The sequence below is a fragment of the Nocardiopsis sp. CNZ308 genome, from assembly GCF_004217075.1.
In genome coordinates, this window is sequence record NZ_SHKJ01000001.1 from 3,563,506 (window position 1) to 3,678,106 (window position 114,601).

At 72.8% G+C, this 114,601-nt stretch carries 101 protein-coding genes and 1 tRNA gene (1 of these 102 cut by a window edge); 63 read left to right on the plus strand and 39 right to left on the minus strand.

Going from position 1 to position 114,601, the window contains the following annotated elements:
- On the minus strand, positions 1-592 hold the beginning of the coding sequence (locus tag EV372_RS15545) for an acyltransferase family protein (RefSeq protein ID WP_130396558.1). It extends 728 nt beyond the left edge of the window; only the first 592 of its 1,320 coding nucleotides appear in the window; its start codon is at positions 590-592; its stop codon lies beyond the left edge, outside the window.
- Positions 593-764: 172 nt separating this feature from the next.
- On the opposite strand from EV372_RS15545, the gene pgfA reads away from it, so the two are divergent.
- The 4 genes from pgfA (at position 765) to dprE2 (ending at position 4,933) form a co-directional block, all read left to right on the plus strand.
- Complete coding sequence (gene pgfA / locus EV372_RS15550; protein WP_130396559.1) at positions 765-1,688, plus strand: cell envelope lipid trafficking protein PgfA; 924 nt, start codon at positions 765-767, stop codon at positions 1,686-1,688.
- Between the two features lie 72 nt (positions 1,689-1,760).
- Positions 1,761-2,738, plus strand: a complete 978-nt coding sequence (locus EV372_RS15555) for a decaprenyl-phosphate phosphoribosyltransferase (RefSeq protein ID WP_130396560.1) — start codon at positions 1,761-1,763, stop codon at positions 2,736-2,738.
- Entirely contained in the window at positions 2,735-4,102 is a 1,368-nt protein-coding gene (gene dprE1 / locus EV372_RS15560; RefSeq protein ID WP_130396561.1) for an FAD-binding oxidoreductase, read from the plus strand. Before EV372_RS15555 ends, dprE1 begins: the two co-directional genes overlap by 4 nt.
- 78 nt (positions 4,103-4,180) lie before the next feature.
- Positions 4,181-4,933 (plus strand): decaprenylphospho-beta-D-erythro-pentofuranosid-2-ulose 2-reductase, encoded by a 753-nt coding sequence (gene dprE2, locus EV372_RS15565; protein ID WP_130396562.1) that lies wholly within the window; start codon positions 4,181-4,183, stop codon positions 4,931-4,933.
- Positions 4,934-4,971: 38 nt separating this feature from the next.
- On the opposite strand, the gene EV372_RS15570 is transcribed toward dprE2, so the two are convergent.
- From EV372_RS15570 to EV372_RS15600, 7 genes are all read right to left on the minus strand, one after another.
- A complete protein-coding gene (locus EV372_RS15570) occupies positions 4,972-6,411 on the minus strand; it encodes an MFS transporter (protein WP_197044262.1) in 1,440 nt (479 codons plus the stop codon).
- Positions 6,408-7,448, minus strand: coding sequence for an oxygenase MpaB family protein (locus EV372_RS15575; protein WP_130396563.1), 1,041 nt, complete (start codon positions 7,446-7,448; stop codon positions 6,408-6,410). Before EV372_RS15575 ends, EV372_RS15570 begins: the two co-directional genes overlap by 4 nt.
- Positions 7,449-7,511: 63 nt before the next feature.
- Positions 7,512-8,498 carry an oxygenase MpaB family protein gene (locus tag EV372_RS15580; RefSeq protein WP_130396564.1) on the minus strand — a complete coding sequence of 329 codons (987 nt, stop codon included), beginning with the start codon at positions 8,496-8,498 and terminating at the stop codon, positions 7,512-7,514.
- A gap of 236 nt (positions 8,499-8,734) precedes the next feature.
- Entirely contained in the window at positions 8,735-9,316 is a 582-nt protein-coding gene (locus EV372_RS15585) for a GTP-binding protein (protein ID WP_094801039.1), read from the minus strand.
- Positions 9,297-9,740, minus strand: coding sequence for a DUF742 domain-containing protein (locus tag EV372_RS15590; protein WP_130396565.1), 444 nt, complete (start codon positions 9,738-9,740; stop codon positions 9,297-9,299). The genes EV372_RS15585 and EV372_RS15590 overlap by 20 nt, the downstream gene beginning before the upstream one ends.
- Positions 9,741-9,748: 8 nt before the next feature.
- The gene (locus EV372_RS15595; protein ID WP_130396566.1) at positions 9,749-10,204 is read right to left on the minus strand and encodes a roadblock/LC7 domain-containing protein; all 456 of its coding nucleotides are present in this window, start codon (positions 10,202-10,204) and stop codon (positions 9,749-9,751) included.
- Between the two features lie 2 nt (positions 10,205-10,206).
- Positions 10,207-12,771, minus strand: coding sequence for a sensor histidine kinase (locus EV372_RS15600; RefSeq protein WP_130396567.1), 2,565 nt, complete (start codon positions 12,769-12,771; stop codon positions 10,207-10,209).
- A gap of 475 nt (positions 12,772-13,246) precedes the next feature.
- On the opposite strand from EV372_RS15600, the gene EV372_RS15605 reads away from it, so the two are divergent.
- Complete coding sequence (locus EV372_RS15605) at positions 13,247-14,347, plus strand: antibiotic resistance protein VanZ (protein ID WP_130396568.1); 1,101 nt, start codon at positions 13,247-13,249, stop codon at positions 14,345-14,347.
- On the opposite strand, the gene EV372_RS15610 is transcribed toward EV372_RS15605, so the two are convergent.
- From EV372_RS15610 to EV372_RS15625, 4 genes are read right to left on the minus strand one after another with little or no spacing between them, the layout of a single operon-like run.
- Positions 14,310-14,705: a DUF3592 domain-containing protein gene (locus EV372_RS15610; protein ID WP_013151336.1), complete on the minus strand. Its 396-nt coding sequence runs from the start codon at positions 14,703-14,705 to the stop codon at positions 14,310-14,312. The two genes, EV372_RS15605 and EV372_RS15610, sit on opposite strands and share 38 nt — an antisense overlap.
- A gap of 16 nt (positions 14,706-14,721) precedes the next feature.
- A complete protein-coding gene (locus EV372_RS15615) occupies positions 14,722-15,387 on the minus strand; it encodes a TetR/AcrR family transcriptional regulator (protein WP_130396569.1) in 666 nt (221 codons plus the stop codon).
- A gap of 50 nt (positions 15,388-15,437) precedes the next feature.
- On the minus strand, positions 15,438-17,546 hold the full coding sequence (locus tag EV372_RS15620; protein WP_165435993.1) for a YhgE/Pip domain-containing protein: 2,109 nt from the start codon (positions 17,544-17,546) through the stop codon (positions 15,438-15,440).
- Positions 17,533-18,363 (minus strand): ATP-binding cassette domain-containing protein, encoded by an 831-nt coding sequence (locus tag EV372_RS15625; RefSeq protein ID WP_130396570.1) that lies wholly within the window; start codon positions 18,361-18,363, stop codon positions 17,533-17,535. Before EV372_RS15625 ends, EV372_RS15620 begins: the two co-directional genes overlap by 14 nt.
- A 201-nt stretch (positions 18,364-18,564) precedes the next feature.
- On the opposite strand from EV372_RS15625, the gene EV372_RS15630 reads away from it, so the two are divergent.
- A complete protein-coding gene (locus EV372_RS15630) occupies positions 18,565-19,341 on the plus strand; it encodes an endonuclease V (protein WP_130396571.1) in 777 nt (258 codons plus the stop codon).
- Between the two features lie 194 nt (positions 19,342-19,535).
- On the opposite strand, the gene EV372_RS15635 is transcribed toward EV372_RS15630, so the two are convergent.
- Positions 19,536-20,975, minus strand: coding sequence for a GuaB1 family IMP dehydrogenase-related protein (locus tag EV372_RS15635; protein ID WP_071621321.1), 1,440 nt, complete (start codon positions 20,973-20,975; stop codon positions 19,536-19,538).
- Between the two features lie 225 nt (positions 20,976-21,200).
- Here EV372_RS15635 and EV372_RS15640 point away from each other — a divergent pair, with 225 nt between their 5' ends.
- On the plus strand, positions 21,201-22,157 hold the full coding sequence (locus tag EV372_RS15640) for a CDP-alcohol phosphatidyltransferase family protein (protein ID WP_130396572.1): 957 nt from the start codon (positions 21,201-21,203) through the stop codon (positions 22,155-22,157).
- 104 nt (positions 22,158-22,261) lie between these two features.
- On the opposite strand, the gene EV372_RS15645 is transcribed toward EV372_RS15640, so the two are convergent.
- Positions 22,262-23,425: an acyltransferase family protein gene (locus EV372_RS15645; protein WP_130396573.1), complete on the minus strand. Its 1,164-nt coding sequence runs from the start codon at positions 23,423-23,425 to the stop codon at positions 22,262-22,264.
- 490 nt (positions 23,426-23,915) lie between these two features.
- Between EV372_RS15645 and EV372_RS15650 the strand changes: the two genes are divergently transcribed.
- Together EV372_RS15650 and EV372_RS15655 are read left to right on the plus strand one after the other, a co-directional pair.
- On the plus strand, positions 23,916-25,652 hold the full coding sequence (locus EV372_RS15650) for an amidohydrolase (RefSeq protein ID WP_130396574.1): 1,737 nt from the start codon (positions 23,916-23,918) through the stop codon (positions 25,650-25,652).
- A gap of 6 nt (positions 25,653-25,658) precedes the next feature.
- Positions 25,659-26,429 carry a M48 family metallopeptidase gene (locus tag EV372_RS15655; RefSeq protein ID WP_130396575.1) on the plus strand — a complete coding sequence of 257 codons (771 nt, stop codon included), beginning with the start codon at positions 25,659-25,661 and terminating at the stop codon, positions 26,427-26,429.
- Between the two features lie 48 nt (positions 26,430-26,477).
- Here EV372_RS15655 and EV372_RS15660 read toward each other — a convergent pair whose 3' ends face one another.
- Positions 26,478-28,781, minus strand: a complete 2,304-nt coding sequence (locus tag EV372_RS15660; RefSeq protein WP_130396576.1) for an elongation factor G-like protein EF-G2 — start codon at positions 28,779-28,781, stop codon at positions 26,478-26,480.
- A 193-nt stretch (positions 28,782-28,974) separates the two neighbouring features.
- On the opposite strand from EV372_RS15660, the gene EV372_RS15665 reads away from it, so the two are divergent.
- The 3 genes from EV372_RS15665 to EV372_RS15675 are packed head-to-tail and all read left to right on the plus strand — an operon-like array spanning position 28,975 to position 32,920.
- Positions 28,975-30,645, plus strand: coding sequence for a CPBP family intramembrane glutamic endopeptidase (locus EV372_RS15665; protein ID WP_130396577.1), 1,671 nt, complete (start codon positions 28,975-28,977; stop codon positions 30,643-30,645).
- 17 nt (positions 30,646-30,662) lie between these two features.
- Positions 30,663-31,466 (plus strand): alpha/beta hydrolase, encoded by an 804-nt coding sequence (locus EV372_RS15670; protein ID WP_130396578.1) that lies wholly within the window; start codon positions 30,663-30,665, stop codon positions 31,464-31,466.
- Between the two features lie 56 nt (positions 31,467-31,522).
- On the plus strand, positions 31,523-32,920 hold the full coding sequence (locus tag EV372_RS15675; RefSeq protein ID WP_130396579.1) for an MFS transporter: 1,398 nt from the start codon (positions 31,523-31,525) through the stop codon (positions 32,918-32,920).
- Positions 32,921-33,116: 196 nt separating this feature from the next.
- Here EV372_RS15675 and EV372_RS15680 read toward each other — a convergent pair whose 3' ends face one another.
- From EV372_RS15680 to EV372_RS15690, 3 genes are all read right to left on the minus strand, one after another.
- Positions 33,117-34,085 (minus strand): coiled-coil domain-containing protein, encoded by a 969-nt coding sequence (locus EV372_RS15680; protein WP_130396580.1) that lies wholly within the window; start codon positions 34,083-34,085, stop codon positions 33,117-33,119.
- Positions 34,086-34,325: 240 nt separating this feature from the next.
- The gene (gene def / locus EV372_RS15685; protein WP_130396581.1) at positions 34,326-34,880 is read right to left on the minus strand and encodes a peptide deformylase; all 555 of its coding nucleotides are present in this window, start codon (positions 34,878-34,880) and stop codon (positions 34,326-34,328) included.
- 85 nt (positions 34,881-34,965) lie between these two features.
- Complete coding sequence (locus EV372_RS15690) at positions 34,966-35,781, minus strand: nucleotidyltransferase domain-containing protein (RefSeq protein ID WP_130396582.1); 816 nt, start codon at positions 35,779-35,781, stop codon at positions 34,966-34,968.
- An 888-nt stretch (positions 35,782-36,669) separates the two neighbouring features.
- Between EV372_RS15690 and EV372_RS15695 the strand changes: the two genes are divergently transcribed.
- Positions 36,670-37,347, plus strand: coding sequence for a sirohydrochlorin chelatase (locus EV372_RS15695; RefSeq protein WP_013151353.1), 678 nt, complete (start codon positions 36,670-36,672; stop codon positions 37,345-37,347).
- A gap of 367 nt (positions 37,348-37,714) precedes the next feature.
- Positions 37,715-38,644, plus strand: a complete 930-nt coding sequence (locus tag EV372_RS15700) for an aminoglycoside phosphotransferase family protein (protein WP_130396583.1) — start codon at positions 37,715-37,717, stop codon at positions 38,642-38,644.
- A gap of 51 nt (positions 38,645-38,695) precedes the next feature.
- On the opposite strand, the gene EV372_RS15705 is transcribed toward EV372_RS15700, so the two are convergent.
- Both EV372_RS15705 and EV372_RS15710 read right to left on the minus strand, forming a co-directional pair.
- The gene (locus EV372_RS15705; protein WP_130396584.1) at positions 38,696-39,391 is read right to left on the minus strand and encodes a response regulator transcription factor; all 696 of its coding nucleotides are present in this window, start codon (positions 39,389-39,391) and stop codon (positions 38,696-38,698) included.
- Positions 39,372-41,924, minus strand: coding sequence for an ATP-binding protein (locus tag EV372_RS15710; protein ID WP_130396585.1), 2,553 nt, complete (start codon positions 41,922-41,924; stop codon positions 39,372-39,374). Before EV372_RS15710 ends, EV372_RS15705 begins: the two co-directional genes overlap by 20 nt.
- A gap of 230 nt (positions 41,925-42,154) precedes the next feature.
- On the opposite strand from EV372_RS15710, the gene EV372_RS15715 reads away from it, so the two are divergent.
- Positions 42,155-43,027 (plus strand): hypothetical protein, encoded by an 873-nt coding sequence (locus tag EV372_RS15715; protein ID WP_130396586.1) that lies wholly within the window; start codon positions 42,155-42,157, stop codon positions 43,025-43,027.
- A 50-nt stretch (positions 43,028-43,077) separates the two neighbouring features.
- Here EV372_RS15715 and EV372_RS15720 read toward each other — a convergent pair whose 3' ends face one another.
- Entirely contained in the window at positions 43,078-44,688 is a 1,611-nt protein-coding gene (locus tag EV372_RS15720) for an FAD-binding oxidoreductase (protein WP_197044264.1), read from the minus strand.
- 17 nt (positions 44,689-44,705) lie between these two features.
- Here EV372_RS15720 and EV372_RS15725 point away from each other — a divergent pair, with 17 nt between their 5' ends.
- The 4 genes from EV372_RS15725 to EV372_RS15740 all read left to right on the plus strand — a co-directional run bounded on the left by EV372_RS15725 (position 44,706) and on the right by EV372_RS15740 (position 48,866).
- Positions 44,706-45,308: a TetR/AcrR family transcriptional regulator gene (locus tag EV372_RS15725; RefSeq protein WP_130396587.1), complete on the plus strand. Its 603-nt coding sequence runs from the start codon at positions 44,706-44,708 to the stop codon at positions 45,306-45,308.
- Complete coding sequence (locus tag EV372_RS15730; RefSeq protein WP_130396588.1) at positions 45,305-46,840, plus strand: glycerol-3-phosphate dehydrogenase/oxidase; 1,536 nt, start codon at positions 45,305-45,307, stop codon at positions 46,838-46,840. Before EV372_RS15725 ends, EV372_RS15730 begins: the two co-directional genes overlap by 4 nt.
- A 215-nt stretch (positions 46,841-47,055) precedes the next feature.
- Entirely contained in the window at positions 47,056-47,610 is a 555-nt protein-coding gene (locus EV372_RS15735; RefSeq protein WP_013151361.1) for an ATP-binding protein, read from the plus strand.
- Positions 47,611-47,978: 368 nt separating this feature from the next.
- Positions 47,979-48,866 (plus strand): bile acid:sodium symporter family protein, encoded by an 888-nt coding sequence (locus tag EV372_RS15740; RefSeq protein ID WP_130396589.1) that lies wholly within the window; start codon positions 47,979-47,981, stop codon positions 48,864-48,866.
- Between the two features lie 46 nt (positions 48,867-48,912).
- Here the strand turns inward: EV372_RS15740 and EV372_RS15745 are convergent, their stop codons facing one another.
- Together EV372_RS15745 and EV372_RS15750 are read right to left on the minus strand one after the other, a co-directional pair.
- Positions 48,913-49,557 (minus strand): LuxR C-terminal-related transcriptional regulator, encoded by a 645-nt coding sequence (locus EV372_RS15745; protein WP_013151363.1) that lies wholly within the window; start codon positions 49,555-49,557, stop codon positions 48,913-48,915.
- Complete coding sequence (locus EV372_RS15750; protein WP_130396590.1) at positions 49,545-50,762, minus strand: sensor histidine kinase; 1,218 nt, start codon at positions 50,760-50,762, stop codon at positions 49,545-49,547. Before EV372_RS15750 ends, EV372_RS15745 begins: the two co-directional genes overlap by 13 nt.
- 147 nt (positions 50,763-50,909) lie before the next feature.
- Here EV372_RS15750 and EV372_RS15755 point away from each other — a divergent pair, with 147 nt between their 5' ends.
- Complete coding sequence (locus tag EV372_RS15755; RefSeq protein WP_130396591.1) at positions 50,910-51,449, plus strand: DinB family protein; 540 nt, start codon at positions 50,910-50,912, stop codon at positions 51,447-51,449.
- 210 nt (positions 51,450-51,659) lie between these two features.
- Here the strand turns inward: EV372_RS15755 and EV372_RS15765 are convergent, their stop codons facing one another.
- Entirely contained in the window at positions 51,660-52,178 is a 519-nt protein-coding gene (locus tag EV372_RS15765) for an LURP-one-related/scramblase family protein (protein WP_130396592.1), read from the minus strand.
- A gap of 229 nt (positions 52,179-52,407) precedes the next feature.
- Between EV372_RS15765 and EV372_RS15770 the strand changes: the two genes are divergently transcribed.
- Positions 52,408-53,109 carry an exonuclease domain-containing protein gene (locus EV372_RS15770; protein WP_130396593.1) on the plus strand — a complete coding sequence of 234 codons (702 nt, stop codon included), beginning with the start codon at positions 52,408-52,410 and terminating at the stop codon, positions 53,107-53,109.
- A 257-nt stretch (positions 53,110-53,366) separates the two neighbouring features.
- Here EV372_RS15770 and EV372_RS15775 read toward each other — a convergent pair.
- Positions 53,367-53,438 (minus strand) — tRNA-Arg (locus tag EV372_RS15775).
- 130 nt (positions 53,439-53,568) lie between these two features.
- Between EV372_RS15775 and EV372_RS15780 the strand changes: the two genes are divergently transcribed.
- The 27 genes from EV372_RS15780 (at position 53,569) to EV372_RS15910 (ending at position 80,647) form a co-directional block, all read left to right on the plus strand.
- Positions 53,569-53,955: a response regulator gene (locus EV372_RS15780; RefSeq protein ID WP_130396594.1), complete on the plus strand. Its 387-nt coding sequence runs from the start codon at positions 53,569-53,571 to the stop codon at positions 53,953-53,955.
- A complete protein-coding gene (locus EV372_RS15785; protein ID WP_130396595.1) occupies positions 53,952-55,037 on the plus strand; it encodes a DALR anticodon-binding domain-containing protein in 1,086 nt (361 codons plus the stop codon). The genes EV372_RS15780 and EV372_RS15785 overlap by 4 nt, the downstream gene beginning before the upstream one ends.
- 114 nt (positions 55,038-55,151) lie before the next feature.
- Positions 55,152-56,537, plus strand: a complete 1,386-nt coding sequence (gene lysA, locus EV372_RS15790; RefSeq protein WP_130396596.1) for a diaminopimelate decarboxylase — start codon at positions 55,152-55,154, stop codon at positions 56,535-56,537.
- A 68-nt stretch (positions 56,538-56,605) separates the two neighbouring features.
- Entirely contained in the window at positions 56,606-57,892 is a 1,287-nt protein-coding gene (locus tag EV372_RS15795) for a homoserine dehydrogenase (protein ID WP_130396597.1), read from the plus strand.
- A 243-nt stretch (positions 57,893-58,135) separates the two neighbouring features.
- Positions 58,136-59,194, plus strand: a complete 1,059-nt coding sequence (gene thrC / locus EV372_RS15800; protein WP_197044428.1) for a threonine synthase — start codon at positions 58,136-58,138, stop codon at positions 59,192-59,194.
- A 240-nt stretch (positions 59,195-59,434) separates the two neighbouring features.
- Complete coding sequence (gene thrB / locus EV372_RS15805) at positions 59,435-60,373, plus strand: homoserine kinase (protein WP_130398948.1); 939 nt, start codon at positions 59,435-59,437, stop codon at positions 60,371-60,373.
- A 440-nt stretch (positions 60,374-60,813) separates the two neighbouring features.
- Complete coding sequence (gene rho, locus EV372_RS15810; RefSeq protein ID WP_130396599.1) at positions 60,814-62,805, plus strand: transcription termination factor Rho; 1,992 nt, start codon at positions 60,814-60,816, stop codon at positions 62,803-62,805.
- Positions 62,806-63,095: 290 nt separating this feature from the next.
- Positions 63,096-64,928, plus strand: coding sequence for an L-lactate permease (locus EV372_RS15815; RefSeq protein ID WP_130396600.1), 1,833 nt, complete (start codon positions 63,096-63,098; stop codon positions 64,926-64,928).
- 196 nt (positions 64,929-65,124) lie between these two features.
- Positions 65,125-65,334, plus strand: coding sequence for a 50S ribosomal protein L31 (gene rpmE, locus EV372_RS15820; protein ID WP_061078094.1), 210 nt, complete (start codon positions 65,125-65,127; stop codon positions 65,332-65,334).
- Positions 65,335-65,445: 111 nt separating this feature from the next.
- Positions 65,446-66,516, plus strand: a complete 1,071-nt coding sequence (prfA, locus tag EV372_RS15825) for a peptide chain release factor 1 (RefSeq protein ID WP_013151379.1) — start codon at positions 65,446-65,448, stop codon at positions 66,514-66,516.
- Complete coding sequence (prmC, locus tag EV372_RS15830) at positions 66,513-67,376, plus strand: peptide chain release factor N(5)-glutamine methyltransferase (RefSeq protein ID WP_013151380.1); 864 nt, start codon at positions 66,513-66,515, stop codon at positions 67,374-67,376. The genes prfA and prmC overlap by 4 nt, the downstream gene beginning before the upstream one ends.
- 220 nt (positions 67,377-67,596) lie before the next feature.
- Positions 67,597-68,382, plus strand: a complete 786-nt coding sequence (locus EV372_RS15835) for an L-threonylcarbamoyladenylate synthase (RefSeq protein WP_130396601.1) — start codon at positions 67,597-67,599, stop codon at positions 68,380-68,382.
- Positions 68,383-68,394: 12 nt separating this feature from the next.
- The gene (locus EV372_RS15840) at positions 68,395-69,558 is read left to right on the plus strand and encodes an MraY family glycosyltransferase (RefSeq protein WP_013151382.1); all 1,164 of its coding nucleotides are present in this window, start codon (positions 68,395-68,397) and stop codon (positions 69,556-69,558) included.
- 224 nt (positions 69,559-69,782) lie between these two features.
- Positions 69,783-70,208 carry a Cg1360 family ATP-synthase-associated protein gene (locus EV372_RS15845; protein WP_130396602.1) on the plus strand — a complete coding sequence of 142 codons (426 nt, stop codon included), beginning with the start codon at positions 69,783-69,785 and terminating at the stop codon, positions 70,206-70,208.
- 105 nt (positions 70,209-70,313) lie between these two features.
- Positions 70,314-70,544, plus strand: a complete 231-nt coding sequence (locus tag EV372_RS15850) for an AtpZ/AtpI family protein (protein WP_013151384.1) — start codon at positions 70,314-70,316, stop codon at positions 70,542-70,544.
- Positions 70,545-70,649: 105 nt separating this feature from the next.
- On the plus strand, positions 70,650-71,480 hold the full coding sequence (gene atpB, locus EV372_RS15855) for a F0F1 ATP synthase subunit A (protein WP_026338246.1): 831 nt from the start codon (positions 70,650-70,652) through the stop codon (positions 71,478-71,480).
- 124 nt (positions 71,481-71,604) lie between these two features.
- Complete coding sequence (gene atpE / locus EV372_RS15860) at positions 71,605-71,835, plus strand: ATP synthase F0 subunit C (protein ID WP_013151386.1); 231 nt, start codon at positions 71,605-71,607, stop codon at positions 71,833-71,835.
- A 55-nt stretch (positions 71,836-71,890) separates the two neighbouring features.
- Complete coding sequence (atpF, locus tag EV372_RS15865; protein WP_197044430.1) at positions 71,891-72,433, plus strand: F0F1 ATP synthase subunit B; 543 nt, start codon at positions 71,891-71,893, stop codon at positions 72,431-72,433.
- Complete coding sequence (locus EV372_RS15870; protein WP_130396604.1) at positions 72,433-73,257, plus strand: F0F1 ATP synthase subunit delta; 825 nt, start codon at positions 72,433-72,435, stop codon at positions 73,255-73,257. Before atpF ends, EV372_RS15870 begins: the two co-directional genes overlap by 1 nt.
- A gap of 65 nt (positions 73,258-73,322) precedes the next feature.
- Positions 73,323-74,963, plus strand: coding sequence for a F0F1 ATP synthase subunit alpha (atpA, locus tag EV372_RS15875; protein ID WP_130396605.1), 1,641 nt, complete (start codon positions 73,323-73,325; stop codon positions 74,961-74,963).
- 3 nt (positions 74,964-74,966) lie between these two features.
- Positions 74,967-75,887, plus strand: a complete 921-nt coding sequence (locus EV372_RS15880; RefSeq protein ID WP_013151390.1) for a F0F1 ATP synthase subunit gamma — start codon at positions 74,967-74,969, stop codon at positions 75,885-75,887.
- 5 nt (positions 75,888-75,892) lie between these two features.
- Positions 75,893-77,335: a F0F1 ATP synthase subunit beta gene (atpD, locus tag EV372_RS15885; protein WP_130396606.1), complete on the plus strand. Its 1,443-nt coding sequence runs from the start codon at positions 75,893-75,895 to the stop codon at positions 77,333-77,335.
- 79 nt (positions 77,336-77,414) lie between these two features.
- Positions 77,415-77,804: a F0F1 ATP synthase subunit epsilon gene (locus EV372_RS15890; RefSeq protein WP_013151392.1), complete on the plus strand. Its 390-nt coding sequence runs from the start codon at positions 77,415-77,417 to the stop codon at positions 77,802-77,804.
- A 27-nt stretch (positions 77,805-77,831) separates the two neighbouring features.
- Positions 77,832-78,314, plus strand: a complete 483-nt coding sequence (locus EV372_RS15895) for a DUF2550 domain-containing protein (RefSeq protein ID WP_197044265.1) — start codon at positions 77,832-77,834, stop codon at positions 78,312-78,314.
- Between the two features lie 44 nt (positions 78,315-78,358).
- Positions 78,359-78,670: an MTH1187 family thiamine-binding protein gene (locus EV372_RS15900; RefSeq protein WP_013151394.1), complete on the plus strand. Its 312-nt coding sequence runs from the start codon at positions 78,359-78,361 to the stop codon at positions 78,668-78,670.
- Positions 78,671-78,753: 83 nt separating this feature from the next.
- Positions 78,754-79,269 (plus strand): hypothetical protein, encoded by a 516-nt coding sequence (locus tag EV372_RS15905; protein WP_130396608.1) that lies wholly within the window; start codon positions 78,754-78,756, stop codon positions 79,267-79,269.
- Between the two features lie 172 nt (positions 79,270-79,441).
- Positions 79,442-80,647, plus strand: a complete 1,206-nt coding sequence (locus tag EV372_RS15910; RefSeq protein ID WP_130396609.1) for a cation:proton antiporter — start codon at positions 79,442-79,444, stop codon at positions 80,645-80,647.
- 87 nt (positions 80,648-80,734) lie between these two features.
- Here EV372_RS15910 and EV372_RS15915 read toward each other — a convergent pair whose 3' ends face one another.
- The 9 genes from EV372_RS15915 to nucS all read right to left on the minus strand — a co-directional run bounded on the left by EV372_RS15915 (position 80,735) and on the right by nucS (position 89,477).
- On the minus strand, positions 80,735-81,184 hold the full coding sequence (locus EV372_RS15915) for a hypothetical protein (RefSeq protein ID WP_130396610.1): 450 nt from the start codon (positions 81,182-81,184) through the stop codon (positions 80,735-80,737).
- 230 nt (positions 81,185-81,414) lie between these two features.
- Positions 81,415-82,011, minus strand: a complete 597-nt coding sequence (locus EV372_RS15920; RefSeq protein WP_130396611.1) for a cob(I)yrinic acid a,c-diamide adenosyltransferase — start codon at positions 82,009-82,011, stop codon at positions 81,415-81,417.
- A gap of 307 nt (positions 82,012-82,318) precedes the next feature.
- Positions 82,319-83,914, minus strand: coding sequence for a M20/M25/M40 family metallo-hydrolase (locus EV372_RS15925; protein ID WP_130396612.1), 1,596 nt, complete (start codon positions 83,912-83,914; stop codon positions 82,319-82,321).
- Positions 83,915-84,154: 240 nt separating this feature from the next.
- Positions 84,155-84,814, minus strand: a complete 660-nt coding sequence (locus EV372_RS15930) for a DUF1707 SHOCT-like domain-containing protein (RefSeq protein WP_130396613.1) — start codon at positions 84,812-84,814, stop codon at positions 84,155-84,157.
- Positions 84,815-84,899: 85 nt separating this feature from the next.
- A complete protein-coding gene (locus tag EV372_RS15935; protein ID WP_130396614.1) occupies positions 84,900-85,532 on the minus strand; it encodes a response regulator in 633 nt (210 codons plus the stop codon).
- Positions 85,529-86,878, minus strand: coding sequence for a sensor histidine kinase (locus tag EV372_RS15940; RefSeq protein ID WP_130396615.1), 1,350 nt, complete (start codon positions 86,876-86,878; stop codon positions 85,529-85,531). The genes EV372_RS15935 and EV372_RS15940 overlap by 4 nt, the downstream gene beginning before the upstream one ends.
- Complete coding sequence (locus EV372_RS15945; protein ID WP_130396616.1) at positions 86,854-87,708, minus strand: ABC transporter permease; 855 nt, start codon at positions 87,706-87,708, stop codon at positions 86,854-86,856. The genes EV372_RS15940 and EV372_RS15945 overlap by 25 nt, the downstream gene beginning before the upstream one ends.
- Positions 87,705-88,610, minus strand: a complete 906-nt coding sequence (locus EV372_RS15950) for an ABC transporter ATP-binding protein (protein WP_130396617.1) — start codon at positions 88,608-88,610, stop codon at positions 87,705-87,707. Before EV372_RS15950 ends, EV372_RS15945 begins: the two co-directional genes overlap by 4 nt.
- Positions 88,611-88,799: 189 nt before the next feature.
- Positions 88,800-89,477, minus strand: coding sequence for an endonuclease NucS (gene nucS / locus EV372_RS15955; RefSeq protein ID WP_013151405.1), 678 nt, complete (start codon positions 89,475-89,477; stop codon positions 88,800-88,802).
- 209 nt (positions 89,478-89,686) lie between these two features.
- On the opposite strand from nucS, the gene EV372_RS15960 reads away from it, so the two are divergent.
- From EV372_RS15960 to EV372_RS15975, 4 genes are all read left to right on the plus strand, one after another.
- Positions 89,687-90,073, plus strand: coding sequence for an SCO5389 family protein (locus EV372_RS15960; RefSeq protein ID WP_019608779.1), 387 nt, complete (start codon positions 89,687-89,689; stop codon positions 90,071-90,073).
- A gap of 162 nt (positions 90,074-90,235) precedes the next feature.
- Entirely contained in the window at positions 90,236-91,447 is a 1,212-nt protein-coding gene (locus EV372_RS15965) for a 3-hydroxybutyryl-CoA dehydrogenase (protein ID WP_130396618.1), read from the plus strand.
- 209 nt (positions 91,448-91,656) lie between these two features.
- On the plus strand, positions 91,657-91,989 hold the full coding sequence (locus EV372_RS15970; protein WP_013151408.1) for a hypothetical protein: 333 nt from the start codon (positions 91,657-91,659) through the stop codon (positions 91,987-91,989).
- A gap of 32 nt (positions 91,990-92,021) precedes the next feature.
- Complete coding sequence (locus EV372_RS15975) at positions 92,022-92,762, plus strand: alpha/beta hydrolase (protein ID WP_130396619.1); 741 nt, start codon at positions 92,022-92,024, stop codon at positions 92,760-92,762.
- Positions 92,763-92,944: 182 nt separating this feature from the next.
- Here the strand turns inward: EV372_RS15975 and EV372_RS15980 are convergent, their stop codons facing one another.
- Positions 92,945-94,240 carry a DivIVA domain-containing protein gene (locus tag EV372_RS15980; RefSeq protein WP_013151410.1) on the minus strand — a complete coding sequence of 432 codons (1,296 nt, stop codon included), beginning with the start codon at positions 94,238-94,240 and terminating at the stop codon, positions 92,945-92,947.
- A gap of 380 nt (positions 94,241-94,620) precedes the next feature.
- On the minus strand, positions 94,621-95,199 hold the full coding sequence (gene mce, locus EV372_RS15985; RefSeq protein ID WP_232532453.1) for a methylmalonyl-CoA epimerase: 579 nt from the start codon (positions 95,197-95,199) through the stop codon (positions 94,621-94,623).
- Between the two features lie 87 nt (positions 95,200-95,286).
- Between mce and EV372_RS15990 the strand changes: the two genes are divergently transcribed.
- From EV372_RS15990 to EV372_RS16005, 4 genes are all read left to right on the plus strand, one after another.
- Complete coding sequence (locus EV372_RS15990; RefSeq protein ID WP_019608783.1) at positions 95,287-96,474, plus strand: acetyl-CoA C-acetyltransferase; 1,188 nt, start codon at positions 95,287-95,289, stop codon at positions 96,472-96,474.
- A gap of 255 nt (positions 96,475-96,729) precedes the next feature.
- Positions 96,730-97,686: a methylmalonyl Co-A mutase-associated GTPase MeaB gene (gene meaB, locus EV372_RS15995; RefSeq protein WP_130396620.1), complete on the plus strand. Its 957-nt coding sequence runs from the start codon at positions 96,730-96,732 to the stop codon at positions 97,684-97,686.
- 5 nt (positions 97,687-97,691) lie between these two features.
- Positions 97,692-97,814, plus strand: coding sequence for a hypothetical protein (locus EV372_RS29450; protein WP_486483984.1), 123 nt, complete (start codon positions 97,692-97,694; stop codon positions 97,812-97,814).
- 635 nt (positions 97,815-98,449) lie between these two features.
- A complete protein-coding gene (locus EV372_RS16005) occupies positions 98,450-99,754 on the plus strand; it encodes an HNH endonuclease signature motif containing protein (protein ID WP_197044434.1) in 1,305 nt (434 codons plus the stop codon).
- Positions 99,755-100,450: 696 nt separating this feature from the next.
- On the opposite strand, the gene EV372_RS16010 is transcribed toward EV372_RS16005, so the two are convergent.
- Both EV372_RS16010 and EV372_RS16015 read right to left on the minus strand, forming a co-directional pair.
- Positions 100,451-102,409 carry a glycosyl hydrolase family 18 protein gene (locus tag EV372_RS16010; protein ID WP_130396623.1) on the minus strand — a complete coding sequence of 653 codons (1,959 nt, stop codon included), beginning with the start codon at positions 102,407-102,409 and terminating at the stop codon, positions 100,451-100,453.
- A gap of 423 nt (positions 102,410-102,832) precedes the next feature.
- On the minus strand, positions 102,833-104,512 hold the full coding sequence (locus EV372_RS16015) for a glycosyl hydrolase family 18 protein (RefSeq protein ID WP_130396624.1): 1,680 nt from the start codon (positions 104,510-104,512) through the stop codon (positions 102,833-102,835).
- Between the two features lie 686 nt (positions 104,513-105,198).
- Between EV372_RS16015 and EV372_RS16020 the strand changes: the two genes are divergently transcribed.
- The 7 genes from EV372_RS16020 to EV372_RS16050 all read left to right on the plus strand — a co-directional run bounded on the left by EV372_RS16020 (position 105,199) and on the right by EV372_RS16050 (position 112,186).
- Complete coding sequence (locus EV372_RS16020) at positions 105,199-105,720, plus strand: MarR family winged helix-turn-helix transcriptional regulator (protein ID WP_041552213.1); 522 nt, start codon at positions 105,199-105,201, stop codon at positions 105,718-105,720.
- A gap of 71 nt (positions 105,721-105,791) precedes the next feature.
- Positions 105,792-107,519, plus strand: coding sequence for a coenzyme B12-dependent isobutyryl-CoA mutase large subunit (gene icmA / locus EV372_RS16025; RefSeq protein ID WP_130396625.1), 1,728 nt, complete (start codon positions 105,792-105,794; stop codon positions 107,517-107,519).
- Between the two features lie 178 nt (positions 107,520-107,697).
- Positions 107,698-108,660 (plus strand): tetratricopeptide repeat protein, encoded by a 963-nt coding sequence (locus tag EV372_RS16030; protein WP_130396626.1) that lies wholly within the window; start codon positions 107,698-107,700, stop codon positions 108,658-108,660.
- 151 nt (positions 108,661-108,811) lie between these two features.
- Positions 108,812-109,540, plus strand: a complete 729-nt coding sequence (locus tag EV372_RS16035) for a cytidylate kinase-like family protein (protein ID WP_130396627.1) — start codon at positions 108,812-108,814, stop codon at positions 109,538-109,540.
- A 302-nt stretch (positions 109,541-109,842) separates the two neighbouring features.
- Positions 109,843-111,249, plus strand: coding sequence for an NAD-dependent malic enzyme (locus tag EV372_RS16040; RefSeq protein ID WP_130396628.1), 1,407 nt, complete (start codon positions 109,843-109,845; stop codon positions 111,247-111,249).
- A gap of 52 nt (positions 111,250-111,301) precedes the next feature.
- Positions 111,302-111,880 (plus strand): YqgE/AlgH family protein, encoded by a 579-nt coding sequence (locus EV372_RS16045; protein ID WP_130396629.1) that lies wholly within the window; start codon positions 111,302-111,304, stop codon positions 111,878-111,880.
- A 63-nt stretch (positions 111,881-111,943) separates the two neighbouring features.
- Complete coding sequence (locus EV372_RS16050) at positions 111,944-112,186, plus strand: DUF3039 domain-containing protein (protein WP_019611444.1); 243 nt, start codon at positions 111,944-111,946, stop codon at positions 112,184-112,186.
- A 214-nt stretch (positions 112,187-112,400) separates the two neighbouring features.
- Here EV372_RS16050 and EV372_RS16055 read toward each other — a convergent pair whose 3' ends face one another.
- Positions 112,401-114,299, minus strand: a complete 1,899-nt coding sequence (locus EV372_RS16055) for an HtaA domain-containing protein (RefSeq protein WP_130396630.1) — start codon at positions 114,297-114,299, stop codon at positions 112,401-112,403.
- Between the last annotated feature and the right edge of the window lie 302 nt (positions 114,300-114,601).

Genomic DNA, 114,601 nt, shown 5'->3' on the forward strand with positions numbered 1-114,601 from the left:
CGCGCGCCCACAGGGCCAGGCCCAGCCCGAACAGCGGGAGCAGCAGGTAGAAGCTGACCTCCACCGACAGGCTCCACATCTGGCCGAGGCCGTAGGGGCCGGTGCCCACCCACGGCGGATCGGTGTTGAAGGGGAAGGTGAGGGTCAGGACCTCCCACCAGTACCGGAGCGAGCCGAGTTCGTCGCGGGAGTAGACGAGCAGCGCCGTCACGGCCACCAGCCAGTAGGCGGGCAGGACGCGCACGGCGCGGCGCCACAGGTAGGGGCGGGCGCGCGGCCCGCGCACCCCGTCCAGGGCCGCGCGGGCCCAGGGCCGGTACAGCAGCACGCCCGAGAGCGCGAAGAACAGCGGCACGGCCACGTCGAAGGCGGACAGCAGACCGCCCAGCACCCCCGGCGCCAGGGAGTCGCCGGTCTCGGTGGCCACGTGGAAGACCAGGACCATCAGGGCGGCCACGGCGCGGACGCCGTCGAGGGACTCGTGGCGGCCGTCGACCTGCGGCAGCACCGACGAGGGGTCGGGGGTGCGCGCGCTGGCGAAGTGGACACCGGCGGCGGGGTCCCCGGGCGCGGAGGAGGAGGTGGGCGCCATGGGCCTTCCCGGACTGGGTGGAGGGAGGAACGAGTAGCACTAGAACGCGTTATAAAAATTTCGACACGCCCTGGTGACGTCGTTCGCTACTGGGCAGTACTCTACCCGGAACTGAACCTAGTTCCACTAGACCCAGTTCCAGATCTGGACTCTCATACGCCCAGGAGGGCACATGCGCCGTACTGTTGCGGTCGTTCTCGTCGCGTTTGGGGTCTTCTTCCTCGCCTTTGCCCCCATGATGCGCACGTGGCTGTCGAGCTCCCTGATGAAGACCCCTCTGGACTACTACAGCGAAACGGTCCTCGAGGCCGACGGGGCCACCTACTTCAACATCGAGGACGTCGAGCTCGTCGAGGACGCCACCCTGGAGGCGCGTTCGACCATCCGGGCCGACGTGGCGTCCAGCACCGACGAGACGGTGGTGTGGGACCAGTTCACCTGGGTCAGGGACGCCGAGACCGACTTCGGCATCACCTCCAGCAGCCGCCGCGCCGGGCACGACCGCGTCACCGGGGAGGTGGTCGACTGCTGCGACTCCATGGTCAACGACGACTCCGTCGCCCAGAGCGGCCAGGCCTGGAAGTTCCCCTTCTTCACCGAGCAGCGCGACTACGACTTCTACGAGACCACCGCGCGGGAGGTCGTCCCCATGGAGTTCCAGGGGATCGAGGAGGTCGGGGGCGTCGAGGCCTACAGGTTCGTCCAGGAGGTCGAGGACGAGGTCATCGGCGAGCGCACCCTGCCCCGCTCGGTGGCCGGGATGGAGGGCGAGGGCGACGTCACCGGCGACGAGGTCTTCTCCATCACCCGCACCTACTGGATCGAGCCCGTCACCGGCTCCCCCCTCAAGATCAGCGAGGACCAGAACCGCGTCGTCGTCGTGGACGGCGAGGAGGTCCTGACGCTGTTCGACGCCGCACTCGTCTCCAACGACGAGTCCGTCCAGAACGCGGTCGCCAAATCCGAGCAGGGACGCACCGTGCTGCCCCTCCTCCAGACCACCCTGCCCGTCGTCTGCCTCGTCGCCGGTGTCGGATTCATCGGCGTCGCGGTCGTCCTGTTCGTCACGGGCCGCCGTCGTGACCACCACAACTGACCCCCGCACCCGCCCCTCGCCGACGCGCCCGGACGGGCGCGTCGGCGTGCGTCACCGCGCCCCCCGGCCCCGGTGACGGAGAGGACGCGGGCCACGGGGCCCGCGGCGGCCGGGGCTCCGCGCGGCGACGGGGGGACGGTCGGCGCGCTCGTCCGCGCGTGCCGCCCCCGGCAGTGGCTCAAGAACCTCCTCGTCCTGGCCGCGCCCGCCGCGGCCGGAGCCCTGACGCAGACCGGCGCGCTGCTGACCAGCGCGGCGGTGTTCGCCCTGTTCTGCGCGGCCGCCAGCGGCACCTACCTGCTCAACGACGTCCACGACGCCCGACGCGACCGCGCGCACCCGCGCAAGCGCCACCGCCCGGTGGCCTCCGGCGCGCTCCCCGTCCCCGTGGCCGTCGCGGTCGGGACCGCGCTCAGCGCGGCCGCGCCGCTGGCCTCCCTGGCGCTGGGCGACCCCGTGCTGTCCGCGCTGGTCGCCGGGTACGTGCTGCTCACGCTCGTCTACACCCGCTACCTGCGGGACCTGGTGGTGTGCGACCTGGTCGCGGTCGCCGCCTGCCACGTGCTGCGCGCGGTGGCGGGCGGGGTGGCCGTCGGCGTGCCGCTGACCTCGTGGTTCGTGATCGTGGTGTCGCTGGCCGCGCTCCTGGTGGTGGTCGGCAAGCGCGAGGCCGAACTGCGCGCGTCCGGTGCCGCGTCCGCCGCGACCGTCGGGAACGGCGACGCCCCCGGGGGAGCGGCCGCCGCGGCGGCCGCGGTCCGGCCCGCCCTGCGCGGCTACAGCACCGCCTACCTCTCCCAGACCCGCACCATGGCCTCGGGCGCCATGATCGTCACCTACTGCCTGTGGGCGCTGGAACCGGGCGACGGGCCCAGGACGCTCTTCCACGCGCTGAGCATCGTGCCGTTCATCATGTTCGTCCTGCGCTACAACCTGCTCGTGGACCGGGGAGTGGGGGAGGAGCCCGAGGAGATCGCCCTGCGCGACCGGCCCCTCCAGCTCATCCTCTGCGGACTCGCGGTCCTGGTCGGAACGGGGATCCACCTGTGAACCCGCCGCCGGACCGGCCGGTCCTCCTGCGCGGGTGGGGACGCACCGCGCCCACGGCCGCCCGCGTCGTGCGCCCCCGCACGCCCGCCCAGGTCGCCGAGGCGCTCGCCCGGGCGGGGGAGCGCGGGGCGCTGCCGCGCGGGCTCGGGCGCTCCTACGGCGACGCCGCCCAGGACGCCGGGGGCCTGGTGCTGGACTGCACCGGGCTCACCGGCCCCGTACGCGTGGACGCCGGACGCGGCGAGGTCACCGCCCCCGCGGGCACCAGCGTGGACGCCCTGCTCGCACACCTGCTGCCCCGCGGCCTCTTCGTCCCCGTCACCCCCGGGACCCGCCGCGTCACCCTGGGCGGGGCGGTCGCCGCCGACGTCCACGGCAAGAACCACCACACCGACTCCTCCCTGGGCGCGCACCTGCGCTCCCTCACCCTGGTCACCCCGGACGGGCGCACGCGCCGCCTGGGACCGGGGCCCGGCGGCGACCCCGACCTGTTCTGGGCGACCGTCGGCGGCATGGGCCTGACCGGGGTGGTCACCGAGGCCACCCTGGGCGTGCTCCCGGTCCGGACCGCGTACATGCGGGTGGACACCGACCGGACGCGGGACCTGGAGGCCACCCTGGAGCTGATGGCGCGCCCCGGCCACCGGTACTCGGTGGCCTGGCTGGACCTGTTCGCACGCGGGGGCGGCCTGGGCCGGGGCGTGGTCACCCGCGCCCACCACGCCGAACCCGGCGACCTCCCGAAACCGCTGCGCCGCGACCCGCTGCGGTACCGGAGCGCGAGCCTGCCCGTGCCGCCCCTGACCCCGCCGACGGCGACCCTGAACCGGTGGACCGTCGGCGCGTTCAACGCCCTCGAACACGGCCGGGCGCCCAGGAGGCGGCGCGGCCGGATCCAGCCGGTGGGCGGCTACTTCCACCCGCTGGACGCGCTCGACGGGTGGAACCGGCTGTACGGCAGGCACGGCGCCGTGCAGTACCAGTTCGTGGTGCCCTTCGGCGCGCAGGGCGTCCTGGAGTGGATCGCCCGCGAGCTGTCGCGCACGCGCGCGCCCTCGTTCCTGGCGGTCCTCAAGAGGATGGGTCGGCCCACGCCGGGACCGCTCTCCTTCCCCCGGCCGGGGTGGTCGCTGGCCGTGGACCTGCCCGCCGACCTGCCCGGTCTCGGCCCCCTGCTGCACCGCTTCGACGAGCGCGTGGTCGGCGCGGGGGGCCGCCTGTACCTGGCCAAGGACAGCCGGGCCAGCCCCGAGGCCGTGCACGCCATGTACCCCGGGCTGCCCGCGTGGCGCCGGGTGCGCGGGCGGGCCGACCCGGACGGGGTCCTGGTCTCGGACCTGGCCCGCCGACTGCGACTGCTGTGACAGTTCGGCCCTTCGGTGGCACGATGACGGCCGTCCCCGGCAGCCGGGGACGCACACTCCGGAAAGGCAGGGACAGCCGTGCGCGACTCGGTGGGAGCGGTGCGGAGCGTGCTGCTGCTCGGCGGCCGCAGCGAGATCGGCCTGGCCATCGTCGAACGGCTGGTCCGCGAGGGCGCCCGCGAGGTGGTGCTGGCCGCCCGGGGCGGGGTGCCCTCGCCGCCGGGCGCGCTCACCGCCCTCGGGGCGCGGACGCACTCGGTGGACTTCGACGCCGCTCTGCCCGACACCCACACCGGTACCGTGGCGGCCGCGGTGGAGCTGGTGGGCGACCTGGACGTGGTGGTGGACGCGTTCGGGGTGCTGGGCGAGCAGTCCGAGTACGAGGCCGACCCGGCCGCCGCCGCCCGCGCCGCCGCCGTCAACTACACCGGGCACGTGTCCGCCGACCTGGCCGTGGCCGCCCGCCTGCGCGAGCAGGGCCACGGGACGCTCGTGGTGCTCTCCTCCGTGGCGGGGGTGCGGGTGCGCAGGTTCAACTTCGTGTACGGGTCGGCCAAGGCGGGCCTGGACGGCTTCGCGCAGGGCCTGGCCGACTCCCTGCACGGGTCCGGCGCGCGGGTGCTGGTGGTGCGGCCGGGCTACGTGCCGACGCGGATGTCGGCGCACGTGGCGCCCGCCCCCTTCCCGGCCACACCGGGCCAGGTCGCGGACGCGGTGTCGGCCGGGCTGCGCTCGGGGGCCACCACCGTGTGGGCGCCGCGCGTGCTCCAGCCGCTCTTCGCGGGGATGAGGCTGCTCCCGCGCCCGCTGTGGCGCCGCCTGGGCCGCTGAGGCGGGGACCCCGGGTGCCGCGCCAGCCACGCCCTCGGTCAGCTCGGGGCCGCATCCTCGGCGGTCAGCCGGTAGAACGCCAGCGGCACCAGGCAGGACAGCATCACCGCGGCGGGCACCAGCGTGCTGCCGACCAGCATGCCGCGCAGCGCCTCGTCGCTCTGCCGGACCGCCTCCCCGGCCCCGGACTCCACGTAGCCGCTCACCGCCAGGGCCAGCGACAGCAGCCCGGTTCCCACCGACTGCGCCATGGCCTCCCCGGCGGTCCACACGCCCGAGAGCACGCCGCCCTGCCGCCGCCCGGAGGCGTCGGCGGTGGCCAGGCAGTCGGCCAGCATCGACCACGGCAGCAGCGTCGTCCCCGACAGGCCCGCGCCCACCAGCACGGAGGACAGCACGGCGCCGGGGAGGCCCCAGATCGGGATGAGCAGCAGGCCCAGACCGCCCAGGGCGAACACCGCCGCCGCGTACCCTGCGGCGCGGCGCTTGTCCACCCGAAGGGACAGCCGCCGCCACAGCGGGGCCGACGCGATCAGCGGCACCAGCACGCACACCATGAGCACGCTCGTGTAGCCCGGTTCTCCCATGACGTTGGCCGTCACGTACGGCACGCCCGCGACCATGGTGCCGCCCGCCGTGGCCATCAGGAGGTTGGCGGGGAAGAGCACCCGGAAGTGCCGGTGGGCGAAGGCCACCCGCAGCTGGGCCGCCAGACCCTCCGTGCGGTGCGCGAACACCGGGCGCGGCGCCCGGCGCGTGCCCACCACCGAGCCCAGCATCGACACCAGCACCACGCAGCCCATGAGCAGGCCCATCAGCCGGTACCCGGCCACCGGGTCCGCGGGGGCCGACTGGACGACCGGCGCCAGGGCGCCGCCCAGCATCAGGGCGAGCCCGACGAACGCGGTCCGCCACGTGTTGAACGTGGACCGCTCGTGGTAGTCGGAGGTGATCTCCCCGGGCATGGCCGTGTGCGGCACCTGGAACACCGACGAGGCCAGCGCGGCGGCCACGAACACGGCCGCCACGTACACCGCGGCGGAGCCGCCCTCCAGCGGCGGCCCGGCGAACATCGCGGCGAACAGCACCGGCAGGGTCAGCGCCCCCGCCAGCATCCACGGGCGCCGCGGCCCCCACGGCGAACGCGTCCTATCCGACCAGATCCCGATATACGGACTGACCAGAAGGTCGACCACCTTGGGCAGGAGCACCACCGCCCCGGCCAGGGCGGGGCTCACCGCGAGCGTGTCGGTCAGGTAGATGAGGAGCAGCAGCCCGGGCACCGTGTTGAAGATCCCCGTGGCCACCGCGCCGCTGCCGTACCAGGCGTGCACGGAACGGGGCAGCGGAGCGCCCGGCCCGCCGACCGTACCCCGGGCGGCGGCCTCCGGCGCGGTCGCCCCGGCCGCGGCTCCTCCCACCGCGGCGCCCCCGGGCCCGTCACCCCCGGACGCCGCGGAGTCGGCCGCGGCGGTCACGCGCGCCCGTCCGCGGAGGCCGCTGCCTCAGGAGCCTCCCGGGTCCCCGGGGCGGGGGAGGCCTCCGCGGCGGGCCGTGCCGTCCCCGGAGCCTCCCGGGTCTCGGGAGCCGCGCCGCCCTCCCCGCCGCCGTCGCCGTACAGCTCCTCGTGCCCCACCGGGTCCACGTCGTGCGCCACGGGGCAGCCCGCCGGGAAGGTGCCGATCCGGTTGACGTCGTACCCCTTCGGGTAGCTGCGGATGTTCGGGTTGTCCTCCGCCCACAGCGGCTCCTCGCGCGGCTTCATCCGGCGCACCACCAGGGCCCGCAGCCTCAGCGCCAGGTCCGCCGTCCGCCGCCACGCCCTGCTGGGCGGCTCGTAGCGGAAGGTCTCGATGAGCGACTCGTCCAGGATCGCCATGGAGAACTTCCGGGCCAGCCCGGACACGCGCGGCGGGTAGAAGGACACCATCAGGTCGAGGGTGGCGTCGGAGACGGCCCGGCCGCCCTCGGTGTAGGCGAAGTGCTCGCGCTCGTAGGAGTCGAGGAGCTCCCGGAACTGTTCGTAGGTCTCGGGGATGTCCTTGATCCCCATGTACCGGCCGAGCCTGCGGTAGTAGTGCGTGATCGCCGAGATCTCGTGCTGGCTCAGCCTGCGCCAGCCGTAGCCGTGGTCGTTGATCCAGCGCACCGGCATGACCACGAAGGTGCTGAGCACGTAGCGGTAGTCGTCGTTGCTGATGTCGTAGGAGCGGTGCATCTGGTTCATCCGGCGCAGCGCGTCGCGGCCCTGACCGGGCTCGAACCCGTACCGCATCATGTTGCTGAGGATCAGCGCGGTGTCGTCGTAGCGCTTCTGGGTGCTGCCGGTGAACTCGTCGGTGCGGCCCAGGAGTTCGCCGATGCTGGGCACGGCGTAGGTGCGGTACAGGGCGATGCCCAGCGCCCGGCCCATGTCCCAGGGGAACTCCTGGGAGTTGAGGATCTGCATGATCCGTACGCAGTCGGCCTCGTGGTCCAGGTGGTGGATCTCGTCTCTGAGGTCGAAACGCTTCATCCGCGGTTCCTTCGGGGAGAGGGGGGTCGGTCGGGCGGGGGAGGGGGTCTGGGTCTGGGGCCGCTACCTCTCCGCGTCCTCCCCGGCAGACCCTCCGGGCGCCTCCCCGCCCGCCGGTGCGACCGCCTGGTCCGGCGCGGGCACGCGGGCGCCCGTGGCGGCGACCTCGCGGGTCACCATGCCGTGCGGAACCGGGCAGCCCTGGGGGAAGGTGCCGATCCGGGACGGGTCGTAGCCCCGGGGGTAGCTGCGGATGTTGGGGCTCATCCTGGCCCAGCGCGGCTCCCGGCGCGGCGGCATCAGGCGCACCACCCTGGCCCGCAGCCTCAGCGCGCCCGCGCTCAGCCGCCGCCAGGCGGCGGAGGGCTCGGGGTAGCCGAAGGCGCGGATGAGCCGGTCGTCGAGCAGGGCCTTGGTGAAGGGGCGCACCAGGGGCCGCTGCCAGGCCGGGTAGAGGTCCACCATCAGCCCCAGGGTGGCGTCGGAGACGGCCCGGCCGCCCTCGGTGTAGGCGAAGTGCTCGCGCTCGTAGGAGTCGAAGAGTTCGAGGAACCCGGCGTAGTCCTCGGGGATGTCCTTGATCCCCATGTGCCTGCCGAGCTTGCGGTAGTAGTTGGTGTTGGCGGCGATCTCGTGGTCGCTCAGCCTGCGCCAGCCGTAGCCGTGGTCGTTGATCCAGCGCACCGGCATGACCACGAAGGTGCTCAGGACGTAGCGGTAGTCGTCGTTGCTGATGTCGTAGGAGCGGTGCATCTGGTTCATCCGGCGCAGCGCGTCACGGCCGCGGCCCGGACCGAATCCGTGCTCCATGATGTCGTTGAGGATCAGCGCCGTGTCGTCGTAGCGGTGCTGCGTGCGCTCGGTGAACTCGCGCGTGTGCGCCAGCAGCTCGCCGATGCTGGGCACGGCGTAGGTGCGGTACAGGGCCAGGCCCAGGGCCTGTTCGATGTCCCACGGGAATTCGTGGCTGCCGAGGATGCGCACGATCTGCTCACAGTCGTCCTCGGCGTCCAGGGCATGGATCCGGTCGCGCCACTCGAACCGCTTCATGGGCAACTCCAGTCACCTTCGTGCGGGCCCGCTCGGACGGGGCCATGGTCTGCGGGTGTGGCGCGCACGCGGCGCTCCACGGGGCGCACTTTACCTGGAAGCCCCTTGTGTACACCGGTTCCGGGGGGTCGAACGTGTCCGCAAACCCGGCGGGGCGTCCGAAACCCCGGGGTCCGTCCCCGGCGGGCACACGGAAGGGGCGGGGGACCGGCCCCCGCCCCTTCCTCGGAGCGGACTCAGGCGGCCATCCGCTCGGCCACCCGGTTCACCAGCGTCACCAGCACCGCCTTGGCCGACTCGCGCTCACGCGCGTCGCACAGCACGACCGGGATCGCGGGGTCCAGGCTCAGCGCGGCGCGGACCTCCTCGGGCTCGTACCGGTGGGCGCCCTCGAAGCAGTTCACCGCCACCACGAACGGCACACCGCGCCGCTCGAAGAAGTCCACCGCGGCGAAGCACGTCTCCAGGCGGCGGGTGTCGGCGATGACCACCGCGCCCAGCGCCCCCTCGGACAGCTCCTCCCACATGAACCAGAACCGCTCCTGGCCCGGGGTCCCGAACAGGTACAGCACCAGGTGGTCGTTGATGGTGATGCGGCCGAAGTCCAGCGCGACGGTCGTGGTCGTCTTGGCCTCCACGCCCGACAGGTCGTCGATCCCGTAGCTGGCCTCGGTCATCACCTCCTCGGTGCTCAGCGGCGCGATCTCGCTGACCGATCCGACCATCGTGGTCTTACCGGCCCCGAAACCCCCCGCCACGAGGATCTTGAGCGCCGCCGGAACGGGCGCCTGCGTGTCGTCAGAGTCGCTGGATGCCATCGAGAACCGCCTGGAGTACGTCCCGGCTGACCGGGCTCTTCGCTGTGTAGGGGGCGCGGGCCAAGGCGAGGCCGCGGTTGAGCAGGTCGCTGAGCAGGACCTTGACCACTGCCACCGGGATGTCCAGATGCGCGGACACCTCGGCGACCGACTGGGGCCGTCGGCACAGCTCCAGGATGCGTATCTGCTCGGGCTCCAGCGCCATCTCGTCGACCTCGGCCCGCTTGGCCGCGATCACGACGCTGATCATGTCCAGCTGCACGGTGTCGGCGTGCTCGCGCCCCTGCGCGATCACGTACGGCCGTACCAGCGGTCCGGCGTCCTGCTGTCCGACCGCCGCGTCCTCGTCGAACCCGCCGACCGCGTCCCTCTGGGGCAGGCCGTGCGGATCCTCCTCGGGCGGCAACTCGTTGTGCGCTTGCATGGCGTCCCCTATCGCGTGGCTTCCCCGGAACCGCCTTCGCGTCTGGGCGCGGCGTCCAGATAACGGCCCACCTGCTCGACCAGCACGTTCATCTCGTAGGCGATGAGGCCGACGTCGGCGCTCTCCTCGGCCAGGACCGCCAGGCACGCCCCCCGGCCGGCACCGGTGACGAACAGGTACGCGCTCTCCATCTCCACGATGGTCTGGAGCACCTCGCCCCCGCCGAAGTGGCGGCCGGTGCCCCGGGCCAGGCTCTGGAACGCGGACGCCACCGCGGACAGGTGCTCGGCGTCCTCCTTGACCAGCTCGCGGGAGCGGCCGATCAGCAGCCCGTCGGCGGAGAGCACGATCGCGTGGCGGGAGCCCACCGCGCGGTCGAGCAGCTCGTCCAGCAGCCAGTCGATGTCCTTCTTGCCCGCGCCGCTTCCACTGTCACGCTGGGCGCTTTCGGGAGTACTCGTCACGGTTACGCGTCCTTGTCGGTGTCGTTGGTCTGCTGCTTGCCTTCGCGCCGTCCGCGGTCCGTACCCTTCTGGAACGCGGACATGTTCCGGCGCAGGCGCGCCAGACGCTCCTGGCCGTCCTGGGCCGCGTTCGAGGAGGACCCGCCCGCCGTCGCGGGGCCGCTCCGGGTGTCGGCCGCGGGGTCGGCGGCCAGCTGCGGAGCCAGGTTCTCCTGGGGCCGCCGCTTGGGCAGCGGCGGCCGTCCCCCGCCCGCCTCGACCATGGCGGGCGGTTCGGCGGCGGAGGGTTCGGGGTCGGGGACCGCGCTGACGGCCGGGGTGCGGGTGGGCAGCGGGGGGCGGTCGCCGTCCGCGTCGAGGAGGTCCGCGCCGCCCGCCGGGGCCTCGGCGGCCTCGGCGGTCACGGTGTCCTCCCCCTCGCCCCCGGCGGAGTCCGCGGAGTCCTCGTCCTCGCGGGCGGGGGCCTCCTCCTTCGGCGCGGACACCGAGGTCAGCACGGGCTTGACGCGCCTGCCGGACGACAGCTCGCCGCCGGGCGTGCGGTCCAGGATCTCGCGCACGTCCCACACGTGCTCGCCGCTCTCGTCGGAGGGCAGGGGGGAGCGGTCGCCGGAGATCAGCTCGTGCGGCAGCAGGACGATGGCCTGCACGCCCCCGTACGGCGACGGGCGCAGGTGCACGCGGATGCCGTGGCGGTGGGCCAGGTGCGAGACCACGAAGAGGCCGAGGCGCATCTTCTCGTTCAGGCGCATCACGTCGAACTCGGGCGGGCTGGACAGCAGCGCGTTCGCCGAGGCGAACTCGCTCTCGGTCATGCCCAGGCCCCGGTCCTCGATCTCGACCGTCACGCCGTTGGGCACGTCCTCGCTGCTCAGGCGCACGTGCGTGTGCGGCGGGGAGAACATCGCGGCGTTGTCGACCAGCTCGGCGACCAGGTGGATGACGTCGGCCACGGCCGGGCCGTTGAGGTGCACGCGGGCGATCCGCTCGCGCTTGACGCGGGTGTAGTCGCCCGACTCGGAGATGGCGCCGCGCAGCACGTCGATCAGCGGCATGGGGCGGTGCCAGGTGCGGCCGGGCGCCTCTCCGCCCAGGATGAGCAGGTTCTCGGCGTTGCGGCGGGAGCGGGTGGCCAGGTGGTCGAGCTTGAACAGCTGGGCCAGCTGCTCGGGGTCCTCCTGCTCGCGCTCCATCCGGTCCAGCAGGCGCAGCTGGCGGTGGACCAGCGTCTGGCTGCGGTGCGCGATGTTGAGGAACACGCGGTTGACGCCCTGGCGCAGTTCGGTCTGCTGCACCGCCGCGTTGACGGCCGCGCGCTGGGCGGTGTTGAACGCCCTGGCCACGTCGCCGAGTTCGTCGTCGCTGGCGGCCAGCGCGGGCAGGGCCGCCTCGGTGTCCACGCGCTCGCCCTCGTGCAGGCGGCGCATGAGGTCGGGCAGGCGGTGCTCGGCCATGTCGTTGGAGTCCTCGCGCAGGCGCAGCAGGCGCTCGGTGAGCGTGCGCGAGGAGCGGCGGGCCAGCGCGAAGGCGAACCCGATGACGGCGGCGACGCCGAGGCTGCCCGCCACGGCGAGGAACACGGCCTGGTTGGCTTGGGCCCGGGTGACCTCCGCGGCGTACAGGGCCTCGTCGGCGCCGATCGCGGTGAGCTCGGAGAGGACGTGGTCGTAGGACTCGTCCCACGCGGCGTAGTCCACCGGCATGGACAGGTCCTGGACCTCGCTGGGCACCAGGGTCACCGGGTCGGTGACCGTCTCGGTGGTCGCCTGTCGGTCGATGATCTCGTCCTGCATGCGCTGGAGGTCGGCGTACTCCTGGCTCGCCAGCAGGTTCTCCAGCCGGGCCTCCTGACCCTCGCCTCCCAGGTAGTGGCCGTTGGCCGCGAGCATGCTCTCGTAGGAGCCGACCAGCTCGGTGAACCGGCGCTGGTCCTCCAGGGTCAGCTCGTCGGTGGCGAAGGCGCGGGCGACCTGGGCGTCGGACTGCGCGAACAGGTCGACCGTGCGGAACATGTAGGTCGCGGTGAAGCTGGAGCTGACCGCGTTCCCGAGGTCGCCCTCGCGTGCCTGGCTGTCGAAGCTGTCGGCGCCGTGCAGGATCAGCTCGTTGTAGTAGTCCAGGACGTCGGCGCGGGAGGCCTCGCCCGCGTCCACCGCCGAGCGGATCGCGCCGATCTCGCCATACTGCATGTGCAGCATCTCGATGTGGTGGCCGCTCTCGCCGGGGGCGATGTCGGCGAAGCCGATGAGCTCGCCCACGATCGCGCCCAGCGAGTCGTCGGTGCTCTCGCGGGCCTCGGCCAGCTGGCCCTCGATCTCCGCGTTCCCGGGGTTCTCGATGTGGGCGATCGTCTGAGACCGCTCCCGCATCACGTCCACGAGGCCGACCGCGGCGGGGGTGACCAGTTCGTCGGTGGCGTTGGCGCGGAGGATCTGGATGACCGCGTCTCCGGTGAGGGCCGCGGTGAGGGCCAGCCAGAGCACCACCAGGGCGGTGGTGGGGATCATGACCATTGCGCGGATGCGGGAGGTGATGCTCCGACCGCGTCGCTCGGGTACTGCCTGCACGGTTCTCCTGTCGATCCGCGTCCGGGGTCTTGTGGGGGGTGGGGGCCGCCGGGGGGAGTCGGCGCGTCCCGGTCCGCCTGTGCGCGGCCTCGTGCCCCGCGGGCTTGCGTCCGTGGGGGGCTCTCGACACGGGACGTACCGCAGGGTAACCACAAGCGCGGTATTTCGGCGTGGGGGATCGTACCTCGCCGGTGAAACGCTGAAATATCCGGGTGGTGGAGGCAGTCTGCCATGGGAGGCGAGAATGTCCACCTCGCGGGTGGGCGGTAGGGGTGTTTCCTCCTGTGAAGCCTTGTGACAATAGGGCAAAGGTCACATATGGCGGAGAGTATGGCAAGTCCTGCTCCGGGTGACCGAACCCACCCTCCCCGAACCCGGCCTCCGCCGCGAATGTCCGCGTTCGCCCCTCGCCCCGGCGCCGTGCGTACTAGCGTTGCGTGTCGAAGGGGGAACACCACGTGACGGGGGGACGCGCATGGGCCGGCCGATGGGCGGGGGAGCGCTCGCCGTGGAGGCCGCGGTCGCGGGGGTCCCGCTGCTGGTGGTCTGCGCGGCGGCGCTCTACCTGAGCCTCCAGTACCGCCGCTACGGCCGCCCGCACGGCTGGCCGGGCCTGTGCACCGCGGCCGCCCTGGCCACGGGCGTCGGCCTGGCGGCGTACGCGGTCTGGCCGCTGCCCGCCTCCGCCGACGGCCTGTGCGCGGACCCCCTCGGCGGTGGCCGGTCCGGCCGGGAACTCCTGTCCGAGCCCCGGGAGGCCGGGGTCCTCGCCCTGTTCCTGGCGGTCGGACTGCTGGCCCGGCACCGCTTCCGCCGCGGCGCCGCGTTCACCGTGCTGCTGGGGGCGGCCCTGGCCGCGGCCGTGGTCGCCGTCCGCGCCACCGGACTCCTGGGCCTGTACCCGTGCGCCTACGCCGGGGCCCCGCCGGGGCTCGTGGCCTGGGGCGCGGCCGCGACCCTGCTCGGCTGGCTGCTCGCCCGGTGGGCGCTCCCGCCCGGGTACGCCCGCGGCTGGCCCGCGGCCGTCGCGGACCGCGCCGTGCCCGGACCGGTGCGCAGGCTCACCGGGGTGCTGCTCGACCTGGGCCTGTGGTGGTTCGGCGCGGCCGCCCTCGCCGTCTCGGCGCACGCGCTCGGCGCCGCGGGACCGGGAACCGGGACGCGTACGACCGCCCTGCTGTGCCTGGGCGGGGCCCTGGCCCTGGTCCCCGCGCTGACGCGTCGCGACCGCGCCACCCCGGGCGCCGCCTCGGTGCGGCTGGCGTTGCGCGATCGCGGGTACCCGGTCCCGGCGGCCCGCTGGCGGGTCCTGACGCGCACCTGCCTGCTCCAGGGTCCCGTCGTCGTCCTCCTGGCCCTGGGCCTGCCCTGGTACGCGCTCGCCGTGGCCGCGGTGCACGTCAGCAGCGCTCTGGTCCGGCCCGACGGCGCGGGCGCGGCCGACCTGCTGTGCGGGGTGCGCGTGTGCGCCCGCGCCACCCTGGACGGCGCCCTGCCCTCACGCCTGGTCCGCTACTCCGCTCCGCGCGGGGAGCCCCTCAGCGCCAGGCCAGGTAGCCCAGCAGCAGCCCCGTGAACACCAGGATCGCCCCCAGGCCGCCGAACAGCACCCGCACGTAGTGCGACAGCCAGGGCGCGGACACGATCCGGGCCCGCTCGGGCGTGTCGGGGTCGTAGGCGACGGTCACGATCTCCCCGGCGCGGGAGGCCGTCCACCCGGTGTTCTCGTGCTCGGCGTGCACCTCGTGCCCGTCCTCGGTACGGAACTGCACGATCATCCGGGAGGCCGTGGAGGTCTCGTGGTAGCCGATCACACGCGCCTTGGCGCGCATCCCGTGTCGGCGCAGCCGCAGTTCCAGGCGCGTGTCACGTGTGACCGCCCAGAGCATGACCACCCCGGCCAGGAGCGGGATCAGGGGGTAGAGGGTGGCCATCGCGCAGTACGTCCTCTCAGGTGTCCGGGGTGCTCGTACGGTCGGGGGAGCCGGAGGGGCCGACCAGACCGTCGGCCATGCGGGCCAGCGTCGCGTGGACCTCCTCGACGGGGCGTCCGGGCTGGAGCGTGCGCCAGTCCAGGGCCACCGTCACCACCATGCCGAACAGGGCGGACCCGGCCAGGCCGGTGTCCAGGTCCGGTCGCAGCGACCCCTCCGCGGCCAGGTCGTCCAGCAGGCCGGTGATGACCCCGATCGCCTCGGTGCGGATCTGGAGGATCGTCGCGTACCAGGCCCGGTTGGTCCGCCAGGCCTCCGCCATGAGCAGGCGGGCCAGGGACTCGTGCTCGCCGATGAACACCACCCCGGCGCGCAGCACGGCGGCGAGCGCGTCGCGGGGGGCGGCGCCGGCCCCGGGAGGGGGCACCGCGTCCTTGAGCGTGTCGGCCAGCCGGGTCACGCCCCACTCCATCAGGGCCGCGTACAGCTCGCCCTTGCCGCCGAAGTTGTAGTAGACGGTGCCCTTGGCCACCCCGGCGCGCTCGGCGATCTCGTCGACGGTCGTGGCGCCGTACCCCTGCTCGGAGATCAGCGTGACCGCGGCCTCGAACAGGCGGCGCCGGGTGGCCTCGCGGCGGCCGCTCACGGGGTGGTCGGACGTGCTCGCACTCATCCGGTCCATTCTCGCCCATACTCGTACAGGTCGCGCCATGTCCGTCACCCCGGCGCACGTCACAGCTTCAGCGCCGGGTGGAGCGCGCCCATCGTCCACACGCGCTTGCGTTCCACTGTCCACCACGTGAGCAGCAAAGGCACCACCAGCCAAAGCGCCATCACCCCGAACGCCGCCCGGACCAGGTCCGGGTCGCCGCCGCCGATCATGTGGCGCAGCGCGGTCACGCCCCAGTGCAGCGGCAGGAACGGCCCCACGGCCTGGAAGAAGGCCGGGCTGGTCTCGATCGGGTACGTTCCGCCCGCCGAGGTGAGCTGGAGCACCAGCAGCGCCAGCGCCACCACCCGCCCCGCCGCGCCGAAGGCCGCGTTCAGGTACTGCACCGTCGCGGCGAACGCGGCGGCGGTCAGCACCAGGAAGGCGATCAGCAGCGGCCAGTTCCCCGCCTCCAGGCCCAGCAGCAGGTGCAGGGCGGTCATCATGACCAGCACCTGGCCGACGCCGAGCAGGAGCGGGGCGACCCGCCCGGCCAGGGCCACCCGCCAGGAGGGGGCCGAGGAGGCCAGGGCCCGCGAGGACAGCGCGGGCAGCACCATGAACACCACCATCGCGCCCACCCACAGCGACAGCGGCACGAAGAACGGCGTGAACCCCGTCCCGTAGTCGGGCGCCTCGTTGGAGACGGCGCTGTCCAGCCGCACCGGACGGCTCATCGTCGAGGAGGCGTCGTCGCGCCCCTGTTCGGAGTAGGTGGGAACCTGGTCCGCGCCCTCGTCGAGTCCCTCGGCCAGCTCGTCGGAGCCCGAGGCCAGCTCCTCCAGGCCCGAGTGCAGCTCGTCGGCGCCGCCGCTGAGCTCGCCCAGCCCTTCGTCGAGGTCGCCGGCGCCGTCGGCGGACTCCGCCAGCCCGTCGCGCAGCTGCGCGGACCCCTCGGCCAGCTCGGCCAGGCCCTCGTCCAGCTCGTCGGCCCGCTCCCGTGCGTCCTCCGCCCTCTCCACCATCGCGGGCAGGTCCTCCGAGAGCGCGGCGGCCTCCGCGCTCAGCGCGGCGGCGTCCTCGGCGGTCGCGGTGATCGCGTCGCGGTTGTCCTCGACGAACCCGGCCGCCGACTCGGCGACGTTCAGGGCCTCCTGGAGGTCGCACAGCAGGGTGTACAGGTCGGGGTCCTCGGTCTCCAGCTCCGGGTGCTCCTCCAGGTGGGCCGCCAGGCGCCCGTCCACCTCCTCCAGGGCCCCGGTGTCGACCTCCGGCAGCTCCTCCAGGGCCGCGGACAGGGCCGCGGTGACCTCGGCGGCGTTCCCGGCGTGCTCCTGGAGGGAGGGGATGTCCTCCTCCAGCTGCGGGAGCCACTCGTCGGCCAGCGCGTCGAGCTTGTCCACCTGGGCCGAGACCTCCTCGGAGGCGGTCGCGGCGCCGCTGGCCAGGTCCTGCGAACCGGCGTACAGCTGGTCGAGGCCGCCGCTGAGCTCCCCGGCGCCCGTGTGCGCCTCGCCGACGCCCCCGGACAGCTCCGAGGACCCCTCCTCGGCCTCGCCCGCGCCGCCGGAGAGCTCGTCGGCCCCCTCCGCGGCCTCCTCGGTCCTGCCGTGGATCTCGTTGAACCCGAGGAAGATCTGGTCCAGGTAGCCGTTGATCGCCGACGCCCCGGCGGCCTCCCGGATCTCCCGGAACGCGCTTCCGGCCAGCTGGCGGACGACGAAGCTGTTGGAGTCGTTGTAGTGCGCCTCCAGGGTCGCCGGGGAGGGGGACTCCCGGTCGCGGGAGGGTGAGGTCAGGTCGGCGCTGAAGTCGGAGGGGATGGTCAGGGAGACGTAGTAGGTGCCGTCGGCGACGCCGCGCGCGGCCTCCCGGGCGCTCACCAGGTGCCAGTCCAGGTCCCCCCGCTCCAGGAGGGTGTCGGTGAGCTCGCCTCCGGCGTCGACCTCGCGGCCCCCGACCTCGACCGGCTCGTCCTCGTTGACGAGGGCGACCGGCAGGTGTTCCATCCGGCCGAAGGGGTCCCAGAACGACCACAGGTACATCCCCGAGTAGAGCAGCGGGATGAGCAGGAGGGCGGCCAGCGCGGCGGCGGGCAGCGGCGAGCGCAGGAAGGAGCGCACGGTCAGCAGCCCGAGCCGGGGCACCGCGAGGGGGCGCACGAGCGGGCGCGAACGCCTACGCCCGGCCACGGTCGCCTCCCTCCTCCCGGCCGCCGCGCAGGATGTCCAGGCCGACGTGGCGGCGGTGCCGCCCGCGGCGTCCGCCGGTACCCGGCCCCGCGGCGGACGCGCCGCCGGGGGAGCCCGCGCCTCCGGCGGCGGCCGCGGGGGCGGACGGGGTGCCCGCGTCCTGGCGCAGCGGGATCGGCCCCTGGGTGTCCGGCCCCGCCACCTCGGCCAGTTCGCCGGAGTCGGCGCAGGTGGCGACCACCGTCAGCCCCTCGTCCGACAGCGTCTTGAGGGTGCGCCACAGGTCGGCCTGGTGCCCGGGTTCCAGGCCGCCGTCGACGTCGTCCACGGCCAGCAGCCGAGGCTCGGCCAGCAGGGCCAGGGCCAGCCCGAGGCGGCGCCGTTCGACCATGGACAGCTCCCGCACCAGCGACCGGCGGTCCAGCCCGCCCAGCCCCGCGGCCTCCATGGCCTCGTCGGCCAGGCTCCGCGCGGCGGGGCGCATGCGCAGCAGCAGCCCCTCGGACAGGTGCTCGCGGACCCGGAGCCGCTCGTCCAGGGGGTTGACCTCGTCCATCAGCCCGAGCGAGCTGATCCGGCGGACCCGGCGCGCGTGCCGGGGCAGGGCGTGGCCGTCCACGTACAGGGTTCCCTCGGAAGGGCGCATCCGGCCGGTCAGGGTGAGCAGCAGGGCGCTGCGCCCGCCCCCGGAGTCGGCCCGGAAGACGGTGAGCGTGCCCGGCCGGGCCGTGAACCCCACGTCGGTGTACACGGGGCCCTCCCGGGTGGCGAGCCCGACGCCCTCGGCCTGTACACGAGCTCCGGTCGCCCGTCGCATCCCTCGGCCCCCTCCGATTTTTGAACTGACCAGTCAGTGCAAAACTGCGGAAACCACCGTACAGCGCGCATACGCCTCCTCCGGGCACCGGGAGCTGTGGAGTGTCGCACAGCGCCGCCGCCCGCTCCCGTGCGCCGCGCGCGAACGGGTAATGGGATTGGATGGGAGGGCGCGTACCACCGAACGAACGGGAGGATCGGGATGTCGGAGATCTCCGAGCGGGTCGCGAGGGTCCTGGACGACCCGGAGAACTGGCCGAGCGACCCCAAGGAGGCCGTCGCGCTCCAGCGCAGGCTCGCCGACCGGGTCCGCGTGGAGCCGTTGGACGTGGACGCGGTGCGGCTGGTGGCCGGGCTGGACGTCAGCTACTCCACGGACAACACGGCGCTCTCCGCGGCGGCCGTGGTCATGGACGTGCGGACCCTGGAGGTGGTCGAGTCCGTCGCCATCTCCTCCGAGCCGTCCTTCCCCTACATCTCGGGGCTGTTCGGGTTCCGCGAGTCCCCGCCGGTCCTGGAGGCGCTGGGGCAGCTCAAGGTGACCCCGGACGTGTACCTGTGCGACGGCTTCGGCCTGGCGCACCCCCGCCGCTTCGGGGTCGCCTGCCACCTGGGGGTGCTGCTGGACCTGCCGGTGGTGGGGTCGGCCAAGTCGGTGCTCTTCGGCAGGCACAGCGTGCCCGGTGAGGAGCGGGGGTCGTGGACGCCCATGGTGGCCGGGCGCTCGGAGGTGGTCCCCGACTCCTTCGCGCTGGCCGACCAGGGCAAGGAGGTCCTCGGACGCGTGCTGCGCACGCGCAGGGGGGTCAAGCCCGTCTACGTGTCCGTCGGCCACCGGGTGGACCTGGAGGGCGCGGCCGAGCTGGTGCTGCGGCTCTCACCCAAGTACCGCGTGCCCGAGCCGGTCCGGCACGCCGACAAGCTCTGCGGCGAGCACCGCAAGGCGGTACTCGCCGCGAAGGAGGGCCGGACCGGCTGACCCCTGGTCTCCCGCGCCCTGAGCCCTGGCCGCGCCCGCCAGGGCGCGGAAACGCGAGGGGCGCGCCAGGGTTGTGCAGGACGAGCCGAGCCGCTGGCGAGGAACGAGCGTCAGGCGTGGGCGAGGACGAAGAACTCCTGGCTTTCGGCGCCCTGGGCCCCGGCCGCGCCCGCGAGGGCGCGGAAACACAGGCCCTACCAGCTGGTGGGGACCGGGCGCCCCTCGTTGTACCCGGCGGCGCTCTGCACGCCCACCACGGCGCGCTCGTGGAACTCCGCCAGGGAGGAGGCGCCCGCGTAGGTCATCGAGCTGCGCACACCGGCGACGATCTGGTCGATCAGGTCCTCCACACCGGGGCGCTCCGGGTCCAGGTACATCCGGCCCGTGGAGATGCCCTCCTCGAACAGCGCCTTGCGGGCCCGCTCGAACGGGGAGTCCTCGGCGGTGCGCAGCCGGACCGCGCGGGCCGACGCCATGCCGAAGCTCTCCTTGTACTGCCTGCCCTCGGCGTCGCGCATGACGTCGCCCGGCGACTCGTAGGTGCCCGCGAACCACGATCCCACCATCACGTTGGACGCGCCCGCGGCCAGGGCGAGGGCCACGTCGCGCGGGTGGCGCACGCCGCCGTCCGCCCACACGTGCCCGCCCAGCTCGCGCGCGGCCTCGGCGCACTCCAGCACGGCGGAGAACTGGGGACGGCCCACGGCGGTCATCATGCGGGTCGTGCACATCGCGCCCGGGCCCACACCGACCTTGACGATGTCGGCGCCCGCCTCGATCAGCTCGCGCGTGCCTTGGGCGGTGACGATGTTGCCCGCCACGATCGGCACCCGCGGCGACAGCGCGCGCACCTTGGAGACCGCGGTCAGCATCTTCTCCTGGTGGCCGTGCGCGGTGTCGATGACCAGGGTGTCCACCCCGGCCTCCAGCAGCTCGGCGGCCTTGCCCGTCACGTCGCCGTTGATGCCGACGGCGGCGGCCACGCGCAGGCGGCCGTCCGCGTCCACGGCGGGCGTGTACAGGGTGGAGCGCAGCGCGCCCGTGCGGGTCAGCACGCCGACCAGGGCGCCGTTCCCGTCCACGACCGGGGCCAGCCGGTGGCGGAAGTCGTGCAGCATCCCGAACGCCTCACGCGGCTCGGTGCCCGCCGGGATGGTCATCAGCTCGGCGGACATCACGTCGCGCAGCTGCGCGAAGCGGTCCGTTCCGGCGCAGTCGGCCTCGGTGACCACGCCGACGGGCCTGCGGTCCCCGTCCACCACGATCACGGCGTTGTGCGCGCGCTTGGGCAGCAGGTTGAGCGCCTCGCCGACGGTGCTGGACGGGTTGAGCGTGATGGCGGTGTCGTAGACCAGGTGCCGCTTCTTGGTCCAGGAGACGACGTCGGAGACCACGTCGAGGGGGATGTCCTGCGGGATGACCGCGACACCGCCGCGCCTGGCGACGGTCTCGGCCATCCTGCGCCCGGCGACCGCGGTCATGTTCGCCACGACCAGCGGGATCGTGGTTCCGGTGCCGTCCGGCGACGACAGGTCCACGCTGAGCCGGGAGCCCACGGAGCTCCGGTTGGGGACCATGAACACGTCGCTGTAGGTCAGGTCCTGCTGGGGTGCCTGGTCGTTGAGAAAACGCAATGCCTCTACCTCGGTCGAGACCGAAGGGGGTGGACCATCCGCCGCATGCCGCGCGCGGCCGCCTGTTGATCCCCCTCTTACCGGTCAAGTATGCCGTCACGGATTAGGTCGGTCGACATCCGATCTGGCATGATGACCCGGATCCCCGCCGACACAGCCCTTCCCCGCCCCTGTCAGCGCGTCGTCGGGCGCCGGGGCCCGGACGGGCGTTCCTGGAGAGCCCGCATGCCGCGTTTCACTTTCGCGCAAGTCAAGGAAGAGACCTACAAGGCGAAGGACGCCTGGTGGACGGTCTTCCTGGTGGACCCCCTGGCCGGACGCCTCGTCGTCTGGACCGCGAACCGCACCAACATCACGCCCAACCAGCTGACGCTGGGGGCGGGGGTCTTCGGTCTGCTCTCCATGCTGTGCTTCGTCGCGCCGGTCCTCGTGCCGGGCGGCGGGGGATGGAACTGGGCCTGGCTGCTGGCGGGCGGACTGCTCTTCCACCTCAGCTTCGTGCTGGACTGCATGGACGGCAAGATCGCCCGGCTCAAGGGCACCGGCACGGTCTTCGGCAGCTGGGTGGACTTCGTCTTCGACCGCATCCGCTTCTTCGGCTGCGTGATGGCGCTGCTGATCGGCCAGTGGCTGCTCACCGGACACGAGGTCTACCTGATCGCGGCGCCGGTGGTGGTCTTCTTCGACCTGCTGCGCTACCTCAACGGCCCGCAGGTCGCCAAGACCCGCCGGACCATGAACCAGACCCTCGCCGAGCTGACCGGGGACATCGACCGGCTCGCCGCCGCCCAGCGCGAGGCCGACCCCGAGGACGAGGACATGGGGGAGGCCCCCGCCCCCGCCCGGACGGGCGCCCCCGCCCCGACCGGCCTCTACCCGCGCGTGCGCGACCGGCTCCTGCGCCACCGGGTGCGCCCGCACCTGTTCAGCGGCATCGAGTTCGAGATGTTCCTGTGCGTGGTGGCTCCGGTGACCGCGCTGGTCTCCCTCTTCACCCCGCTCAACAGCCTGATCATCCCGGTCGCGGTGTTCTCCGTCCTGGCGCTGGCCTTCTTCGAGGTGATCCTGGTGCTGCGGCTGTGGAAGGACACGAACAGGTTCGAGACGCGCCGCCGCCAGCTGCTGGCCTCGGGCGCCGTCCCCGGCGCCGCCGCGGCACCGCACCCGACCGGCGGGAGCTGAGTCGGCCCTCCCCACCGCGGGCGGGAGCGACACGGGAGGGGCGGGTCCGCGCCGAAGCGGACCCGCCCCTCCCGTGTACGCCGCGCCCCTCGCGCGGGGCCGGGTCAGACCCCGGCCTTCTCCTTCTCGCGCCCGCCGTCGCCGTTCCCGCCGCTGCCGGTGTTCCCGTCTGCGCCGGTCTTCCCGGCGCCGCTCGGCGCGCTCGGCGCGGAGTCCTGGCGCAGGAACCACGTCAGCTGCGGTTCCACCGCCCAGCGCAGGCCCGCGCGCACCCACGGGGTGCACAGCAGCAGTGTCAGGGCCACGCCCAGCAGGACCGTGACGACCATCTCCGTGGCCCCGGACATCAGGCTGTACCAGGGCGAGGCCTGCAACAGGACGATCACCACCGAGTGCCCCAGGTACACGTACAGCGTGTAGGCCCCCAGGGACGTGAACCACGTGCGCTGCTTGGGCATCAGGGCCAGGACCGCGAAGGACATCACCAGCGCGAGGGCCATGAAGCCGACCCGCACGCCCAGACTCGGCAGGATCGGGTCGATCTCGCGGTCGGTGAGGCTGTTGGTCCAGAAGAGCCAGGAGCGGCTCATCTGCTCGGAGATGGGTACGGCCAGCGCCGCCGTCACCCCCAGCACCAGCACGGACGCGATCCGCACCCAGAGCCGGTCCAGGTAGGCGAAGTGCTCGCGGCGCAGGCTCAGCCCCAGGACGAAGAACGGCAGGAAGCTCACCACGCGGCCCAGGGAGAGCGTCTCCCCCAGGCTCGCCGTGGCCCCGAACACGGAGATGAGCACCGCGATGAGCACGGGCCAGCGCAGCCGCTTCCAGACCGGCACGCTCAGGCGCCACACGAACAGGGCGACCAGGAACCACAGGGCGTAGGTCGGCTGGAGCACCGACATGGTCTCGGGCAGGCCGCCGCGTTCGACCGCGTAGATGGACTGGTGGATGGTCCAGAAGATCAGGTAGGGCACCGCGAGCGACACGACCAGCTTCTCGACGCGGTTCGACGAGGCGTCGAAGGACCGCGAGAGGTAGCCGCTGATCATGATGAACGCGGGCATGTGGAAGAAGTAGATCCAGTAGTAGAGGGCACTGGCGGGCCCGTACTCGCGTAGTGGGCCGATCGCGTGGCCGACGACGACCAGGGCGATCAGGACGAACTTGGCATTGTCCAGACGGGCGTCACGGCCTGGACCCGGGGCCGCCGTGGTGGGGGCGACCGCGCCGTGCCCCGGTTCCTGACGCTGGGATGCCGGACTGGTCATGGATGAGGCCACGAGTGGACTCCGAGATCATCTGCTTCTGGGACGTGTGTGCTCTCCTCCGGCCGTGCGCGCGGCCCGTGGGCCGACCGCGGGGCCGGAACGCGGGTGGCGCGGTGCCGCGTGGGGCGCGAGGGGGACACCGTAAGGTCGGATGAAAGAACATGTGCTGCGTTACCTTACTGTGATGTAGCAAAGTATGCCAGCGGTTCTCCGGAGATCGGTGGAAAGTCGCCGGAGTCCTGCCTCGGTTGAGGTGGGGTTGGGGCTCGTGAGACATGTGTGGCACGAGCGGCTCGGCAGGGGGTAGCTTTCCGTGTGCAGACCCTAACCCATCATCGCCACCGTCTTCTACAGAGGGTGACGGGCCGGGTCTGTTCCGGACCCGGCCCGCGGAGGTCACGCCGCTGACTGTGTGGCCGCGGCGGGCGCGCCGCTAGGCTGCTCTCGTCAGACGGGCGGTTCCGACCCGGTCGAGATACGGAAGAAGGCGGTGGAAGCCGTGCCGCACGCGGTGGACCCCAACCGTGCCGCTCAGCACGGGAACGTGGTCATGCGACTCCTCGACGAGCTCTTCCCGCTCGTGGAGGGGTTCTACGTCGACCTGCACAAGAACCCCGAGCTCTCCCACGCGGAGCACCGCACCGCCAGCGGTGTCGCCGAGTGGCTCACCCGGACCGGTTACGAGGTCCACAAGGGTGTCGGGGGGACCGGCGTGGTCGGCATCCTGCGCAACGGACCGGGGCCCACGGTGATGCTGCGCGCCGACATGGACGCGCTCCCGCTGGAGGAGAAGACCGGGCTGCCCTACGCCAGCACCGCCCGCGCCGCCAACGACGAGGGCGCTGAGGTCCCCGTCATGCACGCCTGCGGGCACGACGCCCACACCGCCTGCCTGGTGGGCGCCGCCGACCTGCTCTCGGAGACCCGCGACGAGTGGGCCGGAACCGTGATGGTCGTCGCCCAGCCGGGCGAGGAGACCCTCGACGGGGCGCAGGCCATGCTGGAGGACGGGCTGTTCGACCGCTTCGGCCGCCCCGACGTCATCCTCGGCCAGCACCTGGGCCCGCAGCCCGCCGGACTGATCTCCCACCGCGCCGGGGTCATCCTCGGCGCCTCCAACTCCTACCGCGTGCGCGTGTACGGGGAGGGGGGCCACGCCTCCCAGCCGAACACGACCGTGGACCCGGTGCTCATCGCGGCGAGCATCGTCACCCGCCTCCAGGGCGTGGTCTCCCGCGAGGTCAGCCCGAGCGAGATGGCGGTGCTCACCGTCGGCAGGATCCAGGCGGGGACCAAGGCCAACATCATCCCCGACGAGGCCTACCTGGAGATCAACACCCGGGCCCTCAACGACAACGTGTCCGCCCAGCTCGAAGCGGCCATCGAACGGATCGTGCGCGCCGAGGCCGCCGCCTCCGGAGCCGCCCGCGAGCCGGAGATCGAGCGCTTCCAGGGCGCGGGGGTCACCCGCAACGACCCCCAGAGCACCGCCGACGTGGCCGCCGCGCACCACGCCTACTTCGGCGACGAGTACGTCATCCACCTGCCCGACCCGTTCCCGGCGACCGAGGACTTCAGCTACTTCGGCCTGCCCGGCGATCCGCAGCCGATCCCGTACGTGTTCTGGTTCGTCGGCGCCACCCCCCACGACGTGTGGGAGGCCGCCCCCGGCGACACCCCGTACGAGAAGATGGGCAACGTCCCCAGCACCCACTCGCCGTTCTTCGCGCCCGCCCGGGAACCCACCCTGCGCGCCGGGCTGGCCGCGATCACCGTGGCCGCGCTGTCCTACCTGGGCGACGACAGCCCGAAGGCGCCGGCCGAGGACACGCCCAACGACGCCTACGACAGCGCCTACCTCGCCTCGTCCTGGCCCGCCCCGGAGGAGGACCGGGCGCAGACCGCCTGGCCCGCCCCGGAGGAGGACAGGGCCCAGACCGCCTGGCCCGCCCCCGACGAGAACCGGCCCCAGTCCCCCTGGCCCGCCCCGGACGATGACCGGGCCAAGTCCACCCACGAGGCCGACATGGACTCCGTGATGGAGGCCCAGGACGAGGAGCACCGCCAGGAGTGGCGCGACGGCAAGACCGAGGAGTCCACGCTGTCCGCGGACATGGCCGCGCTGCTGGAGGACGACGACCGGCCGCGCCCGCCGTCCGGCCCCTCCTACGGGGGCCCGCCCCCGCCTCCCGACGACGACCGCCCCGGCTCCGAGTACCGCCTCTGACCACGGATGGCCCAACGCCGGCTGCGCCATCCCCGGGAGATCCCCCTCCTGGTCGTGTGCGTGGGGGTGACCCTGCTCGCCGTGGTGGGCGCGGTCAGCCGCGCCTACTCGGGTGAGCCCAACCAGCCGCTGCTCCTGCTGAGCATCCCCGCGCTCGTGTACTTCGTGCGCGGGCAGCAGTACGCGCGCCAGCGGGTCAACGGGGTGCGCATCACCGAGAACCAGTTCCCCGAGGCCCACCGGATGGTCGTCGAGGCCGCCGCCGCGTTCCGCATGAAGCGGGTGCCCGAGGCCTACGTCGTGCTGGGCAACGGTGAGCTCAACGCGTTCGCCTCCGGGCACGGCTTCCGGCGCTACGTGGCCGTCACCAGCGACCTGTTCGAGGTGGGCGGCCGGCTGGCCGACGCCGACACGCTGCGGTTCGTGATCGGCCACGAGGTCGGCCACATCGCGGCGGGCCACACGTCGTTCTGGCGCCAGTTCGGGATCTCGGTGGCCAACGTGATCCCCGGCGTGGGCACCAGCCTGAACCGCGCGCAGGAGTACACCGCGGACAACCACGCCCACGCGTTCTGCCCCGAGGGCATGCAGGGGCTGCGGGTGCTCGCCGCGGGCAAGTACCTGTACCCGGCCGTGGACTTCCACGACATCGCCGCCCGCGCACGCACCGACACGGGCTTCTTCGTGCTGCTGGTCAACCTCCTGTCCAGCCACCCCGTGAACACGTTCCGCTTCGCCGCCCTGGCCGACCGCACCAGGCCGGGCAGGGTCTTCTAGAGGCGGGGTCCGCTCCCCCGTGCAGGACGGGGAACGCCCTCTCCCGCCCTAGCGCCGTCCGGCCAGCCGCGCCGCCGCCTGCGGGGGCAGCGGCTCGTGGCGCGCGTACTCCCGGCTGAACACGCCCGTACCGTGCGAGATCGACCGCAGCTCCACCGCGTACCGGACGATCTCCAGCTCCGGCACCTCGGCGCGCACCACCGCCCGGCCGCCCCGCACCGCCTCGGTCCCCACCACCCGGCCGCGCCGGGCCGACAGGTCGCTCAGCACCGCGCCCAGGTAGGCGTCGTCCACCTCCACGGACACCTCGTCCACCGGTTCCAGCACCGCCAGCCGCGCCGAGGCCGCCGCGTCCCTGAGCGCCAGCCGCCCCGCCTTCTGGAAGGCCATGTCCGAGGAGTCCACCGAGTGCGCCTTGCCGTCGTAGAGCGTCACCCGGATGTCCACCAGCGGATACCCCGCCCCGGAGCCCGCTCCGTCCCCCGGAGCCGCGCCGCGCTTCGCGCCGGTCCCCGTCCCGAGGCCGTCCGCCATCTGCGCGCGCACGCCCTTCTCCACGGACAGCACGAACTGGCGGGGCACCACCCCGCCCACGATCTCGTCGACGAACTCCAGGCCCGCGCCCGGCTCCAATGGCTCCACGCGGATCCGGCAGACACCGAACTCCCCGTGCCCGCCGCTCTGCTTCACGTTCCTCCCGGTGCCCTGCGCCGGAACCGCGAAGGTCTCCCGCAGCGGCACGCGCACCTCCCCGGTGGCGACCCGCACCCCGTGGCGGTGCTCCAACCGGTCCAGCGCGGCGTCCAGGTGCGCCTCGCCCAGGCTCCACAGCACCATCTGGTGGGTCTCGGCGTTCACCTCCACCCGCAGCGACGGGTCCTCCGCCACCAGCCGGGCCACCGCCTGCGACAGCTTGTCCTCGTCCCCCGACGACGCCGCGCTCACCGCCACCGGCAGCAGCGGACGCGGGAAGCGCCACGGCGCCACGCGCACCGGCCGCTCCGGCTCGGAGAGGGTGTCGCCGGTGCGGGCGTCGGGAAGTCTCGCCACCAGGCACAGGTCTCCGGCGACCACCTGGCCCACCGGCCGGTTCTCGCGGCCCAGCGGCACGGACAGCGGTCCCGTGCGCTCGTCGTTGCCGGTCCGGTCCAGCTCGTCCTGGCCGGTCAGCCCGCACGGGACTCCGTGGCCGTGCAGGTGGACACGGGTGTCGGGGCGCAGGGTCCCCGAGAAGACGCGCACGAGGCTCACCCGGCCCACGTACGGGTCCCCGGCGGTGCTGAGGACCTGCGCGACCAGGGGTCCGTCCGGATCGCAGGACAGCCCCGCCGCCGGTTCGCCCTCCGGAGTGAAGGTCTCGGGAAACGGGCGCCGGGTCGGGTCCGGGCACGAGAGCGGCAGTTCGCGCAGCAGTTCGCGCACACCCACCCCGGTCGTGGTGCTGATCGCCAGGACGGGATGGAAGCCGCCCGCGGCGACCGCCTTCTGGAGGTCGTCGATGAGCAGGTCGGGGTCGAGTCCGCCGCCCTCCATGTAGCGCTCCATGAGGGCCTCGTCCTCGCTCTCGGTGATGACCTCCTCGACGAGGGTCTCCCGGAGCGGCCCGGCCGCCTCGCGGAGCCAGTCCGGCACCGGACGCGCCGAGGGGGCGGACCCGGGCCCGCCCCCTCCGGCGCGGCCGGAGCGCTTCGCGCGCTCGGAGCCGGCGGAACCGCCGACGTCAGCGGGCCCGCCGGAGTAGTCGTAGTACCGCTCGGAGACCAGCCCCCACAGGCCGACCACGCGGCGGTCGTCCCCCGTGCCCTCCACGGCCGGGACGTAGGCGGGGTGCACGCCCGGACCGAACGCCTCCCGGCACTGGGCGACCACCTCGTCGTAGTCCGCGCGCGGGTGGTCGATCCTGGTGACGGCCACCGCCCGGGGCATGCCGACGGCGGCGCACTCCTCCCACAGCACGCGGGTGCGGCCGTCCACGCCCTCCAGGGCGGACACGACGAACAGGGCGGCGTCGGCCCCGCGCAGCCCGGCGCGCATCGCCCCGATGAAGTCCGCGTACCCGGGGGTGTCCAGCAGGTTGACCTTGACGTCGCCGACCATGACCGGGTTGACGGTGAGGTTGACCGACCGCCCCTGCCGGATCTCGACCTCGTCGTGGTCGCTGACGGTCGTGCCCTCCTCCACGCTGCCGGGGCGGCTGACCTCCCCGGCGGCGGAGAGCAGCGCCTCGACCAGGCTCGTCTTACCGGCGCCGGACGGTCCGACCAGCGCGACGTTGCGGATGTTGCGGGGCCCGTCGGCCCTCGGTACGGCTCCGGCTGAGGCTCCGGTTCCGTTGACGTTGTGATCTGCCATCCCTGCTACCCAGCCCTTCGTGGTCCGAGCGGTGGCCGCACGGAACGGGCGGACCCGTCCATGCTGTGACCTGTGTCACTTCCAAGGTCGCCCTTCTCGGGCCGCACGGCAAGAGGTGGTCAGGAGCGGGAGCAGCCGTGGATGAAATACAGCATGTGCACTATGACTCGTTTCGGACCCCTACTATTGCCCCGTGCCATGGTCGGAGTCTCTCCCTCAGTTCAGCCTCGCCGGGACCGTCCTGACGGTCCTGCTGCTCCTCTTCGCGGCGCTCGGCGAACCCCTCCTCGGCAGGAAGGCGTTCACGTGGCTGTCCCGTAGGCGCGACGGCGACGCGCGCGCCCTCACGCTCCTGCACGCCGTCACCATGGGGATCCACGTGCTGTGGGGCCTGGTGGTCTTCGGGGTGCTGCTGCTCTCGCCGAACCTGGTCGCCGCGGACCTGGGCCTGCGCCTGCCCGACGCGTGGGGGCCGATCGCGGGCGGCGCCGTCGGCGGCCTGCTCGCCCTCACGGTGTTCTGGCTGCTGGTCAACGGGCTGCCGAAGGGACCGGGGCGCTCCGGCAGCGGTCACGGCCGCGGCGGGAGGCCGGCGCGCGGCAGGCGCGCCCAGGGCGCGAGCGCCCGAGGGCGGCGCTCCTCCGCGCCGCTCAGCCTCCCCGAACCCGAGCGCGACCGGGGGCTGCTCGCACCGCGCACCACCGCCGAACGGGCGATGGCCGCCGGGGTGGCCGTCACCGGGGGCGTGTTCGGGGAACTGCTCTACCGGGGCCTGTTCATCCTCCTGGTCGCCAGCATGGGCGTGCCGCTGTGGATCGCCGCCGCGCTGTCGGTGCTGCTGTTCTCCGTCGCGCACCTCTACCAGGGCTGGTGGGGCCTGGTCAGCGCCGGCGCGTCCGGCACCCTCTTCACCGTCCTGTACCTGGGGACCGGAAGCGTCTGGGTGCCGGTCCTGGTCCACGTGGCGCTCAACCTGCGCTCCCTGGTCTTCCCGCCCGCCGACGTCCGCGAGGCGGGGGAGCGGGAGCACCGCGAGGAGGAGGGGGAGCCCGAGGCCTATGATGAGTACGACGAGTACGAGCACCACAGCCACGGGTACGAGGACGGGCCCGCCACCGGGGAACAGCCGCTGACCGGCGCCGAGGAGGACGGGGGCGCGGACACGGCGGTGGCGCCCGCGCCACCGGGCACGGGGACCCCCGCGCACGGGACCCCGTCCCACGGAGCCGTGTCGGGCTACGGCGGCGCCCCCGGTCATGGCGGCACCTCGATCCACGGCGACCCCTACGGTCACAGCGGCGACCCCGGACACGGCGGGCACTCCGCTCACGGGGACCTCCCGGCCCGGAGCGCGGACTTCGGCCCCGGCGGGCCCCACACCGACAGCGGTCCCCACACCCGCGGCGGCGCCTTCGAGCAGGACCAACAGGACCTGTACAGCGGCCTGTCCACCTCGGGACCCTCCTCCGGGCACGACGACCCCCTCGGCGGTGGCGGCCTGCCCGGTTACGGTGACCGCTTCGGCGGCGGTGACCAGGGCGGTCACGGCGGTCAACCCGCTTACGGCGGTCATCCCGGTCACGGCGGCCACCGCTCGGACGGCACGCTCCACCCCGCCCCGTCCCACCCCGGCCCCTCCCACGGCGGTCCGCCCCACCCCGCCCCGCCCTATCCCGGCCCCTCCCGTCCCGGTCCCCTCCCTCCCCACGGGGCACCGGCGGGCCCCTCCCACGACGACCTCCCGGGCGGCATCCGCCGCGACGAGGGCCGCGGAGAACGCCGCCCGTACCCCGACGAGTGGATCGACCGCCGCTACGGTGACGCGAACACCACACCAGGGTCCGCCCCCGACCGCTGGAGCTGATCGGGCACGATGGTGGGGTGTCCGACGCCATTGACCACCCGCGCGCCCAACCCCGTGAGCACCGCTACCGGCTGACCACCTCCGACGGGGTCGGCATCGACGCCGTGCTCCTGCGCGGCGCGGGGTCCCGCACCACCGCCGTGATCCTCGCCAACGGGTTCACCGGCACCCACCGCAACCCGAGCACGCGTGCCGTCGCCGAAGCACTGCTCCCGTTCGGCGACGTGATGACCTTCGACTTCCGCGGCCACCACGGCTCCGGCGGGCTCAGCACCGTCGGCAACGCGGAGATCCACGACCTGGAGGCGGTCGCCGTCCGCCTGCGCGAACTCGGCTACACCTCCCTCTCCACCGTGGGGTTCTCGATGGGCGCGGCCGTCGCGATCCGGCACGCGGCCATCTACGGCGGAATGGACGCGGTGGTCTCGGTCAGCGGCCCCAGCCGCTGGTACTACAGGGGAACGCGCGCCATGCGGCTGCTCCACCTGGGCATCGGCCGCAGGGCGGGACGCCTGTTCCTGCGCGGCTTCCGCAAGGTCAGGGTCATCGACAAGGAATGGGACCCCGTACCCGCCGAACCCCGGGAGATCGCCGGGGAGGTCTCCCCGACGCCCCTGCTGGTCGTGCACGGCGACTCCGACGCCTACTTCCCCGTCTCCCACGCCACCGCCATCCACGACGCCGCCCGGGAACCGCGCGACCTGTGGATCATCCCGGGGATGGGACACGCCGAACGCGCCGTGACCCCGGAGCTGACCGCGCGCATCCGCGACTGGCTCGTGGGGAGGGTCGGCGGCGAGAACGCCCGAGCGGACGGCTGAGCGGGGCGGATCGGCACCGCGTCGACAGGTGTGCGCGTGTCGGCTACAAAGGAGGGATGATCCGATCTCGTTCGTCCTCACCCGGGAACGGAACACCCTCGGAGGCGGCCCCGGCCGGGGCCGCCTCCGACAGCGGCACCACCGACACCACCCCGCCCGCCCTCCCCGGCCTGCGCGGACGGGGATTCGCCCTGCTCATCGCGGCGACCGCGGTCGGCCTCTGCGGCTTCGCCGCCGTCCTGCCCCTGGTCCCCCTGTGGGCCAGCCGGGGCGGCGCGGGCGAGTTCGGCGCCGGGAGCACCACCGCCGTCTTCATGCTCACCACCGTGCTCACCCAGCTCGCCATGCCCTGGCTGCTGGAGAGGGGCGGCTACCGCTGGGCGTTCCCGTTGGGCGCCCTGGTGATGGGGCTGCCCACCCCGCTGTTCGCCCTGACCGCCGACCTGGGCCCGCTGCTGGCCGTCTCGGCGGTGCGCGGGGTCGGCTTCGGCATGGTCAGCGTCGCCGGAACCGTGCTCGCCGCCCGCCTGGTCCCGCACCACCAGGTCGGCCGGGCCACCGGCTACTACGGGCTGGCGGTCGGCCTGCCGCAGGTGCTCATCCTGCCCGGCGGCGTGGCGCTGGCCCTCAACATCGGCTTCGATACCGCGTTCTGGCTCACCGGTCTGTGCTCGGTCCTGGGCGGTGTCCTGGCCTGGGGCATCTGGTACGCCGACGGAGGCCGCAACCGGGCGGCGCTGCGGAGCACGGTCCGGGCCGCCTCCGGACCCGGTCCGGACCCCGCCCCGGGCGGCGGTCCCGCCCCAGCCGCGGACGCGTCCGCGGGCCGTCCGCTGCTGCGGGCGCTGGCGGCGCCGCTGGTGCTCATGCTGCTGACCGCCTCGTCGGCCAGCGCGATCATCACCTTCCTGGCCATCCCCCTGGAGCAGGCGGCGTGGCTGGTGGGCGGTGCCCTGGCCGCCTACGCGCTGGCGGTGGTGGCGGGCCGCTGGACCGCCGGGATGCTGCACGACCGCCACCGGCGCGCCCTCCTGCTGCTGCCGGGCATGGTCGGCGCGGTCGCGGGGATGGCCCTGGTCACCGCCGCGCTGTGGTCGGTCGGGGACGCGCCGGGCGCGGGGACGGCGCTGCTGGTGCTCCTGGGATCGACCGTGTTCGGCCTCGGCTTCGGCGCGGTCCAGAACGAGACCGTCACCCTCATGCTGAACCGCGCCGGTCCGGCCGGGTACGGCCGGGCCAGCGCGGTGTGGAACATCGGCTACGACGCGGGTTCGGGAGCCGGGGCGATGGTCCTGGGGCTGCTGATCCAGCTGACGGGGTACGGGCCCGCGTTCGCGGTCACGGCCGTGGCGCTGCTGGTCTCGGTGCCGCTCGCCCTCGGCGGGCGCGCGCGGCGTGGGAGGTCGAGTCGCCCCCTGACCGTCGAGGAAGCCGGTCGGCGGCCGCGCCGCTGACGCTCCCAGCCGGTGAGCATGCCCTCGAACACGGACTCCGCCGGGTAGGGCGGCACGGGACCGTCAGCGGGCACCAGGTGTGCGGCGCCCTCGACAGCCACCCGTTTCCACGCGGAGGGGCGCTCCGGGGCCGCCAGAACCGCGGGCGGGGGAGCGGGAGCGGAGCGTCCGCACGCCCGAGGCGCGGTACGCGCGCTTAGTACGACGAGATGTGCACGTGGTCGTAGTGGTTCTGGGTGTTGTCGCCCCGGTCCTCCATCCACTTCCACTGACGGGAAGCGGAGTGCCAGATCTGCTGCTCCCAGATGATGTACTTGATGCCCAGCCGGTCGGCGTTGTCGATCCCGAACTGGGAGATCTGCGAACCCAGGGACTGGTTGGCCGCCGAGGGCAGCGCACCGCCCGCGCTCATCATGAAGTCGCAGGCCCGTCCCGAGCCGTGGTCGTCGGCGCTGGAGCGCAGGCAGCCGACCGGGTAGGGGGCGCCGAAGTTCTGCACGATCTCGTCGCGGATCGCCGCCATGCGCGGCGTGGCCCCGTCCCAGCCCCAGCCCCGCGCGCTGGCCGGGATGCTGCCGTCGCCCGGGGTCTCGGGGATCTGCTCCGCCTCGTACTCCTCGATCCTGGCCTCGACCTCCTCGCGCTCCTCCTCCAGCGTCTCGACGAGCTCCTCGGCCTCGGCCAGCTCGGTCTGGAGCTCCTCGTTGACCAGGGCCGCCTCGTCCCGCGTCTGGATGAGGTCGTAGATCTGCTCCGACTGGCTCTGCCCGAGGTAGTTCAGCGTCGCGGCGTCGGCGAACATGCTCTCCGGATCGCTGGAGAAGATCACCTGGAACGCGGGGTCGAGACCGCCGCCGCTCATGTACTGGGTGGAGGCGATGGTGGACACACCGGTCCGGGAGGCCTCCAGACGCCCCTCGACCTCCTCCAGGTCCTCCTCGGCCTTCTCCACGCGGTCCTTGATCTCGTTGAACTGGAGGAGCTCGCCGTCGTAGCTCTCCTCCAGCTCCTCGGCCCGCCGGTTCAGTTCGTCGATGTCCACCTCGTCGTTGTCCGGCTCCGCCAGCGCCGTTCCGGGCAGGGCGACCAGCAGGGCCGCCGCCAAGGCGCTGAGGGACAGGGCGGCACGCCTGCCGCGCGCGAATGAGGGAGGAGTGGGTGTCATGTCTGCTCCGAGGATGGTCCGAGCGCATCCGGTCGGCCTGCGGCGTGTGGCGGGGGGAGCCGCGGCGGTGGGAGATACTCAGCAGACCATACGAGATCTTGGCGTTACATGCCTAGTGCGTTACTCACGTGACTTGGGAGACTGCGCGGGGATGTGTCCGAAGATACCCGGAGCCGGGGACCGGACCGAACCCCGGCCGACCGTTCCGGGTCCGGGTCCACCGGAAGGAGGCCGGGGCCCTCAGCTCGCGCCGCCGAAGGCGCTGGGCAGCTGTACGCCCGCGGGCTCGGGGGGCTCGGCGGGCATGAACCAGTCCGAGCGGCGGATGTCGCGCAGGGCCCGCTTGCGCGTCTGCGGGTCCAGGCGCTCGATGTAGACCATGCCGTCGAGGTGGTCGGTCTCGTGCTGGAGGCAGCGGGCCATCAGCCCCGTGCCCTCCACGGTGACCGGCTCGTTGCGCAGGTCCACCCCGGTGACGACGGCGCGCTCGGCCCGGACCGCGGGGTACCACAGCCGGGGGACCGACAGGCAGCCCTCGTCGCCCTCCTGGACCTCCTCCGACAGCTCGGCGATCCTCGGGTTGATCACGTAGCCGATCCGGCCCTCGACGTTGTAGCTGAACACGCGCAGGCCCACGCCGATCTGGTTGGCGGCCAGGCCCGCCCGCCCGGGGGCCTCGACCGTCTCCAGGAGGTCGTCCACCAGCGCCCTGGTGTGCTTGTCGAACCGGGTGACGGGTGTGGTGGGCGTGACGAGGACGGGGTCGCCGAAACGGACGATGGGGCGCATGGTCATGTGCCCCAGGGTAGTCGGAAGCGTGCTCCCGGCGGTACGGAAGCGGAGAATCCGGACTCGGGGCCCGGAGACGGCTCCGGACGGCTCAGGCCGCGGCCAGGCCGGGGCGCAGGGAGTCGTCCAGCACCATCTCGATGTAGTCCAGGGCGGCCCTGCGCCGGGCCAGCGCGCTCTCGTACAGGGAGGGGGCGCTGGCGCTGCGCCGCACGCGCAGGCACTCGTTGACGATGCGCTGCCACCGGTCGGGGAAGGCGTGCAGGGCGTAGGCGCCCGCGCCGCTCTTGGAGGTGATCTCCCCGGTCTTGAGGGTGAAGTGCAGGCGGCTGACGCTCAGCACGCTCCAGGAGGGCGCCAGGGAGCCCAGGGCGGCCAGGCCGCGCGGCGTGACCAGGCGGCCCGCCTTCTCGCGCCAGCGCCGCCACTGCTCGTCCAGGGAGCCCAGCGACCAGGCGCGCAGGCTCTCGGGCTCGTCCCACACGTCCAGTTCGAGCGGGTGCGGGCCGCGCACGGTCACGCCGTGCTCGGCGAGGATGTGCCACGTGACGGGGTTGACGTCGGCGCTGGCCCGGCTGCGGAACCGGCCGCCGATCACCGAGGCGACCGGGCCGCAGGCCGAGGGGTCGCGGGTGAGGTCGTCCCAGGTGACGTGGATGCCGTTGAACTGGGGCCCGGTGGCGGCGGCGCGGACGCGCGCGTGGACGCGTCGCAGCAGCTCCAGCTCACGCCTGCCGGGCGTGTGACCGGTGACGATCACGAAGTCGACGTCGCTGGTGTGCGGGCGGAAGTCGCCGAGGGCGACCGAACCGGTCAGGTAGAGGCCTTCGACCAGGCCGGGGGCCTCCTGGTCGGCGTGCGCGAGAAAGGTCTGGGCCAGCGTCTGCACCCGAGGGTGGACGGCCATGCTCACTCCAGTCTGGATGGTTCGGTGCGGATCTGGGGGCGCGGTCCGTCCGGAGGTGGGGAGTCCGGTCGGGCGGCGGCCCGGAGCGTTCCCGCGGCGTGTGCCGCCTGCGAGTACGCGCTCCATCGGTACCAAGTGTGAGCGGGCCGAGGGGGCCATGGCAAGTGATCGCGCCGGACCCGCATCCTGTCCCCCCACGTCAGGTGGTGTGCGGCTATGGGTGCTTGGGGGAGCACGCACCCTTGACAGGGAACGGCGTGATGTGCAAGGGGTCCTCGCGCGCGTGCGAGGCGGCCCGGACCGGCCGGAGCGGGGCGCGGCGCCGCGCCCCGCTCCGGCCGTGGCCCCGAGGCGGCCGGGCGGGAACGGATACCGGCGGAAAACGGCGCGCTCCGAAGGCGGCCGCGAATCCGCGTCCTCTCAGGCAGGAAGGCTGCCGCACATTCCGCAGCACGTGCATCCGCACCTGGCGAATGCATGGGAAAAGCTTTGCTGGGTATTTCTCTAGAGAGGTCGGGGGGAAAGCGGTTATTCGTCCGCCGGGGAATGGGTGTGGTGTCCGCCATGTCCCGCCGGGGGCCGGTCGCGGGACGGGAGGGAAGGAGCGGTTCGTCGGGGCAGGTGAGGGCGGCCCCCTCCCTCGGTGTCAAGGATAGCCCCCTTCGCCCTCCGGAACCCGTGAGTCCTACACCACTCTCCCGGGAAGTGGACACGCCCCGTTTTTTCGGCGATTGTTATGGTTCACGCAGACCCCCGGTGGTCATAACCACCACAGCCATTGTTCGCTTTTTTCCTCCGCGTAACACCGCACAACCCCCGTGAAACTGAGCCGCTTTACGCTCGGCGGGCAAGGCAGTTCCCCCCGCAGATGTACCGAAGGAGACGTGCATGGTCCCGACGATGGTCCTCGTAGCCGACGACTCACGTGACACCCACCGCCGGGACGCCCTGTGGGGCCTGGCAGAGGCGGTGGCGAGCAGGGGAGAGGTGCCGGTGACCCCGGCCTTCGGCAGCCCCGACGACGTCGCCGCCACCGTCCACTCCGTCCGGGGGCCCAAGGTGGTCGTCCCCGCCTTCGTCGCGGGCGGCGACGTCGCCAGCGCCCACCTGCTCTCCCGGCTCGGCCTCGGCCGTATGAGCGACTCCTGCCAGACCCCGCCCCTGGGAGCGGTTCCGTCGATCGTGGCCGACCTCGCCGGGCGGCTGGCCGACTCCGGCTGGGGTCCGTCCGACGGCGTGGTCCTGGCCGCCGACGGCACCACCGGCACCGAGGAGCACCAGGTCGTCATGGACGTGGCGCGCATGCTCAGCCGCCGCCTCGACTCCCCGGTCCAGGTGGGTTACCTGCGCACCTGGGCGCCCTCCGTGGTCGACGCCGTCGACCGGCTGCGCCGCCACGGCCAGGACAACGTCGCCGTCGCCGCGTGGAGGCTCGTGGACGGCCCCGACTTCGACCTGCTGCGCGGTCTGGACGTCACCGCGATCACCGAGCCCCTGTGGCCCTCCGAGCTGGTCGTGGACACCCTCCTCGCCCAGCACCGGGCGGTCAGGGGGCGCCTGGCCTGAGAACGCGGTCCCCGACGAGCCGACACCGACGGTGACACCGTCCGCCGCACGGGTGATCGCAGGAGTTCGGGGAGCCGCGTCGCCGTTACCGGGCGCGCGCGGATGGGTAGGGGGCAAACGGGCGGGAACTCCCCGCACCCACAAACACGGCATCCGTACCGCGCCGCCTCCCACACGGCGCGGTGACGACCGGAAGCGACTCCTCCGGCGGCCCCCGCCTCCCCCCGCCGGCGCGGAGGTTTCCCCGCGACCGGTCCGGGACCCGAACAGAGCCAGTGCGCCGCGGACCGTGCGGTCCGCGGCTCCGCCGACCCGCGAGGGGCCCACCCCGAACCGTCATCGACGCGAGCGAACCTAAGGTGGATGTATGAACGACGTCACAGCGCAGTTCGTCGATGACCGGCAGCGTCGGCGTCTGGAACGGCGCTTCGGCAGCCACGTCGGCGAGTGGCTGACCGAACTCCCGGGGATCGTCTCCGGGATCGCCTCCGACTGGGGACTGACCGTCGAGGGCCCGGCCCCCCACGGCCGGACCTCCGTCGTCGTCTGCGTCGTGCGTCCGGACGGCGACCGCGCGGTCCTCAAGCTCTCGCCGGACACCGGCCTGGCCGCGTCCGAGGCACGGGTGCTGCGGATGTGGGAGACCTCCGGGCGCGTTCCCCGCGTGTGGGAGGTCGACAACGCGCGGGGGGCCATCCTCATGGAGTGGGTCGGCGGCGACACCGTCGCGGCGGGCGGGCGGGTGCCGCCGATGGAGACCGTCGGCGCGCTCATCTCCCAGCTGCACTCCGTCGAGGTGCCCCGGCGCGAACTGCTCGAACTGCGCCCGCTGACCTCGCGGGTGCAGTTCATCTTCGACCTGTGGAACCGCGAGCGCGCCGAGGGGCCCGCCGCCGAGGTGGTGTCCGCGTCCGCCATGCACCAGGGCTTCTGCCGGGCCCGCGACCTGGCCAACGGCACGGTGGACGTCGTGCCCGTCCACGGCGACCTGCACCCGGGCAACGTCATCGACGGCGGCCGGCGCGGCCTGGTGGCCGTCGACCCGCGCGCCTGCCTGGGGGACGCGGCGGTCGACGCCGTGGACTGGGCCCTGTGGAAGGCCACCAGCCTGCCCGAGGTGGTGCAGCGCGTGGACGTGCTCTCCGGCGTCCTGGGCGTGGACGGCGACCGGATGATGGCGTGGGCGCGCGCGTTCGCGCCCTGCCTGGCGGTGGCCAAGGCCAACCGCGGCCACGGCGGCACCGACGAGTTCGACATGCTCGTCGAACTCTCGGAGGGGGAGGCCTTCGTCCTGTGACCCGTGCCGGACGGCCCCGGCGGCCGACCTCCCCGGCACGCGCCGACGGGTTCAGTCCCCGGGCTGGACCGAGCCCGTCCTCTCGAAGCGGTAGCCCCGGCCCGCCTCCGTGATCAGGTAGCGCGGGCACGCCGGGTCGGGCTCCAGCTTGCGGCGCAACTGCGCCATGTAGACCCGCAGGTAGTTGGTCTCGCTCTGGTAGGCCGGGCCCCACACGTCGTGCAGCAGCTGGCGCTGGCTGACCAGCTGGCCCGCGTGCCGGGCCAGGATCTCCAGGATGTGCCACTCCGTCGGGGTGAGCCGGACCTCCTCGCCCTCCCGCAGCACCCGCTTGGCGCCCAGGTCCACGGTGAAGGAGGGCGTGCGCACCACCGGGGCCTCGTCCACGCGCACCGACCGCCGCTCCGCCGCGCGCATGCGCGCCAGCAGCTCGTCCATCCCGAACGGCTTGGTGACGTAGTCGTCGGCGCCCGAGTCCAGGCAGCGCACCTTCTCCCCGGCCGAGTGCCGCGCCGACAGCACGATGATCGGCACCTGCGACCACCCGCGCAGCCGCTGTATGACCTCCATGCCCTCCATGTCGGGCAGCCCCAGGTCGAGCAGGACCACGTCGGGGTGGTTGTCCGCGGCCAGCCGCAGCGCGGACGCCCCGTCGGCCGCGGTGTCCACGTCGTGCCCGCGCGCCTTCAGGTTGATCCGCATGGCCCGGATGATCTGCATGTCGTCGTCAACGACCAGGACCCGCATCGGTCCCCTCCCCGTCTCCGGTGTCCGTCTCGCTCTTCTCCACAGCACGGAGCGTGAACACCATGGTCAGGCCGCCGCCGGGCGTGTCCTCGGGGTCGAGCCTGCCGTGCATCGCCTCAACGAAACCACGCGCGACCGCCAGACCCAGACCCACCCCCGTGCCCTGGGGGGCGTCGCCCAGGCGCTGGAAGGCCTCGAACATGCGCTGTTTGCCCTCGTCGGAGACTCCGGGCCCGCGGTCCACCACGCGCAGCTGGACGCTGTCACCGTGCGCGCTCGCCGAGACCAGCACCGGCAGGCGCGGGTCCGGGTTGTACCGGACCGCGTTGGAGACCACGTTGGCCACCGCCCGCTCCAGCAGCCCGGCGTCGGCGCGGACGCGGGGCAGGCGGTCGGGCACGTCCACCACGACCGCCTCGTGCGGCAGGCCCAGCAGGGTGACGGGCACGACCTCCTCCAGGCCCACCGCGCGGAGTTTGGGGCGCACGTTGTCGGTGTGCACCCGGCTCATGTCCAGCAGGTTGTCGATCAGCCGGTTGAGCCGGTCGGTGGACTCCTCCACCGTCTCCAGCAGGTCCTCGCGGTCCTCCTCGGTGAGGGTGATGTCGGTGGCGCGCAGGCTCGACAGGCTCGCCTTGATCGAGGTCAGCGGGGTGCGCAGGTCGTGCGAGACCGCGGCCAGCAGAGCCGTGCGGATGCGGTTGCCCGCCACCTGGCCGCGGGCCTCGGCCGCGTCCCACTCCAGCCTCTGGTGCTCCAGCGCGATGCCGATGTGCGCGGCGAAGGCCCGCAGCACGCCCCGGTCGGCGGCGGGCAGCACCCGCCCGCGCAGCGCCAGCGCCAGGTTGTCGGAGATCGAGACCAGGACGTCGGCCTCCTCGGGGGACTCGCACGCCGGGGCTCCCACGCTGTGCGCCGCGCGCCAGCGCTCGTCGTCCAGCCGCTCCAGCAGGGTCGCCGACCGCTGCCCGAAGGTCTCCCGGATCCGCCGCAGCAGGGCCTGGAGGGGCTCCTTGCCCGCCAGGACGCTGCTGGCCAGCAGCGTCACCGCGTCGGCCTCGGCCCGGGCTCGCGCGGCCTGCGCCGACCGGCGCGCCGCCATCTCCACCACGATCGCCACCAGCGCCCCCACCAGGGCGAACGCGGTCAGCGCCAGCATGTTGTCCAGAGACACCGAGGGCCGCCCGTGCAGCGGGGACAGCAGCACGGTGAGCAGCACCGCGCTCCACAGCGCCGACACCAGGGCGGGGCGCAGGCCGCCCACCGCCGCGGTGGCCACGGTGGCCAGCAGCAGGAGCATCGCGTCCGAGGCGGCGCCCACGTCCTCGAACAGGGGCAGCGCCATCACCAGGGAGAGCAGGGTGGGCGCCAGCAGCGCCAGCGACCAGCCGGTCACCCGGCGGTGCTCTCCCAGTCCCCGGCCGGGCGGGGGCAGCGGCCACCGGCCGCTGCCCACCCGCTCGTGGGTGACGATGTGCACGTCGATGTCCCCGGAGTCGCGCGCCACGATCGCCCCGACCCCGGGGCCGAACACGTACTGCCAGGCGCGGCGGCGCGAGGACCCCAGCACGATCTGGGTGGCCTGGACGCCCCGCGCGAACTCCAGCAGCCCGGTCGGCACGTCGTTGCCGACCACCTGGTGGTAGGTGCCGCCCAGCTCCACGAGCAGCCTGCGCTGCCGCAGCAGGTCGTCGGTGGGCGCCTGCGCCATGCCGTTGGGCGGCACCACGTGCACCGCCAGCAGGTGGCTGGGCTGGGGGTGCCCGCCCCGCGAGCGCGCGGCCACGCGGGCGGCCCGCCGGATCAGCGTCTCTCCCTCGGGGCCGCCGGTGAGCGCCACCACGACCCGCTCCCGGGCCTCCCAGGTCCGCCGGATCTCGTGCTCGCCGCGGTAGCGGGCCAGGCTCTCCTCCACCCGGTCGGCGGTCCACAGCAGCGCCAGCTCGCGCAGCGCCGCCAGGTTGCCCTCCCGGTAGTAGTCGGCCAGGGCCGCGTCCACGCTCTCGGCCGGGTGGATGTCGCCGCGCGCCATCCTGCGGCGCAGCTCCTGGGGGGTGACGTCCACGAGTTCGACCTCCGCGGCGCGGCGCACCACGTGGTCGGGGACGGTCTGCCGGGGGCGCACGCCGGTGATCTGGTGGACCACGTCGTTGAGGGACTCCAGGTGGTGGATCCCCACGGTGGACAGCACGTCCACACCCGCCTCCAGCAGCTCCTCCACGTCCTGCCAGCGGGTGGCGTTGGGCGAGCCGGGCGGGTTGGCGCGGGCGAGGTCGTCGACCAGCGCCGTCCCTGGAGCGCGCGCGATCACGGCCGCGGTGTCCACGGAACCGGACGGCAGCGGCGGGATCCGCTCCAGCCCCTCCAGGAGCGCGGAGGTCCGTGCCCGGCGGTGGGTGTGGGCGGCGGCGACCACGACGTCGGTGCCGCGCTCGGCCCGGCTGCGGGCCTCGGCCAGGGCGTTGTGCGTGGTGCCGACGCCGGGGGCCGATCCCAGGTAGATGCGGAGCTTTCCTCGTGCCACGGCATCCATTGTCGGGGCAGGGGAGGGCCGCCGCGGACGGTTCGGGCCGCGGCCCGAACCATCCGCGGCCTCGGGCATGACGCGGCGGCCCGGGTTGGCGATACTGGGGGTGACAACCGACGCACACGCCCGGGCGCCCCTCGCGGGGCGGGGCGGTGCCCGGCCGCCGCGCGCGGCCGACGAGCACTGGTGAGGAGGCGCGGCGTCCGCCCGCCGGACGGGGCGACGCCGCGGAGCCGATGACCTATCCCCCCGACGACGGTTCGTTCCCCGGTCCCCCCGGCGGGGAGCCCTTTCCCGGACAGCCGGGGCAGCCGCCGGGCGGTCGGCCGCCCCACGCGCCCGGCCACTCCCATGCCCCGCCCGCCCAGCCCGGGTACGGCGCGCACGGGGGCACGCCGCCGCTGCCGCCGGTTCCCGGCCACCCGGGGCGGCCCGGTCCGCGCCGGCGCCCCCGCGGGGGCCTGGTCGTCAGCGGCGCCGCCGCGGCCGTCCTGCTGGCGGCCTCCCTGGGCGTCGTGGTGTGGAACATCGCCGACGGCCGCCCCTACGCGGAACTTCCCGACTGCGGGCGGCTGCTGCCCGCCGAGGCGGTGGACTCCGTGCCCGGCACCGAGAACCTCCGCGCCGAGGGCGAGTACACCACCGTCGAAGACGAGGAGATGGCGTACCTGGCCGAGGAGGGCGTGCTCGGCTACCTCAGCTGCAGCGTCGGGAACGTCGACGGCTTCCCCCTGCACGTCACCGCCACCCTCTTCGAGTACGAGGACGGCGGGGAGGCCGTCGGGGAGTTCCACAGGGAGCTCGAGGACCAGCTCCGCGACCGCGAGCGGGGACGTCACGAGGAGGAGCGGGACCAGGCGGCGGTGCTCCTGGACTGGCGCCCCGTGTCCGCGGGCGACACCGGGTACGCGGTGCTCTTCGAGGGCGACGGGCACACCGACAGCGACGCCTACGGCTCGGCGGTCTTCGTCACCGTCAACGTCGGGGTGACGGTCTCCTACGCCGTCGGCGGCGACGACGGCGTCGGTGAGGCCGAGGCCCTGGACTTCCTCGCCGACTTCGCCGGACGGGTGGAGCGCCAGCTCTCCCGCGAGGGGGAGCGGGCCTGAGACCCGCCCGGGGACGTCCGGCCGCCCCCCCGGGGCGGCCGGACGCCGCCCTACGGGGCGGGGATGAGCTTGCCCGGGTTCAGGATCCCCTCCGGGTCCAGCGCGGCCTTGACCGCGCGCAGCACCTCCCCGCCCAGGGGGCCGATCTCCGCGGCCATCCACGGCAGGTGGTCGGTCCCCACCGCGTGGTGGTGGGTGATCGTCCCGCCGTTGGCGGCGATCGCCTCCGAGGCGGCCCGCTTGGCCCGGCCCCAGCGCTCCAGCGGCGCGGCTCCGGCCGCCGTCACCACCGTGAAGTACAGCGAGGCGCCCGTGGGGTAGGTGTGCGACACGTGGCACATGACCACGGCGCCGCCCTCCCCGTCCTCCAGCGCCCCGGTGAGCGCGCCGGAAACCGCCGCGTACAGCGGGAGCAGGCGGCTCCAGGGGGCCGCGGTCTCCAGGGTCTCGGCCAGCACCCCGGCCGACAGCAGGGAGTCGCGCAGGTAGGGCGCGGAGAACCGGTTGCCGCGCCAGTGCGCGACCGGCTCGGGGCCCAGCGGGGTGCCGCCCGCCCCGGCCATGGCCTCCCGCGCCGCGGCCGCGCGGACCTCCACCTCGGCACCGGTGCCCTCGAAGCCCAGGACCGCCTGGCAGCCGGGCGCGGACTCGCGCCCTCCCATGGCCGCTCCCACGAAGGTCTCCGCCTCGTCCAGGACCCGCGCCATGGTCGGCCGGATCCCGGACTGGGCCAGGGTCCGCAGCGCGTCCACGCCCGCCGCGAAGCCGGGGAAGGACCACGCCTCGTCCAGCACGCGCTCGGGGCGGCGGCGGATCCGCAGGCCCACCTCGGTGATCACGCCCAGCGTCCCCTCCGAGCCCAGCAGCAGGCGGCCCAGGTCCGGCCCGGCCGCCGAGGCGGGCGGGCCGCCCGTGTCCAGGGTGCCGCGCGGGGTGGCCGCGCGCAGCGAGACCACCATGTCCTCGAAGCGGCCGTACCCGGAGGAGGCCTGCCCGCTGGAGCGGGTGGCCGCGTAGCCGCCGACGCTCGCGTACTCGTAGCTCTGCGGCAGGTGCCCGAGCGTGCACCCGTGCTCGGCCAGCAGCGCCTCGGCGCGCGGGGTGCGCACGCCAGCGCCCAGGACGGCGGTCATGGAGGCGGTGTCCACCGACACCAGCCGGTCCAGGCGGCGCAGGTCCAGGCAGACCACGGCGCGCAGACCGCCGCGCAGGGGCGCGACCCCGCCCACCACGCTGGTTCCGCCGCCGAAGGGCACCACGGCCACGCGCTCGGCCGAGCACACCTCCAGGACGCGCCGGACCTGGTCGTGGTCGGCGGGGTACAGGACGGCGTCCGGTGCGGGGTCGGCCCTGCCCGCGCGGCGCAGCAGCAGGTCGGGAGTGCTCTTGCCGCCGCTGTGGCGCAGCCGGGCGGCGTCCCCGTCGTCCACGTGGCCGGGCCCGACCACACCGGCGAGCAGTCCGCGCAGCCGCTCGTCCAGCCGCGAGGGAGGCAGTTCCACCCGCTCCTCGGGGACGGGGGGCAGGTCCGCCAGGGGGGCCCGCAGCACCTGGGAGACCAGGTCGCGCAGACCGGGGTCCAGCGCGCGCGCCCGGGCGGGATCCCCCCACCCGAACCAGCTCATCTCGGGCGCCGCCTCCGGGGAAGTGTCGTCAGTCATGCTCTACAGTTTTACATATGGCGTCAATACGTAACGTTGAAGACCGCATCCTGGACGCGGCCCGCGCCTGTGTCGAGGCCTTCGGGGTGCGCCGCACCACCCTGACCGACGTGGCGCGCCGCGCCGGGGTCAGCCGGCCCACCGTGTACCGGCGCTGGCCCGACGCGACCGCGCTCGTGGCCGACCTGCTCACCCGGGAGCTGCGGCGGATCCTCGCCGACCAGGGCGACGGTCCCGGCGGGCCCGCCGGGGAGGACGTGCGCGCCCGGCTGGTCCGGCACGCGGCCGGGGTCGCCCGCGCGCTGCTCGCCCACCCGCTGTTCGTCCGGATCGTGGACACCGAGCCCGAACTCCTGGCCACCTACACCTTCCAGCGGCTGGGCACCAGCCACCGGGCGGCCCTCGACCTGGTGGAACCGGTCGTGGCCGAGGGCCAGCGCGACGGATCGGTGCGCGCGGGCGACCCCGCGGTGCTGGCCCGCCTCGTGCTGGTCACGGTCCAGGGCACGGTCACCTCCCGCCGCCTGTTCGCCGACGTCACCGACGAGTCCGGCCTCGTCGACGAGCTCGCCGCCCTCCTGGACGGCTACCTCCGCCCGCCGAACCAGGAGAGCCCATGAGCCCCGCTGTCCCCGCCGCCTCCTCCCTCAACACCGCCCGGCGCGCGGCCGACCTCGCCGCGCTGGAGCACGACCCCCGGATCGACCTCCTGGTCGTCGGCGGGGGAGTCACGGGCGCCGGAGTCGCGCTCGACGCCGCCTCGCGCGGCCTGTCCACCGCCCTGGTCGAACGCCACGACCTGGCCTTCGGCACCAGCCGCTGGAGTTCCAAGCTGGTCCACGGCGGCCTGCGCTACCTGGCCAGGGGACAGGTCGCCATCGCCTACGAGAGCGCCCGCGAGCGCGACGTCCTCATGCGGGTCACCGCGCCGCACCTGGTGCGGCCCCTGCCCATGGTCGTCCCCGTCCACCGGGGGACCGGACTCGCACGCGCCCTGTTCGTCCGAGCCGGGGCGGGGGCGGGCGACCTGCTGCGGATCATGGCCGGGACCCCCGGCGGCGTGCTGCCCCGGCCCCGCGTGGTCGGCCCGCGCCAGACCCTGCGCCTGGTCCCGGGCGTCGCGCGGCGGGGACTCCTCGGCGGCGTCGTGTCCTTCGACGGCCAGCTCGTGGACGACGCCCGCCTCGTGGTGGCCCTGGCCCGCACCGCCGCCCGCGAGGGCGCCCGGATCCTCACCCGCTGCTCGGCCGAGAGCCTGGCCGCCGACGGCGCCGTGCTGCGCGACGGGGTGACGGGCCGGATCGTCCCCGTGCGCCCGCGCGCGATCGTCAACGCCACCGGGGTCCACGCCGACCGGCTCGACCCCCGCGTGCGGTTGAGCCCCAGCCGGGGCAGCCACCTGGTGCTCGACGGCGCCGCCCTGGGCCGGCCCAGGGCCGCGCTCACCGTGCCGATCGACGGCAGCGCCAGCCGCTTCGTGTTCGCCCTGCCCCAGCCGGACGGCCGGGTCCTGGCCGGGCTCACCGACGAGCCCGTGGACGGCCCCGTGCCGGACGTGCCCGAGGTGCCCGACGGCGACGTGGACTTCCTGCTGGACCAGTTCAACCGGGCCCTGGAGACCCGCCTGGAGCGCGCCGACGTCCTGGGCGCCTTCGCCGGGCTGCGCCCGCTGGTGCACGGGGTCGGGGACAGCGCCGACCTGTCCCGCGAGCACGCCGTCACGGTCGCCCCGAACGGCACCGTCACCGTGGTCGGCGGCAAGCTCACCACCTACCGTGCCATGGCCGAGCAGGCCGTCGACACCGCCGTGCGCTCCCGCGGACTGTCCGCGGGCCCCTGCCGGACCCGCGCGCTGCCCCTGGTCGGCGCCGCCCCGCGCGAGGAGCTCGACGCCGTGGCCGCCCCGCGCCGCCTGGTGGCCAGGTACGGCACCGAGGCGGTCGCCGTGCTGGCCGAGGCCGACGCCGACCCGGAGCTGCTCGCACCCCTCGTCCGCGGGGTCACCGGGGCCGAACTCCGCTTCGGGGCGCGCCACGAGGGGGCCATGGACGCCGCTGACCTGCTGGACCGCCGCACCCGGGTCGGGCTCGTCCCCGCCGAGCGCTCCGCGGCCGAGGCCGCCGCCGAGGAGGCGCTCGGGGCCGTGGACTGAACGGCGGGACGGACCGGGGGGAGCCCGGCCGGAAAACGCGCGGGATTTCGGGGACTCACCACACCCGCATCCCCTGTCCCACAGGGTTCTGATCGCGTAAGGTCGTAGCCGTTCCCGCCGCCCCTCCCCCGAAGGCGGTTCCAGGACGCTCCCGCAGCCGCCCCCTTCCCCCGGTTCGCCTGCCCACTGAACCGCCCCGCCGAAGGAGTCCTCCCATGCCCACGCTCGTCTCCGTGCCGGCTCTGGCCAAGGCCGAGGACACCGTCCTCACGGGTGTACCGGACGAGTACCGGCACTACTTCAGCGGACGGCCGCCGGTCCCCTTCACCAAACGCCACTGGGAGTTCCCCGGGGAGCCCGCCAGCGTGCCGCTGGCCCGCGCCTTCCTGGACACCTGCGCGGCCGCCCGGGACAGCGACTACCGCTACGTCTTCTCGCTGCTGGGCACCGAGCTGGCCACCAACGCCATCCGGCACAGCCGCTCCGGCGAGGAGGGCCAGACCTTCGTGCTGCGGGTGACCCGGGCGCCCAACGGGCTCACGCTGGTCTGCCGGGACAACGGCAGGCCCACGCGCTCCCAGCCGGGAGAGGACCGCCCGCTGAGCGCCGGACCGCTGGAGGGCGACCGGCTCACCGCGGAGAACGGCCGGGGCCTGGCCCTGGTCGACAGCTTCGCCACCGCCTGGGGCGACAACGGCCACCCCAGCATCCGCAAGGTGTGGTTCCACCTGGCCTACGACCTCACCGGCAGCTCCTGGCCCGCCGCCTGAGCCCTGCCGGGGGCGGGGGAGCCAGGCGGGGCGTACGAGTGCTCGGCCCTTCCCAGGGGAGGGCCGACGCGGCAGGCGCGTGCGCGTTCCCCACGCGTCGGGCCCCGCAGCGCGGACGTGCCCGCGGCCATACGGTCCCGGCGGACCGGGCGTGCGCTCTTGCCACCCGGGCGCGGGCGTGTCAGCATACTGGCCAGTAGTCACATGTGGCGCGGATCACGGGACGGCGCGATCCCCGGTCCGCACGGGCCCGCGGGCCCGTGACACCGCACGCGGCGCCCCGGGCCGACGCCCTCACCTCCGCGGTCCGCGACGGTCGGCCACTCCCCCGACCGCCCCCTCGCGCCCCCGCCCCGAGGTGCCCGCCCATGGATTCCACCATCGCCACGATCGCGCTCCCGGCGGCACTCGCCGTCATCATGCTCGGCCTCGGCCTGAGCCTGACCGTCGGGGACTTCGTCCGACTGACCAGCATGCCCGGCACGGTCGCCCTCGTTCTGGGCTGCCAGATCCTCGTCCTGCCCCTGGTCTGCCTCGCCCTCGTCCTGCTCTTCGACCCGCCGCCCGCCCTGGCGGTGGGCATGATGCTGCTCGCCGCCTCGCCCGGCGGCACCACCGCCAGCCTGTACAGCTACCTGTTCCGCGGCAACGTCGCGCTCAACATCTCCCTGACGGCGCTCAACTCCCTCACCGCCATGGTGACCCTGCCGCTGATCACCAACCTGGCCATCGCCCACTTCATGGGCGACGGCGACACCCTCGGCCTCCAGGTCGGCAAGGTCCTCCAGGTGTTCGCGGTCATCCTGGTCCCCGTCGCGGTCGGCATGCTCGTCAGGGCGAGGGCGGACGCCTTCGCCCGGCGCATGGAGAGGCCGGTCAAGATCGCCTCCGTCGCGGTGCTGTTCGGCGTCATCGCCGTCGCGCTCTACCAGGAACTCGACAACATCGGCGACTACATCGTGTCCGTAGGGCTGATGGTGCTGCTGTTCAACATCGCCAGCCTCACCATCGGCTACTGGGCGCCGCGGGTCCTGGGCACCGGCCGCCCCGAGGCGATCGCCTCCTGCATGGAGATCGGCCTGCACAACACCACGCTGTCCCTGGCCATCGCGCTCAGCCCGGCCCTGCTCGGCAGCACCGAGATCGCCGTCCCGTCCGCGGTGTACGGCGTGCTGATGTTCTTCACCGCTGCCGCCACCGGCCTGCTGGTCACGCGCGGGGGAACCCGGGAGGAGGTTCCGGAGCCCGGCCGCTGACCCGCTCCCCGCCGGGGGCCGACCCGCCGGATCCGGCCGGGGCCGCTCACCTGCTGTCGAGGTAGGCGAGCACCGCGCGCACCCGGCGGTGCCCGCTGTCGGAGGGCGACAGCCCCAGCTTCGCGAAGATGTTGCCGACGTGCTTGTGCACCGCGTTCTCGGTGACCACGATCCGCTCGGCGATCTCGCCGTTGTCGAGCCCCTCCGCCATCAGCGCCAGGACCTCGTTCTCGCGGCGGGTGAGCGACTCCAGGGGGTCGCGGACCCGGCGGGCCAGCAGCTGCTGCACCACCGCCGGGTCCATCACCGTGCCGCCCCCGGCCACCCGCCGCAGCGCGTCCACGAACTCGCTGACCCGGCCCACCCGGTCCTTGAGCAGGTAGCCCACCCCGCCGCGGCCGTCGGCCAGCAGCTCCCCGGCGTAGTCCCTCTCCACGTACTGCGAGAGCACCAGCACCGGCAGCGCCTCGTGCCTGCGGCGGGCCCCGATCGCCGCGTGGATGCCCTCGTCGCGGAAGTTCGGCGGCAGCCGCACGTCCACGATGGCCAGGTCGGGCCGGTGGCGGTCCACGGCGTCGGCGAAGGCCGCCGCGTCCGCGGCCACCTCGGCCACCTCGAAGCCCCTGGTGGAGAGCAGCAGCTCCAGCCCCGCCGACAGCAGCACGTTGTCCTCGGCGATCACGATCCGCACGGCATCTCCACGTCGATCACGGTCGGCCCGCCCGCCGGGCTGTCCACGCGTACCGTACCGTCCAGGGCGGCCACCCGGCGGCGCAGTCCCCGCACCCCGCTGCCGCGCTCCTCGTCCACCCCGCCCGAGCCGTCGTCGCGCACCGTCACCCGCAGCACGCCGTCCGCCCGTTCCAGGCGCACGGAGACCTCCTCGGCCCCGCTGTGCTTGACCGCGTTGGTGACCGACTCGGTGACCACGAAGTAGGCCGCGGTCTCCACCGCCACCGGGAGCGCGCCCAGCTCGCCCACGTCCAGGCGGGTGGGGACGGTGGTGCGGGCGGCCAGCGCGGTCAGCGCCCCGGACAGCCCCCGGTCGGCCAGGATCGGCGGGTAGATGCCCTGGATCACCTCGCGCAGCTCGGCCATCGCCTCCTCGGCGCCCTCGTGGGCGTTGCGGAGCAGCGCGGCCACGGCCGGGTTCTCCACCGCCTCCCGCGCCACACCCAGCTGCATGGCGATCGCCACCAACCGCGCCTGGGTGCCGTCGTGCAGGTCGCGCTCGATCCGGCGCAGCTCCGCGCCGTGCGCGTCCACCACGTCGGCGCGCGTGCGGCTCAGCTCGTCCACCCGGGCCGCCAGCAGCTCCGCCTCGGTGGGGGCCAGCAGCGCCAGGGTCATGCGGGCGTGGGCCCGGGCCGCCGGGACGGCCGCGCCCAGGCCCAGCGCGCATCCCACCACCGCGTAGGCGGCCCCGGTGACCAGAGCGGTGCCCCAGTCCAGCACCGGGAGCCACAGGAGCTGCAACGGCTCCTCCCGCGGGACCGCCCACCAGAACAGGTACTGCGGCGCGCTCAACGGCATCGCGAGGGCCAGCAGCCCCACGAGCCCCAGCACGGTGCTGGCGGGCGCGAACGCGGGCAGCCACAGCAGGACGCGGCGGGTGGACGGCCGACCCCACAGCTCCCGGAAACCGGACGCCTCCCGCCCGCCCACGCGCGGGACCGGCACGCCCAGGAAACGGGAGGCCCACCCCTGGTGCCAGGAGGCCCACCGGCCCAGCAGCCCCACCCAGCGCGGGAGCAGCACGAACCCCAGGCCCCCGATCGGGATGGTCAGCGCCACGGCCAGGGTCAGCGGCAGCATCGCCAGCGTCACCAGACCCGAACCCAGAACCACCAGCAGGTACGTGCTGGCCCGCAGCGCCCGCCTCCAGACCGCGCCCATACCCGCCGTCCCTTCCTCTCGCCCGTCGACCAACGACAGTCTGGTCCATCGCGGACGCCCCGGGCACTACAGCCAGCCACCCTCTCCGCCCGCGGCCGCCGACCGGGGCGACCGCGCACTGTCGTGGGTCGGGAGCACACTGGGGGCATGCACACGACTCCTCCCTCCCACCGCTCACCCGATTGGGAAGGAGCCGATCGTCCGCTCCTGCCCCGGGCCGGGAGCGAACGCGAGGTCCTCACCGCCTACCTCGACTGGCAACGGGCCACCTTCGCGGCGAAGTGCGCCGGACTCACCCCGCAGCAGCTCTCCGCGAGGTCGGTGGAGCCCTCGGCCATGAGCCTGCACGGACTGGTCCGGCACCTGGCCGGAGTGGAGCGGTGGTGGCTGCGCATCAGGTTCGCGGGCGAGGAGTTGCCGCTGCTGTACTACTCCGACGACGATCCCGACCAGGACTTCGGCGACGTGGCGGGCGACCCGGCCGAGGCGTTCGCGGTCTGGCATGAGGAGACCGCCCGGGGGCGGGAGATCGCCGCGGCCTTCCCCCTGGACGCGATCGGCGGACCGGATCCCGAGGGCCCCGTCCAACTGCGGACCGTGCTGGTCAGGCTGATCGCCGAGTACGCGCGCCACAACGGCCACGCCGACCTGCTGCGCGAGCGCGTCGACGGATCCACCGGACACTGAGACCGTGGACGGGAACCCCCGCCCGCTTCCGCAACGGAGCACGATCGGCGACCGCGACGCATCGACCCGCGGCCGACCCGTCCGCCCTCCAGGGCGGCGCGGTCACGGCGGCCCGGGTGGTGCCGGTGCGGGCGGCGAAGGTGTGGCCGTTCCGCCGGCGCGACGCCTGACCCGGGGGAGGGGTCGGGGCGCCGCCGCGCGTGCCCCGGCTCAGTCCCCCGGCCCCTCCTCCTCGTCCTCGTCGCGGGTCAGGGAGTCCACGGCCACCGCCACGCTGATCACCAGGGCGGGATCCCCGGCGAGGTCGGTGCGGTGGGTGTTCACGTCCACCGCGTAGGTGTCCAGGACGCGGAACCACTTGCGGGACACGTGCGCGACGGTGCCGTGCTCGTCGCTGATCACGTACTCCTTGCCGAGGAAGTCCCCGGTCACCTCCCAGTCCGGCGCGCCCTCCACCTCCACCACGAGCTTGTCGCGCAGCGGGTTGACCAGGCGCTTGCGCACGGTGGCGGTGGCGCCGCCCTCCCGCTCGACCGTCATCTGGTCGCGCAGTCTGAACAGCTTCTTGCGGATGACGGCGAGGACGGTGCCGCCGGTGTCCTTGAGCTCGAAGGTCGTGCGCAGCCGCAGCGCCTTGCCGTCCACGAGGAAGACTTTCTCACCCGCCTCGTCGGTCACCCAGTAGTCGTCACCGATGTCGAAAACGCGTTCGCGTACCAGGAACTTCATGCCTCGAAGTTAGGGCACGCGCGCCCGCCGCACCAGAGGCCGTCCGCGCCCGTGGACAACGCCTCCCGGGCAGGGCCGCCCCGGGCCGCACCGGCCGGGAGACCGCCCGGCGCGGCTCCGCGCCGACACCGCCGCCGGACGGGGTCGTGCCCGCGAAAGTCCGCCCGCTCCGGCACAACACGCGCCGGAGCGGGTACCTATGGGCACATCCCGACCCGGAAAGGTCCCCATGACCTGGCACACCCGGCCCATGGCCGCGTTCGACACCGAGTCCACCGGCCTGGACCTGGCCAACGACCGGATCGTCACCGCCGCCCTGTGGCGCATCGACCCCGCGGCCCGCACCAAGGAGGTCACCACCTGGCTCATCGACCCCGGGATCGAGATCCCCCGGGAAGCCACCGACATCCACCACATCACCACCGAGCACGCCCGCGAGCACGGCCGCCCCGCAGCCGAGGCGGTGCCCGAGATCGGCGCCGCCCTGGAGAAGGCCGCCGCGGACGGAGTGCCGGTGGTGGTCTACAACGCCCCCTACGACCTGGGACTGCTCTCCGCCGAACTCCGGCGCCACGACGCCGGGGCGCGCTTCGACGGGACGCTGCGCGTCCTGGACCCGCTGGTGATCGACAAGCGCTTCGACACCTTCCGGCGCGGCTCGCGCAAGCTGGTCGACGTGTGCGCCCACCACGGCGTGCGCCTGGACGCCGAGCAGGCGCACGGGGCCGCCGCGGACGCGCTCGCCGCCGCCCGACTGGCCTGGAAGCTCGCCGCCGCCCACCCCGAACTGGCGGCCATGGACATCGACGACCTGCACGCCGCGCAGGCCGTCTGGAAGGCCGAACAGGCCGCGAGCTTCCAGGACTACCTGCGGCGCAGGGATCCCGAGGCGGTCGTGGACGGCTCCTGGCCGCTGCCCGGCCCCGCCTGACCGGGCACCGACCACCGCGCCGGACCGGCCGGGCGACCACGGGCGGCCCCGACACGCGGGGCGGTGGTACCGGGAGCTCCCGGTACCACCGCCCCGCGCGGCGTCGTACGTCCTGTCCACCGCGTGCCCGGTCCACCGTGTGTCCGGGGAAGTCCGGGAAACGTGGTGCCGGGTGCCGTGAAACGAAGAACGCCGACCGTGGCGGTCGGCGTCGTTCCGGCTGCTCAGCGGGGTGAATCCGCTGGTCCGCTGTGATGTGCCCCCTGCAGGATTCGAACCTGCGCACACGGCTCCGGAGGCCGTTGCTCTATCCCCTGAGCTAAGGGGGCTGGCTTGCGTGAACAACTGTAGCAGGGGCGCGCCGCCCTTCGTCCACCCGTCGACGCCGCGCCCGCCCCGGCCCGGCGATGACCGCAATCCGGTGGTGCCGTGTCGCCCGGCGGCGGTAGGGTCGCGCCCGTGAACGCCCTACCCACACGGGTTCTCGTCGTCGAGGACGACGACGTCATCCGCGAGCTCATCCGCCTCAACCTCGAACTGGAGGGGTTCGAGGTGTTCACCGCCGTGGACGGCCAGGACTGCCTCGACCGCGCCGCGCACATCGACCCGCACGTGGTCACCATGGACGTCATGATGCCCCGCGTGGACGGCTGGACGGCCGTCGAGCGCCTGCGCGCCGACGCCCGCACCCGCGACCGCCCCATCATCATGGTCACCGCGCGCACCCAGGAGACGGACCACCAGCGCGGCAGGCGCGTCGGCATGGACGCCTACCTCACCAAGCCCTTCGACCCCGACGTGCTCATCGACATCATCCGGAGCCTGGTCGACAGGGGCTGGGAGTGACCCCCAGACACCTGGAGGCCGCCGTCCGCGCGGCCGCCGCGCGGGCCCTGGACCTGGCCCCGGACGCGATCCCCTTCGTGTGGCCCCGCAACGACCACGCGGACGGGGGCGCCGACGCCGCCACCGCCCTGCCGCCCCGCCTGGCGGGCGGCGCCGGCGGCCGGGAGACCGACCGCAGGGGGGACCGCCGCGCCGAGGTCCGCGACCGCGTCGCCGCCGAGCTCTCGGCCATGCGCGACGAGGGCCTGGTGGACTTCGACCGCGTCACCGGCGACGGCCGCGGCTTCCTCAACGTCACCTTCACCGGGCGCCAGCGCGACGCCCTGCTCGCCGCGGCGGCCGACGGGCCCCGCTTCCTCACCGGCCGGGACTGGGACGGCGAGGGGGAGTGGCCCGCCTCCGCCCTGCACGAGGCCGGGCCGGTCGCCCAGGCCCGCAGGCTCGCCCGCGCCGACGCCCGAGCCCGCGTCGCCCTGGCGGTCGGCCCCCGGACCCCTCCGCCCGCCCCCGGCGAGGCCTCCTGGCGAGACCCCTACCTCGACGGCGGGCACAGGGAACTGCTCACCCCCGCCGCGCGCGCCCTCGGCGCGGTCGGCGAGGACAGCGCGCGCGTCGCCTTCTGCCGCTCGGTGCCCGAGCACCCGCGCGGCACCGAGACCACCGGGCGCGACCTGCCGGTGCTGCCCTCCGCCGAGTACCCCGGGGCCTGGGCGCGCCTGACCGACGCCAACCCCGCCTTCCGGATGCGCTACGCCCACGCCCACGCGACCAGCCTCGTGCGCTGGAGCGCCGAGGGCGCGCCGCCCCCCGCGGCCAGCCCCGACCGCACCGCCGCCGTGCGCGGCCTCCTCTTCGACGGCCCCAGCGCCCTGGACACGGCCGCCCGCCGAGAGGAACCCCATATCCTGGTCCGATACCTGGAGGCGCTGACCAGTGCCTACGATGAGTGGCGGACGTGTTCCGCCGCGGTCCCCGAAGCCTCTGAGCGGACCGCCGCGGACCCGGCCCTGCCAGCAGCCGTCGCCGGAGTCCTCCGCACCGGACTCCTCCTGCTCGGGGTGTCAGCGCCCACAAGGCTGTAGACGCCCCGTGCCCCCCGGTGGGCCGTACCCGTCCCCGGCGTTCCGACCGGTTCGGTGGACAATGGGGGGTGCCGCCGACCCGCACAGCCGTACAGTCCCAGCCGAAAGCCCATCATGAGCCGCTACGCCCACCCCGCCGGTTCCCGCCACGCGGAGATCCTGCCGGAGGACAACCCGCCGCTGCCGCCCGAGGACCTCAACGCCCTCGACCCGCGCGTGTGGCCCGCCACCGCGCGCCGAACGGACGGTGAGCTCACCGTCGGCGGCGTCGGCGTGCGCGAACTCGCCGCCGCCCACGGCACACCGCTCTTCGTCATGGACGAGGAGGACTTCCGAGGCCGCGCCCGCGACTACCGCACCGCCTTCTCCGACGCCGACGTCTACTACGCGGGCAAGGCGCTGCTGACCAAGGCCGTCGCGCGCTGGGTCAACGAGGAGGGGCTCAAGCTCGACGTGTGCTCGGGCGGCGAACTCACCGTCGCCCTGGCCGCCGGGGTCCCCGCCGAGCGCATCGGCATGCACGGCAACAACAAGTCCGCCGCCGAGCTGCGCCGCGCCGTCGAGGCCGGGGTGGGCCGCGTCATCATCGACTCCCTCGACGAGATCGAGCGCCTCGGCGCGATCGCCGCCGAACTCGGCGCCCGCCCCAAGGTCCTCATCCGCGTCACCACCGGCGTGGAGGCGCACACCCACGAGTTCGTCGCCACCGCCCACGACGACCAGAAGTTCGGCTTCGCGATGAGCACCGGCGCCGCCGCCGAGGCCGTCCGCCGCGTCCTGGCCGCCCCGCACCTGGAACTCGTCGGCCTGCACTCGCACATCGGCTCGCAGATCTTCGACACCTCCGGCTTCGAGGTCGCCGCCCGCCGCGTGACCCGGTTCCTCACCGGTGTCCACGACGAGCTGGGCGTCACCCTGGCCGAGCTCGACCTCGGCGGCGGCCTGGGCATCGCCTACACCTCCGGCGACGACCCCCTGGACCCCAAGACCATCGCGGGGAGCCTCACCTCCATCGTGCGCCGCGAGTGCGAGGAGGCCGGACTGCCGGTGCCCCGCATCGCGGTCGAGCCCGGCCGCGCCATCGCGGGCCCGGCGGGGATCACCGTCTACGAGGTCGGTACCGTCAAGGACGTGGAGGGCATCCGCACCTACGTCAGCGTCGACGGCGGCATGAGCGACAACATCCGCACCGCCCTGTACGGCTCGGAGTACACCAGCCAGCTCGTCTCCCGCGAGAGCGACGCCGAGCCCATGCTGTCCCGCCTGGTCGGCAAGCACTGCGAGAGCGGAGACATCATCGTCCACGACCTCTACCTGCCCGCGGACCTGCGCCCGGGCGACCTGGTGGCCGTCGCCGCCACCGGGGCCTACTGCTACTCCATGGCGAGCAACTACAACCACCTGCCCCGGCCGGCCATGGTCGCGGTCCGCGGCGGGAGCTCCCGCGTCATCGTGCGCAGGGAGAACGAGGAGGACCTCCTCCGCCTCGACGTCGGCTGAACGGTCCCGACGGCGGCCGGGGCCGCCCCGAGACGAGGATTCACGAGAGAAGTGGGAGTCACGCCCAAATGGCGATGAAGGTGGCGCTGCTCGGATGCGGCGTGGTGGGCTCGGAAGTCGTCCGCCTGGTCAACGAGCAGTCCGAGGAACTGGCCGCGCGGGTGGGCACGCCCATCGAGATCGGGGGCATCGCGGTGCGCCGCCTGGGCCGCGACCGCGGCGTCGACCCGGCGCTGCTGACCACCGACGCCACGGCCCTGGCCACGCGTCCCGACATCGACCTCGTGGTGGAGGTCATCGGCGGCATCGAACCGGCCCGCTCGCTGATCCTCGCCGCGATCAAGTCGGGCAAGTCCGTGGTCACGGCCAACAAGGCCCTGCTCGCCGAGGACGGCCAGACCCTGCACGCCGCCGCCCGCGACGCCGGGGTGGACCTGTACTACGAGGCCTCCGTGGCGGGCGCGATCCCGCTGCTGCGGCCGCTGCGCGACTCGCTCGCGGGGGACAGGGTCAACCGCGTGCTGGGCATCGTCAACGGCACCACCAACTACATCCTCGACCGGATGGACTCCCTGGGCGCAGGGTTCACCGAGTCCCTGGAACAGGCGCAGGCCCTCGGGTACGCCGAGGCCGACCCCACCGCGGACGTGGAGGGCTTCGACGCGGCGGCCAAGGCCGCCATCCTGGCCCGGCTGGCCTTCCACACCCAGCGGGTGACCGCCGCCGACGTGCACCGCGAGGGCATCACCGGCGTGTCCGCGGGCGACATCGCCAGCGCCCGCGCGATGGGCTGCGTGGTCAAACTCCTGGCCATCTGCCAGCGCTCGCAGGACGGGGAGTCGGTGGGCGTGCGCGTCCACCCGGTGATGCTCCCGGTCGGGCACCCCCTGGCCAGTGTCAAGGAGGCCTACAACGCGGTGTTCGTGGAGGCCGAGTCCGCGGGCCGCCTGATGTTCTACGGGGCCGGGGCGGGGGGTACCCCCACCGCCAGCGCGGTCCTGGGCGACCTGGTCGCGGTGGCGCGCAACCGCCTCGCCGACACCTCGGTGGCCGAGGGCGGGCACGACACCGGGCTGCCGGTGCACGACATGGGCGAGACCATCACCAGCTACCACGTGGCGCTGGACGTGGCGGACCGCCCCGGCGTGCTGTCCAAGGTCGCGGAGATCTTCGCCGACCACGGCGTGTCCATCAAGAACGTGCGCCAGGAGGGCACCGGGGACGACGCCCAGCTGGTGCTGGTGAGCCACCCCGCCCCCGACGCCGCGCTCAGCGCCACGGTCGAGGACCTGCGCGTCCACGACATGGTGCGCGAGGTGGCCAGTGTCATGCGCGTGGAGACCTTCGCCGACTGAGCGGACCGCGCGCCGCGGACGGCCGGGACCCCGCGGAGGGCCGCACGGGACCCGTGCGGCCCTCCGCCGACCCCCATGTCCGTATGATGAGACACCAGACCGCGATTCGAGATAGTGCGGGCGTGGTCATAGACTCGTAGCTGGTGGGGGCGACGGACGCGCCGCCGGGCCGTCCGGGAACCCCGCCGCTTCCACCGCGCGTCAAGCGAAGCCGCATCCACCCGAAAGGGACAAGTCGTGAGCATGGCACGGGCGTGGCGAGGCATCGTCGAGGAGTACCGCGACCGCCTCCCCGTCAACGAGAACACCCCCGTTGTCACCCTCCAGGAGGGCGGCACGCCCCTGCTGCCCGCCACGCGCGTGTCCGAGCTCACGGGCTGCGAGGTCTTCCTCAAGGTCGAGGGGCTCAACCCCACCGGGTCCTTCAAGGACCGCGGCATGACCATGGCCATCACCAAGGCCGCCGAGGACGGCGCCAAGGCCGTCATCTGCGCCTCCACCGGCAACACCAGCGCCAGCGCCGCCGCCTACGCCATCCGCGCGGGCATGACCTGCGCCGTGCTGGTGCCCCAGGGCAAGATCGCCATGGGCAAGCTGGCCCAGGCCCTCGTCCACGGCGCCCGCCTGCTCCAGGTCGACGGCAACTTCGACGACTGCCTCGAACTCGCCCGCAAGCTCAGCGTGGACTACCCGGTCGCCCTGGTGAACTCGGTCAACCCCTACCGCCTCCAGGGGCAGAAGACCGCCGCCTTCGAGATCGTCGACGCCCTCGGCGACGCCCCCGACGTCCACTGCATCCCCGTGGGCAACGCGGGCAACATCACCGCCTACTGGATGGGCTACACCGAGTACTCCAGGGACGGGATCTCCACCCGCAACCCGCGCATGCTCGGCTTCCAGGCCAGCGGCTCCGCGCCCATCGTCAACGGCGCCCCCGTCACCAGCCCGAGCACCATCGCCACCGCCATCCGGATCGGCAACCCGGCCTCCTGGAAGCTGGCCGAGCAGGCCCGCGACGAGTCCGGCGGCCTCATCGACAAGGTCACCGACCGCCAGATCATGGCCGCCTACAAGCTCCTCGCCGCCGAGGAGGGCGTGTTCGTGGAGCTGGCCTCCGCCGCCAGCGTGGCCGGTCTGCTCCAGTCCGTCCAGGCGGGGCTGGTCGAGCCCGGCAGCCGCGTGGTGTGCACCGTGACCGGCAACGGCCTCAAGGACCCCGACTGGGCGCTGGCCGGAGCCTCCTCCGCCACCACCGTCCCGGTCGACGCCCTCGCCGCGGCCCAGGCCCTCGACCTGGCCTGAGACCGGTCGTCCACAGGGCGGAGGGAGAGCCTTCCGCCCTGGCGGGGACGCCGGTAACCTCCGACCGGGAGGGGTGCGGCCCCGTGCCCGCGAGGGTGTGGGCCCCCGACAACCACCCTCACCGCGCACCCATCATCCTTGCAAGACCCCGATCCCGCCTGTGGACGAGTACCACGCGGGGGCTTCCCGAGAGCCCCCGCCAGGAGAGAGCCCCACGTGAGCCCACCACGCCCCACCCGGGTGTCCGTCCAGGCCCCCGCCACCAGCGCCAACCTCGGACCGGGCTTCGACGCCCTGGGCCTGGCGCTGCGCCTGTACAACACGTTCGAGGCGTCCCCGCGCGAGGACGGCGAGCTGCGCGTGCGCGTCGAGGGGGAGGGCGCCGACGAGGTCCCCCTCGACGAGCGCCACCTCGTGGTGCGCGCCATGCGCGAGACCTTCGAGCGGGCCGGGGAGCAACTGCCCGGGCTCGATCTGACCTGCGTCAACGGGGTCCCGCACGCACGCGGTCTCGGCTCCTCCTCCTCGGCGATCGTCGGCGGCGTGGCCGCCGCCAGCGCCCTGCTGGGACGCACCGGCCCCGACGGCGGGCCGGACCGCGACGGCATCTACCGGATCGCCGCGGACATCGAGGGCCACCCCGACAACGTGGCCCCCTGCGTCTACGGCGGATACACGGTCGCCTACCGCGACGGTGACCGCTGGGGCGCGGTGTCCCTGGCCCCGGACCCCCGCGTCCTGCCGGTGCTGTGCGTGCCCGAGTGGCGGCTGTCCACCGAGCGGGCCCGCGGGCTGCTGCCCGAACGGGTGCCCCACGGCGACGCCGCCTTCAACGCCGGGCGCGCCGCGCTGATGACCGCGGCCGTTTGTGGCCATCCCGAGGCCCTGTACGCGGCCACGCGGGATCGGCTACACGAGTCCTACCGCGCCCCGGCCATGCCGGACACCCTCGACCTCATCCGTGACCTGCGTCAACACGAGAAACTGCCCGCGGTGGTCTCCGGGGCGGGGCCGACGGTCCTGGTCCTGTGCTCCGCGGGGGCGGGGGAGGCGTCCGCGGATTCGCCGGAAATCGCGGACCAGGTTGATTCGATCCGCCGGAGGGCGGGTAAGAAGTGGGACATACGCCCCCTGCTCGTGGAGCTGGCGGGGGTGCGGTCCCCATCTCCCCATCCGTAGCACCTGTGTCGAGGAATAGCCGTGGCCTGTGGTGGTGTTAGGCTAGGTGAAGCACCAGATGCCCCGTTGCGGGGCGAGTGCTCATCCGCCACAACGGCCTTCGCGTCCCATACTCCGGTGGTCCGGTCCCACGACCAACCGGAAGCGGCGGCCGACGTGTCGAGTCCGCGGTTCTCCCGCGACTGTCGCCAACGTCATCGCAGCCCGCTCCTCCTCGGATGAGCGTGTCTCCACGATGGACGGGCAACACCACCGAGCCATCCGCCCCGACGTCTGGCTGTACCCAGAGCCCGTCGCGATTGGGTACGGGACCGCCTTCACGCCGGTTTCCGAACATCCACGTGGGGCACGCCCTACCCGGCCCTGCCGGTTCGCACCACCGGGCCGGCCGCTCCAGCACCCGCTGACGGCCGACGCCCGCTCCTTGGGAAGGACCCTTAGTGAGCGACACCACCGAACTCCGAACGGACGCGGCGGTCGAAGACAAAGCCACCACCGGCGTTTCCGTGACGGAGGCTGGCGATGGCGCGCCGACAGCCACACCCTCGCGGTCCCGCACGGCTTCGCGCGGCACCGGTCTCGCGGCCCTGAAGCTCCCCGAGCTCCAGAAGCTCGCGTCCAGCCTGGGTATCACCGGTACGGGGCGCATGCGCAAGAGCGACGTCATCGCCGCGATCGAGGCCAAGCAGGGCGGCCCGGTCGGCGGCCCCACGAAGGCCAAAACAGCAAAGAGCGCAGAGACGGCGTCCAAGGCCGGTAAGGTCGAGGCAACCGACGGCCGGGCCGAGGCTCCCGAGACGCCGGGCACGGACGAGGCCCCGCGCAAGCGCGCGGACAAGCAGCCGTCGGACCAGGCCGTGACCGACCCCCAGGGCGGACGGGGCGACAAGCCCTCCCGCGGTCGTCGTTCGTCCCGCCGACGCGGTGACGAGCCCGGCGACCAGCCCCGGGCGGTGGACGGCGCCGAATCCTCTACCTCCGCGAGCAGCGTGACCAAGACATCCAGCACCCCCCAGAAGAACGGCCCCGACTCCGCCGAGGACCGTGACAACAGGTCCGGGCAGGGTCGCGAGCGCCAGCGCAACCGCCGCAACCGCAACCGCGGCGGTGACGACCAGAACGCGAACAGCAACGCCCAGCAGGGTGGTGGCGGCCAGAACCAGGGCCGCGGCTCCGGTGGTGGTGGCGGTGGCGACGACGACGACTTCGGCGGACGCCGCCGCGGACGCCGCCGGGACCGCCGGGACCGCCGCGGACGCGGCGGGGGCCAGGAGCCGGAGCCGGTGATCGGCGAGGACGACGTCCTGCTGCCGGTCGCGGGCATCCTCGACATCCTGGACAACTACGCCTTCGTGCGCACCACCGGCTACCTCCCCGGCCAGAGCGACGTCTACGTCTCCCTGGCCCAGGTCCGCAAGCACGGCCTGCGCAAGGGCGACCACATCATCGGCGCGGTCCGCCAGCCCAAGGACGGCGAGCGCAGGGAGAAGTTCAACGCCCTGGTCCGCCTGGACTCGGTCAACGGCATGTCGCCCGACCAGGCCAGGGGCCGCCAGGAGTTCTCCAAGCTGGTCCCCCTGTACCCGCAGGAGCGCCTGCGCCTGGAGACCGAGCCGCAGATCCTCACCACGCGCATCATCGACCTGGTGGCGCCCATCGGCAAGGGCCAGCGCGGGCTGATCGTCTCCCCGCCCAAGGCGGGCAAGACGATGGTGGTGCAGGCGATCGCCAACGCCATCACCGAGAACAACCCCGAGTGCTACCTGATGGTGATCCTGGTCGACGAGCGGCCCGAGGAAGTCACCGACATGCAGCGCACGGTCAAGGGCGAGGTCATCCACTCGACCTTCGACCGGCCCGCCGAGGACCACACGGTCGTCGCCGACCTGGCCATCGAGCGCGCCAAGCGGCTCGTGGAGATGGGCATGGACGTCGTCGTCCTGCTGGACTCCATCACCCGCCTGGGCCGCGCCTACAACCTGGCCGCCCCGGCCAGCGGGCGCATCATGTCCGGCGGTGTGGACTCCACGGCGCTCTACCCGCCCAAGCGCTTCTTCGGCGCGGCCCGCAACATCGAGGGCGGCGGCTCGCTGACCATCCTGGCCACGGCGCTGGTCGAGACCGGCTCGCGCGCCGACGAGGTGATCTTCGAGGAGTTCAAGGGCACCGGCAACATGGAGCTCAAGCTCAACCGGAGCCTGGCCGACAAGCGGATCTTCCCGGCGGTGGACGTGGACGCGTCCAGCACCCGCAAGGAGGAGATCCTCATGTCCTCCGAGGAGCTGGGCGTGGTCTGGAAGCTGCGCCGGGTGCTGCACGCGCTCGACACCCAGCAGGCCATCGAGCTGCTCCTGGACAAGATGAAGGAGTCCAAGAGCAACGCCGAGTTCCTGCTCCAGATCCAGAAGACCACCGTGGGCCCCGAGCGCTGACCCGCGACCCCCGGTCGAACCGAGCCCCTCTCCCGCTCCGGGAGGGGGGCTCCGTCGTGTCCGCGCGGTGTGTCGGCGGTGGGCGCGCCCGCCCGGACGGGCTCCCGCGTGCGGGACAGCGCTCCACCGACCGGGCCCTTCACCGCATTCCTTTCGAATCGCGGAAGGATCAGCCCGTGGGACGAAAAAGATCACCACTGTGTTGCGGATCACATAAGGGTGTATCCCGCGACAGGAAAACGATCTAGGGTCGCGCCGTCGAGTAGTCCCCGCACCAGGGAGCCGCCCGGATGGACAACCTCGCCCTACTCAGCCTCCTCGCGCTCGCCCCGATCGTCCTCGTCGGCGTCCTGCTCGTCGGGTTCCGCCTCCCGGCCATGTACGCGATGCCCGCCGGATACGTCGTCGTGGTCGCCATCGCCGTCCTCTTCTGGCGGACCGACTGGGTCGCGATCGCCGCCTCCACCGTCCAGGGCCTCATCCTCGCGATCGGTCTGCTCTACATCATCTTCGGCGCGCTCCTGCTGCTGTCCACCCTCACCAAGAGCGGCGCCATCGCCACCATCCGCGCCACCTTCACCGACATCAGCCCCGACCGCCGCGTCCAGGCGATCATCATCGGCTGGCTGTTCGGCAGCTTCATCGAGGGCGCCTCCGGCTTCGGCACCCCCGCCGCCGTGGTCGCGCCGCTCCTGCTGGCCCTGGGCTTCCCCGCCATGGCCGCCGTCATGGTCGGCCTGGTCATCCAGAGCACGCCGGTCAGCTTCGGCGCGGTGGGCACACCCATCCTCGTCGGCGTCTCCGGAGGGCTGGAGGGGTCGTCCGCGGTCGCCGCGCGCGCCGCCGAACTCGGCCTGGACACGCCGGGTTTCATCAGCCTCATCGGGCTCCAGACCGTCCTGCTGCACGCCGTCGCCGGAACCCTCGTCCCGCTCTTCATCTGCTGCATGCTCTGCGGCTTCTACGGCGGTGGCCGGCGCTTCTCCGACGGCCTCGGAGTGTGGAGGTTCGCGCTGTTCGCCGCCTTCGCCATGACCGTCCCCTCGGTCCTGTACAACCACTTCCTCGGCGTGGAGTTCACCAGCCTCCTCGGCGGCCTCACCGGCCTGGTCATCGTGGTCGTCGCCGCGCGCAAGGGCTTCCTCATGCCCAAGCGGACCTGGGACTTCCCGCCCCGCGAGGACTGGCTGGCCCGCTGGAGCGGCACGCTCTCCCCGGGGGACGGCGAGACCGCGCCCGCCGACGGCGGACGCGTCGGCTTCCTGGCCGCCTGGGCGCCCTACCTCATGGTCGCCGCGCTGCTGGTGGCCACCCGCACCATCACACCCCTGGAGGACTGGCTGACCGGCGTCACGGTCGGAGCCACCGACATCTTCGGCACCCCCGTCTCCCAGCTCGTCGAACCCCTCTACTCCCCCGGCGCGGCCTTCATCCTCGTCTGCCTGCTCACCTACGGCCTGCACCGCATGACCCGCCGCCAGATCGCCGACTCCTGGCGGATGGCCGGATCACAGCTGGCCGGGGCGGCCGTCGCCCTGCTCTTCGCCGTCCCGCTCGTCCGCGTCTTCATCAACACCGGAGGCGACTTCGGCGACACCGCCATGGAGAGCATGCCGCTCACCCTCGCCATCGGAGCCGCCGAACTGGGCGGGACCACCTGGCCGCTCTACGCCCCCTGGATCGGCGCCCTGGGCGCCTTCGTCGCGGGCTCCAACACCGTGTCCAACCTGATGTTCTCCCTCTTCCAGTTCTCCACCGCCGAACGCATCGGCATCCCGCCCGAGACCGTCGTGGCCGCCCAGGCCGTGGGCGGCGCCGCGGGCAACATGATCACCGTGCACAACGTGGTCGCCGCCTCCGCCGTGGTCGGACTGGCCGGACGCGAGGGCGACCTCATCCGCCAGAGCCTCCTGCCCATGACCTACTACGTGCTGCTGGCGGGGTCGGTGAGCTACGTCCTCGTCTACGGGTTCGGCCCCGACACCGGCACCGTCATGCTCCTCCTGGTCCTCGCCGTGCTCGCCGCGCTCGTCCTCCTCATGCGCAGGGCCGACGCGCACAAGCCCCCCTCCCGCACCGCCGGAACCGCCCCTGGAGGCGGCAGCGGAGAGGGGGAGGAATAGGTACTGGTCCCGGCAACGTTGTGGGTCTGGCAAACTGGTAGCGGGGAGTGGCCCGCCCCGCTTCGGCTGGGCCCGCCGCCCCGTTACCTGGATCGCCGCGACACCGGTTCGCGCATGGCCCACGACGACCGACCCGCCCCCTGGCGGCCCGGCCCGTCATGCGTCCGGCGGTCGCGCCCCTGATGAGGAGACACACATGAAGGCCGACATCCACCCCGAGTACGTCGCTACCGAGGTGACCTGCACCTGCGGTGCCCACTTCATCACCCGCAGCACCGTCAACGAGGGCAAGATCCGCGCCGAGGTGTGCTCCGAGTGCCACCCGTTCTACACGGGCAAGCAGAAGATCCTGGACACCGGTGGCCGCGTCGCCCGCTTCGAGAAGCGCTTCGGCAAGCGCAAGTAGCGCCGCCCGCTGTCCCGCGGGGCCGGAGCACCCGGCCCCGCGGGACCAGGCTGACCCCCGAGGGGGAGACGGACAGGCGAGGTAAGCACAACACGACGGGGACGGGCGAACGTGAAGCTGGACGACCTACTGGGGGAGTACTACGAGCTGGAACAGCAGCTCGCCGACCCCGAGGTGCACGCCGACCAGGCCAGGGCGCGCACGCTGGGCAAACGCTACGCACAGCTCACCCCCATCATCGAGACCTACCGCGCGCTCAAGGAGGTCGAGAGCGACATCGACACCGCGCGCGAGCTCGCCGCCGAGGACTCCTCCTTCGCCGAGGAGGCCGACCGCCTGACCGAGGAGGCCGAGCGGCTCACCGAGCGCCTGCGCGTCCTGCTCATCCCCCGGGACCCCGCCGACGACAAGAACCTCATCATGGAGGTCAAGGCGGGCGAGGGCGGTGAGGAGTCCGCCCTCTTCGCCGGCGACCTGGTGCGCATGTACCTGCGCTACGCCGAGCGCCAGGGCTGGAAGACCGAGGTCATCGACTCCACCCACTCCGACCTCGGCGGGTACAAGGACATCACGATCGCCTTCAAGAACAAGGGCACCCCCGAGCCCGGTTCGGGCGTGTGGCCGATGCTCAAGTTCGAGGGCGGCGTGCACCGCGTGCAGCGCGTCCCCGTCACCGAGTCCCAGGGCCGCATCCACACCTCCGCGGCCGGTGTGCTGGTCGTCCCCGAGGCCGAGGACATCGAGGTCGAGATCCACGAGAAGGACCTTCGCGTGGACGTCTACCGCTCCTCCGGGCCCGGCGGCCAGAGCGTCAACACCACCGACTCCGCGGTGCGCATCACCCACCTGCCGACCGGCATCGTCGCCTCGTGCCAGAACGAGAAGAGCCAGCTCCAGAACAAGGAGCAGGCCATGCGCATCCTGCGCGCCCGCATCTACGCCGAGGCCCAGGCCAGCGCGGACGCCGAGGCCGCCGCCGAGCGCAAGAGCCAGGTCCGCACGGTGGACCGGTCCGAGCGCGTGCGCACCTACAATTTCCCCGAGAACCGCATCTCCGACCACCGGGTCGGATACAAGGCCTACAACCTCGACCAGGTCCTCGACGGGGAACTCGGCGGGGTCGTCAAGGCCCTCGTGGACGCGGACACCAAGGAAAGGCTCGAAGCGGCTCAGTCGTCATGAACGTCCTGCTCGACGAGGTCGCCCGCGCGACGCGCAGACTCGCGGAGGCGGGCGTGGCCTCACCTCGCGCCGACGCCGAGGAACTCGCGGCGTTCGTGCACGGTGTCCGTCGAGGTGAGCTGCACACGGTCGCCGACTCCGACTTCGACGCCCGCTACTGGGAGTGCGTCTCCCGGCGCGAGGCCCGCGAACCCCTCCAGCACATCACCGGCCGCGCCTACTTCCGCTACCTCGAACTCCGCGTCGGGCCCGGGGTCTTCGTGCCCCGCCCCGAGACCGAGATCATGGTCGACTGGGCCATCCAGACCCTGCGCGCCATGGACGTCGCCGACCCCCTGGTGGTCGACCTCGGCACCGGCTCGGGAGCCATCGCCATCTCCATCGCGCAGGAGGTGCCGCGCTCGCGCGTGCACACGGTGGAGGTCGACCCCGACGCCCTGGCCTGGGCCCGGCGCAACATCGACGCCAGCGGCCACGCCGACCGGGTCACCTCCCACCACGGCGACATGCGCACCGCCCTTCCCCAGCTCAACGGGCGCGTCGACCTGCTCATCAGCAACCCCCCCTACGTCCCCACCCGCGAGGCCGGAGCCATCCCGCCCGAGGTGCGCGACTACGACCCCGCCCCCGCGCTGTGGTCGGGCGAGGACGGCCTGGACATGATCCGCGCGCTGGAGGCGGTCGGCCGCAGGCTGCTGCGCCCGGGCGGCGCGATGGCCGTGGAGCACCACGACGGCCAGGGCATCGACATCCCCTGGCTCTTCCCCGAGGACAGGGGCTGGCGCGACGTCCTCAACCGCAAGGACCTGGCCCGGCGCGACCGCTTCGTGGTCATGCGCCGCGCCGACGAGGACGGCTGATCGCGTTGTCCGGTTCGCTTCGCTCACGCGCTCGGGCGCCCGAAGGGCGGGAATGGGTTGCAGGAGACACAGCGGCGTCTCCCGTGCCTGGCTCCTTCGTCGCCGGCGGCACGTCCGACGCCTCCAGAACCCCGCCGGCGCCCGAGCGTCGCTGGTGCCCCCCGTATCCCGGTCCGACCGTGAACCCGGTGGACTCCGTTCAAGAGTGAGGTGAACGCAGGTGAGCCGCATCTACGACTGCGCGGACGAGACCGCCCGCAAGGACGGCATCGCCGACGCCGCGTCCGCGGTACGCCGAGGCGACCTTGTGGTGCTGCCCACGGACACCGTGTACGGCATCGGTACCGACGCCTTCAGCCCGACCGCCGTGGCCAGGCTGCTCGCCACCAAGGGCCGGGGCCGCGAGATGCCCCCGCCGGTGCTGGTCGGCTCGATGCGCGCGGCCAACGCCCTCGTCGACGACCTGGGCAACCACGGCCGCGACCTCATGGAGGAGTTCTGGCCCGGCCCGCTCACGCTGGTCTGCACCGCCACCCCCAGCCTGTCCTGGGACCTGGGCGACACCAAGGGCACCGTGGGCGTGCGCATGCCGATGGACCCGGTCGCCCTGGACCTGCTCAAGGAGGTCGGGCCGATGGCGGTGAGCAGCGCCAACAAGTCCGGTCAGCCCTCCGCGACCCGCGTGGAGGAGGCCATCGAACAGCTCGGTGACGAGGACGTCGCCGTCTACCTGGACGGCGGCGAGACCGAGTCCCGCGTCTCCTCCACCATCGTCGACCTGACCTACGCGGTCCCGCGCGTGCTGCGCGCGGGCGCCATCTCCATCGAACAGCTGCGCGCGGTGTGCGGCACCGTGATCGGCGAGCTGCGCAAGGGGCCCCGCAAGCCCGCGCGGCCGGAGGGCGGCGAGGCCGAGGACGCGCAGGCCCCGGCACCGGAGCCGCGGACCTCGCGGGACGAGGACGAGAGCGCTCCCGGGACCGCCACCGACGGCGACAAGAACTAGAGGGGCCAGGACGTGCGTGAGTACGCGCTCACCTTCGTCATCGCCGCCGCGGTGACCTACCTGCTCGTTCCGCTGGTGCGCCGGTTCGCCATCGCCTTCGGCGCCACGCCGCCGGTGCGCGACCGCGACGTGCACACCGAGCCCATCCCGCGACTGGGCGGGCTGGCCATCTACGGGGGGTTCGCCGCCGCCCTGCTGATCTCGGCCCAGCTGCCCCACCTCCAGGACGTCTTCCTCGCCGACACCTGGATGGGCCTGCTGCTCGCGGGCGGACTCATCACCATCGTCGGCGTCATCGACGACCGCTGGGGCATGGACGCGCTGAGCAAGCTCGCCGGGCAGACCGCCGCCGCGGGCATCCTGGTCTGGCAGGGCGTGCAGCTGCTGTGGCTGCCGCTGCCCGGCACCCAGCTCTCCCTGGGGCCGTGGCTGGGCGCGATGGTCTCGATCCTGCTGATCGTGGTGACCATCAACGCGGTCAACTTCGCCGACGGCCTCGACGGCCTGGCGGCGGGCATCGTCGCCATCTCCTCCCTGGCCTTCTTCGCCTACTACTACGTCGTCGCGGTGGAGCAGGGCTTCGTGCGCCAGTCCTATCCGGCGATGATCGCGATCATCCTCGCGGGCACGTGCGCCGGGTTCCTCTGCCACAACTTCCACCCGGCCAAGGTGTTCATGGGCGACACCGGGGCCATGCTGCTGGGCCTGCTGCTGACCTCGATCACCATCACGGTGACCGGGCAGTTCGACGCCAACACCGCGCGCGAGGGGTTCAACTCCGGCCTGGTGGTGTTCCTGCCGATCGCGCTGCCGCTGCTGGTGATCGCCCTTCCGCTGGCCGACCTGGTGCTGGCCGTCGTGCGCAGGACCCTGGCGGGCAAGTCCCCGTTCGCGCCGGACCGGGGCCACCTGCACCACCGCCTGCTGGACATGGGCCACAGCCACGTGCGCGCTGTGCTGCTGATGTACCTGTGGGCGGGGATCGTGGCCTTCGCCGCGGTCGCCCTGTCGGTGTTCGACTCCTGGGTCATCGTGTTGGCGGTGACCGCGCTGGTGGCCACGTGTGCGGTTGGCCTCATCGCGCTGCCCCGCCTGCGGCGACGCGGACTGCTGTTCCCGCGGCGCAAGGAAAGCGTCAAGACGGCCCCAGATCACGATTCGCCAACTGATGGCTGAGCGGGCCCCCGGGGGCCGTACCTTGGGGTCGAGGGAAGACGCTTGTGACCTGCGAATACGGTGGCGGAACAGGTGTGGCGAAGGCGACATGAGCGCGAGAAACCGTCTGGATCGGGCACTTCGCGGACCGTTAAGGTCGCGTTAAGGAACCCCCGGATTCAGCACCAAAAACCTTGTGATAGCTTTCACGAGCAGGCAACCACGACCCCAGACGGAGCTTCGCCATGCAGGAAAACGACGCCTGGAGGGCCTTCCGCGGTGCCGCGCTTCCCGGTGTGGCGTGCGCCCTTCTGGCCTTGGCGGTATCGGTGCTTCTCGCCGGTACACCGGGCCTGGCCGGCTCCGCGCTGGCCTCGGTGGTCGTTCTCGGCTGCTTCGGTCTGGGACAGGCGGGCGTCATCCTCGTCACCCGCCGAAACAAGGACCTCTTCCTCGCGGCGAACCTCGTGGGCTTCGTCCTCAAGATGGCGGTGCTCGGCGTTGTCCTGGTCACCCTGGGCAACAGCTCCTTCGTGGCCAGCCTGAACAGTTCGGCCTTCGTGTACAGCGCGTTGGCCGTCGTCCTGGCCTGGCTGGGCGGCCAGACCTGGACGATCTCCAGGACGAGGACGCTCCACGTCGACCCGGTCGAGAGCGCGGAGAACGGGTGATGGAGTGCCCCGGCCGTGCCCCTCGAAACGGGCGTAATACGATGCTTCCCGACGGCTGGGACTCCGAGTCCCCGTCCGAGCTCACATGCTATATTCCGGAGCGAGATGAGCAGCGAACCGACCAGGAGGACAGACGCGCACGAGGATTCGGTGCCGCGTCAGTCCGACGGGTGGGCCCTCTTCTCCACTCTGCTCTCGGGCGTGCTCGTCTGGAGCGCGATCGGCTGGGCCGCGGACGAGCTGTTGGGTTTCCAGGCACTGTTCCTGCCCATCGGGGCGGTTCTGGGAATGGCGGGTGCGATCTACCTGATCGTCGCCAAGTCCCGTCGCTCCTGAGTCCCCCCACCAGTCCGGCGTCGCGGTTCGCGCGACAACGCTCCGCAACAACCATCAACGAGGCTTTCTTGCGTCACGACGAAAGGATTCGCCGTGAGTGCTGACGTGCGCATTCTCGCGGCCGAACCGAATTGCCACTTGTTCGGTGACAACGGGTGCGGTTTCACGCCGCCCACGATCGGGATGTTCTTTCCCGAACCGTGGTACACCAACATCCCCGGCAGCGCGGGTATCGACCTCTACCTGGTCCTGCTGCTCGTCGCGGTCGGTGCCGTCCTGCTTCTGTGGTCGTGGTTCAGCCGCAAGCTGAGCCTCGTCCCCGGGCGCAGGCAGAGCGTCGGAGAGATGCTGGTCCTCTTCGTGCGCGACCAGATCACCCGTCCCACGATGGGTGCCAAGGGCGACCGGTTCCTGCCGTTCATGACAGCGGTGTTCACGCTGATCCTGGCCATGAACTTCACCGGCCTGATCCCCGGTATGTTGCCGGTCAATAGCAACCTGGCCTTCACGGCCATGCTGGCGGCGGTCATCTACGTCATGACCATCGTGATCGGAATCCGCAACCAGGGCGGCTGGGGCTATTTCCGGAACCAGATCTTCCCCCCGGGAATGCCCAAGGTGATCTACATCCTGGTCACCCCCATCGAAATCCTCTCGGTGTTCCTCATCCGGCCGGTGACGCACGCCCTCCGTCTCTTCGCGACCATGTTCGCGGGCAGCCTGCTGCTCGCCGTGTTCGCCTACGGCGGCTGGTACATGCTGAACCTGACGGCCGGACCGGTCCTGAGTACGGTTTCGGTGCTCTTCTCCGGTGCCGCTCTGCTCGGCTACCTGGCCTTCTTCCTCTTCGAGATTCTGATCATGGCCGTCCAGGCGTTCATCTTCACGCTGCTGGCCAGCCTGTACATCAACCAGTCCCTCGAAGCGGCCCACTGAACCCCGCACACCCCCCGGTCCCCCCGGGCCGGGCAGGGGTGTGGGAAGCCACAGATCCGTCCACACCGGCGCACTGACCCACTTGCGAAGCGCAACGCCGGACGTCGAGTAAAAGGAAACATCAATGGACATCGCTGCGATCACCGGCAACATCAACACCATCGGTTACGGCATCAGCGTCATCGGCGCCGGTATCGGTGTCGGTATCGTCTTCGGTCTCGGTATGCAGGCCATCGCCCGCCAGCCCGAGGCGCGCGGTCCGCTCCAGACCAACATCTACCTGGGCTTCGCCCTCATCGAGGCCCTGGCCATCCTGGGCTTCGTTCTCGCCTTCGCCGCCCCCACCGGTTCCTGACCAAGGTTTGCCGGCGGAATCTGATGGCAACTGACGCGAAGGAGGGCTGACCATGTTGGTGGAGTTGGCAGCCGATTACAACATTCTGCGGATCGACTGGGTGAAGTTCACCTTCGGTGCGATCGCGCTCGCCGTGGTCTACTTCTTTGTCGCCCGCAAGGCGGTGCCGAAGGTCATGGCGGTCCTCGACGAGCGTCACGACGCCATCGAGGGCGGCATCGAGCGCGCCAAGAAGGCCGAGGCCGAGGCCGAGGTGATCCGCCAGCAGTACCGCGAGAAGCTCGAGGAATCGCACCGCGAGTACGCCCAGGAGCTGGAGAAGGCCAAGGAGCAGCGGGCCGCGATCATCGCCGAGGCGCGCGAGGAGGCCCAGGCCGAGGCGCGACGCATCGTCGAGGCGGCCCACGCCCAGATCGAGGCCGACCGCCAGCAGGCCCTGGTGCAGCTGCGCAACGAGGTCGGTGCGCTCTCCACCGAGCTGGCGAGCCGCATCGTCGGTGAGACCCTCAGCGACAGCGCCGCCCAGAACCGCGTCATCGACCGGTTCCTGGACGAGCTGGAGCAGAGCGACAGCACGCAGCAGGCAGAGGTGCGCTGATGCGTGGTATCAGCCGCACGTCGCTGGCCGAGGTGACCCGGCGCCTGGACGAGAACGTCCTGGCGTCGGCGGGCACCCCGCAGAGCGGCGTCTCCCTGGGCAGCGAGCTCTTCGAGGTCGTCGCCCTGCTGGGGAGCGAGCACTCGCTGCGCCGCTGGCTCGCCGACCAGGCGAACCCGGCCGAGGCCAAGACCGGCCTGATCGGGCAGCTCCTGGAGAGCAGGGTGTCGCCGTCCGCGGTCCTCGTGGCCGGTGACGTGGTCTCGGCCAGGTGGTCGGGTCCGCGCGACCTGGTGGACGCGATGGAGCGGATGGCGGTCTACGCGACCGTCGCCCAGCTCCAGACCGCCTCGGGGCTCGACGAGCTGGAGGACGAGCTGTTCCGCTTCCAGCGGATCGTCATCGCCCAGCCCGCGCTCCGCGACGCCCTCACCCGCGACGGGGCCGCCCCCGAGCTGCGCCTCTCCCTCGTGGAGAACCTGCTCTCGGGCAAGGTGCACCCCGCGACGCTGGTCCTGGTCGGTGAAGCGGTCGCCCGACCCAGGGGACGTACCCTGGAGCAGGCGCTGGACAACTTCGGACAACTCGTCGCCGAGCGCGCCAAGCGCTACGTCGCCGTCGTCCGCAGCGCCGTCGCCCTGAGCGAGCAACAGCAGTCCCGGCTCGGAGCCGCGCTCTCGCGCGCCTACGGCCGCGACATCCACCTCAACATCGAGGTCGCCCCCGAGATCGTGGGTGGCCTGTCCATCCAGGTGGGTGACGAGGTCATCGACGGGACCATCGCCGGGCGTATCGCCGAGGCCCAACGCCGCCTGGCCGGCTGACAGAACGCAAGGCAAGCACGCACGGCGCCAGCCCGGCGCCATTTGAGAGCAAGGACAACGTAGAGATGGCGGAGCTGACGATCCGGCCGGACGAGATCCGGGACGCGCTACAGCGCTTCGTCCAGTCGTACGAGCCTGAAGCCACCCGCGCGGAAGAGGTCGGTACCGTCACCTACTCCGGTGACGGCATCGCCCGCGTCGGTGGCCTTCCCTCGGCGATGGCGAACGAGCTGCTCCAGTTCGAGGACGGCACCCTGGGCCTGGCCCAGAACCTCGAGATCGGTGAGATCGGTGTCGTCGTGCTGGGTGACTTCACCAGCATCGAGGAGGGCCAGAAGGTGCGCCGCACCGGCCAGCTCCTCTCGGTGCCGGTGGGTGACAACTTCCTCGGCCGCGTGGTGGACCCCCTGGGCGCCCCCATCGACGGCAAGGGCGAGATCGAGTCCACCGAACGCCGTGAGCTGGAGCTCCAGGCCGCTTCCGTGATGGAGCGCAAGCCCGTCCACGAGCCGCTCCAGACCGGTATCAAGGCGATCGACTCGATGACCCCGATCGGCCGCGGCCAGCGCCAGCTGGTCATCGGCGACCGGCAGACCGGCAAGACCGCGGTCTGCATCGACGCGATCATCAACCAGAAGGCCAACTGGGAGTCGGGCGACCCCGACAAGCAGGTGCGCTGCATCTACGTCGCGATCGGCCAGAAGGGCTCGACCATCGCCGGCGTGCGTGGCGCCCTCGAAGAGGCCGGCGCGATGGAGTACACCACCATCGTCGCCGCCCCGGCGTCCGAGGCGGCCGGCTTCAAGTACCTGGCCCCCTACACCGGCTCGGCCCTGGGCCAGCACTGGATGTACGAGGGCAAGCACGTCCTCATCGTCTTCGACGACCTCACCAAGCAGGCCGAGGCCTACCGTGCGGTGTCGCTGCTGCTGCGCCGCCCGCCGGGCCGCGAGGCCTACCCCGGTGACGTCTTCTACCTGCACTCCCGGCTGCTGGAGCGCTGCGCCAAGCTCTCCGACGAGATGGGCAAGGGGTCGATGACCGCCCTGCCGATCATCGAGACCAAGGCGGGCGACGTCTCGGCGTACATCCCCACCAACGTCATCTCCATCACCGACGGCCAGGTCTTCCTGGAGTCGGACCTGTTCAACCAGGGCCAGCGCCCGGCGATCAACGTCGGTGTGTCGGTCTCCCGTGTCGGTGGCGCCGCGCAGACCAAGGCCATGAAGAAGGTCTCGGGCACCCTGCGGCTGGGCCTGGCCCAGTACCGCGAGCTGGAGGCGTTCTCCGCCTTCGGTTCGGACCTGGACGCCGTCTCCAAGCAGCAGCTGGAGCGCGGTGCCCGCCTGATGGAGCTCCTCAAGCAGGGCCAGTACTCGCCGTTCTCCATGGAGAAGCAGGTCGTCTCGATCTGGGCCGGCACCACCGGCCGCGTCGACGACGTCCCGGTCGAGGACGTGCGCCGCTTCGAGGAGGACTTCCTGGACCACCTGAGCCGCGAGCACCAGGGCATCCTCGACACCATCCGCGAGAGCGGCAAGTTCGAGGACGAGACCGAGAAGTCCCTCGACTCGGCGCTGGAGAAGTTCAAGCAGGGCTTCCAGACCTCCGCCGGGACCCTCCTGGGAACCGAGGCCGAGGCCGAGGCGCTGGACGAGGAGAAGGTCGGCCAGGAGACCATCAAGGTCGCCAAGGGCGGGAAGTAACCCATGGGTGCACAGCTTCGCGTCTATCGCCGGAGGATCCGCTCGACGAAGTCGATGGCGAAGATCACCCGCGCGATGGAGCTCATCGCCACGACGCGCATCACCAAGGCGCAGCGTGCGGCGGAGGCTGCTGGGCCCTACGCGCGGGAGATCACCCGGGCGGTCTCGGCCCTGGCCAGCCGGGTGACCGATCACCCGCTGCTGACCGAGGCCGAGAACCCCACCCGCGCCGCCGTCCTGGTCATCACCAGCGACAAGGGCCTGGCGGGCGCCTTCTCGACCAACGTGCTCAAGGAGGCGGACTCCCTCACCCAGCTCCTGCGTGAGCAGGGCAAGGAGGTCCTCACCTACATGGTGGGCCGCAAGGGCGTGGGCTTCTACAAGTTCCGCGACCGCCCCCTCGAGGCGCAGTGGGAGGGCTTCACCGAGCGCCCCACCTACGCGCACGCCCAGGAGATCGGCTCCGCCCTCATGGAGAAGTTCTCCGCCGACGCCGCCGACGGCGGCGTCGACGAGATCCACGTGGTCTCCACGGAGTTCGTCTCGATGCTGACCCAGCGCGCGGGGGCCGTCCGGGCCCTGCCGCTGGAGGTGGAGGAGGTCGACAGCTCCGAGCTGGAGGCCGTGCACGGGAGCGAGCCGCTCCCGCTGTACGAGTTCGAGCCCTCGGCGGAGGAGGTCCTGGACCAGCTGCTGCCGCAGTACGTCGTCAACAGGATCTACTTCTCGCTCCTGGAGTCGTCAGCCTCCCAGCAGGCCTCCCGCCGCGCCGCCATGAAGGCGGCCACGGACAACGCCGAGGAACTCGCCAAGAACCTGACCCGTCTGGCCAACCAGGCACGTCAGGCTGAGATCACCAATGAGCTCAGTGAGATTGTCGGCGGTGCCGACGCGCTCGCTGCTGCCAGCGCGGGAAGTGAGTAACAAAAGTGACTGCGACAGTTGAAGGGACGGCTGGGGCTGGCACCGCCACCGGCCGGATCTCCCGGGTCACCGGCCCGGTCGTCGACGTGGAGTTCCCCGTCGGCTCCCTGCCTGCCATCTACAACGCCCTGCACACCGACGTGACCATCGGCGGCAAGGCCAAGACCATCACGATGGAGGTCGCCCAGCACCTGGGTGACAACCTCGTGCGCACGGTCTCCCTGGCCCCCCAGGACGGCCTCGTCCGCGGCGCCGAGGTGCGCGACACCGGCGCGCCCATCAGCGTGCCCGTCGGCGACGTCGTCAAGGGCCACGTGTTCAACACCCTGGGCGAGTCCCTGGACGTGCCGACCGCGGAGCTGGGCGTCACCGAGCGCTGGCCGATCCACCGCAAGGCCCCGGCCTTCGACCAGCTCGAGTCCAAGACCGAGATGATGGTCACGGGCATCAAGGTCATCGACCTGCTCACCCCGTACGTGCGTGGTGGCAAGATCGGCCTGTTCGGCGGCGCCGGCGTGGGCAAGACCGTGCTCATCCAGGAGATGATCACGCGTATCGCCCGCAACTTCGGTGGTGTGTCCGTGTTCGCCGGTGTCGGCGAGCGCACCCGTGAGGGTACGGACCTCTTCCTGGAGATGGACGAGATGGAGGTCCTCCAGGACACCGCCCTCGTCTTCGGCCAGATGGACGAGCCCCCGGGCACCCGTCTGCGGGTGGCCCTGTCCGCTCTGACGATGGCGGAGTACTTCCGCGACGTCCAGAAGCAGGACGTGCTGCTGTTCATCGACAACATCTTCCGTTTCACCCAGGCGGGTTCGGAGGTCTCCACGCTGCTGGGCCGCATGCCCTCGGCCGTGGGCTACCAGCCCAACCTGGCGGACGAGATGGGCCAGCTCCAGGAGCGGATCACCTCGACCCGCGGCCACTCGATCACCTCGATGCAGGCGATCTACGTGCCCGCGGACGACTACACCGACCCCGCTCCGGCGACCACCTTCGCCCACCTGGACGCGACGACCGAGCTCTCCCGCCCGATCTCGCAGAAGGGCATCTACCCGGCGGTGGACCCGCTGACCTCCACCTCCCGCATCCTCGACCCGCAGTACGTGGGCGAGGAGCACTACCAGGTGGCCCAGCGCGTCAAGGAGATCCTCCAGCGCAACAACGACCTCCAGGACCAGATCGCCATCCTCGGTATGGACGAGCTGTCCGAGGAGGACAAGATCGTCGTCAACCGGGCGCGCCGGATCGAGCGCTTCCTGTCGCAGAACATGTTCGTGGCGGAGAAGTTCACCAACAACCCGGGCGTGTTCGTGCCCCTGGAGGAGACCATCGCCTCCTTCAAGGCGCTGTGCGACGGTGAGTACGACCACCTGCCCGAGCAGGCGTTCCTCGACGTCGGCAACATCGACATGGCCGTCGAGAAGGCCAAGAAGCTGCAGGGTTAGTTCTCCGGCCGGGCCGGTCCCCGACAGCGGTCGGGGACCGGCCCGGCCGAATCACCCGCTAGCCGAGGAGTTTGTGGCAGTGTCGAAGAAGCTTTTCGTCGAGATCGTCTCGCCCGAACGTGAGATTTGGGCGGGCGAGGGCGACATGGTCATCGCGAAGACCGTCGAGGGTGAGATGGGCGTCCAGCCCGGGCACGTCCCGGTGCTGTCGCTGCTCGCCCACGACGCGGTCGTTCGCGTGCTGGGCGCGCGCGAGACCGGCGAGGTCCGGGCCGCCGCGCACGGCGGGTTCGTCTCGGTCTCGGGTGAGGGACGCGTCTCCATCCTCGCCGAGACCGCCGAGCTCGCCGAGGACATCGATGTGGACCGCGCGCGCACGGCGCTGAAGGGCGCGGCCGAGTCCGGCGACAACGTCGCGCTGGGCCGTGCCCGCAGCCGTCTGCGGGCCGCGGGCGAGGAAGTCGCCTAGCGTAGGACGGCGGGACGAGTGGTGGGCATGCAACGGCTCCGGCCCGGAGCACCCTGGTGGGAGTCCGCGCTGTGGGTGTTCCTCGCCCTGCTCGTCGTCCTCCTGGCGCTGGCGCTCGCCGTCACCCTGCGCCGCTGGATCCTGGTGCGGCGCGGCGGCGCGGTGGAGTGCTACCTGCGCGCCGTCGGGGCGCGGGGCCGCAGGGGGTCCTGGCGTATCGGCTTCGGCCGGTACGGCACGGAGAACCTGGGCTGGTTCCCGATCTTCTCACTCAGACCGCGGCCGACAGCCAAGCTGTCGCGCCGCGGTCTCGTCGTCGTGGGGCGGCGCGCCCCCGCCGGGGACGAGGACCTGCCCGCGGACCTCACCGTGCTCCAGGTGGGCTGGTCGCTCGCCGACGGCTCCGACCCCCGCGAGGCGGCCTACGAGATCGCCATGGGCGAGGGCACCCAGACCGGCTTCCTGTCGTGGCTGGAGTCGATGCCCCCCGGAACGCACTGGGAGAGCTGAGTTTGCGCGTGGGTGGTTCCCCCGTACGCCCCTGTGTGCCTAGCATGGCCGACATGAGTACGATCGTCGCTTTCTCCGTCGCCCCTCTCGGAACCGGTGAGTCCGTCGCCCCCGCCGTCGCCCGCGCGGTGCGGGTGGTCCGGGAGAGCGGACTGCCCAACGAGACCTCCGCCATGTTCACCAGCGTCGAGGGTGAGTGGGACGAGGTCATGGACGTCGTCAAGCGCGCCGTGCAGGCCGCGGGGGAGGGCGCCTCACGCGTCAGCCTCACCCTCAAGGCCGACGTCCGCGAGGGCGTCACCGACGGCCTGCGCAGCAAGGTCGAAGCCGTCGAACGCGAACTCGGCGACGCCTGAGACCGGGCCTTTCGCGGGGCGCGGCGCGGCCGTGCCCCGTGTCCCCTTCCCCTGGGCGGTCGGACACGGCAGGATGCGGTTCCATGCTCGCCTCGCGACTTCCCCGGCTCCTGGGCCCCGTCCTCCTCGTCCCCCTGCTCGCCGCCTGCCAGCCCTCGGGCGGCCACGTCGGTGCCGTGGCCACGGGCCACTTCTCCGCCGCGCACGTGTTCCCCGTGCTGGTCGTGGCCTGGTGCGGTGACGCCTCCCCCCGCCAGATCGACCTGACCGGCGGCGGACAGCGGATCCACCTGATCGCCACCCGCGACTTCGACGGCAACCGTACCGAGGTGGACCTGGCCGCCCCCGGTGACGCCTGGCGGATCACCGACGGCGACGGACGGCAGGTCTACCGTCTGGTCCCGGAGTCGGAGGGGGAGGAGTACACGGTCGGGATCGGCTCGCGGGAGGCCCCGCCGGGCGAGGAGACCGAGCACGACATCGGCACGGTCGCGTTCACGACCGGGGTGCTGGCCGAGGAGCAGGGCGTGTACGCCGCCGCCGGGGGGTCGGCCGAGGCGGAGTTCGTCCCGGAGGAGGAGTTCCCGCCCGAGTGCTGAGGGGCCGGGGCCGCCCTCGTCCCGGGGTGTCCGGCGTCCCCGCCCCCACGGCCCCGGGCCGCGACCGCGCCGCGTGTGCGCCTCCCGTGTCCGCGTGTCTGCCGCCGTGCCGCGCCGACCGCGCGTAGTGTGCCCACGGCCGGAGCGGCCCCGCTCCGCGGAACGGGGGGACATGGAAGGCGACGTCGCGCAGACACTGGGCATGCTGCTCCTGATCCTCATGGCGGCCTTCCTCGCCCCGCTGGTCACCGACCGGTTGGCCGCGTTCGTGGTCGTCCCCTCGGTCGTGCTGGAGATCGTCTTCGGCATCGTCCTGGGGCCCTCCCTTTTCGGGCTGGTCCGCGAGACCGAGACGGTGGCGATGCTGGCCGACCTCGGACTCGCGCTGCTCATGTTCATGGCCGGGTACGAGGTCGACTTCGCGCGGATCAGGGGCAGGCCGCTGCGGCGGGCGGCACTGGCCTGGCTGTGCTCGGTCGCCCTCGGGCTGGGGGCGGGGTGGGCCCTGTTCGGCGCCTCCCAGACGGCCCTGATCATCGGCCTGGCCCTGATCACCACCGCGCTGGGCACGGTGCTGCCCATCCTGCGGGACTCCGGGGGGCTGGAGGGCGCCTTCGGGGCCCGTTTCATGGCGTCCGGGACGATGGGGGAGTTCGGGCCGATCGTGCTGATCACCCTGCTGCTCAGCGGTTACCGCCCGTGGGAGGCGACGCTGCTGCTGGTCGGGTTCTTCGTCCTCGCGGGTCTCTCGGCCTGGCGCGCGACCCGCCCGCCCTCGGAGCGGCTGGCACGGCTGATCCGGGCCACGCTCGGCTCCAGCACCCAGGTGGCCGTACGCCTGTGCATCCTGGTGATCGTGCTGTTCGTGTGGCTGGCGGCGAGCCTGCGGCTGGACGCGCTGCTGGGCGCCTTCGCGGCGGGGATCATCGTGCGGCTGATGTTCACCACCCACCATCCGGGCTCGGTCGAGCGGGTGGAGTCGAAGATGGACGCCGTCGGTTTCGGCTTCCTGATACCGGTGTTCTTCGTGGTGACGGGGGTGCGCTTCGACCTGTCGGCCCTGCTGGCCGACCCGGTGGCGCTGCTGCTGGTCCCCCTGCTGCTGGCGGCCTTCCTGGTCGTGCGGGGCGGCCCCGAGTACCTGCTGTCGCGGGGCGACGTCCCCGAGCGCCAGCGGCTCCCCCTGGTGCTGTTCTCGGCGACCGCGCTGCCCCTGATCGCGGTCCTGGCGACGATCGGGACCGACACGGGCGCCCTCGACGGCGCCTCCGCCGCCGCCCTCCTGGGCGCGGGCATGCTGAGCGTGCTCGTCCTGCCCCAGGTGGGCGGTGCTCTGCTGCGCCGTTCCCGGATCGCGGCGGGGGAGGCGGAGCGTTAGCCCGTGCCACCGGGCCGACCGAACGGTGCGGACAGGGGCGCGCCCGGCCCGTGGGAGGGTGCCGGGCCGGGCGCGGTCAGGGGGCGGTCAGCCGACCTGCGGGTGGGCGTGTCCGGCCGGGACCGCGGCGCCGGAGAAGTACTCCTTGGCGGTCGCGGTGTTGGCCAGGACCGCCACGGTGACGGCGAAGAGCGCCGCGACGATCTCGGGGACCCCGCTGACCGGGGTGAGCAGCAGGGCCAGGATCACGACGGCGTAGACCGCGTTGACCGCGGTCACCGAGGTGCGGACGCCGCTTCGGTTCCGGTTGACCATGACGGCCAGGACGGCCGACAGCGCGCCGTAGACCAGGCCGACGGCCGCGCCGGTCAGCACGGCCCAGACGGGCACCTGGGCGCCCTCGGCGATCGTCGGGATGGTGGCCATGGCGGTGGCGCCGAGGAGGGCCATCAGGCTCATGACGATCTGGTAGACCGCGATCAGGACCAGCAGCACGAAGACCGCGGTGACGGTCGCCGGTCTGGCTCTGGTGGTCATCTGCGTTCCTTCCTTCGTCCGTTCCTGTGTCCAGAACCCATAACCCCAGTCCGGCCGAGGACACGCGTCCCACCGGACGATTTCCGTCCGCGCAGGTCGCGGACGCCCACTGGGACGGCGTTCCGGGGCGCGGGAGGCCCCGGGGCGGCGCGGGGAGCGCGAAGGGGTCCCGCTCACGCGGAGCGGGACCCCTGGGGGCGCGGCCCGCAGGCCGCGGCGGGCAGCGTGCGTTAGCGTTCGCCGCCGGGCTTCCACAGGACCTCGTCGCCCTCCCGGGCGACGTACCGGCCGAGGATGAACAGCAGGTCGGAGAGCCGGTTGAGGTACTGGGCGGTGAGCGGGTTGACGGTCTCGCCGTGCTCCTCGACGGCCGCCCACACGCTGCGCTCGGCCCGCCGGACCACGATCCGGGCGGTGTGCATGAGCGCCACGGTGGGGGAGCCCCCGGGCAGGATGAAGCTGCGCAGGGTGGGCAGGTCGGCGTTGTAGGCGTCGCAGGCCTCCTCCAGCCGGGTGACGTACTCGGGCAGGACCCGCAGCGGCGGGTACTCCGGGTCGGGCACGATCGGCGTGGACAGGTCGGCGCCCAGGTCGAACAGCTCGTTCTGGACCCGTCCGAGCAGCTCCCGGACGTCGTCGGGCAGCTCGCCCAGCGCCAGGGCGGTGCCGATCGCGGCGTTGGCCTCCTCGGTGTCGGCGTAGCCCACCAGGCGCGTGTCGTTCTTGCCGGTCCGGCTCATGTCGCCGAGCGCCGTCGTCCCGGCGTCGCCGGTGCGCGTGTAGATCTTCGACAGCACGACCGGCTTGTCGGTGTCCCGTTTGGTCATGCCCTCCACCCTAGGGTTCGACCGCGCTCCGGCGGGTGCGGCGGTGGGTCGGAGCACCCGTCGTGACGGAGGATAACTGTTCCATATCAGCGTGTGAAGGTGATGCAACTCACTGATACATTGGGGAGCCAGGGGGCTACCGAAAGTAGTTTCCCGTGGTGTCCATGTGCGGTACCCGGATGCGAGAGGGGGTCATCCGGGAACCGCGGAGGGGGAGACACCGCGGCGGGCGGCGTGGAACCGGGGGGTTCACGCCGCCCGCCCTGTCGCGTTGGGGTGTACGCCCCTCACACGGATCGTGCGCGGACTACTTCAGCCAGCCGTCGCCCAGGCGCGGGAAGTCCGGCGCGGCCGTCGTGCGCAGCACACCGTTCACCGGCAGGGTGCTCTCGGCGAAGAACTCCACGCCGTGCGCACCGGCCGCCGACAGCTCGGCCACCGAGTCCCAGTTGACGTGCTCCATGGTGTCGTCGGCGGTGTGGTAGTACGGATCGAACTGCTCGCCCGCCGTACCGCCGTACCACTCGACCTGCTCCTCGGTCTTGACGCCGTCGGCACCGCTGAACAGGCCGCCCGACGGGATGCCCGCGGTCATGAAGGCCTGGTAGTCGCTGCGCCCGCTCAGCACGCCGGGCTCGCTGACCTGGTCCTGGGCGGCGAAGTAGTCCTCGAAGACCTTCGCGATCGCGCCGGAGCCCGACGGGGCGGCCACGGACCCGGGCAGCTCCATCCGGCCGTCCAGCACGAACCGGCCGTAGTTGTGCGAGCCGATCATGTCGAAGTTGAGGTAGAGGGCGATGTCCTCGACCTCCTGGGCGGTCAGGTCCTCCACGTACCGGGTGGAACCGACCAGGCCCTCCTCCTCGGTGCCCCAGAAGGCGAACCGCACCTTGTTGTTGGGCTCCTCCTGCTCGGCCAGCTGGATGGCGGTCTCCAGCAGGAAGGCCGCGCCGCTGCCGTTGTCGTTGATGCCGGGGCCGTCCTCGACGCCGTCCAGGTGGCCGCCCACGACCACCACGTTGTCGTCCCGGCCGCCCGGGGTCTCGGCCAGGACGCTGTAGGAGGTCTCGTTGCTGACCTCGGCGTCCACGCTCACCCGCAGCTCCAGGCCCTCGGCGGCCAGCAGCTCCGCGCCCAGCGTCCCGGACACGCCCAGGGCGGGGATGGCCGAGTGCTCGCCCACGGTGCCCAGGAAGACCTCGTCCTCGTTGTTGACCACCAGGGCGGCCGAGGCCCCCGCGGCGGCGGCGTTGTCCACCTTGTCCGAGAACGGGCAGGTGCCGCGCACGGTGATCGCGATCGCGCCCTCGGGGAAGCCGGCGAAGTCGTCGGGGGAGCAACCGCTCGCGGCGCTGTCGGCGTTGACGGCCACCGCCGGGGCGGTGACGTCACCCGATCCGGAGTAGCTCATGGTCGCGTAGTCGGTCTCGGCCTCGTAGGCGACCTGTTCCGGCGCGGTCTGGGCGAGGACGGCCGGGGAGTTCTCCCGCCACAGCTCGTACTCGTACTCGTGCCGGTAGGGCTCGTACCCGGCGCGCTCCAGCTGGTCCTCGACGTAGAGGGCGGCGACGTCGTAGCCGGGGGTGTTCGTGGCCCGGTTGCCGCCGTTGTACTCGGCGATGGTGTCGAGGTTCTCCAGGTGCTCGCGGATGGCCTCCGCGCCCACCCGCTCCGACAGCGGCGGGTCCTCGCTCGGCCTGCCCGCGTGCGCGGGCGGCCCCGCGTGCTCGGGGGCTCCGGAGTGGTCCGGGGGCCCGGCGTGCCCGGGCTCGGCGTGGGCGGGGGAGGACGCCAGGGCGGCGGCGGTCATCAGTACGGCCGCGGCGCCGGCCGTGGCGGCGCGGCGCCGGGAGGCGGGGACGGCCGCCCGGCGCGGCGGCTTCCCTTCGGAACTGGTGCGCAAGGATCTTCCTCCGGAGTGCGGGGGTCCACCGCTCCTGGGAGTCGGGGGATGGACACCTTGGGTAGGCGAAGTACCGGTGCAGCCTGACACCGCGGAGGTACTCCCGGCAAGGACCGATGACCACAATTGCCACAATCAGCCACAGACCTTACGCATGGGGTGGCAGTGTGGTTCCATGGACGGTCCCGCGTGAGCAGAACGTCTCGTCCGAAGGCCCCGCGCCCTTCCGGGGAGGCGGGGCTACTCCTCGTCCTGGTGCTTGCGCGGCTTGTACTCGACGCCCACCCCGCCCATCACGGCGATGCCCCGCACGTGCACGATCGGCGCGTCCGGGTCCACCACGCTGGGGGTGTTCTCGGAGACGCCGAAGCCGCCCATGAGCGGCAGGCCGTGCACCCGCACCTGCACGTCGTCGGGCACGGTGATGCCCACCCCGCCCATGACGGCGCAGACCCAGATGGTGGTCTCGCGCTGGGTGAACCGGGCCTCGCGCAGGTCCAGGTCGATCCCGCCCAGCACCGCGAAGGCGGTGAAGGCGCCCGGCACGACCCAGTTGCCCGACCGGGCGGCACCGCCCAGAACGACGACCGCGGCCCGGCTGGTGGGTTCCTGGTCGACGATCCGGCCGCCGCCGTAGAGCGGCCGGGGCGAACGGAAGTCGGTGGGGGCCACGGAGGCGCCGGGAGCGTTCGGCGCCGGGAGGTCCTCGGTGAGGGGGACCAGCTCGCCGACGGTCTTGGCCCGGTAGACCGCGTCGAGCCGCTCGCTGTGCTCGTCCGGGTCCAGGCGCCCCTCGGCGAGGGCTTCACGCAGGCGGTGCGCGACGGAGTCACGGTCGGCGTCGGAGGCGCGCATCCGACCGCGCTCGGGGGGAGTGATCTCGCTCATTGCTTCCACCATAGAACCATTCTTCCGGCGCCGCGCGGTGTGCCGCATCGGGGAAAATCCCCCAGAGATCCCCGAGACCCGGCTCCGCGGCCCGGGATCAGTCCTCGGGGAGCAGCCCGCGGCGGATCGCCTGGCTCACCGCCGACGTCCGGTCGCCCACGCCGAGCTTGTCGTAGATCCGCATCAGATGGGTCTTGACCGTGGTCGGACTGATGTGCAGGGCGCGCCCGATCGCCGCGTTGGTGCGCCCCTCGGAGGCCAGGCGCAGCACCTCCACCTCGCGGGGCGACAGCACCGCGGCGGGCTCTCCGCGCCGGCGCATGCCGGTGAACAGCCTGCCCGCCAGCCGTCCGGTCAGGACGGTCTCCCCGCGCGCCGCGGCGCGCACGGCCTCGGCCAGCTCCGCGCGCGGGGTGTCCTTGAGCAGGTACCCGGTGGCGCCCGCCTCCACCGCGCGCAGGATGTCGTCGTCGGTGTCGTAGGTGGTGAGCACCAGCACGTGCGCGCCGGGCCGCTCGGCGCTGATGCGCCCGGTGGCCTCCACGCCGTCTCCGCCGGGCATGCGCAGGTCCATCAGCACCACGTCCGGTTCCAGTTCGGCCGTCCGCACGACCGCCTCGGGGCCGGAGGCGGCCTCGCCCACGACGGTGAGGTCGGCCTCGGCGGCGAGCATCCCGCGGATGCCCTCGCGGACCACCGGGTGGTCGTCGACCAGCAGGACACGGATCACGGTGCGCCCTCCTCGCCGCCTCGCGGGGTCTGCGGGGGCAGGGGCAGCGACATGCGGACGCGGGTGCCGTGTCCGGGGGCGCTGCCGACCTCCACGGAGCCTCCGGCGTCCTCGGCCCGGCGCCGCATGTTCGCCAGCCCGTTCCCGGGCGCGGTCCGCCCGGGGTCGAAGCCGACGCCGTCGTCGGCGACGGTCAGTTCCACCGGACCGGGGCTCCCGTCGGGGGCCCGCGTGTACTCCAGGGCCACCCGCACGTACCCGGCCCGGGCGTGCCTGCGGACGTTGGCCAGGGCCTCCTGCGCGGTGCGCAGCAGGCAGATCTGCAGGTCGTTGGACAGGGCGGCCGGGGCGCCGAGCACCTCGGTGTCCGCGGGGACGCCGAGCTCGTCTCCCAGGCGGGAGGCGATCCTGTCCAGGGCGGACTCCAGGGTCTGGCTGTCCAGGCCCACCGGCTGGCGGGCGGCCACCATGGCCCGCGCCTCGGCGAGGTTCTCGGCGGCGGTCTCGCGCATCAGGGCGAGGTGGCGCCGGGCCAGCTCCGGGTCGGAGTCCATCTCCGACTCCACCGCCTGGGCCAGGGCGACGATGCTGGTGAAGCCCTGGGCCAGGGTGTCGTGCATCTCGCGGGCCAGGCGCTCCCGCTCGGCCATGGCCCCGGTCTCCTCCGACAGCCGCACGACCTCCAGGCGGCTCTCGCGCAGTTCCCTGATGAGGTTGGCCCGCTCGTAGCTCTGCTCGATGATCCGTCCCAGCCAGCCGCCGAACCACAGCGTGTAGCCCACCATCACGCCGTTGATCAGGAGGTTGACGGCGATGTCGTCCCACTCGCTCAGCCCGAGCAGGCCGCGCAGCGGCATCGGGACCAGCAGGATCGCGCCCACCGTCGAGACGGCGGCCGGGACCGGGGAGGTGATGAAGCACAGCGGGGCCACCGCCACGACCAGGAAGGTCAGGGTGGGGTTGACCGTCACCGCGGGCAGGCACAGCACGAGCAGGACGGCCATGAGGACCGCAGGGCGGATCCGCTCCTCGCGCATCACCAACCGCCTGGCGAACAGGTAGTACACGCCCGTCACCGCGGCCATGAGCCCCACGAGCGGCCACCGCCAGAAGGGGTCGCTGGTGACCAGCGCGATGGCCGCCATGGCGGCCATCACGGAGGTGAAGTACACGTCCCACCACACGCCCAGGTCCCAGGCGTGCCGTTCGACGCGCTCCTCCTCCCCGGCCGGGGCGCCTTCCCCGGGCGGGGCGCCGCCGGGCCCGGGGAACGGTGCGGGCGGGGCGTGGCCGCCCCCCGGAGCCCGTACGGCCACGGCGATCACCCGTCCTTCCTCGTCTTCCACCGGAACGTCAGCAGTACCAGCGCCAAGCCCACCACACACCACACGCCCAGCGCGAGGGCGACCCCGGACAGGTCCCACGAACCGCCGGGTTCGAGGGCGGCCATCTCGTCGGGGAAGAACGCCGCGCGCAGGCCCTGCGCCATCCACATCAGCGGGAAGAGCGCGGCGGCGTCGAGCACCCAGTCGGGCAGGGCGACGACGGGCACGAAGATTCCCGAGATGAACTGCAGGACCAGGAAGGGCACGACCACGATGCCGGAGGCGGAGCGGACGTTGCGGGCCAGGGAGCTGACCGCGATGCCCAGCAGCGAGCAGGAGACGGTGCCCAGCACGAACACCCACCCGAGCGTCGCCCAGGCGGCGGGCTCGTCGGGCACGCGCGCGCCGAAGGCCAGGACGGCCACGCCCAGCAGCAGGACCAGCTGGCCCAGGGCCAGGAACAGCACCACCACGGTCTTGCCGACGAAGTAGGCGGTCGGCGGCATCGGCGTGCCGCGCAGGCGGCGCAGACCGCCCCGCTCGCGCTCGTTGGCGATGCTCAGCCCCAGCTGCTGGAAGCTGACCGACATCAGGCCCATCGCCACCAGGCCCGGCAGGTAGTAGTCCACGGCGGGCATGCCCATGTCGAACATGCCGTCGAAGATCGACGAGAACATGACCAGGATCAGCGCGGGCAGGGAGAAGGTGAAGATCACGCTCTCCCACTCGTGCGTGAACTCGCGGATCTCCAGCCAGCCCCGGGACAGCCCGACGCGCAGCGCGCCGGGCAGGCGTCCGGAGGGGGCCGGTACGGCGGGGTCGGTGGGAGTGCGGTCGGTCGCGGTGCTCACGCGGACACCTTCCTCTGGGCGGGGCGGCCGTCCCTGTCGTCGCCCTCCCCGCGGCTCTGGCCCTCCTCACCGATCAGGCCCAGGTAGACGTCCTCCAGCGTGGGGCGGTGCACGCTCAGCTCCGGGACCTCGCCGCAGAACAGGGCGGACAGCTCGCCCACCACCCGGGCGGGCTCGTCGGTGCGGGTCTCGCGGCGCTGGCCGTCGACCGTCCAGCCGACGGTGGCCTGGGCCGAGGCACGCCCGCCCAGGGTGGCGGGGGAGCCCTGCGCGCGCACCCTGCCGCGCGCGACCACGCACACGCGGTCGGCGAGCGCCTCGGCCTCCTCCAGGTAGTGCGTGGTCAGGACGATGGTGGTGCCGCCCCGGGCCAGGTCGCCGATCAGCGTCCAGAAGTCGCGCCGGGCCCTGGGGTCGAAGCCGGTGGTGGGCTCGTCCAGGAACAGCAGCTCCGGCCTGCCGATGATGCCCAGGGCCACGTCCAGGCGGCGGCGCTGGCCGCCGGACAGGGAGGCGGCCCGCGCCCGGGACTTCTCGCCCAGACCGACCAGGTCGACCACCGCGTCGGGGTCGCGGGGGGCGGGGTAGTAGCCCGCGAAGTGGCGGACCACCTCGCGCACGGACAGCTGGGGGATCAGCGTCTCGCCCTGCCACACCACCCCGATACGCGAGCGCCACCGGCGACCGGCGGCGCCGGGGTCCTCGCCCAGCACGCGGACGGTGCCGTCGTCGCGGTGACGGAAGCCCTCCAGGATCTCGACCGTGGTGGACTTGCCCGCGCCGTTGGGGCCGAGGAGGGCGAAGACCTCGCCGCGCCGGACGCTCAGGTCGACTCCGGCGACGGCCTCGTCGTCGCCGTACTTCTTGCGGAGGCCGTGGACCTCGATCGCTGTCTCGCTCATGCCACCGACTCTCCCGCGGGCGGGGCCCCCGGGGTATCGGCCGCCGGGGCGCACCCGTGTCCTCCGGATGGAGGACGCCGCCCCGACCAAGGGAGGGGGCGGCCTCAGGGCAGGGGCCCGGAGCGGACGCGGACGGGCCCCGGGCGCGCGCTCGCGCCCGGGGCCCGTCGGGAGGCGGGAAGGGGCCGCTCAGAACAGGCGGAGCACGTCCGGCTCGATCCCGCGCAGCTCGTCGTAGTCCAGCACCACACAGGCGATGCCGCGGTCCTCGGCGAGCACACGGGCCTGCGGCTTGATCTCCTGGGCGGCGAACACGCCGCGCACCGGCGCGAGCTGCGGATCCCGGTTGAGCAGTTCCAGGTAGCGGGTGAGCTGTTCGACGCCGTCGATGTCGCCGCGGCGCTTGAGCTCCACCGCGACGGTGGCGTTGGCGCCGTCCCGGCACAGGATGTCCACCGGGCCGATCGCCGTGGGGTACTCGCGGCGGATGAGGGTGTAGCCGTCGCCGAGGGTGGTGATGTGCTCGGCGAGCAGTTCCTGGAGGTGGGCCTCCACGCCGTCCTTCTGGAGGCCGGGGTCCTTGCCCAGCTCGTGCGAGGAGTCGTGCATGACCTCCTCGACGGTCAGCACCAGCTTCTCACCGGACTTGCCGTGGGTGACCGTCCACACGTCGGGCCCGTCGGCGACGGTCTCCTCGCGCAGTTTGCAGGGCGGGTTCATCCAGTTCAGCGGTTTGAAAGCCCGGTCGTCGGCGTGGATGGACACACTCCCGTCGGCCTTGATGAGGATCAGGCGGGGAGCCATGGGCAGGTGGGCGGTGAGGCGGCCGACGTAGTCGACACTGCACCGAGCGATGACGAGACGCACGAAACGTCACGTTACCGCCTCCGCCGCACGCTCGGGGCGCAACCGCGTATCGTCCGCCCTCCCCGTTCGGCGCTGGCGACCGCGTCACGGGGATGTGCCCCCGAGGGAAGACAGGTGTGTCCCCCCGGTGCCATGACGGGGCGCGGCCGGGCCCCTAACGTCGCCAGGGGCGCGCGGATGCGCGCGCCCGCGACGACGAAGGGACCCCCATGTCGCTGACGGTCTCCCCCGACCTGCTGGAGAAGGCGAAGCACGGCCCGGTCGAGGACGCCGACTTCATCGCCTGCATCAAGGACTCCCTGCCCTACGCCTGGGAGGTGGTCAGCGGGCTGGCCGAGGGCGCCCGGACCGCCGAGTCCGGCTTCGAGGCGAACGAGGTGCCCCCGCCCGGCGAACAGGAGAGGGGACAGCTGCTGCGCCTGCTCGCCAGCGACGCCATGCGCGGCGCGGTGGAGCGGCACTTCGGCCTGCGCCTGGCCTTCCAGAACTGCCACCGCGTGGCCCTCTTCGCACCCGGGGCCGAGGAGGCCCGCGCCGAGTTCACCTCCCCGCGCGCCCAGCTGCTCAACCAGTCGCCCGAGCTCGTCGACTGCTAGAGGCGGCCCTGTCAGGGGTGGTCGCGCCCTCCGGGAGGGGCGGTGCCGCCGCGCCACGGCCGGGGTGCGGCGGCACCGCCACCGCCGCACCGGATGGCACCGAGTGCCCGACTCGGGCATCCCGTGCGCGGGACGGTTCGGCCGGGCCCGTAGTCTGGGCGTATGGTGCAGGAATTTGACAAGGTCGGTGTCGTCGGACTCGGCGCGATGGGCGCGGGTATCGCCGAGGTGTTCGCCCGCGCGGGGTTCAACGTCACCGGGGTCGAGATCGACCAGGCCGCCGTCGACCGCGGCCGCGCCCACGTGGACCGGTCCCTCTCGAAGGCGGTGGACAAAGGCAAGCTCACCGAGGACGAACGCACCGGGATCGACGCCCGGCTGACGTTCACCACCTCGCGCGAGGACCTCGCCGACGCGGACTTCGTCGTCGAGGCCGTCCCCGAACGGATGGACATCAAGAAGGACGTCTTCGCGGACCTGGACCGGATCTGCCCGCCCGGCACGATCCTGGCCACCAACACGTCCTCGCTGTCGGTCACCGAGATCGCCGCGCTCACCGGCCGTTCGGACAAGGTCGTGGGGCTGCACTTCTTCAACCCCGCCCCGGTCATGAAGCTGGTCGAGGTCATCACCACGGTCTCCACCAGCGCCGAGACCGTCGACGTGGTCTGCGAGGTCGCCAAGCGCATCGGCAAGACCCCCGTGGCGGTCGGCGACCGCGCCGGATTCGTGGCCAACGCCCTGCTCGTGCCCTACATCAACGACGCGATCCGCCTGTACGAGCGCAAGGTGGCCACCCGCGAGGAGATCGACGCCTCGGTGCAGAAGGCCGCGGGTCTGCCCATGGGCCCGCTGACCCTCGCCGACCTGGTCGGCCTCGACGTCTGCCTGGCCGTCATGGACGTCCTGTGGGAGGAGTACCGCGACCGGCGCTACGCCGCCTCGCCGCTGCTGCGCCGCATGGTGGCCGCGGGCCGCCTGGGCCGCAAGTCCGGCCAGGGCTTCTACGCGGGCACCGACGACGCCCCCGAGCCCCGCCCCACCGGCCGCTACGCGCAGATGATCCGGGAGGAGGAGACCCTGGACCTGGGCGAGGTCCTCCTCGCGCCGCAGATCGACGACGCCCTGCGCATGATCGGCGACGGCTACGCCTCCGCCAGGGACGTCGACACCGCCATGCGCTTCGGCTGCGGCTACCCCAAGGGCCCCACCGAACTGCTGGAGGAGCGCGGCTCCGAGGCCGTGGTCACCACCCTGGTCGCGATGGGCGAGTACGGCCTCACCGACATCCCGGTGCCCGCCCCGCTGCTGATGGACCAGCTGCCCGACGCGCCGGAGGGCGAGGGCCACGGCGGCTGCGCCTGCCACGCCTAGCGCCGACCGGAGGCGCCGCCGTCGCGGGGCGCGGGTCCCGGGCCCGCGGTGACGCCTCCGCGCCGGCCCCGCGCCCGGCACAGGAGCGCCACGGCGCACGGGAGCGCTCCGGCCACCGTGCCGGGCCGCTCGTCCTGCGGGGAGGCGAAGCCGGCCGCCGCCGATCCTGTGGCGGCGGCCACTGCCGGTCCTCTTCTAACCTGGACGGTGTGAGCCCGCGCCGTAACTCTCCCCGCCGCACATCCGCCCGGGGCCGCAAGGCCCCCGGCGGCGCCCCCGACGACGAGGACGCCCTCATGCTGCGCGTCACCGGCGGACAGCGCCGCGAGACCGGCCCCGACGGCGAGTGGGTGACGCGCCGCATCCCCGGCGCCGCCGCCACCAAGGTCTACCGCTGCCCCGGCTGCGCCCAGGAGATCCCGACCGGCATGGCGCACGTCGTGGCCTGGCGCCCCTACGGTGACGGCGACGACCGGCGCCACTGGCACTCCTCCTGCTGGGACCGGCGCTCCCACCGCGCGCCGCGCTCCCCCCGCCGCTGAACCCCGGCCACCTACCCCGGACACGAGGAGCCATGGAGATCCGAGCCACCACGGTGCTGCCCGCCGTGAGACGACCCGTCACCCTGCACACCGCCGACGGCCTGGAACTGGTCGGCGAGCTGGCCCTGCCCGAGGGCCGCGACCCCAAGGCCACCCTGGTGTGCCTGCACCCCCTGCCCACCGCTGAGGGCATGATGGACAGCCACGTCCTGCGCAAGGCGTCGTTCCGGCTGCCCGCGCTGGCCGACATCGCGGTGCTGCGGTTCAACACCCGCGGCACCGGCTCGCGGCACGGCACCAGCCAGGGCGAGTTCGGCGAGGGCGAGACCGAGAAGCACGACGTGCTCGCCGCCATCGAGTTCACCGAGTTCGAGGGCCTGCCCGAACCCTGGCTGCTGGGCTGGTCGTTCGGCACCGAGCTGGCCCTCAAGTGGGGCGCCGACCCGCAGATCAAGGGCGCGATCCTGCTGTCGCCGCCGCTGCACCGCGCAGACGAGGCCGACATGGAGGCGTGGGCGCGGACGGGCAAGCCGGTGGTCGCCCTGGTCCCCGAGCACGACGACTACCTGCGCCCCGACGAGGCCAGGAAGCGCTTCGAACCGCTCTCCCAGTGCGAGGTCGTCGGGGTGGAGGGCGCCAAGCACCTGTGGGTGGGCGAGCCCTACGTGCGCCGGGTGCTGGACGAGATCGTCAAGCGGGTCAACCCCGAGGCCTACCCCCTCCCCGTGGAGTGGGACGGCCCCTACGAGAAGGACGTCCAGACCCTCGGTTAGCCCCGCGCGGGCCTGAACCACTGCCGTCCCCGCCGTCGGTTCGGCGCCGCCGCGCCCGGGCCCGCCGCGGGAGGCGCCGTCCCGCCTCCGACACGACGAAGGACCCGCCCTCCCCGGCGTCAGCCGGGGGAGGCGGGTCCTCGCACGTGGGGGAGAGCGTCAGCCCCGAGCGGGCCGCGACCCTACTCCTGCCACCAGTCCTCGTCGTCGGCGCCCTTGCCGGAGTGCACCGGCTGCCGGGTCTCCTCGGCGGCCGGGGCGGGCTCCTGCGGGATCGCGGCCGGGGCCGGAGCGGGGGCGACCGGCGCGGCGGGAACCGGAGCCGGGGCGGCCGGGCCGCCACCGCCGAGCAGCTGGCGCAGCTGCTGGAGGTGCGACTGGATGCTGTCGCGCTGGCGGTTGAGCTCGTCGACCTCCTTCTTGGCGGCCGTCATGATCCGGTTGGCCTCGGACTTGGCGTCCCCGAGCTGGTGCTCGGCCTTGGACTTGGCCTCGGCCTCGATCTGGGCGGCGTTCTTCTTGGCGTTGCCGACCAGCTGCTTGGCGTGGTTCTCGGCGTCGCGGCGGGTCTGCTCGGCCTGCTGGCTCGCCTTGGTGGCGCGCTGCTCGGCGCTGGCGGCCCGCTCCTCGGCCTCGTTGACCATCTTCTGCGTGGCGGCCTGGGCGGCGGCGAGGCGCTCGGCGTCCTGGCGCTCGGCCTCGGCGCGGCGGTCGGCCAGCTGGAGCTCGAACTGGTCCTCGGCCTCGGTCCGCCGGGCCTCGGACTCGGCGTAGGCGCGCTCGGCGTTCTTGCGCAGCTCCTCGGCCTGGCTCTTGGCGGACTGGATGGTCTCGTCGCGCTCGCGCTTGGCCGCGGCGCGGGCCTGGGCGCACTCGCGCTCGGTGGTGGTGCGCAGCTTGGCGATCTCGCCCTCGAAGGTCGCCCGCTTCTCGGCGATCTCGTGGTCGACCGCGGAGCGCTTCTTCTGCACCTCGCGCTCGGTGGTGGAGGTGAGCTCGTCGGCCTCGCGGCGGGCGGTGGTGGAGATCTCCTCCGCCTCGGACTCGGCGGTCTGGCGGGTCTCGTCGGCCTCGCGCTGGGCGAGGGCGCGCACCTCGGTGGCCTCGGACTCGGCGGCCGCGCGCATGTCGGCGGCCTCGATCTTGGCGGCCGAGCGGATGTCGTTGGCGTCGATCTGCGCGCTCTGGACCAGCTCGTTGGCCTGCTCCTCGGCCAGGCGCAGCAGCTCCTCGATGCGCGAGCCCAGACCGGAGTAGGAGGGGCGCTCGCGCTCCTGGAGCTGGCGGTTCTTGGCGTTGAGCTCGGCCTTGAACTTCTCGACCTGCTTGGAGTACTGCTTGAGCTCGTTGCGCAGGCTGGCCGCGTAGTCATCCACCTGGGTGCGGTCATACCCACGCAGCACCACGTCGAATTCGTGCGGGGTGTTGTCCTCGTCGAAGATGTTGTTGAGCTGGGTGTCGATGTTGTTTGACGGCATGTGGCGGAATCCTGAACGGGTGCGAGACGGCTACTTGCAAGGGGCCGGGGACGGCGGGGAGGGCGGCAGTGCTGTCCCCGGGGACGGGTCCGGTCGCGAGCCGGGGGGATGGGACGGATGACGACGGGCTGGTGAGCCCCTGGCCGCCCCCGAGGTCGTCCGCGTGCGCCACGTCACCTGACACGGCGGTACGGCCGACCCGACTCGGCTACCGGACTGCAAGACATGGACCAACGCCGGAATAGCGCATCCGGCAGCTAGCCGACTTTATCAAGCGCGGAACACCTGGGAAGGGGGTTTCGGGTAACTTCCGGTGGGCTCCGAGGCTAACCACGCCACTGGCGTTCAACCTGTGACTTGTCCGGAACGCCCCCGTGACGCTATCCGGAAATTCCGGGACGGTTGTCGTCCCTTTCCTCATGCGCCCCATCCGCGCTCTGGACCAGCTCGGTGAGCACGCCGCCGCAGTCCTTGGGGTGCAGGAAGACGATCCTCGACCCCGCCGTCCCCCGCCGCGGCCGGGCGTCCAGCACGCGCACGCCGCTCTCGCCGACGCCCGCCGCGGTGGCGGCCACGTCCGCGGTACCGAAGGCGACGTGGTGGACGCCCTCGCCGTTGCGCTCCAGGAACTTGGCCACCGGCGAGTCCGCGCGGGTGGGTTCGAGCAGCTGGAGGTAGGTGGCGCCGCCGTCGTCGGTGCCGTTGACCCGGAGCATGGCCTCGCGCACGCCCTGCTCCTCGTTCACCTCCTCGTGCTCCACCTCGAACCCGTACGTGGACCGGTAGAAGGCCACCGAGGCGTCGAGGTCGCGGCAGGCGATGCCCACGTGGTCGAGCCGGGTCAGGCCGGAGAACGGGACGGCGGGTGCGGACGGGGCCGCGGGCGCGGAGGGGGAGGAAGGGGTGGAGGAGGAGGGCGGGGTGATGAACTCGCTGGCCGAGTGCGGTGCGTCACTCATGGGGTGAACCTCCCGGGGATCGCTGACGGCGGTGTGGGTATCGTTGCAGACCAGGTGCGTCACCCATGCATTTGGAGGCCAGTTACGATGCCCGGTTCCGTCATCGTCGGTGGGGCACGGACCCCCACCGGCAGACTCCTCGGCTCCCTCGCCGGGTTCTCCGCCGCCGACCTCGGGGGCTTCGCGATCAAGGCCGCGCTGGAACGCGCCGGCATCACCGGCGAACAGGTCGGATACGTGGTCATGGGACAGGTGCTCCAGGCGGGCGCGGGCCAGATCCCGTCCCGCCAGGCCGCCGTCAAGGCGGGCATCCCCATGAACGTGCCGTCGGTGACGATCAACAAGGTCTGCCTGTCCGGACTGGACGCGATCGCCCTCGCCGACCAGCTCATCTCCGCGGGCGAGTTCGACGTGGTGGTGGCCGGGGGCATGGAGTCCATGACCAACGCGCCGCACCTGCTGCCCAAGTCGCGCAAGGGCTACAAGTACGGGTCGGTCGAGGTCCTGGACGCGACCGCGCACGACGGCCTGACCGACGCCTTCGAGGGCGACTCCATGGGCGCCTCCACCGAGCGCCACAACGGCAAGCTCGGCATCGGGCGCGAGGAGCAGGACGCCTTCGCGGCCCGCTCCCACCAGCGCGCGGCCGCCGCGGCCGCCGCCGGGTACTTCGACGCCGAGATCGTCCCCGTCCAGATCCCGCAGCGCAAGGGCGATCCCGTCGTCTTCTCCGCGGACGAGGGCGTGCGGGCCGACACCACCGCCGAGAGCCTGGCCCGCCTGCGCCCCGCCTTCGACAGCGAGGGCACCATCACCGCGGGCTCCTCCTCGCAGATCTCCGACGGCGCCGCCGCGGTGGTCGTGATGAGCCGCGCCAAGGCGGAGGAACTGGGCGCCACGGTCCTGGCCGAGATCGGCGCGCACGGCAACGTCGCCGGTCCGGACAACTCGCTGCACTCCCAGCCCTCCAACGCCATCCGGCACGCGCTGGGCAAGGCGGGCCGCTCGGTCGAGGACCTGGACCTGATCGAGATCAACGAGGCCTTCGCCGCGGTGGGCCTCCAGTCCACCCGCGACCTGGGCGTCTCGGAGGACATCGTCAACGTCAACGGCGGCGCCATCGCGCTCGGCCACCCGATCGGCGCCTCCGGGGCCCGCATCGCCCTGCACCTGGTCCACGAGCTGCGCCGCCGCGGCGGCGGGTTCGGCGCGGCAGCCCTGTGCGGCGGCGGCGGCCAGGGCGACGCCCTGCTGTTCACGGTCCCCGCCGAGTAGCGCCGCGCCGGGCCCCGGACCCGGCAGCCACGGCCGCCGGACGGCGGCCGACCCCCTCGCGGACGCCGTCCGCGGGCACCGGGAGATCCCCGAACGCCCGCGTGGCGGACCGCGCGGGGGACCCGATCCGAAGACACTGTGACTCGAAGACACTGTGTACCCGGGAGAGCCCCGGGGACACGACGCACCTGACAGCCGCGGGGCGGGGGCCACGAGCCCTCGCCCCGTCCTGCTCCGCCCACACCGAGGAGTTCCATGGACACCCCCCAACTGGTCGAACGGGTCCGCGAGGGCGACCGCCGGGCACTGGCCCGCGCGATCACCCTGGTCGAGAACGGGGCCGCCGCCCTGCGCGAGATCATGGCGGGCCTGGCCCCGCACACCGGCCGTGCCCGGGTGGTGGGTTTCACCGGCTCCCCGGGGGTGGGCAAGTCCACCACCACCAACGCCGTCGTGCGCGCGGCCCGGGCGAAGGGGCTGACCGTCGCCGTTCTCGCGGTGGACCCGTCCTCGCCGTTCACCGGCGGCGCCCTGCTCGGCGACCGCGTGCGGATGCAGGAGCACGCCACCGACCCGGGGGTGTTCATCCGCTCCATGGCTAACCGCGGACACCTGGGCGGGCTGTCCTGGGCCACGCCGCACGCCCTGCGGGTGCTCGACGCGGCCGGGTTCGACGTGATCCTGGTGGAGACGGTGGGCGTGGGCCAGGCCGAGGTGGAGATCGCCGGGCAGGCCGACACCACCGTGGTGCTGTGCGCCCCGGGCATGGGCGACTCCGTGCAGGCCGCCAAGGCGGGCGTGCTGGAGGTCGCCGACGTCTTCGCGATCAACAAGGCCGACCGGGAGGGCGCCAAGTCCACCCTGCGCGAGCTGCGCCAGATGATCGCCATGAAGGACCGCACCGACCAGGAGTGGAAGCCGCCGATCGTGATGACCGTCGCCTCCAGGGACGAGGGTGTCGATGAGCTGTGGGAGCGGATGGACCAGCACTTCGCCCACCTGGAGGCCAGCGGCGACCTGGCCCGCCGCCGCCGCGCCCGCGCCCGGGACGAGGTGCAGGCGATCGTGCTGGACCTGCTGCGCTCGCGGATGGGCGGGGCGGGCGACGACACCGGTCTGGACGCGCTGGCCGAGGACGTGGCGGAGGGGAGGAAGGACCCCTATGCCGCCGCTGACGTGGTGCTGAAGGAATTGGGCACTGACCTGGGGTGAGGCTGGTGCTGGTGCTGGTGCTGGCGGTGGTGTCGGTGGCGGCCGTGTTTTTCACAGGTGGCTGGGTTTTCCACAGGTGGGGGTTGGGGGTGGGCGTGGGTGGGGTGGTGATGGTTTCCTGGAAATAGGGGGGATCCCACCCACGGAGGTTTTGGTATGCCCTTAAACATCCAGTGTTTCATGCTCCACAGTCCGCAGGCCAATGGGGATAAATAATTGAGGGGCAGGGAGGGGCCGCCCACAGGTCTCTCCCCTACGCCATTCCTGTCGGGGGTTGCTGGCGGCAACGAAAGCGCACCAGCTGCCGCGAAGTGGAATGGTCTTCGGCAAACGGCTGGCGTTGGGTGGGGGTGGAGGCGGCCGACGAACAGCGGCACCAAAGGCAGGAGCGACCACCGGAGGGCGACCAACGCCCGAGGTGTGGAGGTGGTCGGGCTCTGCGACGTCGGCACCAACGGCAAGCGGACCCTCCACCCTCGGGCAACGCTTCTGACTCCTCTCGTCGGCGCGGGCGACGATCACGCCAACGGCAAGCGGACCCTCCAGCCTCGGGCACCGGCCCCGGCCCCTGGGGTTGGGGCGGCTGGCGGTGACACCAATGGCAAGTTCCCGTTCCGTGCGCTCGTTTTCGGACACCTTTTGAGGCCGCCTTAAATGTGGCCCTCCAATCAAGTGCAGTCCCCGGAAAGAAAGGCGTCGAATTCGGGGCTGTGAATAGTGGAGAAAGGGCGGGTGCTCGCCTATAATAAGAAGTATGGAGATGGTGATCGCAGCGCCCAAGGCGGCCCCCGGGGAATGTTCCCCGGCCGTGGCCGCGTTGGCCGGTGCGCGCGAGATCATCCACCAGGCGTTGAACGCCGAGCTGCCGCCCGGGGCGGACGAGAGTGCGGCTGAGGAGGTCGCGGCGCTGTGGGCTCAGTTGGACCAGCTCCGCTACCAGGCGCTCGCACGGATGGCGCGCCTGTACGCGCGCGGCGAGGTAGCCCGCTACAGCGGCTATTCCACGCTGGACAAGTGGCTGGTGCACCACGGAAAAATGCCCACCGCCCAGGCCAAGGATTTGGCCCGTCTGGCCCAACACGTGCACGAGGAAACGCTGCCCGCTACCGCCCAGGCCGTAGCTGAGGGCCGGGTGGTGTTGGGTGAGGCGGTGGCGATCGCCAAAGCCACTGACAAGGCCGTCCAGGCCCGCGATGAGCAGCATTTTCCCGACCAGGCGGAGTACCGGCAGGGGTTCGAGTCGGCTCTGGTGGCCGCGAAGACGGAGCGGCCCGCGTTGTCGGTCAACCAGCTCCAGTCAGTGGCCCGCCAGGTCGCTTACCGTTTGGATCCGCACCGCCTGGACCGTGACCATGAGGCTGCTCACGCGGCCCGTGGACTAACGCTCCATGACACGTTCCAGGGCAGCTACCAACTCCAATCTTGGGGTGGGTCTGGGGATGCGTTGATCGTGCGCGCGGCCATCGACACCTTCACCACCCCGCCCGGGGAGGGTGACACCCGGTCTCGGTCCCAGCGTGAGCACGACGCGCTCATCGCCGCGCTGCGTTTCGCCACCACCCACACCGGGTGCACTCATGCTCCGGCTCCGTTGGCGCAGATCCGCATCGTCGTACCGGTGCAGACCTACTTGGACGCCCAGGGTCAGGAGGTTCCGGCGTTGGACGAGCACGGTCGGGTGATTCCGGTCGGGCTGGTCCACGAACTCGCCGCCGATTCTGAGGTGGTGCGGATGCTCACCGCACCCCCCACCGGACAGGTGCTGGACGTGGGCCATAGCCGCCGCCTGGCCTCAGCCCGCCAGCGCACCGCCGCGTTTCACGGACACAGCACGTGCGCTCACCCGGGCGGATGCGAAGTACCGGTCGCCCTCTGCCAAGCCGACCACGTCACCTCCTTCTCCCGGGGAGGGCGCACGGTGGTGGCTAACCTGCAACCGCTGTGCGGGCCGCACAACCGGGCCAAGTACCAACGCGAACTCCGCACACACCACCACCCAGAACGCGGACGCGGACGGGGAGGAGACCACCCGCCCGGCAGGGACCCGGATCCACCACCGCGCACATGACCCCCGGGCCGCGCCGAGCCCCGGCATGCCCGCACCCGGCAGGCGGCGCGGGCCCCGCGCCCACCGTGGTCGCTGCCTCCGTCGCCCGCCCCCGCCCCAGGGGCCGGAACCGCTGCCCGGGGCCCGACAGTCCCGCTGCCTTTGGTGCCGACGCAGCAGAGCCCAGCCGCCTCCGAAGGCCAACCGTTGACCGCACTCCCGGGCCACTTCGCGGCAGCTGGCGCCGCTACCTCCGGACACCATCAGCGGGTGGGGCGTTGAGCGGAGTCCCCGGACACCCGCTGCCTTCGCTGCCACCGCAGCAGAGCCCCACCACGCGCGAACAGCAAGCGTTGGTCGCCCTCCCAGGCCACTTCGCGGCAGCTGGTGCCGCTACCTCCCGCCACCACCAGCAGGAGGATCGTTGAACGATGCCCCCAGCCACCCGCCGCCTTCGCTGCCGACGCAGCAGAGCCCAGCCCCCCGAACCCCGTCCGTTGGCCGCCCTCCCGCGCCACTACACGGCAGCTGGTGTGCGCTCACCATCGCCAGCCCCTTCCCTTCCTCCGTGTGTCCGTCCGGAGCAGGGGCTCTCTGGGAGGGCCCGGCACAGAAGCGGCCGGTACGGACCGCGACGGTCCCCACCGGCCTGCTTCCGGCCAGGCCCGTTTCCAACAGGCCTGCCTCCAGCCCGGCGTGCGCCGGACCGGAAGCCGACTACCCGGCCAGCGCGGTGTCGATGGCGTTCATGAGGCTGCCGTTGGCGTCGTCGCCGTCAACGGACCAGATCATGACGCCGCCCAGGCCCTGGGCCTGGGCCCAGTCGGTCTTCTGGGTCATGGAGATCTCGTCGTCGTAGGTCCAGAAGGTGCTGCCGTTGTACAGCCAGGCGGTGCCCAGCGCGTCGTCGCGGTACAGCTCGTAGCCACTGGTGCCCACCAGGTCCTTCAGGACCTTCCAGTCGTCGATCCCCGCCTCGTAGCTACCGGGGGCGGGACCGGTAGCGCTCTGGAAGAGACCGTCGCCGTTCGGACCGGGCTCCACGCCGGTCCAGCCGCGGCCGTAGAACGGCACGCCGAGCACCATGTCGGCGGGGTCGACGCCGCGGTCGAGGTAGGCCTGGACCGTGGTCTCGGTGGAGTACAGGTCCGGGCCGGGGTCGGCCGGGTCCAGGAGCAGGTTGGACTGGTGGTTGGCGGTGGTCTCCCAGCCGCCGTGGTAGTCGTAGCCCTGCACCGTGATGAAGTCGAAGTCGGTCATGAGCTGGGGCATCTCGAAGCCGAGCTCGATCTTCTCCGGGTCGGCGGGCAGGAACGCGGTCAGCTCGTACTGGCGGCTCGTCTCGGACTCCAGGGCGTCCAGCTGGTCGCGGAACTCCTGCACCAGGGCTGTGAAGTTCTCCTTGTCCTCGGGGCGGATGGTGTTGTGCTCGTGGCCCGCCGATCCCGGCCACTCCCAGTCCAGGTCGATGCCGTCGAAGACCCCGTAGGCGGAGCCGGGGCCGCCCGCGCCGTCGAACACGGGCAGGTTGCCGCGCAGGAACTGGTCGATGCACGAGGAGACCATGCGCTCACGCGACTCGGCGGTCAGCGCCGCGTCGGAGAAGTGCTCGGACCAGGTCCAGCCGCCGAGGGAGATGTTGACCTTGAGGTCGGGGTACACCTCCTTGAGTTCGCGCAGCTGGTTGAAGTTGCCGCGCAGGTCCTGGTCCCAGGTGTCGCCGACCCCGTCGACGCTGTCGGCGGCCCCGAAGGAGCGGCCGTAGTCGGCCCAGGCGTCGCCCTGGCCGAGCTGGTTGGCCATGAAGCACTCGCCGTTCGCGTTGATGTTGCCGAAGGCGTAGTTGATGTGGGTGAGCTTCTCGGCGGTGCCCGAGGTGACCAGGTCGTTCACCAGGTAGCCGCGGTCGTAGATGCCCCACTGGGTGAAGTAGGCGACCCGGCGCTCCTGGGGCGGGTCGGTGGGGCCGCCGCCGTCCGCGTCGGTGGTGGCGGTGACGGCGCCGCTCTCGGGACCCCTGTTGTTGGAGGTGTCGTAGGCGCGCACGGTGAAGGTGTGCTCGGTCTCGGGCGCCAGCCCGGTGACGGTGGCGGTGGTGCCGGTGACCGCCCGGACGACCTCGCCCCCGGAGAGGACCTCGTAGCCCGCGACCCCGGCGTTGTCGTCCGCGGCGCCCCACTCCAGGGCCACGGTGGTCGAGGTGGTGCCGGTGACGGTCAGGCCGGTCGGCGCGGTGGGCGGCTCGGTGTCCTCCTCGCCGGGCTCGCCCGAGCAGCTGCCGCCGTTGACCGTGCAGTCCACGGGAGCGGTGTCGCCGCCGCCGTGGGTGCCGTTGAACCCGATGGAGTAGCTGCCGCCAGCGGGGACGGAGGCGCCCCACGAGGGCGGGGTGACGGTGTAGGCGTCGCCGGAGCGGCTGAGGGTGGCGTTCCACAGGCTGGTGATCGCGGTGCCGGAGGGGAGCCGGAAGCCGATGCTCCAGTCGGTCAGCGCCGACCCCGAGCCGTTGGCGATGGTCAGCTGCCCGCCGTAGCCGGTCTCCCAGCGGCTGGTCTCCACGTAGGTGACGGTGACGCCCGTGGTGTCGGCCGACGCGGCGGTGGCGGGTGCCAGTGCGAGGGGTAGGACGACCGCGGCGGCCAGTGCCGCGATTCGTTGGCGAAGTCGTGCTCTCACGGTTGCTCCTGGTGCGTGAGCGGTGTGGGGGTTGGCCTTCCGCCGCGGGGGCGGAGGGCTGCGGGGTGTGCGCCCAGGGAGTGCGGTGTCGCGAGCTGACCGGTGGCGGGCTCGGCGGCGCGCGTGAGGGGTGGCGTGTGCGCGGCAGGGGCATGGCGGGCCTCCGACCTGGGGGAGGAAGGGGGGAGGGCGGTGTGGGGGCCGGTGCGGACCGTCGCACATCGGTCCGCACCGGCCGTGGCGGCGGTGCTCCCCGGATCAGAGCACCGACGCCGCTCGGTCCCGGTCCGGGATCGCCGGACCGGAAGTCTGTCGGCTGCGGTCGCGGGGGCGCGTTCCGGGTGCCCGGGCCGCGCGCGGAGCCCGTCCCCGCCGCTCCCGCGCCACCCGGAGGGCGCGCGGTCGCGGCGGGAGCGGAGGCTCCTAGTCGCTCAGCGCCGTGTCGATGGCGGCCATGAGGCTGCCCTCGGCGTCGTCGCCGTCGATGGACCAGACCATGACCCCGCCGAGGCCCCTGTCCTGGGCCCAGTCGGTCTTCTGCGTCATGGCGGTCTCGTCGTCGTAGTTCCAGAGCGTCTGGCCGTCGTAGATCCAGGCGGTACCGGCCCCGTCGTTGCGGAAGACCTCGAACTCACCGGACTCGACCTTCTCCTCCAGGACCTTCCAGTCCTCGGTGCCCGCCGCGTACGTCCCCTGCGCTGGGCCCGTGGCGGGCTGGAAGAGGCCGTCGCCGTCGGGGCCGGGCTCCACGCCCGTCCACCCCTGTCCGTAGAAGGGCACGCCCAGGACGAGCTTGCCGGGGTCCACGCCCCGGTCCAGGTAGGCCTGGACGATGAGCTCGGTGGAGATCACCGGCTGGGGATCGCGGGCGTCCACGACCAGGTTGGACTGGTGGTTGGTCGTGCTCTCCCAGGTGCCGTGGTAGTCGTAGCCCTGCACCGTGACGAAGTCGAAGTCGGTCATGAGCTCGTCCAGCTCGTACCCGGCGTCCAGGCGCCAGCCCCCGGCGGGCATGAACGCGGTCAGCTCGTAGTGGCGGTCGGTCTCCTCGCCGAGCGCGTCCAGCTGGTCGCGGAACTCCTGCACCAGGGCGGTGAAGTTCTCCTTGTCCTCGGGCCGGACGGTGTTGTGCGGGTGGCCGTCGGAGCCGGGCCACTCCCAGTCCAGGTCGATGCCGTCGAAGACCCCGTAGGCGGCGCCCTCGCCGCCCGCGCCGTCGACCTCGGGCAGGTCGCCGCGCAGGTACAGGTCGACGCAGGAGCTGACCAGCCTCTCGCGGGACTCCTCGGTCAGGGCCGCGTCGGAGAAGTACCGGGACCACTCCCAGCCGCCGAGGGAGATGTTGACCTTGAGGTCGGGGTACATCTCCTTGAGTTCGCGCAGCTGGTTGAAGTTGCCGCGCAGCTCCTGGTCGGGGTCGTCGGCGGTCCCGTCGACGCTCTCCGCGGCGGGCACGGGGTGCGCGTAGTCGGCGACGGCGCCCTCCTGGCTGGTCCCGTCGCCCGTGGCGCACACGCCCTCGGCGGTGACGTTGCCGAACGCGTAGTTGATGTGGGTGAGCTTCTCCGCGCTGTCGCTGTCGACCAGGTCGCGGACGTGGTAGTCGCGCTCCCCGGCGCTCCACTGGGTGTAGTAGGCGACGCTGTAGCTGTCGTGGGAGGGGCCGCTCCCGTCGTCCCCGGCGCAGGGGGAGCCGTTGACCAGGCAGTCCACGAGGTCGGTGGCGCCGTCGGAGTGCAGCCCGTTGAAGCCGAAGGAGTAGCTGCCGCCCGCCGGAACGCTGGCGCCCCAGTGCGGCGGGGTGATCGTGTAGCCGCCGGGGGTGCCCGCGAGGGTGGCGTTCCACAGCTCGTGGACGCGGCTGCCGTCGGGGAGCGAGAACTCGACGGTCCAGTCCTCGACGGGGGCGTCCGAGGCGTTGTGGACGGTGATCTGGCCGGTGTAGCCGGTGTTCCACCGGGCCGACTCCGTGTAGGTCACCGTGAGGTCGGCGGGGGCGGTCTCCTCGGCGGCCGCGGCCGGGACCGCTGTCGCCGCGAGCGGGGCGAGCAGCACGGCGGCCGCGGCGGCCGCGAGGCGGGTACTGAAACGTCGTGCTCTCACGTCGTGGCATCTCCTGGTGCGGGGGCGGGGGTCGGGGGGACGGGCGACCGTGCTCCTGGAGCGGAGGGCCCCGCTCTCGAAGCGGAGGAACCCTGCTCCCGAAGCGGAGGGGATGGGCTGCGGTCGTGTGCGGGGGATCGCGGGGGGAACCGCGGTCCGTCAGCGGGGTTCGGCGTCCTCCCAGGGGGTGGTCCACGGGCCAAGTGAGGAAAGGTCGTCACCTTGAGCCTCTGACGTGGGGGGATAAATTTTTAGGAAACTTAACTAATAATTCCGCGCTCCGTCAAGACCCGGCGGGGACTCTCCGCTCTCCCCCGCGTGCGCGGCGGCGGGCTCCGCGGGCCCTTCGCGGGGGAACCGGTGGATTTGCCGAGTTGGCGGGGTGGACCAGTTCCGAGCGCGGAACCTGTCCCTTTGTGGCCACGGAAAAGTCTTGCCTTCTTTCCCGTCCGCTGTTAAGTGCCCTGTGTGTTTCCCGCTCCGGGGTTCCTTCCGGCCCCGTGCAACCCCCATGTCGCACCCGCCTCGGGGTGCCGGTTCCGTCACTTCGGTCGGCCCGGGCGGAGGCCCGGGCCGCGCCCGGCGCGGCGCCCGGAGGCCGGGCCGGGCGGGAGCGGGGGCGCGCCCCCTTCCGGTCAGGCGGGCGCGCCCTCCCCGCTGACTAGAGTGAACCCGTGGGTAACCCGTTGAATCTTCCGTTCGACCCGATCGAGCGGGCACACGACAACTGGACGCGCAGATGGGGGCCCTCGCCCGCCATGGCGGCGGTCACCTCGGTCATGCGCGCGCAGCAGATCCTGATCGGGGAGCTGGACGGCGCCCTCAAGCCGTTCGGCCTGACCTTCGCCCGCTACGAGGCGCTCGTCCTGCTCACCTTCAGCGGTTCCGGCTCGCTGCCCCTGGGCAAGATCGGTGAGCGCCTCATGGTGCACCCGACCAGCGTCACCAACACCATCGACCGGTTGGAGGGGCAGGGCTTCGTGCGCCGCCGCCCCAACCCGAGCGACGGTCGCGGCGTGCTGGCCGAGATCACCGACGCCGGGCGCCGGGTCACCGAGGAGGCGACCGGGGCGCTGCTGTCCATGGACTTCGGGTTGGGCTGCTACTCCGACGAGGAGCTGTGGCGCATGCACGAGATGTTCACCCGGCTCAGGGTGGACTTCGGCGACTTCCCCGAGCCCGTCGCGGAGGCCGCCGAGGGCCGCTGACCGCCCGCCGCGCCACGGCGCCGCGGGCGCCCTCCCTGTACATCATTAGTTGGACGTCCTACTATCTCGGTATGGCGAACACCACGAGCGGCCCCAGTGGCGGCGGGGCCCAGGAGATCGAGGCCGGACGCGAGCGCTGGCAGCGCCGCTACGACTCGGCGCGCACACGCGACGCCGACTTCACCTCCCTGTCCGGGCGCACCCTGGAACCCGTCTACGGTCCCCGTCCCGGCGCCGAGGTCCCCGGTTTCGAGCGCATCGGCTGGCCGGGGGAGTACCCCTACACCCGCGGCCTCCACGCCACCGGCTACCGGGGACGGGCGTGGACCATCCGCCAGTTCGCCGGGTTCGGCAACGCGCGCCAGACCAACGAGCGCTACAAGATGATCCTGGCCTCGGGCGGGGGCGGGCTCTCGGTCGCCTTCGACATGCCCACCCTCATGGGCCACGACTCCGACTCCCCCCACGCGCTGGGCGAGGTCGGCCACTGCGGCGTGGCCATCGACTCCGTCGCCGACATGGACCTGCTCTTCGACGGGATCCCGCTCGGCGAGACCACCACCTCCATGACCATCAGCGGTCCGGCCGTGCCGGCCTTCTGCATGTACCTGGTGGCGGCCGAGCGCCAGGGGGTGGACATCCGCACCCTCAACGGCACGCTCCAGACCGACATCTTCAAGGAGTACATCGCCCAGAAGGAGTGGCTCTACCCGCCGGAGCCGCAGCTGCGGCTGATCGGCGACCTCATGGAGTACTGCGCGGCCAACATCCCCGCGTACAAGCCGCTGTCGGTGTCGGGCTACCACATCCGCGAGGCCGGGGCCACGGCCGCCCAGGAGCTCGCCTTCACCCTCGCCGACGGCTTCGGCTACGTCGAACTCGGCCTCTCCCGCGGGCTGGACGTGGACACCTTCGCGCCGGGGCTGTCCTTCTTCTTCGACGCGCACATCGACTTCTTCGAGGAGATCGCCAAGTTCCGCGCCGCCCGCCGCATCTGGGCGCGCTGGCTCCGGGACGTCTACGGCGCCAAGACCGAGAAGGCGCAGTGGCTGCGGTTCCACACCCAGACCGCGGGGGTCTCCCTGACCGCCCAGCAGCCCTACAACAACGTCGTGCGCACCGCCGTGGAGGCGCTCTCGGCGGTCCTGGGCGGTACGAACTCGCTGCACACCAACGCCCTGGACGAGACCCTGGCGCTGCCGACCGAGCAGTCCGCCGAGATCGCCCTGCGCACCCAGCAGGTCCTCATGGAGGAGACCGGGATCGTCAACGTCGCCGACCCGCTCGGCGGATCCTGGTACCTGGAGTCGCTCACCGACGAGCTGGAGGCCGAGGCGGAGCGGATCTTCGCGCACGTCCTGCGCATGGGCGGGGGCGAGGGCGCCGAGCACGCGATCGGCCCGATGACCTCCGGCATCCTCGCCGGGATCGAGAACGGCTACTTCAGCTCCGAGATCGCCGAGTCCGCCTTCCAGTACCAGCAGGCACTGGAGAAGGGCGACAAGAGGATCGTGGGCGTCAACTGCCACACCAACACCGTCTCCGGCGAACTGGACATCCTCCGGATCAGCCACGAGGTCGAGCACGAGCAGAAGCGCGCGCTCGCCGAGCGCCGCGCCGCCCGCGACGGCGCCGCCGTGGACCGCGCCCTGGCCGCCCTGCTGGCGGGCGTGCGCTCCGGCGGGGACAACCTCATCCCGCTGATCATGGACGCGGCCCGCGCCGAGGCCACGCTCGGCGAGATCTGCGCGACCATGGGGGAGGAGTTCGGGACCTACACCGAGGACCCGCGGTTCTGACCCGACCGAGGCGCCCGGGGGCGACACCCGTCGTCGCGCACCCCGGGACCCCGCGCGGGTCCCCCGGCCCTCCGCCCGCGGCCTCCCCGCGACGCGGGGAAGCGGGACCCGTGCGCGTCCGGACCGACTCGTCCACAGGCGGTCCACGTCCCGCCCGCGCATACGGCAGGATGGAGGCATGCAGCCTTCGGACTTTTCACCGAACAGTGCCGTGGACCTCGGCGCGCGCAAGGCGGCCATGGAACGCGAGGCCAAACAGCGCGCGGCGGAGTCGGCGGGTCGATCCAACCCCTACGCCGTCAACGTCGACGAGGCCACCTTCCAGGCCCAGGTCCTGGAGCGGTCGATGTCGACCCCGGTCGTGCTGGCCGTCCTCGCGGGCTGGTCCGAGCAGTCCAAGCAGGTCGAGGACGCCCTGGACAAGATCTCCGCGGCCTCCGGCGGCACCTGGTTCCTGGCCAAGGTCGACAGCGAGGCCAGCCCGCAGCTGGTCCAGGCCCTGCGGGTGCCCACCACCCCGATGATCGTCGTGGTGATCCAGGGCCAGCTCCTGCCCGGCCCGGCGGGCCCGGCCACCGAGGAGCAGCTCACCGCCTGGCTGGTCGAGGCGTTCGCCGCCCTCAAGGAACAGGGCGCGCTGCCCCCGGGCCACCCCGGCACCATCACCGGTGAGCCCGGCGCCGAGGGCGCCCAGGGCGCGCAGGCGGCCCAGCCCGAGGAGCCCCAGGGCCGTCCCGTGGACGTCGAGGCCCAGGAGGCCCTGGACCGCGGCGACTTCGAGGCCGCCGCGGCCGTCTACGCCAAGGCCGTGGAGGCCGACTCCGGCGACACCGAGTCCAGGGCCAAGCTCGCCCAGGTCCGGCTGGTCGGCCGTCTCCAGGAGGTGGACGCGGGCGCCGCCCTCCAGGCCGCGGCCGACCGGCCCGAGGACGTCGCCGCCCAGACCACCGCGGCCGACGTCGAGATGTACGGCGGCAGGTTCGAGGACGCCTTCGCCCGCCTCGTCGACACGGTCAGGATCACCGCCGACGAGGAGCGCGACAGGGCGCGCACCCACCTGCTGGGCCTGTTCGAGCTGCTGCCCCCGGGCGACCCGCGGGTCAACGCCGCCCGCCGCAAGCTCACCTCCGCGCTGTTCTAGGAGTCGTGGTCGGCGGGCAGACCGCCGACCACGGCTTTCCCGTCGGCGGCGGGCCCGCCGTGCCGTCCGCGGGACATAACCCGCGCACAGCGGGTACAACCCCGTCAGGAGACGGGCTCACCGCCCGTCGCGGAACTGGCAGGTTCACCCCATGGCTACCGACGACACCCCCGACAGACGCGGCGGACCCCTGGTCACGATCTCGGCCACCTACGGCGCGGGAGGCAGCGCGGTGGGCCCCGCCGTCGCCGCCCGGCTCGGCGTGGCCTTCCTCGACCGGGCCGTGCCCAGCGCGGTGGCCGCCCGCATCGGTTGTTCGCTCGACGAGGCGCTCCAACGCGACGACCGCGCCCCCGGCAGGCTCGAACGCCTGCTCTCCAGCGCCGCGCGCCTGCCCACCGTCACCCTCGGCAGCGTGGACACCGCCCTCATCGGCAGCACCGACGAGGAGGGCCGCCTCCTCTACGACCACGAGTTCGTGGAGCAGACCGAACGGGTCCTGGGCGAGGTGGCCCGGCAGGGCGGCGTCGTCCTCGGCCGCGCCGGGGCCGTGGTCCTGCGCGACCGTCCCGGCGCCCTGCACGTGCGCCTGGACGGCGACCCCGACGCACGCCTGCGCCGGGCGCGCGGGCTGTGGGAGTCCGGTGACCACGGCGAGTGGACGGGCACCGGCTCCGACGAGCCGCCCAACCCGCGCCTGCTCGACGACAACGACCGCGCCCGGGCGGCCTACGTGCGGCGCTTCTACCGCGCCGACCCCGCCGATCCCCGCCACTACCACCTGGTCCTGGACGCGGTGTCGCTGTCGCTGGAGGCCTGCGTGGACCTCGTCGTGCGCGCCGCCCGCGACCGCGCGGCAGACCCCTCCGAGGGCGCCTGAACCGCCGCGCGTGGTCCGCCGCGACACCCGTGGGCTTGCGTAATTTATGCGATTTTTTACCAGCGCGGTAATTGTCACCTTGTGCTGACGGTTGGGGCTTGACTCAGGTAAGGTAAGGCGACTCGGTCACGGGTCAGCCCCCGCCCGGAACCGGGGTCCGAGTGGCGGTGCGCGAGCACCGTACCCACAGGACACACGGCACCCCCCATCCCGCGCACGCGCGCAGGCGGCGCCGTGCACCGGCGAGCGCCCCGGCGGGGCGCCCCGGACGCACCACACCAGCCAGAGCCAAGGAGCAACACGTGGCCACCCTTCCCAGCGTTTCCTACTCCATCACCGTCCGCCTCGAACTGGACGCTGGGGGCAGTGCGGTCGGCAGTCTCACCAACGCCGTCGAGCAGGTGGGCGGCATGATCACCGCGCTGGACGTGGCCGCCGCCGGACACGAGCGCATCCGCATCGACGTCACCTGCGCCGCCCGCGACACCGAGCACGCCCAGGCCATCGTCGACGCCCTGGGCGCCGTCGAGGGCGTGGTCGTGCACAAGGTCAGCGACCGCACCTTCCTCATGCACCTGGGCGGCAAGATCGAGATGAAGTCCAAGGTGCCGCTGCGCAACCGCGACGAGCTCTCCATGGCCTACACCCCCGGCGTCGCCCGCGTCTCCCAGGCCATCGCCGCCAACAAGGACGACGCCCGGCGCCTGACCATCAAGCGCAACAGCGTCGCCGTGGTCACCGACGGCTCCGCGGTCCTGGGCCTGGGCAACATCGGCCCCGAGGCCGCCATGCCCGTCATGGAGGGCAAAGCCGCCCTGTTCAAACGCTTCGCCGACATCGACGCCTGGCCCATCGCCCTGGACACCCAGGACGTGGACGAGATCGTGCGCACCGTGCAGGTGCTGGCCCCCGGGTTCGGCGGCATCAACCTGGAGGACATCTCCGCCCCCCGCTGCTTCGAGGTCGAGGCCCGCCTGCGCGAGCTGCTCGACATCCCCGTCTTCCACGACGACCAGCACGGCACCGCCATCGTCGTGCTCGCCGCCCTGCGCAACGCTCTGCGCGTGGTGGGCAAGAAGCTCGGCGAGGTCCGCATCGCCATGTCCGGCGCGGGCGCGGCCGGAACCGCGATCCTCAAGCTCCTCATGCACGCCGGGGCGCGCGACGTCATCGTCAGCGACGTGCACGGCGCCGTGCACGCCGGGCGCGAGGACCTCGACCCCAACCTGCGGTGGATCGCGGAGCACACCAACCCCGAGGGCTACAGCGGTGACCTGCGCGGAGCCGTGGCCGGGGCGGACGTCTTCATCGGCGTCTCGGCCCCCAACCTCCTCAACGGCGAGGACATCGCCGAGATGAACGAGGACGCCATCATCTTCGCGCTGGCCAACCCCGACCCCGAGGTCGACCCGGACGTGGCCCACCTGCACGCCTCCGTGGTGGCCACCGGCCGCAGCGACTACCCCAACCAGATCAACAACGTGCTGGTCTTCCCCGGATTCTTCCGCGGCCTGCTGGACGCCCAGAGCCACGACGTCACCTCGGACATGATGGTCGCCGCGGCGGAGGCCCTGGCCGACGTCGTCACCGAGGACGAGCTGGGCCCCAACTACATCATCCCCAGCGTGTTCCACTCCGACCTGTCCACGCACGTGGCCACGGCCGTGCGCGAGGTCGCCCAGCGCGGCCAGGCGGCCGCACAGGCATAACGGCCCGGAAACACCGGCGGTCCGCCCGTCGTTCCGGGGTAGGTGGGAGGGCATGGACCAGCCGATGACCGGGCGCCTCCTGGTGGCCGCCCCCATGCTCCAGGAGGACTCCTTCCGCCGCTCGGTGGTGTTCGTCGTGGACGACGCCGCCGACGGCACCCTGGGGGTGATCCTCAACCGGCCCCTGGGTATGGCCGTGGACGAGGTCGTCACCGACTGGGGCGCCTACGCCAGCGAACCGGCGGTGATGTTCTCCGGCGGGCCCGTGGGCCTGGGCTCCGGCATCGCACTGGGGGTGGCCGGGCCCGGTGAGCCTCCTCCCGGCTGGTCCCCGCTGGAGGGCCTGGACCCGCACCTGGGCCTGGACGGGATCGGCGTGGTCGACCTCGACGGCCCCGCCGAGGTGCTCGGCGGGGCGCTCGGCGCGTTCCGCCTCTTCGCGGGTTACGCGGGGTGGAGCGCGGGCCAGCTGGCCGGGGAGATCGAGGAGGGGGCCTGGTACGTCGTCGACGCGGTCGCCGACGACGTCTTCACCACCGCGCCCGAGGGGCTGTGGTCGCGGGTGCTGCGCCGCCAGGGCGGGGAGATGGCGCTCCTGTCCACCTTCCCCGACGACCCCGCCATGAACTGAGCAGCCGGGCGGGGCGCGGCACCCTATACCGTGGAACGCAGACGTCGAAAGGTGTGAGGCACGATGGCGATGGACATCCTCAACAAGGTCCTCCCGGACAGCGAGACCAAACCGGACATCTCCCACGACGGCGGGGACCGGGAGCGGTTCGCCCACTACGTGCAGAAGGACAAGATCACCGCGAGCGCCGTGACCGGCGACCCCGTGATCGCCCTGTGCGGCAAGGTGTGGGTGCCCAACCGCGACCCCAAGAAGTTCCCCGTGTGCCCCGAGTGCAAGAAGGTCTACGAGGAGATGATGAAGTAGCCCTCCCGCCCGGACGGCCGACGACTTCCGGGGAAGCGGCCCCGTGTCCGGCGCGGACCCCGCCGTGCCCGGGCACCGCGCGCGGCGGGCACGGCGAAGGCCTTGACACACGGCGTGTGCCAAGGCCCTCGTGTCACCCGGGGGCCGACCGGCCCCGTGGCGGGGCCCCGGGGACCCCGCCCCGCGCGGGCGCGCGGGAACCGGTCAGGCGGTCCTAGACCGCGGACTCCTCGTCCCCGTCGGGAGCCGGACCGCGCCTGCGGGCCGCGTACACCGCCGCGCCGCCCGCGCCGACGGCCACCGCGGCCGCGGTCAGCAGACCGGCCAGGGCGACACCGGTGTTGGGCAGGCCCGGAGTGCCGCCGCCGTCACCGTCCCCGGGGCCGGGCGTGGGGCCGCCGTCTCCGTCACCGCCCCCGCCCGGAACCTGGACCTCCTCGTCCACGCTCACGGTCAGCGAGACCGGGTCCAGCTGCTCCCCGGCGGCGTAGAAGTCCGCGAACGCGGGCACGCCCTCGGCGGTCAGGGTCGCGGGGATCGGCTCCCAGCTCAGGACGCCCTCCTCCAGCGTGTAGTCCACCCCGGTCAGGTCCAGGTCGGCCAGCGCCACGTCCTCGTACGTGACCGGCTCCTGCCCGCTCAGCGGCTTGCTGGTCACGTCGGCGTACAGCACGCCCGCCGCGCCGTCGATCGTCACGCGCGGGTCGCTGACCGTCATGCTCAGCAGCGGGTCGGCGCCGTCGTGGACGTGGCCCTCGAAGAGCACGGCGCCCTCGAACGCGATGTCGGCGGTGGACGCGGTCAGGTCCACCTCACCGCTGCCGTCGGTGAACGCGAAGGTCCCGTCCTCGTTCTCGCTGGCGCCGTCGCTCGGGGTGATCTCGCCCCGGGCGATGTCGCCGGTGATGTAGTCGCGGAAGGACTTCTTGACGCCCCAGTCCGCGCGGCCGTTGTGGACGGTGAGCGGACCCTCGGCGGGGTCGGTCGGCTCGTCGGTCGGGTCGGTCGGGTCCGTGGGCTCCTCGCTGGGCTCCTCCACGGCGGCGAAGGAGACCGGCGTCCACACGTCCTGGTCGCGGTTGGCGATGTCGGTGTGGTCGTTGAACACCGCCACGTAGCACTGCGTCAGCGCGCAGTCGTGGACGGTGCCGTCCGTCTCGTAGGAGCCGGCCACCCGGAGTTCGGCGCTGAAGGAGCCGTCCTCGCCGGGGGCGTCGGCCCCGCGCAGCCACACCGCGCCGGTGTGGTGGGCGGGGTGGGAGTCGGCGGACCGCGGGGCGGCGGTCAGGGCCGCGTAGACGCCCTGGCCGGGGCGGAAGCCCGTGCCCTCGACGGTGACGGTGTCGCCCGCGGGGTCCAGGCCACTGGCCGGGGTCACCGTGACGCTCGGGTCGTGCACCGGCTCACCGGGGCCGCCCGGGTCGGTGACGTCGTCGATCCCGGCGGTGAAGGAGAACGGGTCCATCGGGGCGCCCGCGGCGTAGAAGCCCGCGAACGGCTCCACCGCGTCGGGGTGCAGCGCGCCCGCCGTGGAGGTGAAGGTGATCTCTTCGCCCTCCACGGCCACCTCGGCGCCCGTCAGCTCGGTGACCGCGACCTCGCCGTACTCGACGAGGTCGCCCGGGGGCAGGTTGGGGTTGGCCCCGCCGAACTCGCGGCTGGTGACGTCGGCGAAGACCGTGGCGGTGTCGCCCTCGAACACCACGCGGGGGTCGGAGACGCGCACCTCCAGAACCGGGCCCTGGCCGTAGTCGTGGCCGCTGAAGACGACCGTCCCGGAGAAGCTCACGTCACCGGAGGCGTCCTCCTTGGAGACCGTGCCCCCGGCGGTGGGGAAGCCGACGGTGCCGTCGGCGAGGAGGGTCGCCCCGGCGGAGGCCTCGTAGCCGCCGTGCGCGATCGGGCTGCCCACGTAGTTGCGGAAGGACTCCTTCACGCCCCAGGACGCGGAGCCTCCGGTGAGGGGAAGCACCTCGTCGGCGGAGGCGGCCGGGGCGGCGGCCACGGCGAACGTGCCGCCCAGGGCGGCCGCGCCCGCGTAGGCGGTGAGGAGGCGCAGCGCCCGGCGGAGTCCGCCCGGTGCCGTGCTCCCTCGGGTCGGGGTGGTGGTCATCGTCGGTCCAATCCGTGAGGGGGATGGTGGTGGTCGGTCCCCGGCCACTGCCGGGACCCGTGGTGCGGCGGACCCCTGCGGAGCGGGCGCGGTGGGGGTGCGCCTGGGGCGAGGGGGGTGGGTGGGGCGCCGCGGCGGCGTGCCGAACGGGGGTTCGGCACGGGCGCCGCGGGCTCCCTCCGTGCCCGCCGGGGGACGGGCGGGCACGGTGGTCGGGGGAAGGGCCTCGGAGGAGCCCTTCCAGGGGCCTCCAGGAGGCTCCCTTCGGGAGGCGGCTTCCCGGACGGGCTTTCCCCGGCGGG

Coding starts and splice junctions, on each gene's coding strand:
- pgfA (WP_130396559.1), top strand. CDS start 765: ATGCGCCGTACTGTTGCGGTCGTTCTCGTCGCGTTTGGGGTCTTCTTC.
- EV372_RS15575 (WP_130396563.1), bottom strand. CDS start 7,448: ATGAAGCGTTTCGACCTCAGAGACGAGATCCACCACCTGGACCACGAG.
- EV372_RS15580 (WP_130396564.1), bottom strand. CDS start 8,498: ATGAAGCGGTTCGAGTGGCGCGACCGGATCCATGCCCTGGACGCCGAG.
- EV372_RS15585 (WP_094801039.1), bottom strand. CDS start 9,316: ATGGCATCCAGCGACTCTGACGACACGCAGGCGCCCGTTCCGGCGGCG.
- EV372_RS15590 (WP_130396565.1), bottom strand. CDS start 9,740: ATGCAAGCGCACAACGAGTTGCCGCCCGAGGAGGATCCGCACGGCCTG.
- EV372_RS15605 (WP_130396568.1), top strand. CDS start 13,247: ATGGGCCGGCCGATGGGCGGGGGAGCGCTCGCCGTGGAGGCCGCGGTC.
- EV372_RS15610 (WP_013151336.1), bottom strand. CDS start 14,705: ATGGCCACCCTCTACCCCCTGATCCCGCTCCTGGCCGGGGTGGTCATG.
- EV372_RS15615 (WP_130396569.1), bottom strand. CDS start 15,387: ATGGACCGGATGAGTGCGAGCACGTCCGACCACCCCGTGAGCGGCCGC.
- EV372_RS15625 (WP_130396570.1), bottom strand. CDS start 18,363: ATGCGACGGGCGACCGGAGCTCGTGTACAGGCCGAGGGCGTCGGGCTC.
- EV372_RS15630 (WP_130396571.1), top strand. CDS start 18,565: ATGTCGGAGATCTCCGAGCGGGTCGCGAGGGTCCTGGACGACCCGGAG.
- EV372_RS15640 (WP_130396572.1), top strand. CDS start 21,201: ATGCCGCGTTTCACTTTCGCGCAAGTCAAGGAAGAGACCTACAAGGCG.
- EV372_RS15645 (WP_130396573.1), bottom strand. CDS start 23,425: ATGACCAGTCCGGCATCCCAGCGTCAGGAACCGGGGCACGGCGCGGTC.
- EV372_RS15655 (WP_130396575.1), top strand. CDS start 25,659: ATGGCCCAACGCCGGCTGCGCCATCCCCGGGAGATCCCCCTCCTGGTC.
- EV372_RS15660 (WP_130396576.1), bottom strand. CDS start 28,781: ATGGCAGATCACAACGTCAACGGAACCGGAGCCTCAGCCGGAGCCGTA.
- EV372_RS15675 (WP_130396579.1), top strand. CDS start 31,523: ATGATCCGATCTCGTTCGTCCTCACCCGGGAACGGAACACCCTCGGAG.
- EV372_RS15680 (WP_130396580.1), bottom strand. CDS start 34,085: ATGACACCCACTCCTCCCTCATTCGCGCGCGGCAGGCGTGCCGCCCTG.
- def (WP_130396581.1), bottom strand. CDS start 34,880: ATGACCATGCGCCCCATCGTCCGTTTCGGCGACCCCGTCCTCGTCACG.
- EV372_RS15690 (WP_130396582.1), bottom strand. CDS start 35,781: ATGGCCGTCCACCCTCGGGTGCAGACGCTGGCCCAGACCTTTCTCGCG.
- EV372_RS15695 (WP_013151353.1), top strand. CDS start 36,670: ATGGTCCCGACGATGGTCCTCGTAGCCGACGACTCACGTGACACCCAC.
- EV372_RS15700 (WP_130396583.1), top strand. CDS start 37,715: ATGAACGACGTCACAGCGCAGTTCGTCGATGACCGGCAGCGTCGGCGT.
- EV372_RS15705 (WP_130396584.1), bottom strand. CDS start 39,391: ATGCGGGTCCTGGTCGTTGACGACGACATGCAGATCATCCGGGCCATG.
- EV372_RS15710 (WP_130396585.1), bottom strand. CDS start 41,924: ATGGATGCCGTGGCACGAGGAAAGCTCCGCATCTACCTGGGATCGGCC.
- EV372_RS15715 (WP_130396586.1), top strand. CDS start 42,155: ATGACCTATCCCCCCGACGACGGTTCGTTCCCCGGTCCCCCCGGCGGG.
- EV372_RS15720 (WP_197044264.1), bottom strand. CDS start 44,688: ATGACTGACGACACTTCCCCGGAGGCGGCGCCCGAGATGAGCTGGTTC.
- EV372_RS15725 (WP_130396587.1), top strand. CDS start 44,706: ATGGCGTCAATACGTAACGTTGAAGACCGCATCCTGGACGCGGCCCGC.
- EV372_RS15730 (WP_130396588.1), top strand. CDS start 45,305: ATGAGCCCCGCTGTCCCCGCCGCCTCCTCCCTCAACACCGCCCGGCGC.
- EV372_RS15735 (WP_013151361.1), top strand. CDS start 47,056: ATGCCCACGCTCGTCTCCGTGCCGGCTCTGGCCAAGGCCGAGGACACC.
- EV372_RS15740 (WP_130396589.1), top strand. CDS start 47,979: ATGGATTCCACCATCGCCACGATCGCGCTCCCGGCGGCACTCGCCGTC.
- EV372_RS15750 (WP_130396590.1), bottom strand. CDS start 50,762: ATGGGCGCGGTCTGGAGGCGGGCGCTGCGGGCCAGCACGTACCTGCTG.
- EV372_RS15755 (WP_130396591.1), top strand. CDS start 50,910: ATGCACACGACTCCTCCCTCCCACCGCTCACCCGATTGGGAAGGAGCC.
- EV372_RS15765 (WP_130396592.1), bottom strand. CDS start 52,178: ATGAAGTTCCTGGTACGCGAACGCGTTTTCGACATCGGTGACGACTAC.
- EV372_RS15770 (WP_130396593.1), top strand. CDS start 52,408: ATGACCTGGCACACCCGGCCCATGGCCGCGTTCGACACCGAGTCCACC.
- lysA (WP_130396596.1), top strand. CDS start 55,152: ATGAGCCGCTACGCCCACCCCGCCGGTTCCCGCCACGCGGAGATCCTG.
- EV372_RS15795 (WP_130396597.1), top strand. CDS start 56,606: ATGGCGATGAAGGTGGCGCTGCTCGGATGCGGCGTGGTGGGCTCGGAA.
- thrC (WP_197044428.1), top strand. CDS start 58,136: ATGGCACGGGCGTGGCGAGGCATCGTCGAGGAGTACCGCGACCGCCTC.
- EV372_RS15815 (WP_130396600.1), top strand. CDS start 63,096: ATGGACAACCTCGCCCTACTCAGCCTCCTCGCGCTCGCCCCGATCGTC.
- rpmE (WP_061078094.1), top strand. CDS start 65,125: ATGAAGGCCGACATCCACCCCGAGTACGTCGCTACCGAGGTGACCTGC.
- prmC (WP_013151380.1), top strand. CDS start 66,513: ATGAACGTCCTGCTCGACGAGGTCGCCCGCGCGACGCGCAGACTCGCG.
- EV372_RS15845 (WP_130396602.1), top strand. CDS start 69,783: ATGCAGGAAAACGACGCCTGGAGGGCCTTCCGCGGTGCCGCGCTTCCC.
- EV372_RS15850 (WP_013151384.1), top strand. CDS start 70,314: ATGAGCAGCGAACCGACCAGGAGGACAGACGCGCACGAGGATTCGGTG.
- atpE (WP_013151386.1), top strand. CDS start 71,605: ATGGACATCGCTGCGATCACCGGCAACATCAACACCATCGGTTACGGC.
- EV372_RS15870 (WP_130396604.1), top strand. CDS start 72,433: ATGCGTGGTATCAGCCGCACGTCGCTGGCCGAGGTGACCCGGCGCCTG.
- atpA (WP_130396605.1), top strand. CDS start 73,323: ATGGCGGAGCTGACGATCCGGCCGGACGAGATCCGGGACGCGCTACAG.
- EV372_RS15880 (WP_013151390.1), top strand. CDS start 74,967: ATGGGTGCACAGCTTCGCGTCTATCGCCGGAGGATCCGCTCGACGAAG.
- EV372_RS15895 (WP_197044265.1), top strand. CDS start 77,832: ATGCAACGGCTCCGGCCCGGAGCACCCTGGTGGGAGTCCGCGCTGTGG.
- EV372_RS15900 (WP_013151394.1), top strand. CDS start 78,359: ATGGCCGACATGAGTACGATCGTCGCTTTCTCCGTCGCCCCTCTCGGA.
- EV372_RS15905 (WP_130396608.1), top strand. CDS start 78,754: ATGCTCGCCTCGCGACTTCCCCGGCTCCTGGGCCCCGTCCTCCTCGTC.
- EV372_RS15910 (WP_130396609.1), top strand. CDS start 79,442: ATGGAAGGCGACGTCGCGCAGACACTGGGCATGCTGCTCCTGATCCTC.
- EV372_RS15915 (WP_130396610.1), bottom strand. CDS start 81,184: ATGACCACCAGAGCCAGACCGGCGACCGTCACCGCGGTCTTCGTGCTG.
- EV372_RS15920 (WP_130396611.1), bottom strand. CDS start 82,011: ATGACCAAACGGGACACCGACAAGCCGGTCGTGCTGTCGAAGATCTAC.
- EV372_RS15930 (WP_130396613.1), bottom strand. CDS start 84,814: ATGGTGGAAGCAATGAGCGAGATCACTCCCCCCGAGCGCGGTCGGATG.
- EV372_RS15950 (WP_130396617.1), bottom strand. CDS start 88,610: ATGAGCGAGACAGCGATCGAGGTCCACGGCCTCCGCAAGAAGTACGGC.
- EV372_RS15960 (WP_019608779.1), top strand. CDS start 89,687: ATGTCGCTGACGGTCTCCCCCGACCTGCTGGAGAAGGCGAAGCACGGC.
- EV372_RS15965 (WP_130396618.1), top strand. CDS start 90,236: ATGGTGCAGGAATTTGACAAGGTCGGTGTCGTCGGACTCGGCGCGATG.
- EV372_RS15975 (WP_130396619.1), top strand. CDS start 92,022: ATGGAGATCCGAGCCACCACGGTGCTGCCCGCCGTGAGACGACCCGTC.
- EV372_RS15980 (WP_013151410.1), bottom strand. CDS start 94,240: ATGCCGTCAAACAACATCGACACCCAGCTCAACAACATCTTCGACGAG.
- mce (WP_232532453.1), bottom strand. CDS start 95,199: ATGAGTGACGCACCGCACTCGGCCAGCGAGTTCATCACCCCGCCCTCC.
- EV372_RS15990 (WP_019608783.1), top strand. CDS start 95,287: ATGCCCGGTTCCGTCATCGTCGGTGGGGCACGGACCCCCACCGGCAGA.
- meaB (WP_130396620.1), top strand. CDS start 96,730: ATGGACACCCCCCAACTGGTCGAACGGGTCCGCGAGGGCGACCGCCGG.
- icmA (WP_130396625.1), top strand. CDS start 105,792: ATGGCGAACACCACGAGCGGCCCCAGTGGCGGCGGGGCCCAGGAGATC.
- EV372_RS16030 (WP_130396626.1), top strand. CDS start 107,698: ATGCAGCCTTCGGACTTTTCACCGAACAGTGCCGTGGACCTCGGCGCG.
- EV372_RS16035 (WP_130396627.1), top strand. CDS start 108,812: ATGGCTACCGACGACACCCCCGACAGACGCGGCGGACCCCTGGTCACG.
- EV372_RS16045 (WP_130396629.1), top strand. CDS start 111,302: ATGGACCAGCCGATGACCGGGCGCCTCCTGGTGGCCGCCCCCATGCTC.
- EV372_RS16050 (WP_019611444.1), top strand. CDS start 111,944: ATGGCGATGGACATCCTCAACAAGGTCCTCCCGGACAGCGAGACCAAA.
- EV372_RS16055 (WP_130396630.1), bottom strand. CDS start 114,299: ATGACCACCACCCCGACCCGAGGGAGCACGGCACCGGGCGGACTCCGC.